Source organism: Roseburia sp. OF03-24, assembly GCF_003463035.1.
Lineage (GTDB): Bacteria > Bacillota > Clostridia > Lachnospirales > Lachnospiraceae > Roseburia > Roseburia rectibacter.
Genome location: NZ_QSCK01000019.1, coordinates 1 through 81,991 on the forward strand (window position 1 = coordinate 1; position 81,991 = coordinate 81,991).

Consider the following 81,991-nt stretch of genomic DNA (forward strand, 5'->3'; position numbering starts at 1 on the left):
TCTAATTCAGGCATACCTAGACTTTTCTTATTTTCGGACAACGGAACCAAAATTACTTCGGCTTTGCGCAAGATGCCACTCACAAACCTGCGACACACCATTGGGACGGGTGATTTATTTCATAAACAAACCAGCATTTGGCGAATAGCATATTCTATAGAAAAAAGACTGACAGATGCAGATTCACCTACCGAATCCTTTCTGTCAGCCTTTTCTTTTTTACTCTTTCAGTAAATATGCATCTCTCTTTGCCCCGGTGGAAACAAGATAAATGGAATGTCCGATCAGCTCTTCGATCCTTTCAATATACTTCTTTGCATTTTCCGGAAGATCATTCCAGTTCTGGCAGGATGAAATGTCACAATTCCATCCGTCTAACATCTCAACCTCCGGTTCCGCAGCATCAAGCAGGATATTGGTTGGAAAATCCGTGATAAGTTTTCCATTTACACGATATCCCATGATTACCGGAATCTTTTCAAAACAGCTTAATACATCGAGCTTTGTCAGGGCAATGTCCCCTGCATTCTGGCATTGTAATCCATATCGGCTCGCAACTGCATCAAATGGTCCGACCCTTCTCGGACGTCCGGTTGCTGCCCCAAATTCATTTCCTGCTTTTCTTAATTTTTCATTCCATTCTTCGCCTGCTGCCTTTTCTGCCACAAACGGTCCTTCACCGACACAGGTTGAGTATGCTTTCATGACTCCCACAACCCGATCCGGCTGTCTCTTTGGAATGCCTGCACCAATCGTCGCATAGGCTGCGATAGTACTGGAGCTGGATGTGTATGGATAAATTCCGTAATCAATGTCACGCAATGCGCCAAGCTGTGCCTCGAAGAGGATGTCTTTTCCTTCTGCAGCTGCCTTTTCCAAAAGTGCCCCCGTATCGATAATATATGGTTTTAAAAATTCTGCCTGTCCCCGGCACCAGTCCATGACTTCTTCTACCGAGAGCGTTTTCTGACCATATACCTTTTCAAGGATCAGGTTTTTACTCTCCACGATCATTGCGATCCGTTTTTTGATCACTTCCGAATCCAGATATAAAAGGTCTCCCATCCGAAGCGTTTTCTTCATATATTTATCGCCATAGGCATAGGCGATTCCTCTTTTTGTGGAGCCAAATGCCTCCCCAGTCTTAGAGAGTCTCTCCTCCTCTAAAACGTCCTGTCTGACATGGAATGGCATGCAGACGGTTGCTTTTTCCGATATCTTTAAATTTTCCGGACTGATTTTTACATTCATGTAACGCATCATCTCGATCTCATGTCTTAAGTGATCCGGATCAATGACCATTCCGTTTCCAAGTACACAGACAACCTCCGGATGCAGAATACCGGACGGCAGCAGATTCAAAACAAATTTACCTTTATCTGTCACTACGGTATGTCCTGCATTGTTTCCTCCCTGATAACGAACCACATAATCGGCGTGATCACTTAATAAATCTACGACACGTCCTTTTCCTTCATCGCCCCAGTTAATACCAGTTACTGCTGTTAACATAAATATTCACACTCCTTTTATACTTGTGCATGTACAATCTTATCTACTGTATCAATACTCTTTTCCAACCGTTCCGAAAAACGGTGGATCGGTAAAAATACGCCCAGTTCATCAAACCTCTGACCTTCATCTTCCAAAGAATCCTGTCCGTAATAAACAAAGGAACGCGGCAGGTCCTTTTGCAGTTTCATCATGATATCCCACACTGCTGCATAAGCCTGTGCTTCCGTCCTCTGCTGTTTTACCGTATCCGGCAGTTCATAGACAAGCAAAAGACCGATGTGCTCACCCATCTTATATTCCATCACATCCATCGTATCCGCATCATAGCTGTGACGCTTGCGGTATCCGTATGCAAGATACATCTTTACACCTTTCTCTTTCCGGAATACCTTTTTAAACCGGTTATAATCTTTTTCACTCACATGGATCTCCTTTGTCTGGATCAGATTTCCATCCTCGTCCGTGAGCAGATACGGATTGACCTGTCCGTCCGCATTAAAGCGGAACGGTGCCAAAAATGAGTTGCGCAGTAAGTCAAACATGCTGTTTTTACAGACTGCCATCAAAAATGCTGTCAGATCCCGGTTTTTATAGGCATCAAACAATGCCTTAGCAAACTGTTCCGGTGGAAGATATCCTCCCACCAGTTCAAGATCCGAATCAATTTCTCCATAAAAAGTCTGCATCAGACGCTCACAGGCTTCCGGATCTTTCAAGATTTTATCAAACAACAGATCTGCTTTTTCTTCTCTTGGAAATATTGTCTCCATCCTTTTTCCCTCCATTATCTAATCTTTTCTAAGAACATCAGCAGAAAACTGATCAACAGAAGTCCACCGGATATCCAGATCACATGAAACCCGTACCTCACAGACAGATTTCCTCCGATTCCCGCACCAACCGCAAAGAATAAAATGATTCCAAAATAGTAAAGTGCCTGTCTGATCTGTTCCGGTCTTTTTTCCCTGAGATACAGTGAAAACGCTGCCGTCCCACTCCGCAGATTTCCGATGCACATTGTGCTCGCGTAGGAATATCCGCCGACTTTCCGGAATGTCTGCACCTGCATGGCACAGGAAAAAGAAACTAACACGGTTGCTGCCATATTAAGATTCTCTGGAAGAAATCCCACAAACACCAGGATTGCCATCTCACAGAGTAATACTGACTGTCTCCAGTGCAGCTTTCTCGCATACTTAAAACTTCCCTGTATCCTCTCTGCCACAAACACACCGACTGCAAATGCGAGCAATGGGAACAGATAACGCAATCCCTCACTCCACTCTCCCATCATAAAATGCTGACTCATGAGTACCACGTTTCCGGTCTGTGCATTCGAGAACACGCCATCTCTCGTAAAATATGTGTACGCATCCTGAAATCCACCGGACAGTGCCAGAAACACACTCGTGATAAACGCCTCCGACATCTGCACTTTGGTACTCCTTGGCTCATTTTGATTCAAAGCCAATGTTCTCACCTCTTATTCCTTTTTTCTCATTGATTTCTCACATCGTCTGTATTATAGTATCCCTGTTATCAGATGCAAAAAGTATTATTGATATATCTGTCATATAATTTTTATATGGAAAAATAAAAATCACAGGAGACAAACACCACATGATCACTTACGACTATTACCGTATTTTCTACTATGTTGTACAATATAAAAGTTTTACCAGAGCTGCCGAGGCACTGCACAATAACCAGCCAAATATCACAAGGTGCATGAATAACCTGGAAGCAGAATTACACTGTACGCTTTTTTTACGTTCCAACAAGGGTATCACACTGACTCCCGAAGGGAAAAGATTATATGAACATGTTGCGATCGCCTATGAGCAGCTTTCGCTTGGGGAAGATGAGATCCGTCAGAACATGGAACTCGAAAATGGACTGGTTTCCATCGGAGCCAGCGAAAATGCGTTACGCCTGCGGCTGCTTCCGGTGTTAGAACGTTTTCATGAACAATATCCTCATGTACGCATCCGTATTTTCAATCACTCCACACCACAGGCAATTTTAGCATTAGAGAGCAAAGTTGTCGATTTTGCAGCCGTCACCTCACCGCTCGCCATCCAAAAGCCACTGCACAAAACGCACCTTGCCTCCTACCGTGAAATTCTGATTGGGGGAACAAAATATAAAGAATTGGCTTCGCAGATCCGAAGCTTAAACGATCTTTCCGGGATACCATTCATAGGGCTTGCCGACGGCACCGGATCAAGAGAATTGTATCACCGTTATTTTTTAAGTCACGGTCTGATGTTCGCACCGGATATGGAGGCTGCTACCACCGACCAGATCCTGCCGATGATCACACACAACCTCGGTATCGGTTTTTATCCGGAAGAGCTCGCTGCGGAAGTGATCGCACGCGGCAATGCCTACGCGATCCGCCTTGTGGAGCCTATCCCGGAACGTGAAATATGTTTAGTCACAAACAGCAGCACCCAGATAAGTGCTGCTGTCCGCAAAGTGATTTCTTTTCTTTCTGTCTGATTTTATGCAGAACGTATATCCCGCACCTCTCCCGGAACTATTACCGGTCTTCCCTGAAATATGCCTCTCCAAGGCTTGCCGGCGGCTGGTTTTCCAGTTTATTCCGTTTACTTGTGATAACAAGCACAATGATCGTTACTACATAAGGAAGCATTTTGCAAAGTTCCTGTGTTGCACGTGTCAGTCCCGGCAGATAAATATATAAAATATAAAGTCCGCCAAAAAGGAATGATCCCCAGATCGCATGATCCGGATTCCAGAGTGCTAAGATAACAAGTGCGATCGCTAACCATCCGCGGTCACCGAAACCGTTGTTTGACCAGGTTCCTCCTAGATATTCCATGACAAAATAAAGTCCGCCAAGACCTGCTATTGCTGCCCCTGTCACGGTTGCAATATATTTATATTTCGATACATTGATACCTGCAGCATCTGCGGTTGCCGGGCTCTCTCCGACTGCACGTAAGTTTAATCCGCGTCTGGTCTTTTTCAGAAAATAAGTCATGCATACCGCAAGGATCACGGACAAATAGGTCAGAAATCCATAGGAAAATAATAAATCTCCGATAAATGGAATCGCAGATAATCCCGGAATCTTTGCACGGAACGCTGCCGCAGTTGTCTGTACGGAAATCTGTCCGACACCTCCTGCAAGTTTTGAGATAGATCCACCAAAGAAGTTACCAAAACCTACACCAAATGTTGTAAGCGCAAGACCGACAACATTCTGGTTTGCACGCAGTGTGATCGTTAAAAAACTATAGATCAGTCCGCCTAACGCAGCTACGATCAGTGTTGCAAAAAAGGCGATCAAAAGACCAATAAATCCATTTGGATTTTCATTGCCATTCTCATAGAAAAAAGCACCCATCAGACCGGCAATACCACCCATGTACATGATACCCGGTATTCCAAGATTTAAGTTACCGGACTTTTCTGTCACGATCTCTCCGGTCGCACCGAATAATATCGCAACGCCCTGTCCGATTGCTTTTTGTATAAATGTCATAAGCAGATTCATTTATTTTCCCTCCTTATGGTTCTTTTTCCATTCCAGTCTGTAATTAATAAAAAACTCACATCCGATCAGGAAAAACAGCAAAATACCTGTAATGATATCTGATGCATTCTCATTTAAACCAAACTGGGAAGCGATCTGGATCGATCCCTGCTGCATAAATACTAAAAATGCAGATACTAAGATCATGGCAAATGGATTAAATTTAGACATCCATGCTACGATGATCGCGGTAAATCCACGTCCACCTGCTGTACTTGTAGAAATCGTATGGCTTGCACCGCTGACGATCAGACAGCCGGAAAGACCACAGATTGCACCGGAAATCATCATGGTACGGATGATTACTTTTTTTACATTGATGCCGGCATAACGCGCGGTATTCTGGCTTTCTCCGACAACAGCGATCTCATATCCCTGTTTACTGTATTTCATGTATACATACATACCGAGTGTGATGACAAGAACCACGATCACATTCAGTCCATACATATTTCCAAACACAGATGGGAACCATCCTTTCTGTCCTGCTGCATTGATAATACCGACCGTATTCGAACCAGATGGATTCTCCCAGAATACAATGGCAAATGTTACAAGCTGCATTGCCACATAATTAAGCATCAGCGTAAACAATGTCTCATTTGTGTTAAAATATGCCTTAAACACTGCCGGGATCAATCCCCAGATCAGACCTGCTGTGGCACTTGCAATAAAGATCAGGATCAGAAGAAGCCAGTTTGGCATTGCATCCCCCGCATAGATCATCAGTGCGGCGGTTGCCATACCTCCCATTAAGATCTGTCCCTCAGCTCCGATATTCCAGAACTTCATTTTAAATGCAGGCGTCAGTCCGATCGCAATACATAAAAGTACTAATGTCTCGCGGATCGTCACCCACACACGACGGCTGCTTCCAACCGCACCATCTACGATACCAAGATATACCTGAAGCGGATTCTGTTTTGTGATCGCAACGATCACAAGTCCTGCAACGATCAGCGATAATACAACAGCTATAAGACGGATTCCCCATGCTTTAGCAGTGCTTATCGTATCCCGTTTTATCATACGAACTGCCGGTTCTTTTACTTCTTTACTCATTTGCCTGTTTCTCCTCTCCCGAACCTGTCATCAAAAGTCCGAGTTTTTCTTTTGTGGTACTTCTCGCATCCACAATACCGGAAACTCTTCCGCCATTTAACACAAGTATCCTGTCGCACAGCTCTAAGAGCACATCTAAGTCCTCGCCGACACAGATGACAGCAACTCCCTTTTTCTTCTGGTCATTTAAGAGATTATAGATCGTATAGGAAGAATTGATATCAAGTCCGCGCACCGGATATGCTACCATCAGCACATTCGGATTGCTTGCGATCTCCCGTCCTACCAGAATTTTCTGGACATTTCCACCGGAAAGACGTCTGACCGGAGTTTCAACACCCGGCGTTACGACTTCAAGTTTGTCAACGATCTCCTGTGCCAGTTTCTTCGGTGCCTTACGGTCTGCAAAGAAATGTTTTCCTTCCTTGTAGCTGCGGATCATCATGTTATCAGTCAGATCCATGGAACCGACTAATCCCATTCCGAGACGGTCCTCCGGGACAAACGATAATGCAATACCAAGTTTTTTGATATCCTCCGCTTTCATGTCGGAAATTTTTTCGACCTTTCCTTCCGGGGAATCGTAAAGGATCTCTCCGCTCTCGATCGGCTGTAAACCTGCAACAGATTCAAGAAGCTCTTTCTGTCCGCTTCCGGAAATACCGGCGATTCCAAGGATTTCCCCACTGTATGCAGTAAAAGAAGCCTCTTTTAATACTTTTAATCCTTCCTTGTTCCGGCAGGTAACGCCGCGCATCTCGATTCGTTTTTTTGCATTTTCCGGCTCGGTACGGTTGATATCAAGTGTTACTTTTTCACCGACCATCATCTCGGTCAAAGACTCCACTGTCGCGCCTTTTGTCTCCACGGTATCTATGTATTTTCCTTTTCGAAGCACAGCCACACGATCAGAAAGCTCTAACACTTCGTTTAACTTATGTGTGATGATGATAATGGATTTTCCTGCAGAACGCATGTTACGCAGCACAGCAAACAGCTTTTCCGTCTCCTGCGGTGTCAAAACGGCAGTCGGCTCATCTAAGATCAGAATATCTGCACCACGATACAATACTTTTACGATCTCAACAGTCTGTTTCTGTGAAACGGACATATCGTAGATCTTCTGGGATGGATTTAAATCAAATCCGTAACGGTCAGTCAGTTCCCTGACTTCTTTTTCCACCTGTTTTAAATTCAGCCGTTCTTTTCCCGGCAGTCCTAAAATAATATTCTCGGCGGCTGTCAAAATATTGATCAGCTTGAAATGCTGATGAATCATTCCAATTCCGAGTTCAAAGGAATCTTTCGGAGACCGGATTGTAACGGTTTTTCCATTCACACGGATTTCTCCCTCATCAGGGAAATAAATACCGGAGAGCATGTTCATCAGCGTAGTCTTTCCACTACCATTCTCTCCTAATATAGAAAGGATCTCTCCCTTTCTCACTGTCAGATTTACATTGTCATTTGCGACAACCTCTCCAAAACGTTTGGTGACTCCCAAAAGTTCAATCGCATTTACCGGTTCCACAAACAGTCCTCCTTTAACGTAAACTGCGGAACTGTGATAAAAGGTCTGTCCTTTCACAGTTCCGCTTATTTATGATACAAAAAGCATTCATTCAGACATGCTCTTTTGCATTATGGCAGAATTATATTCTGCTAAAAATCTTAATCAATCATTCTGCACCGCAGATGCTCTTAGTTGGTCACAGAAGTGATACCATCAATAATAATATCAAAAGATGGAGCAGATGCAAGCTCTGACTCATGATAGTATCCGTCAGATACATAATCTGCATATTTTGCATAATCACCGCCCTCTGCGATCAGATCTTCTAAAGAAGAACCATTTACAGTAAATGCGGATGTATCAAATACATGGATAGAACCATCTTTAATTGCATTTTCAACTTCTGTTACTTTTGCATCGGTTCCTTCTGCTGCAACTGCCTCATTGATCGGTGTGATATCAACTGCGCCCTCTGAAAATCCCTGGCACCAGTCAGTTTCGATCGGTGTACCGTCTAATACACACTGTACTGCATGTGTATAATAAACGCCCCAGTTATTTGTCGGAGAAGTAAGTGCTGCATCCGGAGCAACAGTTGTCATGTCAACGTTGTAACCAACACATGGTACTTTCTTATCCTCACAGGTGCTTGGAGCTCCTGTCGTATCTGCATGCTGGCTGATTAAAACGCATCCGTCATCGATCAGTTTTGCTGCAACTTCTGCTTCACCGGACATGTCTGCCCAACTGTTTGTATACTGTACTTCCATGGTTACGGATGGGCACTGGCTCTTTGCTCCTAAATAGAAAGAAGTAAATCCGGAAATAACCTCCGCATATGGGAATGCACCAACATAACCGATCTTTGCTGTATCTTCTGTGATTGTTCCGTCTGCGATCATCTCATTTAATTTCATACCTGCAACAACACCGGAAACATAACGTGCCTCATAGATAGAATCAAAATAGTTGTGCATGTTTGAAAGTCCGGAAGACGCTGCCTGATATCCGGTTGCATGACAGAACTGAACATCCGGGTACTCTGCTGCTGCCTGAAGCAGGTAGCTCTCATGTCCGAAGCTTGTACCAAAAATAATGTTGCATCCTTGATCTGCTAAATCAACTGCTGCATCATAAGCAGACTCATCTTCCGGGATCAGAGTTTTCTCTACGACCTGATCCTCAGATAATCCAAGATTGCTCATCATCTGATCGATACCAGCCATATGTGCTGCTGTATATCCTTCGTTCTCATCACCAATGTACATGACACCTACCTTGATATCCGATGCCGATTTTGCCTCGCCAGTGGCTGCCCCGCTCTCTGTTGCAGCTACAGTACTGTCTGCTGCATTACTATCTGATGCATTGCCTGCTGATGTGTTGTCAGCAGTTCCATTTGAGCCACATCCTGCCAGCATGGAAACGGTAAGTCCCATGGTCAATAATACACTTAATGCTTTTTTCATTTTTTCATCCTCCTGTATCGCTACTAAATAGAAATACATGAGTAAATTTAGCATAGAGAATTTTTTCCGTCAATGCAATTTTCGCCGTATTTCGCTGAAAATTCAATTTTTAACGCAAAATTTTTTCATTTATAAGCGGAGGTTATTTTTATCATTCCACAAACTTATGGTTCCCAGCTTAACGAAACATTTTTATAATCCCTCTGTCATTCAACTGTTTCAGAAATGAAACCAGAAGCGGTACTACAAACAGACCGATGATTCCAAAGAATTTTAAACCGATCAGCATACATGGCAGCATGATCACCGGCGATAACCCCATCTGTTTTCCCACCAGTTTCGGCTCGATCAGATTCCGCACGACTGTTATTACAAGGTAAAGCGCGAACACACCGACTCCGGTAGAGATCCTTCCCGATGCGAAGGCGAGTACCGCCCACGGGATCAGCACTGTACCGGTTCCAAGCACCGGAAGGATATCAAGTACCGCAATAATAAATGCAATGGCAAATGCATTTTTGATTCCAAGCAAAAACAGACCTGCCACAAGTTCCGCAAACGTGATCCCGAAGATCAGACAATAAGAGATAATGCATTTTCCCATCGTCCCTGTCACATAATTTTTTCCATCCCGGAACGCACGCTGGTATTCCGCCGGAATCTGCCGCTTTAAAAATGCTCTGATCTGTGGAAATTCCAGTTCCATAAATACCGTTGCGATCACTGTGATCAGAAGTTTCATAAAAAATCCCGGTATTCCTGCTGCCATCCCGGATACCCCGTCAATAACACCATCTGAAATGCCCGACATCAGCTTGCCTGCATTCTTTATCGTCTGTGCTGACTCCGCACCGACATCCTGCAATCCTTGCGTTTTTTCAGTCTGCCCTACCGGATAAAACACAACTGACAAACGTTCCACCCACTGATAAAAACGCTGCATAACAGGCACAACTGTATCCGAAAAAAAGACAGACAGCTCCCGCGTCAGATCATAGATCAGCCTCACCAGATAACTGCCTGCAAAATAAAGGACGGCTGCCAGAAGTATATAAAAGAAAAGAACCGTTGTAACCGCCACGATTCCTCTTTTGATATGTGTTCTCTCCGTAATGAACTTTACTGCTCCAGCCAATAGCGCCGCCACTGCAAAGGCTGCCAGAAACGGGAAAAGCACAGATCCCGCCGCTTTTAATACTACCCATAAGATCACAAGCCACACTGCTCCAAATGCAAAGCTGATCAGAAATTCCTTCTGACGTCTCAACCGTTCTTCCCTGTTCATCGCCCACCCTTTTCCTTTACTGCTGCCTTATTGATCTTTTATTACTATATCCGTTTTGGATGGGATCTATGCCATGTGTACTTTTAATTTGTATTTTCCTGTGCCGCAAAAATCTTACTGCAGAATGCGTCATATTCGTCATTCGAAACTTCTTTTCCATTCCAGAAATATTTCATTCCAGAATCCGGATCATTTTCATCTATGAGTTCTTCACCAAAGTTCATTTCTGCAGCCAGGTTATCCGCTCCTTCATACTTTTCCATATGATAGGTTTCATATCCTGCATTCATGTCATTGCTGTACATAATCCATACATCTCCATTGTAATAAGTATAGGAAAGTACAATCGCACTGCCGTCTCCTCTGGCAAATTCGTATACCTTATCATCACGGCAATCTAAATATATTCCGCCATAAGGACCACAGATAACCAGTTCATTTTCTCCGTCATTATCAAGATCGACTCTCTCCCCTATCGAATACAACTCCTCTCCCTGTGAATCCTTATTTAGATCAGAAATATTCCATGCAGATGACGGATCTGCGGTATCAACTGCGTCTACTGAACCATCGATAAATGCATCTAATAGTTCTTCTGCGGTCATTTTGTTTTTATAAGCGTTATATACCATATCTGTCTGTACATCATTCTGCGTTGTCTCCTCTGAAATTTCTGTTTTATTACCACAAGCAGTTAATGACATAACAATTAAGATACCTATTAAACCAACAACATTCTTCTTCAAATTTTTTCCCCCTAAAATCAAACTAAAAACTTCTTTTCCGAAAACATTTTATATTCTTCATTTTTTTAGAAGTTTCGTGTAAAAAATACCCACAGCACACCATTTATGGTATTCTGTGGGTATTTTGCTATCTTTTGCTGTGCTATTCATGCCATATGGTAGCCCATATGGCATGCCATATGGAACTCTTTTTATTCTTCTAATTTTAAGATATAAATACAGTTTGGCTTATCAACCTTGACCGGCGCACCGTTCTGCAGAGAGAAACCTTTCTCATAATTGATCGTATAAGATACGATATCATTGGATGTATTATTTACAGTAAGATAATGTTTCTCATCCGGATAAATTGCAAGCATTTTCGGATAATCACTGTCTACTTTAGTGCGGAATGCCTGTGTCAGCATACCTGTTGCAGGATCGATCTCATATGCAACCACTGTGTTCACACCGGCATTGGAAACAAAGAGATATTTTCCGCTCTTAGTGATCTCCATACCGGATGCGGCACAGATATCTTCCTCTTTCTTTCCCTGTGTTGTGATCGTCTGGATCTTATCAAACTGTGGCTGTTCATTTTCAACGGAGTATTTGTACACTTCGATCTCATGTGTCAGTTCATACAGGATATAAGCATATTTTCCATCTCTGGAAAAACGGATCATTCTCGGCGCAGACTCAAGCGGTCCACGAATGATATCCACCAGTTTTAATTTACCATAAGTATAATCCACACGATAGATCTTAACCTGATCTAATCCGTTATCAACTGCACACAAAAACTTCTGATCCGGTGTCAGTTTTACACAGTCAACGTGCGGTGTATTGGTACGCCTGTCACTGCCGCGTGCCATTCCTTTATGGAAAATACCATCTGCAATCGTTCCAATGCTGCCATCTTTCTCCAGATGCATCATTGTCACACGTCCGTCATGATGTCCGCCTACAAACAGATAACGTTTTTCATCATCTACTTCCACATAGCATCCTCTCATACCGCCGATCCACTGCTTGTTTACAGCCTCAAGATCTCCATCCGGAAGCACTTTAAATGCTTCTACACCTTCATCTGCGATCGAATAAAGGAACTTTCTGTCCTTTGATACAACAAGATCCGACGGGTTATTGATCGGCACTACTTTACGTTCTTTCATGCTGCCATTTGCCACATCCACATCATAAATATGGATTCCGACACTGTTTTCATGCGTATAGGTTCCCACATATGCCACATATTTTTCCATACATTTATCCTCCTTATGCCTTTTGCAGGAGCAATGCCCAGCAAGCCGGGCACGCTTTTCCTCCCTACTCTTTTCTTCGTAAAATATCATACTTCTCGAGCGGATGTCCCAGATCAATATACAAAACCTGTTTTGGATGCGGTGCTGATTCCATATCCACTCCATCCTCATCCATGATCCGTTTCACTGTCACCGTCAGATTTTCACCATCCGGCTTCATAATCTCGATCTCTTCACCGACCGAAAACTTATTGCGCTGTTCGATCCGGTAAAGCCCATCTTCGTTCTGCTCCCCAACAATTCCTAAATATGTGTATTCTTTTAAATAAGTGTTATTGTCGTAGATCTGCGCCTCGTCGGAAGGCTTTCCAAAGAAAAATCCGGTCGTAAACTGGCGGTAAGTACAGTTGGATATCTGATCTAAATACCATGGCAGATTCTTTTTGTAAAGCTCCGGTGACTCTTTGTAATCATCGATTGCCTTGCGGTAGGTTCTTGCCACAGTCGCAACATATAGTGCTGTTTTCATTCTACCCTCAATTTTAAAACTGTCAATACCCGCTTCCATTAATTCCGGTATGTGTTCGATCATGCAGAGATCCTTGGAGTTAAATATATAAGTGCCACGTTCATTCTCATAAACCGGCATATATTCATTCGGTCTTGTCTCCTCAACGATGGAATATTTCCAGCGGCATGGATGTGTGCATGCCCCCTGATTGGCATCACGTCCGGTAAAATAATTGGATAAAAGACATCTTCCGGAATAGGAAATGCACATCGCACCGTGAATAAATGTCTCGATTTCAAGATCGTCCGGTATATTTGCACGAAGTTCTTTTATTTCATTTAACGAAAGTTCACGCGCCGATACCACACGTTTTGCACCGAGTCTATACCAGAAACGGTATGTTTCATAGTTGGTATTGTTCGCCTGCGTACTGACATGACGTTCAATATCCGGGCATACTTCCTTTGCGATCATAAATATGCCGGGATCTGCGATGATAAGTGCGTCCGGTTTTTCCTCTTTTGGAAAAGAATCCAGTTCTTTGAAATACTCCCTTACACCCTCTAAATCATCATTATGTGCAAGAATATTTGCAGTCACATATACTTTTACCTCATGTTCATGTGCAAAACGGATTCCCTCTCTCATTTCCTCCATGGAAAAATTCTTGGCTTTTGCACGGAGTCCAAAAGCCTCGCCACCGATGTACACGGCATCCGCACCATAGATTACTGCAATTTTTAACACCTCAAGGCTGCTTGCCGGTATCAAAAGCTCCGGTCTTCTCATAACTTACCTGTCCTTTCGCATCTTTTCGATGCACCCTTTCTATTTCTTCCATGTGCTCACAGTCACTCCATCACCGATCGGCAACACTGCCGTGACAAGGCGTTCATCATGCGTCAGTTCATACAGATATTCACGCATTCTCTTATGGATCGTGCGGTTTCTCCTCGTGACTGCAAAACGGGATTCTATGATATCTCCATCCTGCAGCACATTATCCGAAACCAATGTTCCTTCGGAGCCAAGCAGTCTTAAAATATCCGGCATAAAATGAATATACTGACCCTTAGCAGCATCCATAAAAATAAAATCGTAGGTTTCCGTCAATGTCGGAAGAATCTGCGCAGCATCTCCCTCCAGCAGTGTAATCTGTTTTTCTTTTCCCGCACGGATAAAGTTCTCTTTTGCGATCGGGATTCTCTTTTCATAATTCTCGATCGTTGTGATCTCACATGGCACCGGATCATATTCTGCCATCAAGATGGCAGAATATCCGACTGCAGTTCCCACTTCGAGAATCCGCATCGGACATTTCATTGCAAGCAGCAGTTTTAAAAACTGCTGCATCTCTTTCCGTATGATCGGCACATAACTATCCAGTGCTTCCTTTTCTATCTGATCTAAAATACTGGTATTCCCTGTATCAAGTGAATTGATATAAGTGACCAGACGTTCATCTACTATCACTCGTCTGCTCCTGCCTGTTCATTTTCATCTGTGTTCTGGTTTTCTTCACCGGCACCATCTGTCTTAGTTCCATCCGAAGATGACTGTCCAGCTGAACCAGAATCTGTTTCATACTCTGTATTTTCTGTATTTTCTGTACTCTCAGTGCTCTCCTCAGCCTCTGCCGCCATGACTGCCATCATATCTTTTGCCGTCATGGATGTATTTAATGTATAGGTTCCTGCCTTTAACTTACCGTGATATGCTGACATACGAAGCTGTACATAAAACAGATTTGCATCGCGGATCAGCCCCTCTTTTTTTAACAGCTTTCCAATCTGATATTCTGACAGATCATCCGTTACATCTACGGACACATCTGTACCGGGTTCTTCTTCCACCGGTCCTTCCGTAAAGACACGATAACCGAAATCATAACAAAAACTTCCAAGTTTTATCAGACCGATCACGACAAGCAGCATGACCAGAATAGAAAAACTGATACTGACAAATTTTAATACCAGTTTATTCAGCTTCATATGAAATCCTCCAGACTATTCCTCAAATCCAACCTCAAAATCCAATTCTTCTATCAGCGTCCAGTTAATCTTCTGTACTACACGGCAAATGGCATTTTCTGCCGCAAGGTATTCTGCAACAAGCGGATTTTTCCGGAACTCACGGTATTCCTGTTCCATCTTATCCGTTGCATCATAAAGATCCACATTGCCATCACTGTTCTGCAGCAGATAATTTTTCTGACGGAATGCATGGATCTGCTCCTCTAACTGCGGCTGATTGTGCACTCTGTTTTTGATATCCTGATATCTGATATATTCCTCGCTGAATTTGACTGCCTCGACTAATTCCTGCATGGCTTCATCCATTCTGCTCATGATACATCTGTCCTTCCTACACTTCCATAATAATCGGCATGATCATAGGTCTGCGCTTTGTCTCTTTCCATACAAAATCACCTAAGGAATCCTTGATCTCATTTTTGATCTTGCCCCAGTCGGTAATTCCTCTGTCCATACAATACTGCATCTTATCCTCAAGCAGATGCTTTGCATCCTCCATCAGACTCTCTGCACCCCTGACATAAACAAAACCGCGTGATACGATATCCGGTCCTGCAAGTACCTGCCCGGAACCGCTCTCTAATGTCAGCACGACAATGATGATTCCATCCTCTGCAAGATGCTGTCTGTCGCGAAGTACGATATTTCCGACATCACCGACACCAAGTCCGTCGACCATGATGTCGCCGACGTGGACTCTTCCTGTAACCTCCGCTTTTTCATCATCTAACTCAAGCACGTCACCGGACATCAGAATAAAGATATTATCTTTGTTGATTCCAAGTTCCTCAGCTACTCTCGCCTGTGCTAAAAGATGACGGTACTCTCCATGAACCGGAACAGCATATTTCGGTTTTACCAGAGAATAGATCAGTTTGATCTCTTCCTGACAGGCATGACCGGATACGTGCACATCCTGGAAAATAACATTCGCACCCTTCATGGAAAGCTCATTGATGATTCCGGAAACTGCTTTTTCATTTCCAGGGATCGGGTTGGAGCTTAATACGATCGTATCATTTGGTTTGATCGTAACTTTTTTATGCATACCGCTTGCCATACGGGATAATGCCGCCATGGATTCTCCCTGGCTTCCGGTCGTGATCAGTACTGTTTTTTCGTCCGGATAATTTTTCAGTTCTTCAATATCGATTAGTGTATTATCCGGGATGTTAATATAGCCAAGTTCTGACGCAATACCGATGATATTTACCATACTGCGTCCTTCCACAACTACTTTTCTACCGTATTTATACGCTGTATTAATGATCTGCTGCACACGGTCTACGTTAGACGCAAATGTTGCAATAATAATCCTCGTATTTTTGTGATCTGCAAAGATCTCATCAAAGGTCTTACCGACTGTCTTTTCAGACATTGTAAATCCCTTGCGTTCCGCATTGGTACTGTCGCATAACAGTGCAAGTACACCTTTTTTACCGATCTCACCAAAACGCTGTAAGTCGATGGCATCACCAAATACCGGTGTATAGTCTACCTTAAAGTCACCGGTGTGCACCACGATACCTGCCGGTGAATAAATAGCAAGCGCTGCTGCATCCTGGATACTGTGGTTCGTACGGATGAACTCCACACGGAAACATCCTAAATTGATGTGCTGTCCGTATTTTACGACCTTGCGTTTTACCTTAGTCAGCATATTGTGTTCTTTTAACTTATGTTCAATGATACCGATGGTAAGCTTTGTCGCATAAATCGGAACATTGATGTCCCTTAAGACATACGGAATCGCTCCGATATGATCCTCATGTCCGTGTGTAATGAAAAATCCCTTAACTTTATCAATATTATCTTTCAGATAAGTCACATCCGGGATGACAAGATCGATTCCATACATGTCATCTTCCGGGAAAGACAGCCCACAGTCTACTACAATGATACTGTCCTCGTACTCAAATGCTGTAATGTTCATTCCGATCTGCTCTAAGCCGCCAAGCGGAATGATCTTAAGTTTTGAAGTTTTTTCTTTCTTTGTCTCTTTTACGCTGGTTCTCTTTTTCCGTTCCGGTCTCTCTGCTCTTCTTGAATCATTCTGGCTGATTCCTGCCTCCTTATTCTCTTTCATATTCAATGTCCGCATCCTCTATCAATTCTGAAAATATTTTACCTACTGCCGCAAGTTCCATGTCGTCATCCACCATCTCGCACACAACGTCATCGTCCTCTGTGGCTACTTCTTTTAAAATGTACGCATCACAGTCGCCATCTTCCTCTTCCGTGACAAAAAAATAACGCGTACCATTTACCTGTGTCTCCTCCACAACAAAGAAATCAATGCTCTCTTTTGTCTGCGGGTCCACAAATGTTACTTTTTCCATGTGCATCCTCCATGCATAACACAAAAACCGCATTCTGTAACCTGCGGCTTTTGTCATTACCTTTTTACTTCTCTGCGTGCATACTCCGATAATCCAGATATCCCTGCAAAATAAAGACTGCCGCGATCTCATCGACATACTTCTTGCGGTCTTCCCTGCGGATACCGGATTCCATCATGTGTTTATCTGCGGAAACAGTCGTCAGTCTCTCATCCCACAATATGACCTCTAAACCTGTCCGTCTCTCTAACATCTCTTTAAACTCTTTTGTCTTCTCGCAACGCTCTCCTTCTGTGTTATTCATATTCTTCGGATAACCCAGAACAATACACTCCACCTGATATTCTGCGATAATCGCTTCGATCCTCGCCAAAGTCTGGCGCAGTTTATTAGGGGACTGGCGTCTTATGATCTCCAGTCCCTGCGCAGTTAATAAAAGCTCATCACTGACTGCCACACCGACAGTTTTTGAGCCAAAATCCAAACCTAAAATCCGCATAAACTTCCTATTCCCAATGATTATTTTTGATATAAGCCTTTAAAATTTCTTCGACCAGTTCGTCACGTTCCACTTTCATGATCAGGCTTCTTGCATTATTATGACTGGTAATGTATGTGGGATCTCCAGACATAATATATCCAACAATCTGATTCACAGGATTATAGCCTTTCTCGCTCAATGCACGATATACGATCGTGAGCACATCGCCAACTTTAAGCTCCGGCTCTTTCTCCACTCTGAAATATTGTGTATTATTGATATTCTGCATATTTTTCACGCCCTTATACCTGCTATAAAAAGCATTGCTAGTTTTTATTTTAATATAGTTTGTCCTAAAATTCAACCAAAAGATAAATATCGTCTTTTAATTTTCCTTTTATCTTTCCGGTCACAAACTGATTTGTCCTGTTTTTTTCTGTTTCAAATGCCACTTTGACATACTCTTTTGTGTATCCGGTAAAATATGTTTTCCCATCCACCACAAGTTTTTCCTCTAACAGTGCAGTCTTTTCTTTCCCGACATAATATTCCCGGAATTCTTCAGACATTTTCTTTTCTAAAGCAAGAAGGATATTGCTTCTCTCTGTCTTTATCTGCTCCGGCACCTGATCCGGCATCACTGCTGCCTTTGTACCTTCACGCACCGAATACTTAAAAATGTGCATCTCGTAAAAATGTATCTTTTTCAGGTACTCTTCTGTAATTTTAAACTCATCCTCAGTCTCTCCGGGGAAACCGACGATCACATCCGTTGTGATCGCAGGATGATCAAAATATTTCCGCAGCAGATCACAGCCCATCTCATATTCTGCCGTGTCATATCTGCGGTTCATCCGCTTTAAGACGCTGTCACAGCCACTCTGCAGAGACAGGTGAAAATGCGGACAGATCTTTGTAAGTTCTGATAACCTTTTTGCAAAATCTTCTGTCACGATACGCGGTTCTAAACTTCCAAGACGGATACGCTCGATCCCCTCGATCTCATGTACATGCTCGATCAGTGAAAGTAATGTCTCACCGGTATCGACTCCGTAGGAACTTAGATGGATTCCGGTCAGCACTACTTCCTTATAACCGCTTTCTGCAAGTCCTGCTATCTCATTTAACACATCTTCCATTTTACGGCTTCTCACACGTCCTCTTGCAAACGGAATGATACAGTAACTGCAGAACTGGTTACAGCCGTCCTGCACCTTGATAAATGCGCGTGTATGCTCTGCCGTTTTCTTTAAATGCAGTTCTTCATACTCCTGCTTTTCATGGTTGATATCAACGATCTGTGCCTGTTTTGCATGTTCTTTTTCATACTCATTTAATAATGTTACCAGCTCGTGTTTCTGGTTATTTCCGATCACGATATCAATACTTTCATCCAGTATGGCCTGTGCCTCTTTTGTCTGCACATAACAGCCGGCTCCGACTACAATGGCATCCGGGTTCATCTTTTTTGCACGGTGAAACATCTGTCTTGACTTGCGGTCTGCCATGTTTGTCACGGAACAGGTATTTATCACATATACATCTGCAATTTCTGTAAAGGGAACGATCTCATATCCTGCATTTTCAAGGATCTGCTGCATAGCTTCTGTCTCATATGCATTAACTTTACACCCCAGATTGTGCAGTGCTGCTTTTTTCATTTTTTACCTCCATAATATCTATTTACTTGTTGACTTTTCCATGAAAAACCATTACTATAAAGATAACTTTAACAGCTAATTTTAAGGAGGTTTTTCATCATGAAAACAGTACAGATTTCTTTAAATTCTATCGACAAAGTGAAATCATTTGTCAATGCGATTACACAGTATGAGTATGATTTCGATTTAATCTCCGGTAGATATGTTATCGACGCAAAATCCATCATGGGTATCTTCAGCTTAGACTTATCCAAACCGATCGATTTAGCAATCCATGCTGAAGCTAATGTTGATGAGATTATGGAAACATTAAAACCATACTTAATCTAATCACAGATCAGATGTCATACCGTTTGCGGTGTCACATAGATGGAACATAAACCACAGGTCATGTACCTGTGGTTTTTTGCTGCATCCAGACTTTTTACATTTTTTTGCATATCCGCTGCTGATTATCTATGTTGTGTAATCAGCAGCCAGTACACCAGACCTCTTGTTTTAAATGACACTTCTATGCTTCAATGTGAATCACTTCGACTGTATCAATCGCTTTCTGCATCAGCTCATCAATCTTTTCTGAAAGTTTCTTCTCATCATTATGAATAACATTTAAGCTCGGCTTTGTGACCGGATGTTTTGCAACGAAAATGGTACAGCAGTCCTCAAATGGAAGAATGGATGTCTCATATGCATCGATCTTCTCAGAGATTTCAACGATCTCCTGCTTGTCAAAACCGATAAGCGGACGATAAACCGGCATCGTGCAGACCTCATTTGTAGCTGCAAGCGACTGCATAGTCTGACTTGCCACCTGTCCGATGCTTTCTCCCGTGATCAGCCCTAAACATTTATTTTCTTTGGCAAAATGCTCTGCTAATTTCATCATATAACGGCGCATGATGATTGTTAATTCCTCATGCGGACACTGCTCATAAATATAGAGCTGGATATCCGTAAAATTAACAACATGTAAGTTGATCGGTCCGGAATATTTTGCAACGATCTTTGCAAGATCCACAACTTTTTGTTTTGCACGCTCCGATGTATAAGGCGGTGCATGGAAATAAGTTGCATCGATCGTTACACCACGTTTTGCGATCATATAACCTGCAACCGGACTGTCGATACCACCGGAGAGAAGCAGCATTGCTTTTCCGTTTGTGCCAACCGGCATACCGCCCGGTCCCGGAATGACCGTGGAATAAACGTTGATCTGGTTACGGATCTCCACATTGATCACAACTTCCGGTTTATGCACATCCACGTGAGTCTCCGGGAATGCAGCTAAAATACGTTCTCCAAGCTGTGCATTGATCTCCATGGACTCAAGCGGATAGTTTTTGCGCGCTCTTCTCGCATTTACCTTAAATGTAAAATGCTTATCCGGATAAGCCTCATCAATGTGATGGATGACTTCTTCTGCTAATTTGTCAAATCCCTCATCCTCTAAGATGACAACCGGACAGATTCCAACGATACCGAATACACATTTTAATGCTTCTACTGCCTCATCATAATCATATTCGCCATCCATTTCAATGTAGATTCTTCCCTGCTCCTTGCGGATGCGGAAAGTTCCATCTACTTTTTTTAAGGCATGGTTCATCTGGCTGACTAACGCATCCTCAAACAGATAACGGTTTTTTCCTTTGATAGCGATCTCTGCATATTTTATCAAAAATGCTTTGTACATATTTTTTCCTTTCTATCTTTTTACAATCGTTTCTTAATTACTTTATTAGTTGTATTTCCGCCCTTTCTTTTTGTCTTTTCTGAGCGGTCAGTGTCTAGTAAATTTTCTGCGGAACGGAATGATCTCTTTTAACTGTTCTACTGCGTAATCAATTTCTTCTTCTGTCGTATTGACACAGAAGCTGAAACGGATCGTTCCCTCTAAATCTGCTTTGTTAAGTCCGATTCCCTGCAATGTCTTACTCGGTGCCGGTTTATTTGACGAACAGGCACTTCCCGCGGAGACGTAAATCTCTTTTTCCTCAAGAGAGTGCAGCATAACTTCACTTCTTACTCCCTGGATCGTGACGCTGACGATCTGCGGTGCGGAATCCTCTCCCGTCTTTCCATTGATGGTAACACCTTCAATTTTGGTTACTTCCTCGATAAAATGCTTTTTGAGCGCATACATATGGGCAATTTTTGTATCAAAATCCTCATAGATCTCCATTGCTGCCTCGCCAAGCGCAGCCACTCCCGGAACATTTTCCGTACCGGAACGCATGCCTTTCTGCTGACCGCCGCCGTAAATGATCGGCTTGATCTTTGTCTTGTCTTTGATAAATAAAAATCCGGTTCCCTTTGGAGCATGAATCTTGTGACCGCTGACAGAGAGCAGGTCAATTCCAAGTTTTTTCGGGCAGATACGGTATTTTCCGTATGCCTGGATCGCATCTACATGAATGATCGTATTGGGATTTTTTTCTTTTATAATCTTTGCTGCCTCTGCGATCGGCTCAACGGCACCAATTTCGTTATTGACCATCATCATGGAAACAAGGATCGTATCCTCACAGACCGCATCACGAAGTTCATCCAGTGAAATCTGACCGTTTTCATCTACCGGTAAATAGGTCACACGAAAACCCTGTTCCTCCAGATATGCAAGGGGTGAAAGTACTGACGCATGCTCGATCGATGTCGTGATAATGTGATTTCCCGCACGTTTATTTGCAAGTGCTGTTCCGATCAGAGCCATATTATTTGACTCTGTACCTCCTGATGTAAAAAGGATCTCTTTTTCATCTGCCTTCAGTGTTTTTGCGATCCGTTCTTTTGCCTCTTTAATATAACGTTCTGCAATAACTCCCATCGTATGAAGGGAAGAAGGATTGCCATAATCCTCCATCAAAACTTTTACCATCAGATCTTTCGCACGTTCACTGCAGCGTGTTGTTGCTGAATTATCCAGATATGCCTGCATTTTTGTTACTCCTGTTCCGCACATTTTCATCTGTGTGCACAAAACTTTATATATATTGCATTTTAATCTTCATTTCTGCGCCATCTCATCGCACTGTTTTCATTCTGTGTATGTCCGCGCCCATCAATTTTGAAACAAATTCATCCGCCCGCCAAATCACAGTCCGGCTAATTTGATTTTTCAGTGCACGACGTTTCGATATGATACATCAAAATCGCTAATGTGGCAAATCCTGCCGTCTCAGTGCGTAAAATGCGGCTGCCAAGTGAGATCAGCTTCATCTCATCTTTTACCATCGCGATCTCTTCCGGTGCAAAGCCGCCCTCCGGTCCGATAAAAATACCGATGGACTCTCCCGGTCTGACCGCCTCTACCGCCTCTTTCGTCGCTGCCATACCACGCTCATTTTCATAAGGAACCAGCTTTTGTTCTAGTTTCATTGCATATGCTACTGCTTCTTTATAGCTCATCGGCTCTGTAACTTTTGGGATCAGGCTGCGCTTTGACTGTTTCGCTGCACTTTCTGCAATTCCCTGCCAGCGGACCGTCTTTGCCGCAGCTTTTTTGGCATCCAGTTTTACCACACAATTTTTCATTACAACCGGAATGATCTCATACACACCAAGTTCTACTGCCTTTTGAATGATCAGTTCCATCTTGTCATTTTTCGGCAGTCCCTGAAACAGATAGATCCGGTTCGGCAGCTCTGTCCCCGCCTCATCTTTTTCTAAGATTGCCGCACGTACAAAAGAATCTTCCAGCTCTGTTATTTCACAAAAATAATTTTCCCCTGCCGGTCCACTGATGCGGATTTTTTCTCCCGGTTTCATGCGCAGCACATTTTTGATATGATTGACATCACTGCCCTCGATCATCACGGAATCTTTTCCGATCTGTCCGCTCTCCACAAAAAACTGATACATTTTTTATCATGCCTTTCTGCTTATCTCTTCTGCGCAGTGATATTGACCCATTCACCCTGATGATTGATCTCAACCACTGTAAGACCAGCTTTCTCGATCGCTTCTTTTACCTGTTCTTCCTTAAAATCAATAATACCGGAAGTGATGAAATATCCACCTTTTTTGAGGCGTGCCGGAATGACCGGAGCCATCGGAATGATAACATCTGCAAGGATATTTGCAACCACAATATCATATTCTTCTGTTCCTACTTTTTCCTGCAGTTGTTCATCATCGATCAGGTTACCTACATAAAATGTTCCAAGTCTGCCATCTAAATGATTGACCTCAAAATTCTCATGCGTTGATGTCATACAATCCGGATCAAGGTCCGTTCCAACCACTTCAGATGCACCAAGTTTTAATGCCACGATGGAAAGGATTCCACTTCCGCAGCCAACATCCAGCACTTTCGGTGCTTTATTTTCCGGTGTATACTCTGCATTGCCACGGATGTATTTTAATAGCTGACGGATACAAAGCTGCGTTGTCTCATGCTTTCCGGTTCCAAAGGAAACACCAGGATCGATCTCGATCAAAAATTTGTCTTTATCCTCTTCTTTTAATTCTTCCCAGGTTGGTTTTATTAAAATATCCTCAATATAAAATGAGCTGAAAAACTTTTTCCAGTTATTGATCCAGTCAAGATCCTCTGTCTGGTCGGAAGTAATGACACCACTTCCAACATCCACGGTCTTACGGAGATCTTCGAGTGCGATCTTTACCTGTTTTAATAATTCCGTATAATCGCTTCCATTATCCTCTAAATAAAAGCTGACATGGCTCACGCCATCATCCGGTGGAAGTTCCGGCAGAAAATCGATGAACATATCCGCCTGGTCTTCCTTGGAAAGCGGAATATTGTCTTCAATCTCCACTCCCTCGATCCCTAAATCTGCCAGCATGGCACTCATGTAATCTTCCGCTGCAGTTGTCGTTTCTATTGTATATTTATTCCACTTCATACAAATTCTCCATTTCTGTGCTGCTTCTCCATGGTTCCTATTCAGACACAAGCCTGATATCTGCTGCTGTCAGGCTGTGTGCCATAAAGTATATTTCCGTTTACACATAGCTATTTGGTATGATAACACAAAATCGGGGATTTGGCAAAATAAACGTATTTTTTCTTTTGGGGGTGGGGATACTGTGGGGTGTTAGGAAAAAGAGGAGCAGTAGTTTGTGGCAGTAGCGGTCCGGGGATGGCGGAGCGCTGCATCGAAGTTTACGACAATCCTTTTTGTCAAAACCTACAGTGTCAAAAGGTGCGTCGTAACGTAAGGCGTGGTAAATCGCGCAAAGCTGAGAATGGTTTTTGTGACTTTGGTAGAAAATTAGAAAATCTTAGTATGCCTGTTCACGCACAGTGTTGTGCTGCCACGGACGGCAGCACAAGTCCTAATGTACCCGGATGGCACATTTAGGACGCACACGTCACTCTGAGATAACCTAAATCAGGCATACTTAGTTTTTCTTATTTTCGTACAACGGAAACAAAACCAGAATCAGCTTTGCGCAATTTACCACTCACTACCCCCATACACCTTTTGACTCATAACCCCAAAAAAAGGAGGAAACACGCAATGCACTTCGAAAAAGATGATATCCCACCGGGATTTGGAATGATGTTAGGACAGGATGTAAATGCAATGAAATGTTTTTCCGGTATGACGGACACAGAAAAAGAAGATATAATAAAGCAGGCTCAGGCTGCAAAATCAAATGACGATATCGCTCAGATCATAGAATGCAGACTCCGCTAATACCCTGTAAAAATAAAACAACCGGCTGGAATACCCCAGCCGGTCTATACTACTTACAATACTTTTGATAAAAATTCCCGCAGTCGTGGACTCTTCGGATTTGAGAAGATCTCCTGTGGCGTGTTCTCCTCCTGAATGATGCCATCATTAATGAACATAACGCGGTTTGCAACTTCGCGCGCAAATCCCATCTCATGTGTAACGACTACCATAGTCATTCCATCTGATGCAAGTTCTTTCATAACACTGAGTACCTCACCGACCATTTCCGGATCGAGTGCAGATGTCGGCTCATCAAATAAGATGATATCCGGGTTCATGGCAAGGGAACGCACGATCGCAATACGCTGTTTCTGTCCACCGGAAAGCTGCGTTGGATAGGCATCTGCCTTATCAGCAAGTCCGATACGTGTCAACAGTTCCTCTGCCTTTTTCGCAGCTTCCTCTTTTGACATTTTTCCCAGTTTGACCGGTGCTAACATGATGTTTTCACGGATGGTCATATTCGGGAACAGATTAAACTGTTGAAAAACCATTCCGATTTTTTCACGGACATGATTGATATCCACAGATGCATCTGTCATGTCTGTGCCCTCAAACAGTACGTGTCCGCTGGTTGGAACTTCAAGTAAATTTAAGGAACGAAGGAATGTTGATTTTCCACAGCCAGACGGGCCGATCAATGCCAGTACATCTCCTTTTTTTATAGTTGTAGAGATACCTTTTAATACTTCGTGATCTCCATAGGATTTGTGCAGATCATTTACTTCAAGAATCACTGTATTATCGCTCATTGCTTCTTAACTTCCTTTCTAACAGATTTACCACTTTGCTAAGTCCCATTACCATAATAAGGTAGATCAGGGCAACTGCGATCAGCGGCATAAATGCCTCATAAGTTACACTTCGTATGATATCTCCGCCTTTCGTCAGATCCATAAGTCCGATATAACCACTGATAGATGTCTCTTTTAAGAGACTGATAAACTCATTACACAGTGCCGGAAGTATATTTTTTACCGCCTGCGGCAGAATGATCGACATCATTGTCTGCTTGTAATTAAGTCCAAGGCTTCGTCCTGCTTCAAACTGTCCGATATCTACTGCCATGATTCCGGAACGGACGATCTCAGCAACGTATGCTGCAGAGTTTAAACCGAATGCAATGACTGCCACAACAACTTTTCCGGTATCAATACTCTGGAAAATAACATAATAGATAATCAGTAACTGGATCATTACAGGTGTTCCACGCACAATGGTAAGATAAAGTTTACACAATGCGTTTAAAATTGTCAGTCCACCGTTTCTGTCATGATTGGTACGCACGATCGCGATCAGGAAACCAAATACAACTCCGACCAATAATGCAAGCACCGTGATAAGCAGTGTATTTCCAAGACCTTTTAACAAATACACATAGCGGCTGTCCTTTACGAAGTTATCATAAAATTTCTCACTCAGTCCTGCTTTTTCTGCCGAAACCGTATCATCTTTTACAATGATAACCTGTTTTGATGTCGTATAAGTATCCGTAAAATTAACATTCTTTTTCCGCTCTTCTGTCACGGTAAAGCCGGCAGCTCCGATATCAACTTTGCCTGTTGAGATTGCCGGAATGATCGAATCAAATGCCATATCCTCGATCTTTAATTCCATGCCAAGTTCATCACTGACAGCGCGCATGATATCCATATCGATTCCCACGATCTGTCCTTCTTCATAGCTCTCATATGGCGGAAACTCTGCATTGGTTCCAACTGTCAGTGTTCCATTTTCACGGCTGATATCTTTGACTTCATACGGAAATTTTCCAATCTCGTCCTCTGTGCCAATATAATTTTTCTGAATATCTGCGATCGTACCGTCTGTTTCCAGTTTTTCTAATGCACTGTTGACCTTGTCTAAAAGCTCCGTATTATCCTTTGCAATAACAAATGCATACTCTTCAAGGGTAAATTCTTCATCTAAAATGCGGATTCCTGTATTCTGCTCTACAAATTTCAGTGCAGGCTGTTCATCAATAACAACACAGTCAATCTTCCCCTGTTTTAATGCCTGAATCGCATCTGCCCCCTTATTATAACGTTCCACAACGGTACCTGAGCCATCACTCTCATAGTCACTGACATAAATATCGCCTGTGGTTCCAAGCTGCACACCGATTCTCTTTCCCGACAGATCATCTGCTGAATTTACAGTACCTGATGTGTTTTCCGTACTTTGTGTCTCATCAGCAGCCAGCACTTCGTATCCTGCTGCACCGATCAGTACTGTACAGAATAACAGCAAAGCTGCAATGAAACGTTTCCCTGTTCTCTTCATTGTTTTCTCCTCAATTTTGTGTATAAATATTCATTTTTCCAAATAGGCAGTATAACACATTTTTTTATCAAAAGATAGTACTGCTGTATTTTTACAATATATCTACATATATTCTCTCATCTGCTCCACCAATGATAATATAAATTTCTGTCCGTCAATTCCGACTGCTTCATCAAATTTCTCCGCATTTACAATAGAATTAGACAGGATCCTTACGCCAAGGAAAGGAACTCCATAGGAAAGGCAAAGCTGTGCCGTTGCGGCAGATTCCATATCTTCGACTACTGTATGATATCGCTCTCTTAGAAGTGCGATCCTGTCAATCTGGCTGTTCCATTCATCCCCGGAACCGATCACGCCGCGGCCGGTATGATATTTTGTCTCTACCTGCTCTGCCACCTGAAGCAGCCGTATGTCACACGGATACTCTGTTACCTTTTTGGTTTTCCCTGTTTCCCTGCAAAAGATTTCCACCGGAAGCGGCGAAAAACCTTTTGCATCGATTCCCGCTCCCTCTTTTGAAAATGCATATGCGACTGCTCCCATCGGGATAACTTTTTCTCCAAGCACAATATCCCCTCTGTGGAACTTTTTATCATGACCTCCGCCGATTCCCTGGTTGATCACTGCCCATGGTTTAAAATATGCAAGCGCAAGGCTCGTCGCTGCTGCTGCATTGACAATCCCCTGGAATGTCTTTGAAATGATGACAGCCTCTCTTTTCGTGCCAAGAAATCCCGTATGGAACTTCCAGTTTCCAATCGTTATACACACATGCTCCTCTAAATGTTCTATCAGATATGCCGTTTCTGTATCCATGGCTCCCTGTATCAGAAGTGACGGCTGTTTCGTAAAATCATAATTATCCATCTTATTTATTTCTCCTTTTTCAATCATTTTTCTTGACGAACTGTGATATCTGTTTTATCGTTATACAGTAGATTACACACTCTGCGGGCAAAGCTATTGTTACGAATAATAATACATTGTCCCAAGGTTAAAATGCAATAGCTATGGAGGAATCTTATGGAAAAAATAGCAAGTTTTACGATTGATCATATCAAATTAGAGCCGGGTATCTATGTCTCAAGAAAAGACAACGTAGGTTCTGAAGTTATTACCACATTTGACCTGCGCATGACTTCCCCGAATGATGAGCCTGTCATGAACACTGCAGAAGTACACACGATCGAACATCTCGGTGCTACCTTTTTAAGAAATCATCCTCTTTATAAGGATAAAACGATTTATTTCGGACCAATGGGATGCCGCACCGGATTTTATCTGCTGCTTGCAGGCAATTATACCTCAAGAGATATTGTTGGACTGATCACAGAAATGTTTGAATTTATCCGCGATTTTCATGATGAAGTACCGGGTGCTTCTCCAAAAGACTGCGGTAACTACCTGGATATGAATCTTGGCATGGCAAATTATCTTGCTAACCGTTATTTAGAAAATACACTGTATAACATTGATGATGCACACCTTGTTTATCCGGCTTAAATTATTTGAAAGCCGGCTCTGCTATGCCAGATAATGAAATGTAAAAAAAAAGCAGTAAACTTCTCCATTTTTTATTTTTGAAGAATTTACTGCTATTTTTCTGTCTATAATTTTGTTTTAAAAAATGTTATGATCTCCTGCCAGATTTCTTCCTGAAAGAAACGGATATCCGCATGATCCGCATTCTCAATCTCTAAGAGTGTGACATCACAGCCCTCTTTTTCAAGCTCATCATGTAGTTCCACTCCCTGTGTAAATGGTACCGTCTTATCACATTTTCCATGGATAATAAAAAATGGCGGAGCATCTTTGGTCACAAAGCTGACCGGGCAGCATGCAAGCGCCTCCTTGGGATTGCGCATCACATTTTTTCCCATCAGCAATGACTCTGGGGATGCTGCACACTGTTCCCTGTTTTCGTATAGAAAACCTCTGAAGTCTGTCGGAGGATACCATGGGCACGCTGCCTGCACTTTGCTGGAATAAGAAAGATATTCTCCCACCTCATATGCCGGATCATCGCATAATGCCGCCATACAGGTTAAATATCCCCCCGCTGATTCTCCCATCACACCAATATGTGCTTCGTCGATGTGATACCTTGCAGCGTGCGCACGCAGATAGCGGATCGCCGCTTTTACATCACAGAGCTGTGCCGGAAATTTTGCTTCATTGCTGGTCCGGTACTGTACGGATGCCACTACAAAACCTGCTCTCGCAAGTTTACTCAGATATACCAGATGGGCAGACTTGTCAATGCTCTGCCATGCACCGCCACAGATCCAGACAATACAGGGATAATCGTGCGCCGTATCTTCCGGATAAATCAAATCCATCCGAAGATCCTGCGTGGTATGTCCGAACCACGCATCTGTCTGTGCAAATGTGATGTTTGTGATTACAGAATACTGTGGTGCGACCGGTTCCACATGAATTATTCTTTTCATACTGTTCCTCCATTCCGACGCTTTTTTGATCTCTCCGCTAGTCCGCCATCGCTTTTTTGATCGCGCCAAGCAGTTCCTCATATGTCTCATATGCCGGAATATCCGGATAATCTGCCTTGATCTTGTCGGTGGAGCGGAATAAAAATCCTGCCTTGCTTGCCTGGATCATTCCAAGATCGTTGTAGGAATCCCCACTTGCGATCGTATCAAATCCGATTGACTGCAATGCCTTTACCGTTGTTAATTTTGACTGTTCCACACGCATCTTAAATCCTGTGATCTCGCCGTTTTCTGCAACTTCCAGGGAATTACAGAATAATGTCGGCCAGCCTAATTTTTTCATCAGAGGTGATGCAAACTGTGTAAATGTATCACTAATCAGGATCACCTGTGTAAAAGAACGGAGTTCATCTAAAAACTCCTTTGCACTCGGCAGCGGATCGATCGTTTCGATCACATCCTGAATCTCTTTTAATCCAAGTCCGTGCTCTTTTAAAACACCAAGTCTCCATTTCATCAGTTTATCATAATCCGGCTCATCGCGGGTTGTTTTCTTTAACTCCGGGATACCGCTTGCCTCTGCAAATGCGATCCAGATCTCCGGTACTAATACTCCCTCAACATCCAAACATGTAATATACATAAAACTCCTTTCCTGCGCCCCATTACGCATATCAGGTCTTTGTAAATGCAAATCCTGATTTTTTATTCTTTCGCTCCCGCTTTCGTTTTGTAGCACTTTACCTCGTTATACTATCATACTATTCCGTTTGTTTCAATTCCAGTTTTCATTTTTGACATTCACAACTGCCATATTTTATTATACGATTTTTCAACTGACTCTTTAAACTTACTCTTTCTTCTGCTCATACTGCTTTAACAGTCTGTCATACTCATGATTTATTTCCTGAAGTGTCTCCGTATCCCCGCAGAGATTATCCGGATGATAAATTTTTAACAGTTGTTTATATCTTTTCTTCAGAGCCGTCTTACTTTCCACACCGATAAAAAACAATTCCCCGCGAACCACATTTTCTGTACCCACAGTCAGCATATCACGTGCCTCCTGTTCTCTGACATACTTATAAAAATCGCGCTGTTTCTTCATCTTGATCTTTTCATCCGCAAGCTGTGAAAGTTCCTCCTCTAATATTTTCCACTTTGTTTCAAACAGCTGTTTTTCCCGCTTCATGCTGTCTTTTTCAAGCTGGGCACGTGCAGAAAACTCTTTTTTCTCACGTTCAAACCTGCGTCGTTCTTCTTCTAATTTTCTCTTTTCTTCTAAAAAATCCTGCCTCTGCTGCTCTAATTCAGCAGTCTTTTTATATTTCCACTCCTGATGCAGGGTCTTTGTTCTTTTGATCCTGAAAACTGACCGATCCATTTTCCGCAAAAACCCCCTTTTAGTTACAAATTTTCTCATACCTCTGCTGTCAATATGCTAAAACAGACAGAAACCCCAAACCGGTTCTGTCCGTTTTATTCATGATCGTAATCTACACGAGGTTCACCCGGCAGTCTTATTAAATATTATAATTTCTGTATTCTCTCCATAGCTGCAAGTGTATTCTCATAAGTTCCAAATGCTGTCAGTCTGAAATATCCCTCACCGCTCGGTCCGAATCCGGATCCCGGTGTACCAACCACATTGGCATTTTCAAGCAGATAATCAAAGAAATCCCAGGAAGACATCTGATCCGGCGTCTTTAACCAGATATATGGTGCATTTACACCTCCAAATACGGTGTAACCGGCTTTGGTAAGTCCTTCCTTGATTGCTTTTGCATTCTTCATGTAATAGCCAACCTGTTCTTTTAACTGCGCTTTTCCGGCATCGGAATATACTGCCTCGCCGGCACGCTGTACGATATATGGAGCGCCGTTGAACTTTGTTCCATGGCGTCTTGCCCACATTGCGTTTAAGGAGACATCTCCACATTTTAATTCTTTTGGAACAACCGTAAATCCAAGACGTACTCCGGTAAATCCTGCATTTTTAGAAAAACTGCGAAGCTCGATGGCACAGGTCTTTGCTCCCTCACACTCATAGATGGAATGTGCCACATCATCCTCACTGATATATGCCTCATAAGCTGCATCGTAGATGATCACTGCACCGACTTTGTTTGCATAATCTACCCATTCCTGTAACTGTGATTTCGTGATCGTTGTTCCGGTCGGGTTATTCGGCAGACACAGATAAATAACATCCGGTGTCTCTTTCGGAAGCTCCGGTACAAAATTATTATCACTGGTACAAGGCATATAGATCACATCACTCCACATCTGTGTATCTGCATCATATGTACCGGTTCTTCCAGCCATAACATTAGAATCTACATAAACCGGATATACAGGATCACAGACAGCGATCTTATTATCCTGTGCAAAAATTTCCTGGATATTTCCGGAATCACTCTTTGCTCCGTCAGATACAAAAACTTCGTCAGCAGAGATATCGCATCCTCTTGCTTTGTAATCATTTGCCACAATGGCATTTCTTAAAAAGTCATATCCAAGATCCGGTGCATAACCGTGGAATGTTTCTGCATGTCCCATCTCATCAACTGCTTTGTGCATTGCATCGATAATAGCCGGCGCAATCGGCTGTGTCACATCACCGATACCAAGACGGATGATCTGTTTGTCCGGATTTGCTGCAGAATATGCGCTTACTTTCTTTGCAATGGTAGAAAATAAATAACTTCCCGGAAGTTTCTGATAATTGTCATTAATTTTAAACATGTCATACTCCTCACTTTGCCTTCAAAATACAAGTTAACGTTATCTAACTGTCATACAGTATAGCATTGTGTGATAGGTCGTGCAAGTATTTTTTGTTTACCTGGAATCAAAAATTATCATTCCTTTTATTCGCAATTCATGTTTTTCCGGTACTCACTTGGAGATACACCGCAGGAATTTTTAAAAGTCTTCATAAAATGCTTTTCATTCTCATATCCGACTGCCCTGCTGATATCCACGATCCGCATATCCGTTCCCCCCAACAGGCGTTTTGCCTCTTTCATGCGGATATCTTTCAGATAATTGACAAAATTGCTTCCTGTGTACTGTTTAAATGAATAGGAAAACAACGAATAATTCATGGATAAGTAATTCGATACAACTGCCATATTTAAGTCACTTGCATAATTTTTTGTTATGTACGCAACCGCCTGCTGCATCTTGTGACTGTTCTTGTTTGCATCAAACTGCCCGATAATACTCTCCTGTACTTCACCCAGATAATGCAGCATTTTCTCCTCATATATCCCGATGCAGTCATCTGCAAAGATATTTTCCATCTCCTTCCAGATCTTTTCCCCACTTTCAAGAATGCTGCGGTATATCTTTCTTTCTTCTGTGAAAAAATCCTTCATACATTCCTCATAGGTATCCTCACTGATGCGTCCTTTCTCCACTTCAAAGAAAAACTGTTTCCAGATTTTTTGTGTTTCTTCCTTCCGCTCAGTTCCAAGCACCTGTACACGCTGCATCCGTGCCTCTTCTCCGGTCAGCTTTTTTGCTTCCTCCATCAGTTTTTCCGGGATATGTTCTGTCTCTTCACCAGATCTGACCCATGCAAGATTGCGGCAAAAAGCCTTTTTCCGCATCTGCACAGACTCTAAATATGCAGTCCTAAGTTCCCTGATTCCCTGATGTGGACTGCTTATTCCCACATATCCCTGACTAAATTCATTTCTTAATAATATGTCTGTTTTTCCCTCTTCGATAATAAAAATATCATTGCCTTCGATATCACTCAAAAACGTATACTTCTCTTCCGGAATCATTCTGTCCTCTTTGTGATTCTGGCAGCAGACTACATAATTTTCTCCGCCTAACTCCCATACAAACTGATCTGCATACTGGGATTCTATCATGGCAATTTCTTCTTCTGTTGTTCCAGGAAACAGCATCAGATGTTTGATCTGCTGATAGCCAAATTTCTGTTTTGTCTTTTCCTGTTCCCTTGCACTCTCAATCTCCTCATTTAACTTTTTTAGGATTTCTGTAATTTTATCACGTTCAACCGGTTTTAAAAGATATTCCCGGACACCATTTCGCATCATATCAACTGCATAGGAAAAATCGTCATAACCACTGATCGCCACTGTGAGCGGCACGTGTTCGCAGGTCTGCATTTTCCGGACCAGCTCGATTCCATCCATCTTCGGCATACGGATATCCGTAAACATTACATCGATCTGCTGTTCTTTTATTACCTCAAGTGCTGCTTCTCCATTGTTACATTCAATGATCATCTCCACCGGAACCCCGCTCCGTCTGATCATGGTTTTAATTCCCTGCCGTATTAATTTTTCATCTTCTACAACCAAAACTGTTTTCATCGCCCATTCTCCATTTCCAGTTGTTTTTCTTTCTCCATATGAGTCATCGGTATCCGCACGATCACTTTCGTATAGCATCCGATCTTTGATGCCACCTCAATGCCATACTTTTCCCCAAATGCAATGTGGATACGATCCTGCACATTCTTAAGTCCGATGCCATTTCCGGCGCCTCCGCCCGAATCGATTTTTCCTGCAATCTTTAGTTTGAGGCGCTCCACCTCTTCCTCCGTCATACCCCGTCCGGCATCTGTGATCTCGATCACACAATCGTTTTCTTCCACGATTCCTTTCACATAGATATTGGTATCCTCAGCCATCTGTTCTATCCCATGGCAGATCGCATTTTCCACGATCGGCTGCAGGGACATTTTCGGTATCTCCTGTTTTAATATAATATCAGGAATATTCAAAGAAAGGAATATCTCATAGTCAAACCGCAGATTGATAAGTGCCATATAATTTTTGATGTAATCTAATTCCTGTTCCACTAAGACATTGCCGGATACCCATTTCATACTGTAGCGAAGCAGCTTTCCAAGTGCAGTCACCGCGTCTGAGATCTCGTATTCCTCATCAATTTCCGCCATCATTTTGATGGACTCTAACACATTATAAATAAAATGTGCGTTGATCTGATTCTGCAATGCACGGATCTCTGAATTTTTTGCAAGCATCTCGCGGCTTAAGTTGTCTTCCATCAGCTCTTTGATCCTTGAAAGCATCTTATTGATCTGTGTTCCGAGTTCGCCCATCTCATCATTTCCGCAATCTTCGATCACCACATCAAGATCACCACCCTGCACACGTCTGATCCCCCTTAATATCTCATAGAGTTTCTTTAACATGTGCTTTACGATCGCATTGATAAAGAATGCTAAAACAATAAGGAAAACCACCATGATAAATACAAACATATTTCTCTGATAGTAAACACCATGGACATTTTGCGTAATATCCCTGGCGCAGACTAACATTCCGTCAAGTTCCCTGACATAAAATGAAGAAACCACCAGATTTTTCCCTTTTATTTTTACATAGGAAGTCTGTATGTTATCATCCTTGTCCACAATGTGCATCACATCTTCTAACAGCTCCGGTTTTTCCTGCGTTTCATCTCCAAAATAATAACTGCCATCTGCATCCGCAAAGCAGCTCCATTCATTTTCGATCACTTCGTACAGACTTGGAAACATATTTTCCATCGTCATCGCAGCCTCGATCGTACCAATGGTTTCATAATTTCTGTCATCAATCTGTGTTACAAGTGACACAATCTTTCGATTCTGATCCATCGTATAGGAGCTGAACAGATTATCCGTATAATTAAAATGCCAGCCGGACGGATCATCTGCTTTCGCCCACACCTGTTTTTTCATACGCGAGGAATTATATAAGACCGGCATCACTTCCTGTATATTGTCATTTGTGGCATAAACACGGACACCATATAGCAGCGGGTTATTGTTTACAAGCCGCTCTAAAGATGTAATATCGCCGCTTTTTAACGCGTACCATTCCTCTGCAGAATATTTTTTCCCCTCCTGCGTATTTTTCAAAATATCAAGCAATGCACTGTCACTTAAAAACAACTGCGTTGACATATTAATGGAATCCATCTTGGTGGAAAGTGCATCCTTATTGCGCTCCATGGTATACTGCATATAATTTACATTTTCATCGATCACGTTCTGTTCCATATTATAAAATAATACACTTGCTAAAACACCGATCGGTATTACCATAAACAGGATGATCACCAACGTAAATTTGATATTCAGTTTCAGGCTGCCAAACTGTCTCATCCAATTCATTTAAAAACTCCATTCTGTTTATTCGATTCCTAATTTTTTCTTTGACTCCTGTATATGCGCTGTTTTCTTTTCCATCAGATCAGCAAATCCCATTTCATCGCGCTTTTGTCTAAAAGATTCTAAAATCTTATCAAATTCCTCATCGGAACCCGCAAGCAAAAGTGCCGGGAGTGTCTCACTCCACAATTTTGTAATACGGTCGTCTGTTTCCGCATCTTTTGACCCTGCCGGAAATACCACATCATACTGGCCATTATAAACAATATATTTTTTTGCCCAGTCTAAAAGCTGTGCTGTGGCAGGCGATGGTTCCTGTTCCCACTGAAGCTGCATGACATTATCCTGAAGCATCCAGTAGGCGTCATCTGCTCCATATAATCTGTCATACGTTTCCCGATCCGAATCCAATAGTTGTTTTACATTGTCCTTCAACACCGGTTTCCCATCCTGCATCTCATAAGTCTCCCCTTCCACGCCAAGGAATGTTACCTTCTGACCGTGTTCACTCATAAGATAATCCATAAATGCGATCGCACGCTCCGGGTTTCTGCAGTTTTTCGAGATCAGCGTCACCGTCCACCCATTGACTGTTGTGGTAGGACGCAAAGGATCGTCACCAGCCGCATTTTTCGGTCCCTCTACTGCTATATAAATACTGTCCGGATCATTTTCATATAAAATATTCTGCTGGGAAAGCATGTCCGAGTACTGATACATCATGCAAAAATATCTGCCCTGTGCCAGTTTTTCCTCCATCTGGGTCCGGCTGTCCACAAAAATATCATTTGCAAGATAACCTTCCTCCCCTAACTGCCGAAATACTTTCAGCCATCTGATATATTCCGGATCTGTATATCTGTCATAATACTGCCCGTTTTTCTCCCAGGGAACAGCCAGTGAGTTCATCAGATATTTATCAAAAGAAACATTTCCCTTGTCATCAAATACATGTGCACCGACCGGGATCAACGGTTCCCCATCTATCTCCGGAAACATTTCTGCTGCTTTCTTTACTGCATCATAAAAACCTTCCGGTGTTGTCATATCCGGGGCTCCGATCGCCTCATAGATATCTTTGCGTACAAGAAACTCCTGATTACTGCGGATATTTTCATTTTCCGCAACATCTTTTGGCGTGATCGAAGAATTCGGATACTCATAAATATTCCCATCATCCATGGTAAACCAGTTCACTGCCGTTTCATCTGTCACTTTCCAGAAATACGGATCATATTCATCTGCAAGTTCATTTAATGCATATACCATGTCTTTTGAGATCATCTCCGTAACCTGCGGTTCCCACCAGCCAAGAGTGATCAGATCCGGCAGCGAATCTGCTGCGATCAGAGCATTCAGTTTCTCTGTCTCCGTTCCGATCGGCGTAATAAAATTGATATTCACACCGGTTTCTTTCGTGATCGTTTTGGATACAAGATTTTCCCCCCATGGTGTTGCAAACCATGAAAAATTAATATACCAGTCCAAAGTAACCGGATCTTCTTTTGCATACTGCTGCCATGCCGGCAGCTCCTCAGCTTCCTTTATCTCTGTCGTCTTCCCTATATCTGTTCCGGCTGTCTGCCCTTCCCCTGCGCAGGCACACAGACCGGCAAGCATCCCCAGTACCATACAGGCAGACATTACCCTTTTTTGTTTTCCATGTTTTCTTCCCATACAATAACTTCTCCTGTCAGTTCTACGCTATGGATTTCCGTAACTTTTCTATCCGATACCGCCACGGTTTTTCTTTTAATTTTACCATATTATATGCCTCCGGGCAAATCTCTGTTGATGCCAAAAGAGACCCTTTCCGTTTCCGAAAAGTGCCTCTCTCCTGAGGAAAAGTATGAAAATTCAAATAAGAACTTATTGCCTTTATTCTTTTACACTTCCAGCAGAAATACTGCTGATAATGTATTTTGAGCAGAAGCAGAATACGATCAGGATCGGGATGACTGAGATTGCTACTGCTAAATAAATCGCTCCCTGATTTCTCTGGATATCGGTCGATGCTTTTAAGGTTGCCATCATAACCGGAAGTGTAAACTTCTCATTTTTGTTTAATATGATCATCGGAAGCAGATAGTTATTCCAGTTTCCGATAAATGCCATGATAGACATTGTTGCAATACCCGGAGACATGATCGGAAGTGCGATCCTGTGGAACGAATAAAGTTCGCTTGCCCCGTCGATCCTTGCTGCCTCCACTAAGGATGGAGACATAACAGATAAAATATACTGTCTTAAGAAGAATACGGTTCCCGGCGCCGCTATCGCCGGTATGATCAGCGGGATGTAGGAATTGACCAGTTTTAATTTGGTGCATAAGTTGTAAAAACCGATCAGGCTTAACTGTCCCGGAATCATCATAAATACGAGGATTGCGGTAAAGATCAGTTTATTTCCACGGAACTTGTACATTGCAAGTCCGTATGCTGTCATTGCTGAAAAATATGCTGTCAGAAGTGTTGCCGGTACTGCTACCTTTAAACTGTTCCACATACCTTTAAACAGATTGAAGAAGCTGAATACGGTCTCCCAGTTTTCCTTAATATGTGTACTTGGAATCAGGGTAAAGGAACGTGTGATCTCCACACCATCTCTGGTTGCGTTTACCATCATAAGGAGAAACGGAAACATACACGCTGCTGCAAGCAGAGTCAACAGTATGTATATAATTGTCTTTTTAATCTTATCACCTGTTGTCATGACTAATCCTCCTTATTCACTAATTTAAGCTGTAAAACAGAAACAATAAGTATGATAAGGAATAATGCATATGCGATTGCGGATGCATATCCTGTCTGTGTCGTGCCTGTTGCAAATCCGAATTTATACAAATACATTACAACCGTTTCTACGGAATTGTAAGATGCGGAAGCCTTTTCTGCCATAAGGAACGGCAGGTCAAACATCTGTAAACCTCCGATCAGGGATGTGATTGCCACATATAACAGAATCGGTTTTAACAGTGGTAATGTAATTTTTCCAAAAGTTGTCCATCTTCCGGCGCCGTCAATAGCTGCCGCTTCAAAGTAATCTTTGTTGATTCCCTGTACACCTGCCATCAACATGATGAACGAGTTACCAAACCACATCCATGCACTGATGATTGCAATCGTGTTTCCTGCTGTTGCCGGGGAACCGAGCCAGTCAACCGGTGTCTTATTCACACCGAAAAACTGATAGATCGAATTTAAAATCTGGTTGAATGATCCATAACGCCAGTCTAATAATGTTTTGAATAAGAATGCTACAGAAGTTGCCGCAATTAAGTTCGGCAGATAATAGAGTGCTCGAAATACCGGGAGTCCTTTAAACTTATATTTGATATCACTGAACACGATCGTCAGTAAAAATGCAAGTCCGAGCTGTAATACAATGTTAACGCCCCAGATTCTTACTGTGTTCCAGAGTGCTCTCCAGAAAAATTTGTCTGTAAATACACGGGCATAATTTTCTATACCTGTAAATTTGTAAGGTGTTCCGGCTAATTTACAATTCGTAAAACTTAAAAGTAAGGTCCGAAGTACCGGATAAACACTGAAAATCAAAAATACGATCACAAACGGAGCGACAAAGAAATATCCGGCTCTGTTATATTTTGTGAGATTTGATGTCTTCTTTTTTTGAGTTGTTTTCGCCATATTGTTTTCCCTCTGCCAAGAATCCGGCTGTCCGTCCCTTTTCTGTGTGATCCTGGTGTCTTTCATCCGCCAGAACCACACAGCTTCTAAAGGAACACACAATCCATTTGCTGTTTACCAGTCAATTATTATCTGTTTACTGTAATTTCAGGATAAGTAGACTCAATTGTGTCATAGAACTCATTGATTGCATCCTCTTTTGACATCTGTCCCGTCTTAACGGCAGAGATTGCATTACCCCATGCATCACCGATTGCCTGATCATATCTTGTTACTTTGGAAGTATCAATGTTCTTTGCCTGCTCTAACCAGAACTGATACAGTTTCTCACCACCGTAGATCTGGTTCTCATCATCTTTGTGTTTCTCTAATGCAGATTTTAAGGAAACCGTATCACCCTGTGAATAATCGATCCACCAGTCAGAGGTATCTTCGTTTAAGGTACAGAATTTTACAAATTCCCATGCAGTATCTTTTCTTTCCGACTGGGAAGAAATACCGATATATGTACCGCCGTCAAATCCTGCTGCAGGTCCTGCACATACGCCCCATAATCCGGATGTCTCACCTACGTTATCTCTCATGGTAAGAACACCCCAGGAAGGAAGACCATATGCAAATACAGTTGTTTTCTCCATGCCCTCGGTTGCCTCTGCAAACTCTGTGGCATCCCATACGTTAACGGAATCATCTGCGTAGTTCTGGATATCAGCACTTAAGATCGGAACCTCTCCTGACATAGCCTGATACCATGGAGTTGACCACTGGTTTGCATATGCTGTTAAGTCGTTCTGATATAAGTCTACACAAAGATCCATGTAATCAATTCTTGCCTGATCCACATTCAACGTACCATCTACAACCCATGCAGAGTCTCCGGAGAATACGTTCATCTCGGCATCTGAGGAGAAGATTCTGTATCCTGCATCTTTTAATTTCTCTGCTGTATCAAGAATGGTTGCATAATCTTTAAATAACTTTCCAACCTCGTCCGGATCATCTGTTCCGAATACTTCTTTTGCGATATCTCTTCTGTAATAGATACCTGCCGGTGTGATCTGATAAGAAATTGCTCTCTGGATACCATCGGAATCCTGTCCGACTTTCCATACATAATCAACGATCTGGTCTGCATAATCCTGTGCATTATATGGTGCCTGATTTAAATCTTCGAAGAAACCTGCATCATAGAAATCCTCTAACATCTTTGGCTCACCAACGATGATATCCGGCTCTGTCTCACCACCAAGTAATGCGGTCTGTACTTTTGTCGGGTAGTTTGCAGGTTCGATAACAACGGTATCAACTGCAACGCCTGTCTGCTCTTCAAATCTCTTGCCATAATCGATCAGGTCGTTTGAAAGTGTCCAGACAACTAATTTGTCATCACTGTTTGTGGAAGCAGCTCCACTCTCTGTAGAGGAAGCACTTTCATTGCTTCCGCTGTTTCCATTGGAAGAAGTATTTGCTGCACTGTTTCCGGAGTTACCACATGCCCCCATGGATAATGCCATTGCACTGACCAGCATTACGGATACTAATTTTTTCAGATTCATAAAAAATCCTCCCTTTTTCATCTTGATTATTGTTTTTCCCTTTCAACATGTCTGTTCTCTGTTGATGATTGAATTATAACAGCCACCATTTCTATAAAAAATGCACCTTATTTTAAAAAGGTATCATTTTTTTAGTAGCAGATTGTCTGGATGGAATGAGGTGCAAGTGTTCCCATGCAGCCCTCGCCATTTTCACGCAGGGTGTATTCTGCCGGTGCATCTGTCTTATTCAAAAGCACGATCGCACGGCTTCCATCCGGATTCAAAAATCCTGTTACTTCGATGCGGTCTGTGTAACGTGTCGTTCCAATACGGACTGCACTTTTTTGATATAGCGGCTGAACTGCCCGATATAATAGTAAGTAAGCCGTTTCTCAAAGGTGTCATTTTTCAGTATCCGGTATTTTCTCTGCTTCCATATAAATCTCAACTACTTTACCGGATCTGATATCTTCTGCAATTTTTCCTGCCACATGATCTTTTTCCACATAAATATCGCTTCCATTTGCATAAGTAAACGTCATATTCTTAATCTGATAATTTCCCGGAATGAAATCAGCTTTCTCCGAAAAACAATATGTTACTTTTATATTTCCAAGCAGTGTGGCACTGACTTCCCCATTTTCCCTGATCAGATAAGACGGCACTGCAGGGCATGGTGTAAATGCAAATTCTTCATTTTCCACAGAAAATGGGTGTGAACCGAACATCATTAATTTCCACATGCTGATAAACTCGATCGTAGAACCGCTTAATCTTGCCACAAAACCTTTTCCATGGCAGGATTTGTTCGAATTTTTACTGCTTGCAATAAAGGAAGAATTTTCATAGGTACTTCTTCCATATACCTGTGGGTCTAAAAACGGCACTGCCGCCTTGTGAAAATCTTCGAAAAATTCCTGATACAGCCCGCTTTTCAGCAGTTCTAACAGATATTTATATTCCATATGCAGCCAGATCGACTCATTCTCCAGCCATCCCGGTGTAAACGCACGTGCACGTCCGAGTTCAAAAGACGCCTCCTGCAAAGATGCGTTGACCTTGTACATGGATAACTTTCTGTCGTATAGATCACTCTCTTTGATATTCTGATACAGCTTCTTTTTTTCTTCCCTGCTCTTTTGCAGTTTTAAATATCTCACCGGTCCTTCTAAGAAGTAAGGCACTGTATTTACCTGAAACGCCAGCGGGCGGATTCCGCCGTCTTTTAATTTTTCATATTCTGTCACCTCATAAGTGAAGTAGGTCGGACAGATTCCTCCGGAAAGCCTGCACGCTTTTTTGATGCCAAGGCAGATCGTTCCCCGGAATCCTTCTAACATCTCTGCCAGATTCTCTGTGCGGTACACGATCTTATTTCCTGAGATACCGGAATACGTTTTGTCACGGTAAATTTCTTTTGCATCATTGATCCGGTTCCAGAATGATAATACCTGATCGTCCCGGTACAGGCTGTCCTGCTCAATCCTGTTGATCAGATTGAGTTCATCCATAAAACAAGCGAGTTCTTCGATCACTTCGACCTGTCCCGGATACCGTTTTAGGGCATCGATGATATAGGAAAGCATTCTTGCAAGCTCATAAGTTTCTGCCATTGATGATCCAAACATTCCAGGCATTCCGTTTAAGGCATCATACCAGCCGGGTTTTCCGCCCTCCATCTCGATTCCCATTCCATAGGCATCTAATGCTGCAAATTTTGTTACACATAAAAGCAGCAGCTTTTCCATCAGCGTCACTTTTAACACATCGCCATTGCCATACTTTGTGCGTACCAGTTTCTCTCCGGAATCTTTCCGTCTTGAAGATTCATCCAGGGCATGATACTGACGCAGTCCGTTTTTTGTTTCTTCGTAACGCTTAAACCGACGGTTGATATTGATCTGTGACAAAAAAGTCGTATACACATTTTCATAGAGCATTTCCTGTTCTTTCTCAGGAAATACCTCAAGATAATCAAATATCAGATCCAGATTGTAAGTCCAGTGGTCACACCAGTAACCTTCTCCAAAGTTTCCATTTACCATTCCCTCAGCAAAATCAATGATCTGGATAAACAGTGATTCATCCCAGTTATCTTTTAAAACCTCGTCTAATTTCCGGTAAAGTGCTCCCGGTGTAAATGGTTCTGTCACAAATCCGATCAGCATTTCCCCCTGTTCTTCCGGCAGACGTGAGAGAATTTTTTTCGCTTTTTCCAAAGGAACACGGTAGGTCAGTTTTTCAACATTTAATGGATTGTATCCATCTAACTGGATCAGACTGTAAAATTCATGAATATTTTCCCGTCCCACAAACGGAGCAAAAAAAGTATCACATCTGCGGTTCTGGTTTACATCACGGAAGTTTCCATTTCCCTGTGAGTAAAATTCAGGCAGCATGGAAAAATAATTATAATCACGCTCAAGATCCCCGTGCTTTCTGGAATACACATAAAAAATCTTATTGTTTCCAAGACGCATCGGATAACCTCCACGCAGAACATTATCCATATAGGTATATCGGCAGTACGCATCAAATGTTTTTGAAGCGGTCTTCGTATCAATTCCATTCGTCAGATTCTCTGCCAGTTCTTTTGCTTCTCTACGCTTTGCATAAAAATAGGAATCGTCTTTCTTATCTGCAAAGAAATCAGACAGGATATGCTTATTTTCCACCTGACCGATCACTTCATATAAAGTAAACTCCTCTCCCGGTACAAGGCATTTTACTGTTCCATAAAAACTGCACGGAAACTGATTCTGTGTCATCTGCTCCATCCCATAGAGTTCTTTTAAACTGTGTTCCCTGAATCCGACCGGATTCTGCAAGGAAGCATCATATGAAAAAATAACAGAAGTATCCACGATCGGTGCAAGCAATTCACCATCTTTTAAACATCCCGCAGAAAAATTACCACCTTCAATTTTCTGGACAGATGCCGTGTCTGCCATACTTGCACGCACCCTGAAATAAGGTATACACTCTGCGACATCCTCCACCTGCATCCATGCCTTGGCTGTCTGGCACATATTTTTTGTATTTTCCATGGACACACCATATGGTATCACCGCCGGCATTCCATCTAAAATTTCGATCTTTACAGGTTTCTCACTGATATTTTCCACGGTGACCATACGGATCAGCGCCCCAAGATTTTCCTCCGGCAGTGTATAATAATATACATTGGTTCTAAGACCGCTTTCCTGATTCTTCTCCTCAATTTCCAGACCGTTCATTGCGATCTGCATACTGTGTTCTACCGTCTCATCTGAAAAAGGCTCCCAGACAATCCCGTCTTTTTTGATGAAAGTACGGAATCCTGTTGTCTTTACATTCTGATATGCCTGATGTGCCGGATAAAATTCCATAATGGCATGATCTTTATTATCCACACCAAAACTTACCACGCACTGTCCGCGATTGACATAATAACACCAGATCGGAATACCGCGGATGCCGGCGATCCCAGGCAGAAAACTTGCAAAGGTCGACTTTTTTCCGTAGTTTTCAAGTATAAAATTCTCCTTCTGTCTCATCATAAACAAATCTCCTCTATTTCAGTACAACATACACCTCATGTAACATTTTTCCTGCTTCTTCTAACTTCGTTCTTGGAATGATCGCAGATTTTTCTGCTTCATCTGCTTTCCATTCCTCCTGCTCTAATTTTCTGCCGTCAAACCGTACTTCTTCGATCTGATATCTATCGAATGCTTTTTTTTCTTTATTCTCATAAATAACCTGACAATTTACGCCCGCAAAGAAAAGTGACAGTTTTGCCAGACCATTCTTATCAAACTGCTCCGGCATCAGCTTTGGCATCAGTAAAAGATCACCGCATTTTCCTTTGACCCCGAACATTTCTGTGATCACTGTCAGCATATACCAGCTTGCAGCACCGGTCAGATAATGGTACATGCCTCTTCCGCGCCCGTTAAAATATTCCGGGATTCCAGGATAGATCCTGCTGACCGGGAAATTGACCGACTGACGGTAAAGGGCGGATAGTGCCTTATATCCTTCCGCCGCAAAACCTCTCCGGTACAGTGCATTTGCATACATCACCGCCATGTGGGAAAATACAGCTCCGTTTTCCTTCTCGCCATATGCAAAGCCAAACATCCTGCCAAGATCCATCTTTACCTCATCAAAATCCGTATTCAGGCGGTAACCGCCGACCTCTTCCTTATACAGATAGCGGTCTGCACTCTTTATGATCTCTTTTACCTGTTCTTCTTTTGCAGTTCCTGCCATCACAGCGAACACCTGGCTGGTAAGCATCATACGGATGCCCTGTTCAAATTCACCCTCCACACGCCTGCCGTGATTATCGTAATAGCCGTTAAACCAGCCATTTCCCTCTGAATCTGTCACCCATTCGGTGCTGCGGATATGATCCATCATCCATTCTGCTTTGTCCGACAGGCTTTCGATCAATTCTTTTACCGGTACTTCTGTTTTTTCTCCGCTGACGTTATGTACGCAGCTCTCTGCATAAGATAAAAGCAGCTCTTTCTTCTTTTCGACGGAGTCATATAATTTCCCGTCTCCGCCTAACAGCACGCTGATCTCTTTTGCAAGGAAAACGGTACTTTTTCCTGTTTTTTCCTGATATGTCTTTAAAAGTTCCGCAATATCCTTTAAATTTCCGGCATAGGCATTTGTGAACGCAACGCTCTCCCCGCGTTCCGGTGCCATATCCAGTGCATCATTCCAGTCTGCCCCGCGAAGTAAGATATGTCCATGTTCCCCAACCTCATAAAAAGCGGTCAGATTCTGCAGCAGAAGATGTTCTAATACACTCCCTTTATAGATTTCCTGTGTCTCTGTTTTCTGCCAGCAGCCATATGCTTCGTCCCACGCATCATCCTTTTTGGTTCCTCTTACAACCTGTCTGTCCTTAAAATAGGCAGCCTGTTCATCTAAGATCTCTATGTCCCCGGTCTCATCGATATAAAGTTTTGTCGTAAAAAACGGCCACACACCATGATCCATCCACACGCGTGTAATGTTATTGCGGTCTGCGATAAATTCGCCCTGTCTTTCTCCGATAATTGTTGCATTCGTTCCATCCATACGCACACCGGCAAAATTTGATAAAAGCATTTCCCGGACACCATCCGGATTCATGATCAGAAGTGCCAGACAATCCTGCCAGAGATCTCTCCAGCCCCTTCCGCCTTTTCCGTAATCATGGTGTGGCAGGAAAGAACAGCCGTAGATCCGTCGTAAGATCGGCTGAAAACTTACCCAGTGGATGTATTTGTCAAACACCAGATCTCCTGTATGATAAGAAACATTTACTTTTTCTTCCCAATAGGCTTTCACACGGGCAAATTCGTTTTTTACTTTGTCCGCTGTTTTATATTTTGCGGTAAGCTCTGCGATACCATGTTCTACGTCAGCATTTTTCCAATCTGTCACTGTATCACTGCCTGTATTCTCATAATCTGTCTTTTCTTCTGCAGCTTCCTGCTGCTTTAACGCTCCGATCAGGACTGTGTAGGACACAGTTTCACCTGCCTCTAACACCACCTCTTTAAAATGGAGTCCTCCGACCGCCTCGCATCCTGCAAAGCTGCATCCTGCCTTCACACCTTCAAGATTTTTTACAACTGCCTCCGGTCTCTCGAAATTGCCGCCTTCTCCAATATAATCTTCCACGACCGGATAAAAATCTTTTGGCGGCTCGCCGTTTCCATCAAAACCACAGACAAAGTAGGTCACATCATTTTTACGGTGCCCACGCTCGTCAAATGAAAGTGTCGGTGTCACAAGCACACCGTTTTCCACCGTTTTGATCCGGTGCAGTAAAGATGTCACATGTCGGTGATCCCTGATATTATCTGCACTTCTTCCATATAAAGGGATTGCCGCTGTTGGTGTGAACCGCACCTGCATCTTCCCGATATTTGTGATCTCCACATACATGATCTCTGCGTTCTCATCCACCGGAACGAACGATGTGATTTCTGCAGATAACTGATATTTATCTGAAGTTCTCGTCACGGTATGCCACATCAGTCCTGCTGTCACTTCATTTTTATCTGACAATCCGGTAAACTTCTTCGACTCTTCTTCCGCAGAAATGCCTGTTGCCGACCAGTTACCAGCATTTGCGACATGGCACCAGAAGTTCCTGCTGCTGCGGTTATTATGCAGATTTTCTGCACTGACCGGCTCAAGTATAAAAGTATTCTGATCTATCTTACAGTCACCTGAAAGATTCGGTGTCACTGCACTTTTGATTCCTGCTTCTCCTGCCACAGGGAAATACAGATAACTGTAATTTTCCGCATTTTTTAAGTTAAATATGGCATCCTCTCCGATAAACTGATATGTATCCTGCATACTGACTACTCCTTTTTCCTTTTCATGTTCTGACATCATTGTAAAGAAAAAAAAGGGCACAAAAAAAGATACCTTTTTTCTGTAAGGTATCTTTTTTTTAGGCTGACAGATATCTGTCACTTATTTTGTTTCTTTCTTATATTTTGCAAAAGACAGGATATTACTGCAGATCACAACGATTTCAAGCAGCCCTGCCCAGTTTTTTATACTGATCTGATAAAACAGGGACGTAATACTTGTTGCCATTCCAGCAATCCGCATCTTCTGTGGTTTTAACCACCAGATCGAAAGTAGTGAGATCGATGATGTCAGAAATACCAGTATGGAAGATATACCGGCGTCCATGCCCTTTCCTTCCGTTCCTTGATATTTGCGGCGATCAGGATTGTAAATGAAACAAGCATGCTGTACGCACCGCCCCTCCATTTAACATATCCATTTCTTTTGTTTTCTCATTTGCCGTTTTCATCCGGATATGTACTTCCTCTTTCCAATGATTCTATCTTTCGCCGGTGTACTGCATCACTAATATTGTTTTATTTTGCACAATCCAGTATAATCTGTCTGCATCTGTCATATCCAAGTTGTGAACTATTTAACGCTAACGTATAATTCGCTGCCAGACCCCACTTCTGTTCCGTATAGAAATTATAGTTTGTGCTGCGGCGTTTATCTATATCCATTATCATTTTCTTTGCATCAGCTTCCGTCACATGATATAACCTGCAGATACGCTCCACTTTTTGTGGCATATCCCCATGTATAAAAACATTCAGCACATCATCCCTGTCCTTTAAAATAAAATCGGCGTTCCTTCCAATGATCACACAGTCCTCTTTCTGTGCTATTTCCATGATCACTTTGCTCTGCGTTTCATATACGATATCTTCCACGGATTTTCCCGTGATATCCCTTCCTGTAAATGCATACGCAAACAACCCTTTTTTTGTGGATAATTCTGCTTTTTCCCTGATATATTCCGGTGAAAGTCCTGACTTCTCTGCGATCTGGCTGATAATATCTTTGTCATAATATGCAATTCCAAGCTCTTTTGCCACTTTCTCGCCGATAAAACGTCCTCCGCTTCCAAATTCCCTGCTGATCGTGATAATTCTTTTTGCCATGGTTCATCCCTCCCTAATCTAAACTGTCAACTTTTGTTTTTCTGATTTTCTTTAAAAATACATATCCTACCAGACATGCTATAAACTCTGTGACCGGAAATGCCCACCAGATCAGTGAAACCCCTGCCTGACCATTTCTTACAAACACAGAAAATATTCCTGCTAACGGCAATATGATCACAAGCTGTCTTAAAAGTGAGATCACAAGTGATTCGATTCCACCATCTAGTGCCTGATAAATTCCCTGATATGCCACATTGATCCCTGCAAAAAGAAAGCTGATGGAAATGATCCGCATTGCACCGATAAAATATTCTCTCGACTGTCCGGCATTAAACAAAGTTGCAAATGTTCCAGGGAAAATTTCTGTAATGATAATGCCAAAGATCATCAGTGCAACGGTATATAAAAGGCCATATCTAATTCCATCCTGGATTCTCTTTTTACTGCGCATGCCATATGCAAAAGCTATGATCGGGGTGATCGCATCCCTCAGTCCAAAAGCAAGGAACAATACAAACTGCTGCACTTTGTAAAACAGCCCATATGCAGTCTGCGCTGCCGGAGCAAATTTTAAGATAAGGTTCATTACGTATACCATAACAGACATTAATGCCTGTGCAATGATCGCCGGAAGTCCGATCGCATATATTTCCTTTATAATGCCTGTATCCGGTTTCATATACTTTATTCCGTGGTCAAATTCTTTATTTAATCTGATATGAAAAACAAATAACATTAACGCCGATGCCACCTGTCCGATCACCGTTGCATAGGCAGCACCCTTTACCCCCATTTCCGGGACCGGTCCGATACCATAGATCATGATTGGATCAAGAATGATATTGATCACTGCTCCTGTAACCTGACCGATCGTAGAATAAAGTGAACGTCCTGTTGCCTGTAATAATTTTTCAAACAGTGAAAAGGAAATGATTCCAAAAGAAATCACACAGCAGATTCTCAAATAATCCGTTCCCATGGAAAGAACTTCTGCATCCACTGTCTGCGAAGAAATATATGCTTTTACCCCGAAAATTCCAAATAACAGACATACTGCATAAATGATCACACCTAAAAACAGGCTGTTTCCTGCAACTTTCGCCGCCTTTTTGCTGTTTCCCTGCCCGAGCGTCCTTGCAAGCAGCGCATTCGTTCCTACTCCTGTTCCGATCCCGACTGCGACCATAAGCATCTGCACGGGGAATACCAGCGTAAGTGCATTTAATGCCGCCTCGCTTTCCACCTTCATGTTTCCGACAAAGGCACTGTCCACGATATTATAGACCGCCTGTAATGCCATCGATAAGATCATCGGTATCCCCATCTGAACCATGAGCTTACCTACCGGCATCTCCTTCATTTTGTTACTCTCTGCCATTTTAAATCCTCCTTGTTTTGCATCTTGTTTTCTGCACAAAAAAAGTGTGCACCTATCATATAAGCTGGACTTACGCTGATAAGCTACACACTTTTTTATGGCAATCATTCATAAGATGTAATTTTTTATGAAAAAACGAGCAGCAAAAACTGGATTTACGCAGATTTGCTACTCGTTCTTTTTTGAATTATAATTATTTTATTTTTAAAAGTCAAACGGAAATTTTTGCAGATCAGATATTCTGCTTTACCCATGCTTCAAGTTCTGTCTTTGAACTCTTTGCCTGACCGCCCATAATGGATTTACCTTTTCTGACATCCGCATCCGGGCACAGTGCTTTTATCGTTTCCTCACTTTTGCCCATACCGCTTCCCTCATTCGTGCAAAACGGAAGGATTTTCTTTCCGGAAGTATCAAAGAATTCCAAAAACGTTGCCACTGCCATCGGTATCGTCCCGCAATAATTCGGATATCCGAGAATAATGGTGTCATAATCTCCCATATTTTCCGGATAATTTATGAGTTCCGGTCTGTTATTTTCCGCAAAATCGACTTTTGCCTGTTCAACACACTCCCGGTACTGATCCGAATACGGCTGTTTCATCTCAATTTTAAAAAGATCTGCGTCTAAAAATTCTTTTATGAGTCTAGCACAGATCTCTGTGTTTCCAACCGTTATATTTTTTATGGAACCGCCAAAATAATTTTCTCCCGCTCTTGAAAAATAAGCAATCAATGTACGCATTTTCAGCTTCCTCCTTTACTCAAGAACCATAATACTAAAGTCTGTCATAATGTCAAGGTTATCAGCGAAACATTTCCTTTAATCTTAAAATATTCTTTTCAATCCCTTCTATCACTTCCACAAATACCTTATCATCACATCCTGTCGGATCAGGCAATCCCCAGTTATCATCAAACTCCCTGCCGATATACGGACATCCGACATCACATCCCATGGAAATAGCGATAATGTACACATATAAATGCTACCTTTTTCTTACGCATGAAAACCTCCTTTCAGATGATCCGCAGTCTCTTAGGAACAGACAATGCTTTGAGGATTTTGGCTGTCTCTGTATAGATTTTTTCCAAATCAATCACCTCACATAGAAATATCTCTATGTGTTAGGATAATATACAAATAGAAAAAAGTTAATATGACTATTCATTCACTTTGTCTACAAAACGCATGAAAGCACTTCTTCCTTCTTCCGTGCATTTGTAAACACCGGCATCTTTTAATACTTCCATAAATACCAGACCAATCTCTGTCTGCACGATCTCATGCAGTCTTTCCGGAGTAACTTCGCCCTCTAAACCGGTACCGAATGTAAATCCGTATTTCGGAAGGAACTCTTCTACCCAGTCTGCATGTTTTTCAAGGACTTCATCCTCACGGATAGATGTTCCATCAAACAATGCCTGCTCTAAATCTGCCATCTCTTTTTTCAGACGTGCCGGAAGCACTGCAAGTCCCATAACCTCGATCAGACCGATATTCTCTTTCTTGATATGGTGCAGTTTTGCATGCGGATGGTAAACACCAAGCGGATGTTCTTCTGTTGTGATATTATTACGCAATACCAGATCCAGTTCGTATAAATCGCCGCGTCTTCTTGCGATCGGAGTGATCGTGTTATGTGGCTCTCCGTCTGTCTCGGCAAAAACAAATGCAGCCTCGTCTGTGTAACCTCTCCATGCCAGTAAAATCTTATCTGCCAGCTCGATCAGGCGGTCTTTTTTCTCTGCGCTGATACGGATAACGGACATCGGCCATTTTACGATACCTGCTTTGACATCCTCAAATCCCTTGAATGATATCTCTTTTTCCACCGGAGCTTTTGCCATGGCAAATTCATAATGACCGCCCTGGAAATGATCATGGCTCAAAATAGAGCCGCCAACGATCGGAAGATCTGCATTTGAACCAACAAAATAATGCGGGAACTGCTCTACGAAATCAAGCAGTTTACCAAAAGTAGCACGCTCGATCTTCATCGGTGTATGCTGTCCGTTAAAGATGATACAGTGCTCATTATAATAAACATAAGGAGAATACTGGAAAAACCAGTCACTGCCATTGATCGTTACCGGAATGATCCTGTGGTTCTGTCTTGCCGGATGGTTCACACGGCCTGCATATCCCTCATTTTCCTTGCAGAGTAAACATTTCGGATAACCGCTCTGTTTTGCAAGTTTCGCTGCTGCGATCGCTTTTGGATCTTTTTCCGGTTTGGATAAATTGATCGTGATATCTAATGTACCAAACTCAGTATCTGCAGTCCATTTCAAATCTTTCTTGATACGGTATCTGCGGATATAGTTTGAATCACAGCTTAATTTATAAAAATAATCGGTTGCTGCCTGGGCAGACTGATGATTATAAAGTCCACGGAATTTTGTAATGACTTCGCTTGGTCTTGGCATAAGCATGCTCATGATCTTTGTATCAAACAGATCGCGGTAGGTGATCGTATCTTCCGGCATCAGTCCCTGCTCTGCTGCATAGTCAAGCATCTCTGTAAGAATACCCTCTAATGCTTTCTCTGCAGATTTCTGTGTCATTGGCTCTCTTTTTTCATAAGCTGTAACAATGTTCTCTTCTAACTCATCTAATTTAAAAAGCTCTAACAGACGATTGATGGTAAATCTCTTATCTTCCGGTGCAACCAGTCCTGTCACCAGACCATATTCTGTTAACTCTAAAATCTTTTCCTGTATCATTTTCTTCTTCACCTCTACGCTATTCTACGTATCCGGACTATATTCTGTCGCGCATACACAATTATGCTGTCTATGTCATTTCTGACAATGAAACACTTCTCTTTTTATGCTAATTTCACCGGGCCATCACCGATCTCAACAACATAGAAATCTGCTGCGTATCCGATCTTCTTCTCATAAGCGGCTCCAACTTCTTTGATAAAAGTATCCACAGCTTCATCTTTTACGATACTGACCGTACATCCGCCAAAACCTGCACCAGTCATTCTTGATCCGATCACACCATCGATCTTCCATGCTTCTTCGACCAAAGTATCAAGCTCGATACCGGTTACCTCATAATCATCACGGAGAGAAACATGTGATTCATTCATCAGTTTTCCAAATAAAGCAACATCATTATTTTTCAGCGCCTCTACTGCTTTGATCGTTCTCTGATTCTCATAGACTGCATGTTTTGCACGTCTTACACACACTTCCTCTTTAATGGCATCTTTGTGTTCCTCAAACTGTGCCTCTGTCAGATCTCCGAGTGCATCAATGGAAACCACTTTCTGTAACTCTGCTAATGCCTTCTCACATTCACTGCGGCGCTCATTGTATTTGGAATCGCCAAGTCCACGTTTCTTATTGCTGCAGGAAATCACGATCTTTGCATTTTCCAGTTTGATCGGTGCATACTCATATTTTAAAGTTGCCGTGTCAAGGAAGATTGCGTGTCCTGCTTTGCCCATTGCGATAGCAAACTGATCCATGATACCACAATTTACACCGTTAAATTTATTCTCAGAATACTGTCCGATCAGTGCAAGATCCTGATTTGTCACGTCAAATCCGAACATATCGCGTAAGATAAATCCTGTTAAAACCTCTACAGATGCAGAAGAAGAAAGTCCGGAACCATTCGGGATGTTTCCAAATAATACAAGATCCATACCCTGCTCTACTTTCATGCCTTTTTCTCCGAATGCCCACATTACACCCTTCGGGTAATTTGTCCAGTCAGCTTCTTTCTCCGGTTTTAAATTCTCTACCGATGACTCTAACACGCCAAGCTGCTCAAAGTTCATGGAATAAAAACGCAGCTTCTTATCATTTCTTTTTCTTGCCACACCATAAGTACCGATCGTCAGTGCACAAGGAAATACATGACCGCCATTGTAATCGGTATGCTCTCCGATCATGTTCACACGTCCCGGTGCAAAATAAACACCAATCTCACCTTCATCTCCAAATAACTCTTTAAACTTTGCCAGTACGTTCTCCCAAACCATCTTGAATCCTCCTTTAATTTCTTCTAATACATCATTTGTTCTTATTTTGCCACACATCATCCTGTTCGTTTTTTTATCCTTGGAAAACAGGATGCATTTGTTTTGTTTTCTTTGATAATCCTATTATACTGCATCCAACTCCCTTTGCAATGGCTGAAATGCAAACTGCAACAAAGTGCAGAAAATCCTGCAACATTTTTACATAAATGTTGCAGGATTTTAAAACCTTTTCTTATCATCAATTATTTTATGCTTCAAAATCGCGGATCAGTTTCAATGTTGGCAGCGCATTTCCCTTATAATCAAATAATGCCTGATTTGCCCACTCGTTGCCACATGGTCCCGGATCCTGTATATATTTTAAAGATGCAGGTGTTGCCCAGCCGGAACCCGGAACCGGAATCCATGCCGGCTCCCAGTAGAAAAATCCCTTTCCTTTTCCACCGTCAATATGGCTGATACGTTTTAAGAAATCTTCCATAAAATCGTACTGTCCCTGTATGGTCATCGGATATTCGATTTTCTCGACCAATGCCGGCTTTGTCGCATATCCTTTGCGCTCTTCGTCGGACAGTTTCTCATAATCTTTGTAATCTTCCATTGTATATCCCATGGAAACTTCAGCTACGATCAGATCTTTGCCATAACGCTTTGCGATATCATTCATGTTGTCATTTAACATCTGAAGAGATCCATGCCAGAATGGATAATAGGACAATCCGATCAGTTCAAAATCCTCACCGCGTTTTGTAAAATTATCAAACCATTCACGGTAAAGTGCATTGTTGCCGCCATTGTCAAGATGTATCATAACCGGAATCTTTGACAGTTCCTTCATCTGCGGGCATACACCTTTGATAGAGCCTGCGAGACGCTCTTCATCTGCTTTGCGGACAGCACGGATACCGGCATTGACAAATGTTGCGATGTTATCATAGTTCGGCACCTTGCCTTCCGGCCAGAGCAGACCATTTGAAAGTTCATTTCCGACCTGTACCATCGTGATATTGACACCGTTTTCCAAATAAAGATGCATCATCTCTAACGTGAAATCATAAACTGCCTGCTCTAACTCTTTGACACCATAACTTTCCCATGCCTTCGGTTTAAACTGTTTTCCCGGATCTGCCCAGAAATCACTGTAATGCAGATTTAAAAGTACACCAAAACCTGCTTTTGTCACCTTTTTGGCGATCTCAAGAGATGTCTTTGGATCATTTTCTCCTGCACCGTAAGATTCTCCTGTTTCTGACCACGGATCATTCCAGACACGGATACGGATCGTATCCACATCATAAGATTTCATGATCTCCAAAATATCCTTTTCTTCTCCGTTGTCATAATATTTCGCACCACACTTCTCCAACTCTGCAAGTGTAGACAAATCCATTCCTTTTACAAATTTCATAAAATTATTCCTTTCTTTTTTACACTATATTCCTCTGAACCGGAATGTAAATTCCAATGGTTTTGTCGCATCAATATGGTATTCCGGATGCACCCATGAGCCCCAGCTATCATCGCCGCCGACTCCCATCTGTGCCATTGCCACACGGACGATCGTATGATGTACCTGTGGCAGTTCATAAACATGTGCTGCATTTTCAAGTTCATGCGGTGTATATGGGAGTGCAGAAAAACTTAATTCATCTCCCTCAAACAGAATACCTCTGCCTTTTGCATCCACAAGACGCGCATAGCGCACACCGACTTTGTTGCCGCATTCCTGCGGAACTAAGTATTTTGCCATATTGTCAGCTACTTTATTACTGTAGATTCCAAGTTTCGCACCATGTCTCCGGTCTGCATACGTCTCATCCGGTCCCATACCATACCAGGTAAGATTGTCATAATCTGCATCAAACTGAAACATCATACCAAACTCCGGCATATCAGGAAGTCCCTCCACCGGATCATACATCAGTTTTGTCTCGATCGTTCCATCACCAAAAACAGTATAGGACACCTCACATTTACTTGATGGTGTTGTCGGCATAAAATAAGTATAGGTGATCTTTACGGTATTATCTTTTTCTTCCACTTTCGTTGGAACATTGTCAAACATTCCTCCATTTCTGTGGCTGATATACATGCTGGCGATCTTCCACTGCGCATAGCGCGCCGGTGCCATACTTCCGTTATCATTGTCAACCGGTGCCCTCCAGAAATTCGGCATCGGGATCTTTTCGATCATCTCTTTTCCCGCATAACGGTAAGAAACAAGTCCACCATTCAACATGGAGAACAGACAGTCAAAATCTTCGCCCTTCACACCGATATTTACCTTTCCGTGAACCACACGGATTGGTTTTTGGGATGAATGGAAAACGGTACTCTTTTTATAAATCTTCTGTCCAAATGCAACTTCATGACCTGCATCTGCCCAGCTTCTGTCCTCTTTTAAAAGGAATGAAACCGTAAGTGCATATTCCACGTCCGGTTCTTCTTTTTTCTGATCCTGACCATCTGCCCGCAAAACTGCAAACGGTATCTCATAATCGGAAGAACTAAGCGGTGGTACTGCTGTTTTGATCTCCTGTTTTTTTATCACAACTCCATTTTTCTGTAAAACTGCCACACAGCGGAACTGGTCTGTACCCGCAAACAGATTCTTATTCACTACCGTGAATTTTCCATCCTTTTCAAACAGGACACTGATATTCTGATAATTGAATTTTACTTCCTGCATTTTCGGGGATGGATCTCTGTCACCGCCATAACAGATTCCATTTCCACTGAAATTATAATCCGTCGGCCGCTCTAAGAAATCACCACCATATGCCTGAAACTCTTTTCCATAGCGGTCTTTTTTCAAAATGGACTGGTCAATGTAATCCCAGATAAAACCGCCCTGATATCTCGGTTCCGTATCGGTCAGATCCGTGTATTTGTGCATGGCACCACAGGAATTTCCCATCGCATGTGTATATTCACACATAATAAACGGTTTTTCCTTATGCTCGGCGAGGAATTTTTTCACATTTTCCACGCTCGTATACATCTGGCTTTCCATATCGCTGGTCGCCTCATATCTGCGGTCATTGAAAATTCCCTCATAATGAACCAGACGGTATGGATCTAAAACACGGAATTTTTCGGACATGTCAAAAATTACTTTTCCGCCGTAAGATTCATTTCCGACTGACCAGATCAGAACTGCCGGATGGTTTTTATCTCTCTGGTAACAGGAATTGACGCGGTCAAGCATCATCGGTTCCCAGTCCATGTTGTCCCCCGGAACGATCGTATCTTTCGGCACAGAACCATGCATCGCAGCATCCCACGAACCGTGTGATTCGAGATTATTTTCTGCAATCATATAAAGTCCGTATTCATCACAGAGATCATATATAATGGATGCATCCGGATAATGGCAGGTACGGATCGCATTGATATTGTTCTGTTTCATTGTTACAATATCTTTTAAAACTTCCTCTTTTGTGACCGCACGTCCTGATATGGAACTGAATTCGTGACGGTTGACACCCTTAAATACGATACGTTTTCCATTTAATGTCATAATACCGTCTTTCATTTCAAAACGGCGGAATCCAATTCTTTGGCTGACAAGCTCGCTTCTCTCCCCGTTTTGATCAAAACATTCGATCGTAAGCGTGTATAAATTCGGGATCTCCGCACTCCACAGATCCGGTTTTTTAACCTCTTTTTCAAAATGAACTTCCCCCTCAGAGACTGGCAGCTCCTCAGAGAAAATAATCTGTTCTTCTTTTTCTTCCAAAACGGAATAATTTCTGCTGCCGGTCAGGGTCAGTCTTGCTTTTCCCTCGCCGCGCATCTGCATTGTGACAAGAAGATCTGCATTTAAAACCGCCTCATCGACAACCGGCTGCACTTTTAAATCATACACATGCACCTTTGGCATGGTATACAGATAAACCGAGCGGAAAATACCGGAAAACCGGTAAAAATCCTGATCCTCACACCAGCTTGATGATGTCCACTTAAACACCTGTACTGCCAGCTTGTTTTCACCTTCTTTTACATACGGAGTCAGGTCAAATTCGGACGGTGTAAAACTGTCTTCGCTGTAACCGACATACTGACCGTTTAACCACAGTGCAAAACCACTCTCAACGCCCTGAAAGGAAATATAAAGACCATTTTTCATAAACCCTTCCGGCAGTGTAAAATATTTTACATAACTTGCTACCGGGTTAAATTCACTCGGCACCGTATCGCGCCATACATCTTCCCTGCCGTCCCACGGGTACTGGATGTTCACATACTGTGGAATATCATAACCTTCCATCTGGATATGCGCCGGCACGCGGATATCATCCCAGCATTTGCAGTCAAAATCCTCTGCCTCAAATCCGGTAACAGCCTGTGCATAATTTTTTGCATAATGAAATTTCCAGATTCCATCTAACGGTAACCGGAAGCTGCTTTTTTTCTCCTCTGCCTCTTTCTCATCTGCATATGAAATATGATCAGAGTGCGCTGACATACAGTTTTCCTTAAAAAACTTCGGATCATGGATCTTTTTTATTTCGAATGACATGTAATGTTCTCCTTTTATCTTTTTCTTATCTCCATTTTAACGAAAAAATGCGCATTTTACATCTGTATTTCAACACAAAACACGCATTTTCAATCATAAGTTTTACCAGCCTTTCAAAGCGGAAATATTATAATTTAACAGTTTTCTCTCATAATTTTCCGGACTGATCTTCCACTGATACGGAGATGTATTCAGATATTTTTTGAAGTTCCGGTTAAATGTAGATGTCGTGGTAAATCCCACTTTCTGTGCGACCACATCCATCGGATCATTTGTCTTTTTCATGATATCACATGCTTTTTGCACACGCATCAGATTGATATAATCCATAGGTGACATATTCATATAAGATTCAAACACTCTTCTGAAATGCGTCTCACTCATATGACTTGCCTTTGCAAGTTCTTCCACACGAATATTATTCGCATACTCTAATCTGACATAATCAAGTGCTGCCGTAATCTGGGAAACACCTGTCTTTTTCTTTACTTCATCCTCCGATACATCACTTTCACACATACGGAGCAATTCTGTAAAAAATGCGATCAAAAGACCTCTGACACAATCATTAAAATGGCTTTTTTTCTGTCTCATCTCATCCATGAGCATCTTCACAAGAACGGAAATCCCGCGATTTTCCCATTCATGGAAAAACAAAGCCTTTCGATTGACCATCTGTAATACTTTTTTTTGCATGACAGCATTATCCGGATACAATTCCTGGATCATGACCATCGGATCAAAAAATAGATATTCCCAATAGCTTGGTCCCTCCGCTATATCACTGATCGTCACATGCGGGTAATTCTGCGGAATAATACTGACCATTGCCGGTTCGTAGCTTTTTGTCTGTTCATTTAAGATCAGCCTGCCGGTACCGTTTTTACAATATCCGATTTCCATGAGATTGTGAAAATGAAGATTGCTTTCATCATGTCCGTAATCACGAATCCAGCTGTCTCCTAAAAGTGCCAGAACATATTCACCCTGCGGAACTTCATAAAATCTTAGTTCCATCGTGTCTTTTTTCTTTTTCCCCATGGTTATTACCTCTTTTTAAAACTGCCGTACATTATTTCAGTACGGCAGCCATTTTGTTTCTGATATCAGAATTTAATCAAAATCAAATTTTGTAATTCTATCATGCATTGCTTTATAACGGAAACGGATCATTTCGTTTTTCTCTAATACATCCTCTTCCGTTCCACGGTACTGACAGCGGATACAGCTATAAATACCAGTTTCTTTATTGTAGAACATATCGATGTCAAGATCTCTTAAAAAACAGGATGGGCATCTATAATTTAATTTGCCTTTGCCAAGTTGAGCCATGTTGCAAATACCTCCTTATCTGAGATTGTTTTTCTATATCCCAATGTGAACATTGGTGAGAATGCATATCCTTCTTTTACATATCCTTCTGCCTTTGCATCGGATGCTGTCATGGATACTCTTGTCTCGATTTCAGGAACGACTGCAGAAACCTCTGTAGCTCCTACGACGCCCTCTTCACGGCATTTGTATTCATAGTTGATCGTCTTCTCTTCCGGTCCGTCGATCTTTAATGTGATATGACTCATATCTTCGGAATATTCAGTTGTACCATAGCATGCAACCATGTATTCATTTAATGTTACTTCTGCAGTCGGATCACTCATCTCTAAGATGTGACGCTCGATCCTGATGTTGGAAGATCCTTCCTCAAAGTATTCTTTTGTCTGAAGTTTTACAGTCAGATCCTTAAACTCGATCGTAACAGGGTCTAATGTAAGGATTCTTGTCTTGCCTTCCTGGGAGAAGTGTGCATGTGTCGGGCAGAGGCAGAGATCAACTTCCTCTCCTTTGTAAGAAAGTTTTGCACTTCTTACAGTTCCCTCTCCTGCGTAATGTGTAAAGTAACCTGCACGGTATTTCTCCTGGATTAAGAATGGGTAGGATGCATCCTGAACATGTTTTGTTCCAATGCCGACCGGCCACTCTAATTTTGCTGCATAAGGACGAAGATCAACGATCGCACCTCCCTGATCCATATTAACACATGCTCTCATGTACGGATCGCAATACCAGAATAACTGTTTGTCTGAACCATATAAGATATCTCTCCAGAGAGCACATTCCGGTTCATTGTAATTGTTCTGGTTGACACCTTTTTTCTCACGATAATAATCAGCAAACTCTGACATAGTCATGTCAATTAACTGACCTTCTTTTTTCAGCTTTCCATAGTAAGCACATCCATCACTGTAGGATTTGTAAAGAAGTTCATATGGCTGCTCCCAGCGTCCCATCTTGTTCATCCAGCCCGGTCCAACGAACATCATGTTGTATGCATATCCGTTGTTATATTTCTCTAAGGAACGGTACTGGTCGATTAAGTTATAAAGATATGGATATTCCCATGTCTTTGTATCATAAATCATACCACGGAGTACATTCTGCGGATGTGTTCCGAAGTTCGAACCATTTCCATCGTAACATGCGATCAGGTCACGGGAAAGATGAGGGATTGCTACGATACCACTGTCTTCCTCTTTATTTGCAGCCGGTGCATGTGTGTTCTGTTTCGATGGAATCCATGGTGCCCATGGGCCGCCATCAAATAATGTATACCAGGAGTTGTTGCAGGTGTGATATGCCTTCGGGCCTTCCTCCCAGCAGGTAGCAACTGCACATTTTACAGTCGGATAAGTTGCTTTGATATAGTTTGTCAGATCAGCATCCATATAATAAGATCCTGTTGACTCCGGATAAAAACCGAATCTGTCATGGAATTTCTCGAATACATCATTTACGATGGCTTTCTTATCTTCCATGGAGAACATCCAGATACAGAAGTCTTTTGTCTTATATTTTTCGCGGAACTCCTCACAAGGAAGTCCTAATAAAGATAATGCGATCTCATCACCATATACTTCATGGTCATGTTTTGCGATCTCTACTGCTTCATCATTGAAGAGTGAAGCATATGTCATCTGAATGGTTACTTTTAATCCATTCTCGTGAGCTAATCTCTGCTGTGTCTTAAAGATATCCAAAGACTCTGTTAAAAGTGCTTTATCTCCGATATCCTCTTCTTTTCCCTGTCCTGTCACTGTCGCAGAATACTCTGGAACCAGCTCCGGACGATGAATAAGATTCAGTACAAATTTATCCATTTTTTTCTTTCTCCTCTAAAATTTTATCTAAAAGAGTTAATACTCTTCTCAAAACTACACTTTCTCAGAAGAACGCTGCTCCTGCGTTCTTCCAACGCGGGTTAGTAACACTTAGGCATTGCAGCCTCTGCTGCAATGTCTACTTAGTGTTACTTCCCGCAATTTAGCCTTTAACAGCTCCGCCGGTAACACCCTCAACATAGAATTTCTGCATTACTACGAAGAGAATTGAAATCGGGATTGCGATCATTACACCGCCGGCACAGAAGATTGCGAAGTAATCTCCGATCAGAGTCTTCTGTAACAGGTTATAAAGACCGATCGCAACTGTCCAGTCTGCCGAATCTTTCGACTTGATCATGATCCGTGCCAGAACAAAATCCATCCATGGATTCAGGAAAGAGTTGATAATCGTATATACTATCATCGGTTTTGACAGCGGAATAATGATTTTTCCAAAAATTGTTGCCTCGGAAGCACCCTCTAAGCGGGCAGCCTCTCTCAGTGAAACCGGGATGGTATCAAAGAAACCTTTCAATACTAAAAACCCAAGTCCCGAACCTGCAGAATATACGATAACCAGACCTGCAAGTGAATCGGTAAGTCCGATCATTTTTAAAACAAAATAAACAGCGATCATGGAAAGTACACCTGGGAACATTCCAAGAATGATAGAAAAACTCATCAGAGATTTTCTCGCCTTGAATCTCATACAACTGAATGCATAAGAGACCATCAGTACAAAAGCGGATGAAACGATACAGGTAAAAAATGCTACGATAAAAGTATTTTTAAACCATGCAGGGAAGTTTGCTGCTGTATCTGTCTTGAAGAACAGTTGATGATAGTTTGCCAGTGTCCAGTGTTCCGGGAAAAAGTGCTGATAACTTACACCCTTTGTAGTGGAAAGGGATGTTACAACCAGCCATACAATCGGAATCAGCCAGATGATTGCCAAAAGAGCAAGTACTAAATGTCTTACAATGATTTTCCATGTTTTCTTTTTCATTATTGGTACACCTCCTCTTTATCGCCACTGATCATTCTTGTATAGCTAAGCAATGTAAGAAGCGCACAGATAGCAAATGAAATAATACCAATTACCGATGCCATCTTATAGTTTGAGTTATCGTTGGTCAATGTAAACAGCCATGTAATGAGAAGGTCTGTCTCTTTTGCATTAGAGTTTGCAAATGCCATGTTTGCTGTTGCATTGGAACTTGTCAGCAGATAAATAACGTTAAAGTTATTGATGTTTGCAATGATGCTCTGAATCAGGGATGGTCCACAGATAAATAATACATACGGCATTGTGATCTTCCAGAAGATCTGCCATTTATTTGCACCATCGATACGTGCGCTCTCCAACTGATCTGTCGGAATATTCATCAGAATACCGGTAGCGGAAAGCATCTGATATGGAACACCGACCCAGATATTAATAAGAATGATCATTGCATGAGACCAGCCCGGTTTAGAGAGAAATGGAATATAGTTTCCTGAAACAAGTCCGATGCTTTGTAACCAGCCTGTCAGACCGATGTTGGAACATAATGTATTTACAATACCGTGGTCGCTGAACATTTTGCTTACAAGAAGCAATGTTACGAACTGTGGAATCGCAATTGTCACAACAAAAAGTGATCTCCACATTTTTTTAAAATGTGTATCTTCATGGTTGATCAACTTTGCCAAAAGAATACCACCGATGAAAGTTGTAAATGTTGCCGATACTGCCCAGATCATTGTCCATGCAAGAATTCTTACGAATGCATAGGAGAATGTGATCGTGGTGCCGCCTGTAAACATATTCTTAAAGTTTCTAAGTCCAACCCATGTAAACAGGTAGTTTGGCGGCATATGATCCATATCATAATTGGTAAATGCCACACAGGACATAAAAATGATCGGTATAATGTTCATCATAATAACACCGATACTCGGCAGGGTAAGTAATGTGATATAAAACTTACCATTGAAAAGAGATTTTATATCTTCTGCAAATGTATTGACATGTTCTCCCTCTTCTTTCATAAGCTGAAGCCGGTAAACAGCTTTCATATTGCTTATATATAAAAATATGAATGCTACGATTACGAGAACACCAATAATACCATATAGCAGGATCAGCAATGAGTTATCGTAATCATTAACAGTATTTTTCAAGGTCAGCGGATCAAATACGGACTCATACTGAACGGTACCAAGTGTATTTAAATCCTTAATATAATTGATAGAGAACATTCCTGTAAACAGGATCACTACCACTTCAAGGGCTGTTATTAAGACACCTTTGACGATCTGTTTCCGTCCCCAGTATCCGGCACCCATAACAAGCAGTGAAAGCTTGCACCAGATATCTCCCTTTGCCACTGCTGTTCCGAAATCGACAAAGTATTTTTTGATTGCGTTTAAAAATGTTTTCATAGATTCACTCCCTATGCGCGTGAATGAGAATTTTTGTTTCGGTAACAAAAACTTTTCTCTTTTTAAAAATCCCCACATGACCTGTCTGTCAGGTCATGTGGAAATATGAGTTTTACAGATATTTTGATTATTCAGCTACCGGCTGTGTAATACCAGCTACTGCATCATCAAGTACAGCCTGAAGATCTGTTGCACCGTCAACCAGATTCTGTCCAAGTGCCTTTGCCGGATCCCAGTAATTATTGCCTACAACCTGCTGATCTGCAAACTCTGACTGCGCTGCAAGTGCTGCAAGTGCCGGGGAATCAATCTGAGCTGCTGCTACTGTGTTAGCCGGTCCCTCTGATGTAGCGTTACCAATTGCTAACTGACTCTCCTCATTTGTAAGATACTCAGCAAGGAGCATTGACCAGCCAACATTTTTAGCATGGGAGTTCACACCTACAAATTTGTATCCTGCATAAGATCCCATCTGTGTAGCTGTTCCATTTACATCGAAAGTAGGTAATTTACATGCTGCATATCCATCACCGTATTTCGCTTCAAAAGATCCGGTGTTCCATGTACCGGAAACATATGCGCCAAGTGTACCGTCATTTAACATGGTAATTGCATCCTGATCTTGTACGCTTACAAACGCCGGAGAAGAAGTGATATTTTCAATGCTCTGTGCTACTGCAAGACCTGTCTCAGAGTTCCAGTCACAATTATTTGAGTTATCTTCATTCATGGAAAGTTCACAGCCTGCACCAGAGAAGAATCCATACAGATACCATCCATCTGCTACATTCATGCCAACTTTTGTTCCTGCTTCTTCCGCTTTTGCTGTAAGATTTTCCCAGGAAGCCACATCCTCTTCAGAGAAGATGTTTGAATCATAGTATAAGAAATAACCGTTTGATGCTGTTAACGGATAAGCGTAAAGTTTTCCGTCTTTGGTAGCTGCTGCTACAGTTGCCTCTGAGTTTGTTTCTTTCGGATCATATGTATATGTAGCTGCCACTTCCTGAAGCGCACCTGCATTTACAAGATCATTTACCTGATCATCTGCAAATACAAATACATCTGCTGCCGCATCAATATCCTCAAGAATCTTATCTTTGGCATCTGCCTCAGATACAGCACCGATTGTGATGTTGAAATCTACATCTGAGTACTGCTCTTTAAATTTGTCTGTCAGCTCTTTCATAACGTTCTGATAAGCTTCAAGTTCTGAGCACCATAACTGGATATCTACGGTTCCATCTGTAGATGCGATCAGATTTGCGATTGCATCATCGGAAGCTGATGCTGCCTCTGTCTCTGCAGCTGCATCGCCTGCTTCTGTTGTTGCAGCTGCATCACTGCTCTCTGCTGCGCTGTTGTCAGCTGTGCTGTTGTTTGCGGCTTTGTTTCCACATCCTGCGAACATGGAAGCTACCATTGCTGCACATAATACTGTGCTGATGACTTTTTTCTTCATTTGAAAATCCTCCCTTTTCCTTGATAGAAAAAAATGTTCTTTTAGAACGCTTTTTCGTGTTGCGCTATGCGCAATCGGTTGTTCTATGGTTAGAGTATATCTCTGTTACATACTTGTGTCAATGTCCACTATTTATAATAAATCCGACCATTTTTTAGCAATTTTGCACAATATTATTTTCTTCTCTTTCTTTTATTTTTTTCATATTCGACTTTTGCGCAACCGTTAACCATCGATTTTTCGTGCATTTTCAATTATGTAACATGCTTTTTATGGATGTTTTAGCTCTTTTTTTGCAATTTTTGAACCAGTGATTTTGGGGGCAGATTTGGTAACGTTTTCAAAAGATATAAACTGGGTATATCTGCCCAGCAAAACAGTTTTCTGTAAAAAAAAAGCGAAACACATTCATTTTCCTGTGCTTCGCCCATTTCAAATTCATAACTTCAATCTATCCATAGATTTTCCTGTCTGTATTTACTTTGTCGATTCTTTGAGTACCACTTCATATGGAAGTAATGTGCGTTCTTTTACTTCAAGTCCCTCCGTCAGATCAAGCAGTGTTCTGCATGCTACCATTCCAAGTTCTTTCGCATCAAATGACAGCGATGTGATCGACGGTACGTTATTTTCAAGTACCATGCTGTTATAAAATGATGCCACCCGGACATCTTCCGGTACTTTGACATGCTGCTGGCGGAGTGTTTTTAAAACACGGCTGCAGACAGCATCATCCATACATAGAATACAGTCTGCCTGCCGGTTCAACGCTTCCTTGACTGCTTTTTCCACCAAAACCTGATTATCCTGGCTTAAAAACATCAGGTCCTCATCTAACTCTTTTCCCATCTTTGCATATGCTTCGCGAAATCCCCGCAGACGGCTCTGTGTGACCACATGTTCCTCATTGCCGCCGATCAGCGCAATTTTTTCCATCTGTTTCATCAATATGATCGATGTAAGTTCTTTGCATGCGCTCTTGTGATTGTGGTCTACCTGGATCACACCTTTATAATTGGTACTGGTACTTCCGATCGTGACAAACGGTACATTTTTTGTCTGTAAAAACTCGATCTGCTCATCTTCCACAAAAGTCCGCATCAAAATCACACCATCCACTTTATGGTTAGCAATGATACGCTCTAAAGAAGATATATCATTTGTCATACAGATAGAAAGCAGGATGTCGTATTCCATGCTTCCAGCGATCTCCTGTATGCCAAACAGACATTCCTGAAAGAATGTAAGATCCACCACATCATACTCTCCCGGCATGACAACACAGATATTATAAGTCTTAGACTGTGCAAGCCCTTTCGCAATCACATTTGGCTTATAGTCATGCTCCTCTATATATGCTAAAACACGTTCTCTCGTTTCCTTACCGATCCGTCCTTTGCCGGAGATTGCACGCGATACGGTTGTCTTTGATACCCCAAGTGCCTCTGCCACATCCGCAATCGTAATATTTTTTTCTGACCCCTTATCCATAAACTCTTATCCCTCGCTTTTTTGCGCTTAGTTGCGCAACTAAGTTTATTATTGTACAACCAGGGGCAAAAATCAATCCTATTTTTTTCCTATTTTTATTCCAGTATCAGACTTTTTACCGTTTTTCCGGCAAGCCTCTCGCTGCGCATATCCGGCTGCATACCTCCGACAAATATCCGGAAGTTTCCAGACGGCAGGATCTTCTTTCCTTTCTCATCATACAGCATAAACGCCTCCGGTTCTAAGCGGATGTGAATTTCTTTTTCTTCTCCTGCGTGAAGTGGAAGTTTTACGATCTTTTTCAATTGTCCATATGGCATATCAGAATGTTCTGCCTTCACGTAAACCTGTACCGTCTCGATACCATCCATTTTTCCGGTATTTTTTACGGACACACCGATTGTTACCCCATCAGAGGTCTTTGGTCTCTGCTCTAAAAACCTGATATTCTGATACGTATACTCCGTATAGGAAAGTCCATAGCCAAACGGATATAATGCCTCCTGTTTCATATAACGGTAAGTTCTTCCCTTCATGGAATAGTTTTCAAACTCCGGCAGTTCTTCCGTGGTACGGTAAAATGTGACCGGCAGTTTTCCTTCCGGATTTGCTTCTCCAAACAAAATATCTGCAATCGCCGCTCCGCCTCTTGCGCCCGGATACCATCCCTGTATGATCGCATCCACATGTTCATCCGCCCAGCTTACCGCAAGCGCACTTCCTGATAACAGGACTAAAACAACAGGTTTGCCACAGGATACTGCTGCTTCTAAAATTTCCTCCTGTAGTCCCGGAAGATTCAGATCCGGTTTGTCACCACTGCCATACTCATTGCCTGCATCTCCTTCTTCTCCCTCAATACCTGCATCGAGCCCAAGTACTGCAATAACCACATCACTCTCTTTACATACACCAAGCACTTCCGACATGCGGTCATTCTCCTGTGCCAGATTGCTGGTACGATCCTTATAAAGATGACATCCCTCTGAATAGAGCACCCTCACATCATCGCCGACATAATCTTCAATTCCCTCTAACACAGTAATGTAACGTGACGCAGTTCCCTCATAATTGCCAACTAACGCACGTCTGCTGTCTGCATTCGGTCCGATCACACCGATCGTTTTTATTTTATTTTTATCAAGCGGTAATATATGCTCCTTATTTTTTAACAGGACAATCGTGCGTTTTGCTACTGCTTCATTGAAAGTTCTCATTTCTTTGCTGTCTGCGGCAAGATAAGGAATTTTATCATATGGGTTTTCTTCTTTTTTATCGAACACACCCAGTTTCATTCTTGCCGTAAAAAGATTTGTGACAGCCTCATCTAAACGTTCTTCTTTGACCAGTCCCTGTCTTACCGCCTGAACCAGAAAGCCAAACAATGTACCGCAGTTTAAGTCACAGCCATTATTCATTGCCATCGCAACCGATTCGATTGCGGTGCTTGTAACATGATGTCCTTCATGAAAATCCCTGATTGCCCAGCAGTCAGATGTCACATGTCCCAAAAATCCCCATTCTTTTCGCAGAATATCGTTCAGCAGACGTTTGTTTCCACAGCATGGAACTCCATTTGTCCGGTTATACGCCCCCATTACTGCTTCTACTTTTCCTTCTTTTACACATGCTTCAAATGCCGGCAGATATGTTTCCCTTAAATCCTGTTCCGTCACCTTGGCATCAAATTCATGACGCACCACCTCCGGTCCGCTGTGAACTGCAAAATGTTTCGCACATGCAGCCGCTTTTAAATAATTTTCATCATGTCCCTGCAAGCCTTCAATATACCGTACTCCAAGACGGCTGGTCAGATACGGATCTTCCCCGAAAGTCTCATGTCCCCTGCCCCATCTTGGATCGCGGAAAATATTGACATTCGGCGCCCAGAAAGTCAGACCTTTATAAATATCTGTATCTTTTCCTTCCTGCTGCATATTAAATTTGGCTCTTGCCTCCGTTGACACCGCATCCCCGACCTGTTCTAACAGATCTTCGTCAAAAGTTGCAGCCAGACCGATCGCCTGCGGAAATACTGTTGCTGTGCCGGCTCTTGCCACACCATGCAGTGCCTCGTTCCACCAGTTATATGCCTTTATATTTAACCGTTCCACCGCCGGTGCCTGATACAGGGTCTGTGCCACTTTTTCTTCCAGTGTCATTTTACCGACCAATTCTGCCGCACGTTTTCTATAATTGTCAAGTTTTTCTTTATTATGATTCAGTTCCATATGTCCATCCTCCATACTTATACCGGTTTTAATGTCAGGCTTTATTCTCTGGCAGCCTGCAAAAAACATTGCTTATTCATTTATGTTAATGAATAAGAGTATAACTGTCTACACTATATTTTACAGTATTTTTCCCGACAAATCATAGATATTTTTTCAAAAGAAAAACTGCGGCATTTTTCATACCGCAGTCTCTTTGACTTATTTTTTGATCTTGATTTTTATGGTTGCTTTCTTACCACTTCCATCGGTTGCTTTTGCCGTGATCGTAACTGTTTTTCCAATTCCGGCTTTCTTTGCCGTCACAACACCTTTGCTGTTTACTGTCGCATATTTGTTGTTTGAAGAAGTCCATTCAATCTTTGAATTGGCTTTCTTTCCATTTGTTTTTACTCTTGCATACACAGTTATCTTCTTACCGGCTTTCACTGTTTTAGCTTTTGCCTGTAATGTGATCTTTGTAACTGTATGTTTCATGATCCTGATCTTGGCTTTGGCACGAACACCGCTTCCATCCGCTGCTTTTGCCGTGATCGTAACTGTTTTTCCTGCTCCGGCTTTCTTTGCTGTCACAACACCTTTGCTGTTTACCGTCGCATATTTCGTATTCGAAGATGACCATACAACTTTTTTATTTGTCGCTTTCTTCGGACCAATGGTTGCCTTCAGGGTCAGTTTTTTGCCAACTGCCAGAGAATACTGTCCCGGTGTGATCGTAATTTTCTGTACTTTCACGTTTTTCTTTGTATTATCTGGTTTCTCTGTATCCGCCGGTTTCTTTATATTGTCCGGTTTTTCTGTATCACCTGGCTTTTCTGTATCTGCCGGTTTTTCTGTATCACCTGGCTTTTCTGTATCCGCTGGTTTTTCTGTATCCGCTGTTTTTTCTTTCAGATTACCGACTGCTGCAGCTAATCTTTCTGTAACCGCATCAATCTCATCCTGCGTTGCCTTTTCGTTTGCTGCCACCTCTTTTGCTGCTGCAAGTGCCTCAGCAAAAACTTTATAGCTTTCTTCTGTATAGTCTGATGCATTTATTTTTTCAGCTTTGGCAATCTGCGCATTTAATGCTGTCTTATCAACCGAAACGACGACCGGTGCCTTATCTTTTACTGTCTTCCAGATGCACATATTTGCTTCCTCCCTGTGCACCTGAAGTTTCCTCCGTGACCGTTCCGGTTGTGTCCCATCCGGTCAGTCCATCCTCAAAATCAAAATTTGCATTTTCCATACCGGAAACTGTTTCTGCCGACACCTTCACCGGTTCCGGCAATCCGGCAAGCAGTGAAACTGCCATCATACCGGCAAGCAGTCCACTTATAAACCTTCGTTTCATCCTCTTTCTCCCTTCTCCTTTTTACGCAAATATATTTATTCATAAATATCTTCCGTTTGCGCAACCGCTTATTCAATTATAAATATTTCATATTTTATTTACAATTAACACATTTCAACAATATTTTTATCGCCTTTTTATTCATTTATTACAATATTTTTTGTTTTTATTTTGGTATTTTTTACTAATTTTTATCGTTTATTTTTAGTATTTTTCACGTTTCATCATCTTCCTTTTTGCGATCAAACTACATTGTTGCGCAGTTTTTTTTATATTTTTTTGAATAAATATGCTTTTATTTTTCTATTTTTCCGCTTTATATACTTTTTTTCATGCATTTACAGTCATCTGCGATTTTTTATCTGTTGCATTACAGCATTATGGTTTACACACAAATTTCTGAATGATATACTATATTTGCGCAAGCGGTTGCTTTATGTATAACACTTACAGATATCATGAAAAGGAAGGGCAATATGAAAACAGAAAAACTTTATTTTGGAGCTGCATATTATTCCGAATATCTTCCATATGACCGGGTAGAAAAAGATATGGAAATGATGGAAAAGGCAGGGATGAATGTCATCCGTATCGCAGAATCGACATGGAGCACTTTAGAGCCAAAAGAAGGGGTGTATGATTTTACACATATTGATAAAATGTTAGATGCTGCTGCACGCCACCATATTTCCGTGATCGTCGGAACACCGACCTATGCCGTACCGACATGGCTGGTAAAAAAATATCCGGATATCCTTGCGATCACACAGAATGGCCGCGAACGATACGGTCACCGTCAGAATATGGATATCACAAACCCTGATTATCTCTCCCACGCCGAACGCGTGATCCGCGTTCTGATGGAGCACGTGAAGGATGTACCACATGTGATCGGCTATCAGCTTGATAATGAAACCAAAAGTTATGGAACTGCCGGTCCCCATGTTCAGGCAATGTTTGTAGATTATTTAAAAGAAAAGTTTCCGGATATCAATGATTTTAATCATGAGTTCGGACTTGATTACTGGAGCAACCGTGTAAATGACTGGGAAGATTTTCCGGATGTCAGAGGTACGATCAACCAGAGTCTTGCCGCAGAATTTTGTAAGTTCCAGCGCTCGCTTGTCACAAAATTTCTGGGCTGGCAGGCTGATATTGTCCGCGAATATAAACGTAATGACCAGTTTATCACCCAGAACTTTGATTTTGCATGGACAACCCATTCCATCGGTTATCAGCCTGAAGTGGATCAGTACGATGCCGCCCGCTGCATGACAGTTGCAGGTGCCGATATTTATCATCCATCCAACGAGGAACTGACCGGTGCTGAGATCACCGTATGCGGAAATATCTCACGCAGCCTGAAAAAAGATAATTATCTGATCTTAGAGACCGAAGCCCAGGGAATGACTCCATGGCTTCCTTATCCGGGACAGCTCCGTCTTCAGGCATACAGTCATATCGCAAATGGATCAAACAGTGTAATGTACTGGCACTGGCATTCAATTCACAATGCAATTGAAAGCTACTGGAAAGGCGTACTCTCCCACGATTTTTCAGAAAATGAAACTTACCGCGAGGCTGTTGTTATCGGAAATGAATGGAAAAAGATCGGTTCTCACTTAAAGAACCTGAAAAAAGAAAATAAGGTCGCTATCATGCTTGACAATGCTTCTCTGACCGGATTCGCACAGTTTCCTCTGGAAAATGCAGGTGTAAACGGCTACAACACTGTAATGCGCTGGTTTGCAGATGCCCTCTACCGCTTAAATATTGAGTATGATATGATTTCATCTAAAGAACGTGATTTTTCCGGTTATGAATGTCTGATCGTACCGGCACTCTACAGCGCACCGGAATCACTGCTCTCTGCACTGGATTCCTATGTAGCAGGCGGCGGACACCTGATCACATCCTTCCGCAGCGGTTTCTCGGATGAATATTTAAAAATTTATCCGGATATGCAGCCACATATGCTGCATAAATGTCTGGGACTTCATTATGACCAGTTTACACATCCGCATCATGTGGACATAGCACCGATTCAGAATAACATCTCTGCGATCGCCAAAGAACACTTTGCAATCTCCGATGACCATTCTGCTTCTGCAAGTGAATGGATGGAGCTTATCACCTGTGATACCGCCATACCGGTATTAAAATACAGCCATCCGGCATACGAACGCTATGCTGCTGCAGCAATAAATCAGTATGGTAATGGTTCGACACTTTATTTTGGAACGATGTTTGATAATCATGAACTGTTAGAATCCGTGCTTTTATCATTCCTGCTTAAAGCCGGTTTTTCGGGTGGAAATCTGTCATCCGATGCACCGCATTATCCACTGATCGTAAAGAAGGGTGTCAACGATTTTGGCAAAGAATTGTGCTACTACCTGAATTACTCAAAAGATCCGGTTTCTGTGGTTCATCACGAAAAAAACGGTGTGGAATTGATTTCTGAAACGGCTATTGCCTGTGGAGATAAGATCAATCTCGACGGATGGGGTGTTGCCGTAGTTGAGATGTAACATTTCTTTTATTGATTTTATCAAAACAGCTGTAACTCCTTTTTGTTTATGGGGGTTACAGCTGTTTTGCCTTACTCTGTTTTTCTCCCATATATCTCAAAATATTCACTTGCCTGCTGCATTGAGATATTAAGTTTATCCTGTAACTTCCTTAAAATATCTTCTTTGGAAAAGTTCATTTCAAGACAGATCTCTATCAGTCCTTTTGCCTCTCCTTTTGCTTCTCCCTCTAAAATAAGATCTTCGATTGCCTTACACATCTCTATCTCCTCCATTTCTTCCGATACCTCGATTGGTGTATTTGTGATTGTCTTTATCACCCTTGCTGCATTCATTTCTATAGTCTTATGGGTATCTTTCCGCAAAAATTCCATCAATTTTTCCTTATCTTTTGAATACTTGATATACCCCATAACTTCCTTTAAACTTGTAGAAAACTTATTTAATTCTTCTTCCGTCAGCTTTGTCGAATCGATCAGATGGATCCGATAGTTTTCCACAAAACTCAGGATTTCCATATCCCTTGTCGCCATCATTTCATGCAATGACAACGGTCCGTCCCATTCCTCCGCTCCAAAATGAATCACAAGGGTAATGATTGGTCTGATATGATCTTCTTTAAAAAATCCGGAGAGATATTCGCCATTACTTTTTCCTGGAAAATCCTTTTTGTTCCGACGGTGATCTGCCGCTATATCCGCCACCTGTCTGCCATATTGCAGTGCATCATAAATAACATTTCTGACCGGCATTGCATAATGCACGTCCGTCTGGTTTTCGATGCCCAAAAGAACGTAAGACGTTTTTCATCCTGTTTGATTACCATAGATTTGAAAACATCACGGTATTTTTGTACGGCATCCATTTTCACACCCACTCTACTGGTATTTTTCTTTCTTACCGATTCATTTTTCACAGAGCTCCATTCTGCTTCCTGCTCTTTTCTTTTTTTCTCTGCTTTGACTTTTTCTGCATTTCCAAACGGCAGTGCTATCTCTGTTGAATCAATTTCCGTCAGTTTTGCAGGATCAATGACCTTTTTCCCATTGTAGATCAGATAATTAAATGCATCTGCAAATACGGTATTTTCCCTCATATACTCTTTTGTTACTATATCCGCTGTTCCCATTCATTTCTCCTTCTTTGTATTGCTTGGGAGAAATCTCCAGGTTCTAAGAATTCTCCCTGCTTAAATGTGTGGATAATAAAAGCATTGAAAATTCTTACAATTTTGATCTGTGGATAGAATGGCATATATGCCTGTATAGATAATTCAGAATGTCATGCTTTGTATGGATTTTAGCATATTGCTTATAATATGTCATTAAAAAGACATTATTTTAATGATATTTGTAAGTATTGTACAAAAAATCTGTATCTAATTTCTCCATATAACCTGAAAAACTCCTGCGCATCACAAACGCAGGAGTTTTCACTGTCTGATTTACAACTTCAGTCCTAATATCTGTTACTTCGTCACAACCATTTTCACTTTTGACCAGCCAGAGTATATCTTTGTTGTCTTTCCGTTCACTTTTACTTTTTTATACGTACGGACACGAACATAATATTTCTTCTTTGCCTTCAGTTTTTTCACGTCTTTTGATACAGCAGTTTTCTTGGAAATATCAACCCTTTTTGTCCTGTTTTTAGAGAATTTACTGTTATCCGAATACTGGATTTCATATCCACTGGTCTGATTGGACTGTTTTTTCCATTTTACCTGAAATCCTTTTGATTTTCGTGTAAGTTTTACGATCTCTGTTTTTGAAGGACAAATATTAAATGTTTTTGTCAGCGTACCAAAATAATTTCCAGACAATGTAACCGTAATTTTTGCCCTTCCGACATTTCTGTTATTACTGTAAGCCACCGTATAATTTGTCGTTCCAATCTGATTTCCCTTACTATCCCACAATACGACAGACGGTTTCTGCTCCTGTCCATTGTAAGTATAAGACTTCTTTGCCAGTGCGATCTGTGCCGGGCGGTAAATCGCAGTCTTCTCCGTTGCACCACAAACACCACAGGTTTTTGTGATACTTCCGTCCTTCTGTGTTGTTGCTTTGACTGTCACCGTTCGAGTAATTGTGTGCCCTTTCGCAGGTATTACTGTCGTTGGAGTAATTACTGTCCCACACACTGAACAATGACTTCCCTCTGTTCTGCCTGCAGTTGTACAGGTTGCTGCAATTGCTGCATCTTTTACCACCTTATGTGCAGTTTTGGCAATTTTTTCTGTATAAATACTTCCACAGGAACAGGTATAGGTTTTTATTCCTTCTTCTTTACATGTAGCCGCTTTCGTCACTTTTGCAGCATACTGATGTGTATGTGTTTTTGTAACAGTCACTTTACAGGACGCAGTCTTTCCACTTCCATCCGCAGCTTTTGCCGTTACGGTTGCACTTCCCACAGAAACAGCTTTTACCGTCCCATTAGATACTGACACGACTCCCGAATTAGAAGATGTCCATGTCACATTTTTATTCGTGGCATTCCCCGGCTGCACAGATGCCGTGAGTGTCGCTGTCTGACCAACTTTTAATGAGAGTGAACTTTGATTTAATGTAATTCCCGTCACATAGGTGACAGGGCGGTTCGTCACACTAAAATCAACATAAACTGCCTTTCCACCTGTTCCATTGGCACTGTACGGTTTCATCCATAGACGATAGTTTCCTGTACCGAGTTTTCCTATATTGTAGCTGTTTCCCGTTACATAGTGGTCAATCAGATCATCCCCGCTCTTTGGATTGTAGCGCAGTGTAAAACCATACGAGGCAGTGTTTGCCGGTGTATTCCATGAAACAGTTACATCCTCATCCGTATAATAAGTTGTTTTAGCATAAATTGACAGACTGCCCGGATCAGGATCATTTACAAGATAAATATATCCGATCAGCCATTCTCCGCTATACCTGTTCTTCAACTTGCTCGATGAGAAATTATGTGCACCACAATAATATGTGATTCCTTCTGCAAGTGAATTTACATAACCTGTAGTCACTTTTCCATATGCACTATTATTAGATTCTGACAATGTCACTGTATCACCATTTACCGCTTCCACATATCCAACATGTCCATATCCTGCACTTGTTCCAAATACTGCGATTGAATTTGCCTTTGGAGTACTGCCGACGGAACGTCCTGCATTTTTTGCGGCATTATACCATTTTGCAGCGTTTCCCGTACATTCATTTAATGCCACGCCTGTCAGCTCATATGCTCTTCCCCACGCATACCATGTACACTGACCATAATACTGATTACTCCACGCAAACGGGTTATTGGTACTATATGCTCCTCCATACCAATTTGGCTCCGAAATACTTTTATAATCCGTTTCCTGTGTTTCTTCTGCCGCTTTGACCGTAATATCAGAAGCTGCCATACTGCTGATGAATACGATCAGTGCCATTAAAATTGTAAAGATCCGTTTTGCTTTTTTCATAGCTGTTTTCCCCCTTGTTTTTATTTTTGATATTTGCTTCCCTTCACACTGTATGTATGAATGGTTTTCTTAATTGTACAGGTAACAATTAGCGAGGATATATTCACTGCTATCCCAAAGATCTTCACCCGCATCCGTTATTTTAATTTTAATAAATCTGGCATTTCCAATATCTACTTTAAAGTGCTTATGTTCCTGTGTTGCTATAATTGTTTCCGATGTGTAAAGCAATATATCATCTGCATAAATCTGCAACAAAGCATCTGTTGGATCTGACCCATGGCAGCAGGCAATATCTCCCTCTATATACTGATACTTTCCATCCAGAAAATATGTTGATTCATGCTCTCCCCAAGAAGTTTCTAAAACTAAAGCATTTGTATAACTTCTTCCCAAATTGTCTTTTACGGTTGTTCTTCGATTCAATTTATATCCATGATACTCCTCCAAATCATACAACGCCTGCTTCGCCACCACATAAATCTGTGCCACCGATTTATTTCCCACACGGTCTACTGCCTGCACCGTATAATATCCATTCTGTGTTACCGTAAATTTGCGGACTTTTGTAATGTTATATGCCTGATTGAACTTTGCACTGGATGCATCACTGATCGCACCTTTGATCCATTTTACGCTCTTGATACCACTAGCATCAGATGCTGACACGGAAATCAGTACTCCACCACTCACAACGGACTGGCTAAGTTTTACAGTCGGTTTTTTCTTATCAATATTTGTTACCGTAATTCTTTTGATCGTTACATTTCCTGCTTTGTCGGTAACTTTTACAGAATAGGTAGCATTTGAAGTTACCTTTTTCTTTTTCGCCTTTGTTATATTCGACGCCTTTTTCCAATAACGCGCATTGCTTTTTGAAATTTTGCCTTTTTTGATCAAAATACTTTTGATCCCGGACTTATCCTTCGCCTGTACCTGAATATATACATTTCCTCTTGTATATCCTGTCTTGTTCAGATACAAAACAACATTCGGCTTTGTCTTATCCTTTTTTGCGGCTGCTACCGTCGTTGAACTTCCCGGTCCGAAAACAACACCAGCTAACAGTATGATTACCAACATTCCTGCGCCAAATCTTTTTAAAATCTGTTTCATAACCAAATCCTCCTTGTTCTGTTCCTTCATTTTGTTACATTTGTACTATATACAGTATAGTACTATTTTTTAGTAGTGTAAATACATTTTATACTAGTTTTTAATATCATTTCTGAATAAAATCCATCAGTCTATATAATATATTGATTAAACATTTCATAAAATAAGGGGATTTATAAGAATGACATTTGGAGAAAATCTGCAATTTTTACTCGAAGAACGCGACATTACCCAAAAAGATTTTGCTTCCATGCTAAACATTGCAAGGACAACATTAAACGGCTACATCAAAAGCAATCATGAACCGGATTTTGAAACTGTAAAAGCTATGGCTGGTGCCCTGCATGTCTCCACAGACTGCCTTTTAGGCTACACTTCTCCAGATACCCCGACGTCTAAAGAATTTATGCTGATAAACAAACTTCGTCAGATGACACCGGAACAACGCAATATCATCTACGATCTTGTCCTCGTCATTGACCGTCGTTCTGGAAAAAATTAACTTTCAGATTTACAAAAAGCTTCTGCGCATCACACGCAGAAGCTTTAATGGTTTTACGATCTCTATAATCTTTTGTGTATCAATATTCATACTCATACTTCCTTTTTCATTATGCCATATCACAACACCTTACTCTGTTTTTCTCCCATATATCTCAAAATATTCACTTGCCTGCTGCATTGAGATATTAAGTTTATCCTGTAACTTCCTTAAAATATCTTCTTTAGAAAAGTTCATTTCAAGACAAATCTCTATCATTCCTTTTGCCTCTCCTTTTTTCTCTCCCTTTTCCTCACTCTCTAAGATCACATCTTCGATCGCCTTACACATCTCTATCTCCTCCATTTCTTCCGATACCTCAATTGGTGTATTTGTGATCATCTTTATCACCCTCGCTGCATTCATTTCTATAGTCTTACGGGTATCTGTCCGCAAAAATTCCAACAGCTTTTCTTTATCTTTTGGATACTTGATATATCCCATAACTTCTTTTAAACTTGTAGAAAACTTATCTAATTCTTCTTCCGTCAACTTTGCCGGATCGATCAGATACAAAGGTGATGACTGGTCTGATATGATTTTCTTAAAAAAAACCGGAGAGATATTTGCCATTACTCTTTCCTGAAAAATCCTTTTTGTTCCTGCGATGATCTGCCGCTATATTTATAAATATTTCCGTACCAGGATTTTCCCAATCGTCTGACTGCCTGCTACAATATCAGAATTTCCTGTTATATCCACGGGATTTCCTTTATAATCAGTAACTTTTCCACCCGCTTCTTCCACAAGCAGCATTCCGGCTGCATAATCCCATGGTTTTAAACTGCGTTCAAAATATGCATCAATCCTTCCGGCTGCCACGTACGCAAGTTCTAATGCCGCAGAGCCAAGTCTTCTGATGTCTGCGCAATCTGTAAATACCTTTTCAAAAACTTTAAAATTTTCTTTTGCAAGTTCACGATGATACGGACTTGTTCCGATAGAAATCAGACACTCCGAAAAATTTCCCCTGCTGCTGACCGATATCGGATTTCCATTTAACCAGGCCCCTTTTTGCCGTTCTGCTACAAAGATTTCATCGGAATACGGATGATATATGATTCCAAATGTAAGTATACCATTTCTCGCAAGTGCCAGTGAGAGTGTACTGTTCCGAAAATCATGGATAAGATTTGTTGTCCCATCCACCGGATCTAAGATCCAGACGTCACCCGAAAAATCTATGTCACTGTTATCCTTCTCTTCTCCCATAAACTGTATATCCGGATACAATTCATAAAGTGCCTGCTTCACCTGTTCCTGCACTTTAAAATCAATCTGTGTCACAAAATCTGCTACACCCTTCACCTTGATATTTGATGACCCCTCACGGTCTGAAAATAATGGTTTTACCTTTTTTACGATCTCTATAACCTTTTGTGTATCAATATTCATGCCCATACTCCCATTTTTCACGATGACAGATCACAACCATCCAGCCCTACTTTGTGTTCTTCCCATATATCTCAAAATATTCACTTGCCTGCTGCATTGAGATATTAAGTTTATCCTGTAACTTTCTTAAAATATCCTCTTTGGAAAAGTTCATTTCAAGACAGATCTCTATCATTCCTTTTGCCTCTCCTTTTTTCTCTCCCTCCATCCTTCCACGAGACTCACTCTCTAAGATCAGATCATCAATTGCCTTACACATCTCTATCTCCTCCATTTCTTCCGATACCTCAATTGGTGTATTTGTGATCATCTTTATCACCCTCGCTGCATTCATTTCTATAGTCTTACGGGTATCTGTCCGCAAAAATTCCAACAGCTTTTCTTTATCTTTTGGATACTTGATATATCCCATAACTTCTTTTAAACTTGTAGAAAACTTATCTAATTCTTCTTCTGTCAGCTTTGCCGGATCGATCAGATGGATGCGATAGTTTTCCACAAAACTCAGGATTTCCATATCCCTTGTCGCCATCATTTCATGCAATGACAACGGTCCGTCCCATTCCTCCGCTCCAAAATGAATCACAAGGGTAATGATTGGTCTGATATGATCTTCTTTAAAAAATCCGGAGAGATATTCGCCATTACTTTTTCCTAAAAAATCCTTTTTGTTCCTGCGGTGTTCTGCCGCTATATCCGCCACCTGTCTGCCGTATTGCAGTGCATCATAAATAGCATTTCTGACCGGCATTGCATAATGCACCTCTGTCTGATTTTCGATGCCCAAAAGAACGTAAGACGTTTTTTCGTCCTGTTTTACTACTGCAGATTTTAAAAGATCGCGATATCTCTGCACGGCATCTGTTTTTATGTCCACTCTACTTGCATTTTTCTTCCTTACTGATCCATTTTTTACAGAACTCCATTCTGTTTTCTGCACTTCCCATTTCTTATCTTCACCGACTTTTTCTTCATTTCCAAACGGCAGTACAATCTCTGTTGAATCAATTTCTATCAGTTTTGCAGGATCAATGACCTTTTTTCCATTGTAGATCAGATAATTAAATGCATCTGCAAATACGGTATTTTCCCTCATATACTCTTTTGTTACTATATCCGCTGTTCCCATTCTTTTCTCCTCCCTGATGTTATTCGGGAGAAGTCTCAGGTTTAAAGAATCCTCCCATACTTTGTGTGGAAGAAATCTCCGGATTTTATGAATTCTCCCTGCTTAAATGTGTGGATAATAAAAGCATTGAAAATTCTTACAATTTTGATCTGTGGATAGAATGGCATATATGCCTGTATAGATAATTCAGAATGTCATGCTTTGTATGGATTTTAGCATATTGCTTATATTATGTCATTAAAAACACCTTATTTTAATTATATTTGTAAGTATTGCACAAAAAAATAGCATATAATTTCTACATGCTATTTTTAATAAAATATTTTATCTGCATAATCAGTAACTATCCGCTTATAACTTTTACAATTTTCTTTTCATTCTGCGCAAAATCTCTTTGTCATCAGCCGATATACGGTAAGATTCTATCATTTTCTGAATTGCCTTATTGTATGTCTCATCATCCAGGTGATTATTAAGCAAAAACGCATGTGTCTCCTTTGGAAATTTTGCATATGCAGTTGCAATGCCCCACGCGACTCCCATTTTCCGGTAATACCCCGGATGATCAAGACTATCCCACACAGACAGCACACGCGCAATATACTCCTCTGTCAGGAAATGATCCATCAGCATGACGGCAACGACACGCTGCGCAAATTCATGATCAGATTTTGCATAAAGCATCAGAAAATCCCATACTTTTTCACGGTATTTCTGTGCAATTTTAAAAGTAGCACAAAAGCAGTCATTGACTGACCAGTCATGTATCTTCGGGATAAACGTCCGTACATACTCCAAAAGCTCATTGATTTCTCCCTTTGCATATCCAATCACGAGCCCCTGCAGCATGATTTCCTCATAAGTATCACAGACAGCATGATCTAAATATCCCCGCCAGTCCTCTTTTGCAATCTTTTTCGCAAGAGTTCGCAGTTTTGGGATACGCACACCTAAAATCCGGTCTGCTCCGGGAATCAGACCGGATGTAAACTTCTGAAATTTTGATTCTGCTTCCGCATCTAACCATGCACGGATTTCTTCATTTGTCATATGTAATTCTCCTATGTTTATCATGAATTACTCAACAAATGCTGGTTTGTGGGTGACATGAGTTTCCTTGTGTAGGGTGGT

At 41.8% G+C, this 81,991-nt stretch carries 70 protein-coding genes and 2 pseudogenes; 7 read left to right on the forward strand and 65 right to left on the reverse strand.

All coding sequences use genetic code 11. The annotated features are described in order from the left end of the window. A partial coding sequence (locus tag DXA60_RS18990) for a hypothetical protein (protein ID WP_207661931.1) occupies positions 1-234 on the forward strand: 234 nt, incomplete at its 5' end. Here the strand turns inward: DXA60_RS18990 and DXA60_RS10850 are convergent. The 3 genes from DXA60_RS10850 to DXA60_RS10860 are packed head-to-tail and all read right to left on the reverse strand — an operon-like array spanning position 220 to position 2,944. Next, positions 220-1,512: an adenylosuccinate synthase gene (locus tag DXA60_RS10850; protein WP_117921218.1), complete on the reverse strand. Its 1,293-nt coding sequence runs from the start codon at positions 1,510-1,512 to the stop codon at positions 220-222. The genes DXA60_RS18990 and DXA60_RS10850 overlap by 15 nt on opposite strands. 17 nt (positions 1,513-1,529) lie before the next feature. After that, positions 1,530-2,285, reverse strand: coding sequence for a DUF4866 domain-containing protein (locus DXA60_RS10855; protein ID WP_199536212.1), 756 nt, complete (start codon positions 2,283-2,285; stop codon positions 1,530-1,532). A 14-nt stretch (positions 2,286-2,299) separates the two neighbouring features. Further along, positions 2,300-2,944 carry a YoaK family protein gene (locus DXA60_RS10860; RefSeq protein ID WP_006859108.1) on the reverse strand — a complete coding sequence of 215 codons (645 nt, stop codon included), beginning with the start codon at positions 2,942-2,944 and terminating at the stop codon, positions 2,300-2,302. A 191-nt stretch (positions 2,945-3,135) separates the two neighbouring features. Here DXA60_RS10860 and DXA60_RS10865 point away from each other — a divergent pair, with 191 nt between their 5' ends. Next, complete coding sequence (locus tag DXA60_RS10865) at positions 3,136-4,017, forward strand: LysR family transcriptional regulator (protein ID WP_117921220.1); 882 nt, start codon at positions 3,136-3,138, stop codon at positions 4,015-4,017. Between the two features lie 40 nt (positions 4,018-4,057). On the opposite strand, the gene DXA60_RS10870 is transcribed toward DXA60_RS10865, so the two are convergent. The 16 genes from DXA60_RS10870 to mtaB form a co-directional block, all read right to left on the reverse strand. Beyond that, entirely contained in the window at positions 4,058-5,038 is a 981-nt protein-coding gene (locus tag DXA60_RS10870) for an ABC transporter permease (RefSeq protein WP_117921221.1), read from the reverse strand. Continuing rightward, entirely contained in the window at positions 5,039-6,139 is a 1,101-nt protein-coding gene (locus DXA60_RS10875; protein ID WP_117921222.1) for an ABC transporter permease, read from the reverse strand. Further along, a complete protein-coding gene (locus DXA60_RS10880) occupies positions 6,132-7,670 on the reverse strand; it encodes an ABC transporter ATP-binding protein (RefSeq protein ID WP_117921223.1) in 1,539 nt (512 codons plus the stop codon). Before DXA60_RS10880 ends, DXA60_RS10875 begins: the two co-directional genes overlap by 8 nt. Positions 7,671-7,840: 170 nt before the next feature. Continuing rightward, positions 7,841-9,121, reverse strand: coding sequence for a BMP family ABC transporter substrate-binding protein (locus tag DXA60_RS10885; RefSeq protein ID WP_117921224.1), 1,281 nt, complete (start codon positions 9,119-9,121; stop codon positions 7,841-7,843). Positions 9,122-9,299: 178 nt separating this feature from the next. After that, complete coding sequence (gene ytvI / locus DXA60_RS10890) at positions 9,300-10,406, reverse strand: sporulation integral membrane protein YtvI (protein ID WP_117921225.1); 1,107 nt, start codon at positions 10,404-10,406, stop codon at positions 9,300-9,302. An 83-nt stretch (positions 10,407-10,489) separates the two neighbouring features. Beyond that, the gene (locus DXA60_RS10895) at positions 10,490-11,152 is read right to left on the reverse strand and encodes a hypothetical protein (RefSeq protein WP_117921226.1); all 663 of its coding nucleotides are present in this window, start codon (positions 11,150-11,152) and stop codon (positions 10,490-10,492) included. A gap of 191 nt (positions 11,153-11,343) precedes the next feature. Then, the gene (locus DXA60_RS10900) at positions 11,344-12,396 is read right to left on the reverse strand and encodes a lactonase family protein (RefSeq protein WP_117921227.1); all 1,053 of its coding nucleotides are present in this window, start codon (positions 12,394-12,396) and stop codon (positions 11,344-11,346) included. Positions 12,397-12,460: 64 nt separating this feature from the next. Then, positions 12,461-13,696 (reverse strand): peptidase U32 family protein, encoded by a 1,236-nt coding sequence (locus tag DXA60_RS10905; RefSeq protein ID WP_117921228.1) that lies wholly within the window; start codon positions 13,694-13,696, stop codon positions 12,461-12,463. A 39-nt stretch (positions 13,697-13,735) separates the two neighbouring features. Further along, positions 13,736-14,380, reverse strand: coding sequence for an O-methyltransferase (locus tag DXA60_RS10910; RefSeq protein ID WP_117921229.1), 645 nt, complete (start codon positions 14,378-14,380; stop codon positions 13,736-13,738). Continuing rightward, positions 14,377-14,898, reverse strand: a complete 522-nt coding sequence (locus DXA60_RS10915; RefSeq protein WP_117921230.1) for an endolytic transglycosylase MltG — start codon at positions 14,896-14,898, stop codon at positions 14,377-14,379. The genes DXA60_RS10910 and DXA60_RS10915 overlap by 4 nt, the downstream gene beginning before the upstream one ends. Before the next feature lie 15 nt (positions 14,899-14,913). Beyond that, positions 14,914-15,255: a YlbF family regulator gene (locus DXA60_RS10920; protein WP_117921231.1), complete on the reverse strand. Its 342-nt coding sequence runs from the start codon at positions 15,253-15,255 to the stop codon at positions 14,914-14,916. A 16-nt stretch (positions 15,256-15,271) separates the two neighbouring features. Continuing rightward, on the reverse strand, positions 15,272-17,026 hold the full coding sequence (locus DXA60_RS10925; protein ID WP_117921232.1) for a ribonuclease J: 1,755 nt from the start codon (positions 17,024-17,026) through the stop codon (positions 15,272-15,274). After that, a complete protein-coding gene (locus DXA60_RS10930) occupies positions 17,013-17,279 on the reverse strand; it encodes a DUF1292 domain-containing protein (RefSeq protein ID WP_186899381.1) in 267 nt (88 codons plus the stop codon). Before DXA60_RS10930 ends, DXA60_RS10925 begins: the two co-directional genes overlap by 14 nt. A gap of 64 nt (positions 17,280-17,343) precedes the next feature. Then, complete coding sequence (ruvX, locus tag DXA60_RS10935; protein WP_117921233.1) at positions 17,344-17,778, reverse strand: Holliday junction resolvase RuvX; 435 nt, start codon at positions 17,776-17,778, stop codon at positions 17,344-17,346. A gap of 7 nt (positions 17,779-17,785) precedes the next feature. Further along, the gene (locus DXA60_RS10940; protein WP_117921278.1) at positions 17,786-18,049 is read right to left on the reverse strand and encodes an IreB family regulatory phosphoprotein; all 264 of its coding nucleotides are present in this window, start codon (positions 18,047-18,049) and stop codon (positions 17,786-17,788) included. Positions 18,050-18,113: 64 nt separating this feature from the next. Next, positions 18,114-19,421 carry a tRNA (N(6)-L-threonylcarbamoyladenosine(37)-C(2))-methylthiotransferase MtaB gene (gene mtaB, locus DXA60_RS10945; protein ID WP_117921234.1) on the reverse strand — a complete coding sequence of 436 codons (1,308 nt, stop codon included), beginning with the start codon at positions 19,419-19,421 and terminating at the stop codon, positions 18,114-18,116. A gap of 99 nt (positions 19,422-19,520) precedes the next feature. Between mtaB and DXA60_RS10950 the strand changes: the two genes are divergently transcribed. Then, a complete protein-coding gene (locus tag DXA60_RS10950; RefSeq protein WP_006857923.1) occupies positions 19,521-19,751 on the forward strand; it encodes an HPr family phosphocarrier protein in 231 nt (76 codons plus the stop codon). Between the two features lie 181 nt (positions 19,752-19,932). Here DXA60_RS10950 and thiI read toward each other — a convergent pair whose 3' ends face one another. From thiI to prmA, 4 genes are all read right to left on the reverse strand, one after another. After that, positions 19,933-21,114, reverse strand: coding sequence for a tRNA uracil 4-sulfurtransferase ThiI (gene thiI, locus DXA60_RS10955; protein ID WP_117921235.1), 1,182 nt, complete (start codon positions 21,112-21,114; stop codon positions 19,933-19,935). An 87-nt stretch (positions 21,115-21,201) separates the two neighbouring features. Then, a complete protein-coding gene (locus DXA60_RS10960; protein ID WP_117921236.1) occupies positions 21,202-22,356 on the reverse strand; it encodes a cysteine desulfurase family protein in 1,155 nt (384 codons plus the stop codon). Between the two features lie 167 nt (positions 22,357-22,523). Further along, positions 22,524-23,279 (reverse strand): 16S rRNA (uracil(1498)-N(3))-methyltransferase, encoded by a 756-nt coding sequence (locus tag DXA60_RS10965; RefSeq protein WP_117921237.1) that lies wholly within the window; start codon positions 23,277-23,279, stop codon positions 22,524-22,526. Positions 23,280-23,299: 20 nt separating this feature from the next. Then, entirely contained in the window at positions 23,300-24,283 is a 984-nt protein-coding gene (gene prmA, locus DXA60_RS10970) for a 50S ribosomal protein L11 methyltransferase (protein WP_117921238.1), read from the reverse strand. Between the two features lie 618 nt (positions 24,284-24,901). Here prmA and DXA60_RS10975 point away from each other — a divergent pair. Further along, entirely contained in the window at positions 24,902-25,081 is a 180-nt protein-coding gene (locus DXA60_RS10975; protein WP_117921239.1) for a hypothetical protein, read from the forward strand. A 53-nt stretch (positions 25,082-25,134) separates the two neighbouring features. On the opposite strand, the gene DXA60_RS10980 is transcribed toward DXA60_RS10975, so the two are convergent. From DXA60_RS10980 to DXA60_RS10990, 3 genes are all read right to left on the reverse strand, one after another. Continuing rightward, the gene (locus tag DXA60_RS10980; RefSeq protein WP_117921240.1) at positions 25,135-25,875 is read right to left on the reverse strand and encodes an amino acid ABC transporter ATP-binding protein; all 741 of its coding nucleotides are present in this window, start codon (positions 25,873-25,875) and stop codon (positions 25,135-25,137) included. Beyond that, complete coding sequence (locus tag DXA60_RS10985; protein WP_117921241.1) at positions 25,865-27,406, reverse strand: ABC transporter substrate-binding protein/permease; 1,542 nt, start codon at positions 27,404-27,406, stop codon at positions 25,865-25,867. The genes DXA60_RS10980 and DXA60_RS10985 overlap by 11 nt, the downstream gene beginning before the upstream one ends. A 102-nt stretch (positions 27,407-27,508) precedes the next feature. Next, a complete protein-coding gene (locus DXA60_RS10990; RefSeq protein ID WP_117921242.1) occupies positions 27,509-28,276 on the reverse strand; it encodes a 5'-methylthioadenosine/S-adenosylhomocysteine nucleosidase in 768 nt (255 codons plus the stop codon). Positions 28,277-28,432: 156 nt separating this feature from the next. Here DXA60_RS10990 and DXA60_RS10995 point away from each other — a divergent pair, with 156 nt between their 5' ends. Further along, positions 28,433-28,912: an S-ribosylhomocysteine lyase gene (locus DXA60_RS10995; protein ID WP_117921243.1), complete on the forward strand. Its 480-nt coding sequence runs from the start codon at positions 28,433-28,435 to the stop codon at positions 28,910-28,912. 104 nt (positions 28,913-29,016) lie between these two features. Here DXA60_RS10995 and DXA60_RS11000 read toward each other — a convergent pair whose 3' ends face one another. The 32 genes and pseudogenes from DXA60_RS11000 to DXA60_RS11155 all read right to left on the reverse strand — a co-directional run bounded on the left by DXA60_RS11000 (position 29,017) and on the right by DXA60_RS11155 (position 70,691). Further along, positions 29,017-29,859, reverse strand: a complete 843-nt coding sequence (locus tag DXA60_RS11000; protein ID WP_117921244.1) for an alpha/beta hydrolase — start codon at positions 29,857-29,859, stop codon at positions 29,017-29,019. Between the two features lie 37 nt (positions 29,860-29,896). Next, on the reverse strand, positions 29,897-30,502 hold the full coding sequence (gene thrH / locus DXA60_RS11005) for a bifunctional phosphoserine phosphatase/homoserine phosphotransferase ThrH (protein ID WP_117921245.1): 606 nt from the start codon (positions 30,500-30,502) through the stop codon (positions 29,897-29,899). A gap of 207 nt (positions 30,503-30,709) precedes the next feature. After that, a complete protein-coding gene (locus tag DXA60_RS11010; protein ID WP_117921246.1) occupies positions 30,710-31,243 on the reverse strand; it encodes a molecular chaperone DnaJ in 534 nt (177 codons plus the stop codon). Positions 31,244-31,389: 146 nt separating this feature from the next. Next, a complete protein-coding gene (locus DXA60_RS11015; RefSeq protein WP_117921247.1) occupies positions 31,390-32,604 on the reverse strand; it encodes an LL-diaminopimelate aminotransferase in 1,215 nt (404 codons plus the stop codon). 125 nt (positions 32,605-32,729) lie between these two features. Continuing rightward, positions 32,730-34,211: a response regulator transcription factor gene (locus DXA60_RS11020; protein WP_117921248.1), complete on the reverse strand. Its 1,482-nt coding sequence runs from the start codon at positions 34,209-34,211 to the stop codon at positions 32,730-32,732. Continuing rightward, positions 34,208-36,025 (reverse strand): sensor histidine kinase, encoded by a 1,818-nt coding sequence (locus DXA60_RS11025; RefSeq protein WP_117921249.1) that lies wholly within the window; start codon positions 36,023-36,025, stop codon positions 34,208-34,210. The genes DXA60_RS11020 and DXA60_RS11025 overlap by 4 nt, the downstream gene beginning before the upstream one ends. An 18-nt stretch (positions 36,026-36,043) precedes the next feature. After that, positions 36,044-37,699, reverse strand: coding sequence for an extracellular solute-binding protein (locus DXA60_RS11030; RefSeq protein ID WP_243006855.1), 1,656 nt, complete (start codon positions 37,697-37,699; stop codon positions 36,044-36,046). 201 nt (positions 37,700-37,900) lie between these two features. Further along, positions 37,901-38,734 (reverse strand): carbohydrate ABC transporter permease, encoded by an 834-nt coding sequence (locus DXA60_RS11035; protein WP_117921250.1) that lies wholly within the window; start codon positions 38,732-38,734, stop codon positions 37,901-37,903. Positions 38,735-38,736: 2 nt separating this feature from the next. Then, positions 38,737-39,738 carry a carbohydrate ABC transporter permease gene (locus DXA60_RS11040; RefSeq protein WP_330418413.1) on the reverse strand — a complete coding sequence of 334 codons (1,002 nt, stop codon included), beginning with the start codon at positions 39,736-39,738 and terminating at the stop codon, positions 38,737-38,739. 62 nt (positions 39,739-39,800) lie between these two features. Further along, a complete protein-coding gene (locus DXA60_RS11045) occupies positions 39,801-41,228 on the reverse strand; it encodes an ABC transporter substrate-binding protein (protein ID WP_117921251.1) in 1,428 nt (475 codons plus the stop codon). Positions 41,229-41,359: 131 nt separating this feature from the next. After that, positions 41,360-41,539, reverse strand: coding sequence for a glycoside hydrolase family 30 beta sandwich domain-containing protein (locus tag DXA60_RS11050; protein WP_117921252.1), 180 nt, complete (start codon positions 41,537-41,539; stop codon positions 41,360-41,362). Between the two features lie 72 nt (positions 41,540-41,611). Continuing rightward, the gene (locus DXA60_RS11055; protein WP_117921253.1) at positions 41,612-44,749 is read right to left on the reverse strand and encodes a hypothetical protein; all 3,138 of its coding nucleotides are present in this window, start codon (positions 44,747-44,749) and stop codon (positions 41,612-41,614) included. A gap of 13 nt (positions 44,750-44,762) precedes the next feature. Next, the gene (locus DXA60_RS11060; protein WP_117921281.1) at positions 44,763-47,561 is read right to left on the reverse strand and encodes a GH36-type glycosyl hydrolase domain-containing protein; all 2,799 of its coding nucleotides are present in this window, start codon (positions 47,559-47,561) and stop codon (positions 44,763-44,765) included. Between the two features lie 120 nt (positions 47,562-47,681). Then, on the reverse strand, positions 47,682-47,906 hold the full coding sequence (locus DXA60_RS11065) for a YgjV family protein (protein WP_158570873.1): 225 nt from the start codon (positions 47,904-47,906) through the stop codon (positions 47,682-47,684). 191 nt (positions 47,907-48,097) lie between these two features. Beyond that, positions 48,098-48,685 (reverse strand): cytidylate kinase-like family protein, encoded by a 588-nt coding sequence (locus DXA60_RS11070; protein WP_117921255.1) that lies wholly within the window; start codon positions 48,683-48,685, stop codon positions 48,098-48,100. A gap of 13 nt (positions 48,686-48,698) precedes the next feature. Beyond that, positions 48,699-50,066, reverse strand: a complete 1,368-nt coding sequence (locus DXA60_RS11075) for an MATE family efflux transporter (RefSeq protein WP_117921256.1) — start codon at positions 50,064-50,066, stop codon at positions 48,699-48,701. A gap of 232 nt (positions 50,067-50,298) precedes the next feature. Continuing rightward, positions 50,299-50,811, reverse strand: a complete 513-nt coding sequence (locus DXA60_RS11080) for a flavodoxin (protein ID WP_117921257.1) — start codon at positions 50,809-50,811, stop codon at positions 50,299-50,301. Positions 50,812-50,872: 61 nt separating this feature from the next. Further along, a pseudogene (locus tag DXA60_RS11085) lies at positions 50,873-51,037 on the reverse strand (arsenate reductase ArsC); the annotation flags it as partial. 193 nt (positions 51,038-51,230) lie between these two features. Beyond that, positions 51,231-52,793: a UDP-glucose--hexose-1-phosphate uridylyltransferase gene (galT, locus tag DXA60_RS11090; protein WP_117921258.1), complete on the reverse strand. Its 1,563-nt coding sequence runs from the start codon at positions 52,791-52,793 to the stop codon at positions 51,231-51,233. A 104-nt stretch (positions 52,794-52,897) separates the two neighbouring features. Continuing rightward, entirely contained in the window at positions 52,898-54,067 is a 1,170-nt protein-coding gene (locus tag DXA60_RS11095; protein ID WP_117921259.1) for a galactokinase, read from the reverse strand. A 247-nt stretch (positions 54,068-54,314) separates the two neighbouring features. After that, on the reverse strand, positions 54,315-55,475 hold the full coding sequence (locus DXA60_RS11100; RefSeq protein ID WP_117921260.1) for a glycoside hydrolase family 53 protein: 1,161 nt from the start codon (positions 55,473-55,475) through the stop codon (positions 54,315-54,317). A gap of 24 nt (positions 55,476-55,499) precedes the next feature. Beyond that, the gene (locus DXA60_RS11105) at positions 55,500-58,589 is read right to left on the reverse strand and encodes a glycoside hydrolase family 2 TIM barrel-domain containing protein (protein WP_117921261.1); all 3,090 of its coding nucleotides are present in this window, start codon (positions 58,587-58,589) and stop codon (positions 55,500-55,502) included. 102 nt (positions 58,590-58,691) lie between these two features. After that, positions 58,692-59,630 (reverse strand): helix-turn-helix domain-containing protein, encoded by a 939-nt coding sequence (locus DXA60_RS11110; protein ID WP_015521516.1) that lies wholly within the window; start codon positions 59,628-59,630, stop codon positions 58,692-58,694. A gap of 72 nt (positions 59,631-59,702) precedes the next feature. Next, positions 59,703-59,921: a hypothetical protein gene (locus DXA60_RS11115; protein WP_006858267.1), complete on the reverse strand. Its 219-nt coding sequence runs from the start codon at positions 59,919-59,921 to the stop codon at positions 59,703-59,705. Next, positions 59,894-61,744 (reverse strand): hypothetical protein, encoded by a 1,851-nt coding sequence (locus tag DXA60_RS11120; protein ID WP_117921262.1) that lies wholly within the window; start codon positions 61,742-61,744, stop codon positions 59,894-59,896. The genes DXA60_RS11115 and DXA60_RS11120 overlap by 28 nt, the downstream gene beginning before the upstream one ends. A gap of 163 nt (positions 61,745-61,907) precedes the next feature. Then, the gene (locus tag DXA60_RS11125; protein WP_117921263.1) at positions 61,908-62,753 is read right to left on the reverse strand and encodes a sugar ABC transporter permease; all 846 of its coding nucleotides are present in this window, start codon (positions 62,751-62,753) and stop codon (positions 61,908-61,910) included. Further along, the gene (locus tag DXA60_RS11130) at positions 62,753-64,171 is read right to left on the reverse strand and encodes a carbohydrate ABC transporter permease (RefSeq protein ID WP_117921264.1); all 1,419 of its coding nucleotides are present in this window, start codon (positions 64,169-64,171) and stop codon (positions 62,753-62,755) included. Before DXA60_RS11130 ends, DXA60_RS11125 begins: the two co-directional genes overlap by 1 nt. Before the next feature lie 127 nt (positions 64,172-64,298). Next, on the reverse strand, positions 64,299-65,633 hold the full coding sequence (locus DXA60_RS11135) for an extracellular solute-binding protein (protein ID WP_117921265.1): 1,335 nt from the start codon (positions 65,631-65,633) through the stop codon (positions 64,299-64,301). Between the two features lie 477 nt (positions 65,634-66,110). After that, the gene (locus tag DXA60_RS11140) at positions 66,111-67,124 is read right to left on the reverse strand and encodes a LacI family DNA-binding transcriptional regulator (RefSeq protein ID WP_117921266.1); all 1,014 of its coding nucleotides are present in this window, start codon (positions 67,122-67,124) and stop codon (positions 66,111-66,113) included. 95 nt (positions 67,125-67,219) lie between these two features. Beyond that, the gene (locus tag DXA60_RS11145) at positions 67,220-69,355 is read right to left on the reverse strand and encodes a glycoside hydrolase family 3 C-terminal domain-containing protein (RefSeq protein ID WP_117921267.1); all 2,136 of its coding nucleotides are present in this window, start codon (positions 69,353-69,355) and stop codon (positions 67,220-67,222) included. A 201-nt stretch (positions 69,356-69,556) separates the two neighbouring features. Then, positions 69,557-70,486 (reverse strand): Ig-like domain-containing protein, encoded by a 930-nt coding sequence (locus DXA60_RS11150; RefSeq protein WP_117921268.1) that lies wholly within the window; start codon positions 70,484-70,486, stop codon positions 69,557-69,559. After that, positions 70,458-70,691 (reverse strand): hypothetical protein, encoded by a 234-nt coding sequence (locus tag DXA60_RS11155; RefSeq protein ID WP_117921269.1) that lies wholly within the window; start codon positions 70,689-70,691, stop codon positions 70,458-70,460. The genes DXA60_RS11150 and DXA60_RS11155 overlap by 29 nt, the downstream gene beginning before the upstream one ends. 476 nt (positions 70,692-71,167) lie before the next feature. On the opposite strand from DXA60_RS11155, the gene DXA60_RS11165 reads away from it, so the two are divergent. Further along, a complete protein-coding gene (locus DXA60_RS11165; RefSeq protein WP_117921270.1) occupies positions 71,168-73,222 on the forward strand; it encodes a beta-galactosidase in 2,055 nt (684 codons plus the stop codon). A gap of 71 nt (positions 73,223-73,293) precedes the next feature. Here DXA60_RS11165 and DXA60_RS19790 read toward each other — a convergent pair. The 3 genes and pseudogenes from DXA60_RS19790 to DXA60_RS11180 form a co-directional block, all read right to left on the reverse strand. Then, positions 73,294-74,351: pseudogene (locus tag DXA60_RS19790) on the reverse strand (Rpn family recombination-promoting nuclease/putative transposase). 339 nt (positions 74,352-74,690) lie between these two features. Continuing rightward, positions 74,691-76,679, reverse strand: coding sequence for a CHAP domain-containing protein (locus tag DXA60_RS11175; RefSeq protein WP_117921271.1), 1,989 nt, complete (start codon positions 76,677-76,679; stop codon positions 74,691-74,693). Positions 76,680-76,748: 69 nt separating this feature from the next. After that, positions 76,749-77,795, reverse strand: coding sequence for an NPCBM/NEW2 domain-containing protein (locus tag DXA60_RS11180; protein ID WP_158570874.1), 1,047 nt, complete (start codon positions 77,793-77,795; stop codon positions 76,749-76,751). A gap of 181 nt (positions 77,796-77,976) precedes the next feature. On the opposite strand from DXA60_RS11180, the gene DXA60_RS11185 reads away from it, so the two are divergent. Beyond that, the gene (locus DXA60_RS11185; protein WP_117921273.1) at positions 77,977-78,297 is read left to right on the forward strand and encodes a helix-turn-helix domain-containing protein; all 321 of its coding nucleotides are present in this window, start codon (positions 77,977-77,979) and stop codon (positions 78,295-78,297) included. A 129-nt stretch (positions 78,298-78,426) separates the two neighbouring features. On the opposite strand, the gene DXA60_RS11190 is transcribed toward DXA60_RS11185, so the two are convergent. The 4 genes from DXA60_RS11190 to DXA60_RS11205 form a co-directional block, all read right to left on the reverse strand. Continuing rightward, entirely contained in the window at positions 78,427-78,909 is a 483-nt protein-coding gene (locus tag DXA60_RS11190) for a hypothetical protein (RefSeq protein WP_243006859.1), read from the reverse strand. A 51-nt stretch (positions 78,910-78,960) separates the two neighbouring features. Further along, on the reverse strand, positions 78,961-79,731 hold the full coding sequence (locus DXA60_RS11195) for an inositol monophosphatase family protein (protein ID WP_117921274.1): 771 nt from the start codon (positions 79,729-79,731) through the stop codon (positions 78,961-78,963). A gap of 46 nt (positions 79,732-79,777) precedes the next feature. Then, positions 79,778-80,860: an Rpn family recombination-promoting nuclease/putative transposase gene (locus tag DXA60_RS11200; RefSeq protein WP_117921275.1), complete on the reverse strand. Its 1,083-nt coding sequence runs from the start codon at positions 80,858-80,860 to the stop codon at positions 79,778-79,780. A gap of 360 nt (positions 80,861-81,220) precedes the next feature. Then, positions 81,221-81,910: a DNA alkylation repair protein gene (locus tag DXA60_RS11205; protein WP_117921276.1), complete on the reverse strand. Its 690-nt coding sequence runs from the start codon at positions 81,908-81,910 to the stop codon at positions 81,221-81,223. Between the last annotated feature and the right edge of the window lie 81 nt (positions 81,911-81,991).

Excerpts from the sequence above, each read along its gene's own strand:
- DXA60_RS10850 (WP_117921218.1), bottom strand. The coding sequence starts at position 1,512 with ATGTTAACAGCAGTAACTGGTATTAACTGGGGCGATGAAGGAAAAGGA.
- DXA60_RS10855 (WP_199536212.1), bottom strand. The coding sequence starts at position 2,285 with ATGGAGACAATATTTCCAAGAGAAGAAAAAGCAGATCTGTTGTTTGAT.
- DXA60_RS10860 (WP_006859108.1), bottom strand. The coding sequence starts at position 2,944 with ATGTCGGAGGCGTTTATCACGAGTGTGTTTCTGGCACTGTCCGGTGGA.
- DXA60_RS10865 (WP_117921220.1), top strand. The coding sequence starts at position 3,136 with ATGATCACTTACGACTATTACCGTATTTTCTACTATGTTGTACAATAT.
- DXA60_RS10870 (WP_117921221.1), bottom strand. The coding sequence starts at position 5,038 with ATGAATCTGCTTATGACATTTATACAAAAAGCAATCGGACAGGGCGTT.
- DXA60_RS10875 (WP_117921222.1), bottom strand. The coding sequence starts at position 6,139 with ATGAGTAAAGAAGTAAAAGAACCGGCAGTTCGTATGATAAAACGGGAT.
- DXA60_RS10885 (WP_117921224.1), bottom strand. The coding sequence starts at position 9,121 with ATGAAAAAAGCATTAAGTGTATTATTGACCATGGGACTTACCGTTTCC.
- ytvI (WP_117921225.1), bottom strand. The coding sequence starts at position 10,406 with ATGAACAGGGAAGAACGGTTGAGACGTCAGAAGGAATTTCTGATCAGC.
- DXA60_RS10900 (WP_117921227.1), bottom strand. The coding sequence starts at position 12,396 with ATGGAAAAATATGTGGCATATGTGGGAACCTATACGCATGAAAACAGT.
- DXA60_RS10905 (WP_117921228.1), bottom strand. The coding sequence starts at position 13,696 with ATGAGAAGACCGGAGCTTTTGATACCGGCAAGCAGCCTTGAGGTGTTA.
- DXA60_RS10915 (WP_117921230.1), bottom strand. The coding sequence starts at position 14,898 with ATGAAGCTGAATAAACTGGTATTAAAATTTGTCAGTATCAGTTTTTCT.
- DXA60_RS10920 (WP_117921231.1), bottom strand. The coding sequence starts at position 15,255 with ATGAGCAGAATGGATGAAGCCATGCAGGAATTAGTCGAGGCAGTCAAA.
- DXA60_RS10925 (WP_117921232.1), bottom strand. The coding sequence starts at position 17,026 with ATGAAAGAGAATAAGGAGGCAGGAATCAGCCAGAATGATTCAAGAAGA.
- DXA60_RS10930 (WP_186899381.1), bottom strand. The coding sequence starts at position 17,279 with ATGGAAAAAGTAACATTTGTGGACCCGCAGACAAAAGAGAGCATTGAT.
- ruvX (WP_117921233.1), bottom strand. The coding sequence starts at position 17,778 with ATGCGGATTTTAGGTTTGGATTTTGGCTCAAAAACTGTCGGTGTGGCA.
- DXA60_RS10940 (WP_117921278.1), bottom strand. The coding sequence starts at position 18,049 with ATGCAGAATATCAATAATACACAATATTTCAGAGTGGAGAAAGAGCCG.
- mtaB (WP_117921234.1), bottom strand. The coding sequence starts at position 19,421 with ATGAAAAAAGCAGCACTGCACAATCTGGGGTGTAAAGTTAATGCATAT.
- DXA60_RS10950 (WP_006857923.1), top strand. The coding sequence starts at position 19,521 with ATGAAAACAGTACAGATTTCTTTAAATTCTATCGACAAAGTGAAATCA.
- thiI (WP_117921235.1), bottom strand. The coding sequence starts at position 21,114 with ATGTACAAAGCATTTTTGATAAAATATGCAGAGATCGCTATCAAAGGA.
- DXA60_RS10960 (WP_117921236.1), bottom strand. The coding sequence starts at position 22,356 with ATGCAGGCATATCTGGATAATTCAGCAACAACACGCTGCAGTGAACGT.
- DXA60_RS10965 (WP_117921237.1), bottom strand. The coding sequence starts at position 23,279 with ATGTATCAGTTTTTTGTGGAGAGCGGACAGATCGGAAAAGATTCCGTG.
- prmA (WP_117921238.1), bottom strand. The coding sequence starts at position 24,283 with ATGAAGTGGAATAAATATACAATAGAAACGACAACTGCAGCGGAAGAT.
- DXA60_RS10975 (WP_117921239.1), top strand. The coding sequence starts at position 24,902 with ATGCACTTCGAAAAAGATGATATCCCACCGGGATTTGGAATGATGTTA.
- DXA60_RS10980 (WP_117921240.1), bottom strand. The coding sequence starts at position 25,875 with ATGAGCGATAATACAGTGATTCTTGAAGTAAATGATCTGCACAAATCC.
- DXA60_RS10985 (WP_117921241.1), bottom strand. The coding sequence starts at position 27,406 with ATGAAGAGAACAGGGAAACGTTTCATTGCAGCTTTGCTGTTATTCTGT.
- DXA60_RS10990 (WP_117921242.1), bottom strand. The coding sequence starts at position 28,276 with ATGGATAATTATGATTTTACGAAACAGCCGTCACTTCTGATACAGGGA.
- DXA60_RS10995 (WP_117921243.1), top strand. The coding sequence starts at position 28,433 with ATGGAAAAAATAGCAAGTTTTACGATTGATCATATCAAATTAGAGCCG.
- DXA60_RS11000 (WP_117921244.1), bottom strand. The coding sequence starts at position 29,859 with ATGAAAAGAATAATTCATGTGGAACCGGTCGCACCACAGTATTCTGTA.
- thrH (WP_117921245.1), bottom strand. The coding sequence starts at position 30,502 with ATGTATATTACATGTTTGGATGTTGAGGGAGTATTAGTACCGGAGATC.
- DXA60_RS11010 (WP_117921246.1), bottom strand. The coding sequence starts at position 31,243 with ATGGATCGGTCAGTTTTCAGGATCAAAAGAACAAAGACCCTGCATCAG.
- DXA60_RS11015 (WP_117921247.1), bottom strand. The coding sequence starts at position 32,604 with ATGTTTAAAATTAATGACAATTATCAGAAACTTCCGGGAAGTTATTTA.
- DXA60_RS11020 (WP_117921248.1), bottom strand. The coding sequence starts at position 34,211 with ATGAAAACAGTTTTGGTTGTAGAAGATGAAAAATTAATACGGCAGGGA.
- DXA60_RS11025 (WP_117921249.1), bottom strand. The coding sequence starts at position 36,025 with ATGAATTGGATGAGACAGTTTGGCAGCCTGAAACTGAATATCAAATTT.
- DXA60_RS11030 (WP_243006855.1), bottom strand. The coding sequence starts at position 37,699 with ATGGGAAGAAAACATGGAAAACAAAAAAGGGTAATGTCTGCCTGTATG.
- DXA60_RS11035 (WP_117921250.1), bottom strand. The coding sequence starts at position 38,734 with ATGACAACAGGTGATAAGATTAAAAAGACAATTATATACATACTGTTG.
- DXA60_RS11040 (WP_330418413.1), bottom strand. The coding sequence starts at position 39,738 with ATGAAAGACACCAGGATCACACAGAAAAGGGACGGACAGCCGGATTCT.
- DXA60_RS11045 (WP_117921251.1), bottom strand. The coding sequence starts at position 41,228 with ATGAATCTGAAAAAATTAGTATCCGTAATGCTGGTCAGTGCAATGGCA.
- DXA60_RS11055 (WP_117921253.1), bottom strand. The coding sequence starts at position 44,749 with ATGATGAGACAGAAGGAGAATTTTATACTTGAAAACTACGGAAAAAAG.
- DXA60_RS11060 (WP_117921281.1), bottom strand. The coding sequence starts at position 47,561 with ATGCAGGATACATATCAGTTTATCGGAGAGGATGCCATATTTAACTTA.
- DXA60_RS11065 (WP_158570873.1), bottom strand. The coding sequence starts at position 47,906 with ATGGACGCCGGTATATCTTCCATACTGGTATTTCTGACATCATCGATC.
- DXA60_RS11070 (WP_117921255.1), bottom strand. The coding sequence starts at position 48,685 with ATGGCAAAAAGAATTATCACGATCAGCAGGGAATTTGGAAGCGGAGGA.
- DXA60_RS11075 (WP_117921256.1), bottom strand. The coding sequence starts at position 50,066 with ATGGCAGAGAGTAACAAAATGAAGGAGATGCCGGTAGGTAAGCTCATG.
- DXA60_RS11080 (WP_117921257.1), bottom strand. The coding sequence starts at position 50,811 with ATGCGTACATTGATTGCTTATTTTTCAAGAGCGGGAGAAAATTATTTT.
- galT (WP_117921258.1), bottom strand. The coding sequence starts at position 52,793 with ATGATACAGGAAAAGATTTTAGAGTTAACAGAATATGGTCTGGTGACA.
- DXA60_RS11095 (WP_117921259.1), bottom strand. The coding sequence starts at position 54,067 with ATGGTTTGGGAGAACGTACTGGCAAAGTTTAAAGAGTTATTTGGAGAT.
- DXA60_RS11100 (WP_117921260.1), bottom strand. The coding sequence starts at position 55,475 with ATGAAATTTGTAAAAGGAATGGATTTGTCTACACTTGCAGAGTTGGAG.
- DXA60_RS11105 (WP_117921261.1), bottom strand. The coding sequence starts at position 58,589 with ATGTCATTCGAAATAAAAAAGATCCATGATCCGAAGTTTTTTAAGGAA.
- DXA60_RS11110 (WP_015521516.1), bottom strand. The coding sequence starts at position 59,630 with ATGGGGAAAAAGAAAAAAGACACGATGGAACTAAGATTTTATGAAGTT.
- DXA60_RS11115 (WP_006858267.1), bottom strand. The coding sequence starts at position 59,921 with ATGGCTCAACTTGGCAAAGGCAAATTAAATTATAGATGCCCATCCTGT.
- DXA60_RS11120 (WP_117921262.1), bottom strand. The coding sequence starts at position 61,744 with ATGGATAAATTTGTACTGAATCTTATTCATCGTCCGGAGCTGGTTCCA.
- DXA60_RS11125 (WP_117921263.1), bottom strand. The coding sequence starts at position 62,753 with ATGAAAAAGAAAACATGGAAAATCATTGTAAGACATTTAGTACTTGCT.
- DXA60_RS11130 (WP_117921264.1), bottom strand. The coding sequence starts at position 64,171 with ATGAAAACATTTTTAAACGCAATCAAAAAATACTTTGTCGATTTCGGA.
- DXA60_RS11135 (WP_117921265.1), bottom strand. The coding sequence starts at position 65,633 with ATGAAGAAAAAAGTCATCAGCACAGTATTATGTGCAGCAATGGTAGCT.
- DXA60_RS11140 (WP_117921266.1), bottom strand. The coding sequence starts at position 67,124 with ATGGATAAGGGGTCAGAAAAAAATATTACGATTGCGGATGTGGCAGAG.
- DXA60_RS11145 (WP_117921267.1), bottom strand. The coding sequence starts at position 69,355 with ATGGAACTGAATCATAATAAAGAAAAACTTGACAATTATAGAAAACGT.
- DXA60_RS11150 (WP_117921268.1), bottom strand. The coding sequence starts at position 70,486 with ATGTGCATCTGGAAGACAGTAAAAGATAAGGCACCGGTCGTCGTTTCG.
- DXA60_RS11155 (WP_117921269.1), bottom strand. The coding sequence starts at position 70,691 with ATGAAACGAAGGTTTATAAGTGGACTGCTTGCCGGTATGATGGCAGTT.
- DXA60_RS11165 (WP_117921270.1), top strand. The coding sequence starts at position 71,168 with ATGAAAACAGAAAAACTTTATTTTGGAGCTGCATATTATTCCGAATAT.
- DXA60_RS11175 (WP_117921271.1), bottom strand. The coding sequence starts at position 76,679 with ATGAAAAAAGCAAAACGGATCTTTACAATTTTAATGGCACTGATCGTA.
- DXA60_RS11180 (WP_158570874.1), bottom strand. The coding sequence starts at position 77,795 with ATGAAACAGATTTTAAAAAGATTTGGCGCAGGAATGTTGGTAATCATA.
- DXA60_RS11185 (WP_117921273.1), top strand. The coding sequence starts at position 77,977 with ATGACATTTGGAGAAAATCTGCAATTTTTACTCGAAGAACGCGACATT.
- DXA60_RS11190 (WP_243006859.1), bottom strand. The coding sequence starts at position 78,909 with ATGGCAAATATCTCTCCGGTTTTTTTTAAGAAAATCATATCAGACCAG.
- DXA60_RS11195 (WP_117921274.1), bottom strand. The coding sequence starts at position 79,731 with ATGAATATTGATACACAAAAGGTTATAGAGATCGTAAAAAAGGTAAAA.
- DXA60_RS11200 (WP_117921275.1), bottom strand. The coding sequence starts at position 80,860 with ATGGGAACAGCGGATATAGTAACAAAAGAGTATATGAGGGAAAATACC.
- DXA60_RS11205 (WP_117921276.1), bottom strand. The coding sequence starts at position 81,910 with ATGACAAATGAAGAAATCCGTGCATGGTTAGATGCGGAAGCAGAATCA.